The organism is Plantimonas leprariae, from assembly GCF_008802405.1.
In the GTDB taxonomy this organism is placed as follows: Bacteria; Pseudomonadota; Alphaproteobacteria; order Rhizobiales; family Rhizobiaceae; genus Plantimonas; species Plantimonas leprariae.
In genome coordinates this window covers 1-112,092 of the sequence record NZ_VZDO01000017.1, presented here as the reverse complement: position 1 = coordinate 112,092, position 112,092 = coordinate 1, and the positions used below count along the sequence as shown (strand labels likewise).

Sequence of the window (112,092 nt, the reverse complement as noted above, 5' to 3'; positions counted from 1 at the left end):
AGCGCGGTGTCGAACACGAACGCGTCGCTGCCCGTTCCGCCGAGCAGGCGGTCCGTCCCGGCGCCGCCGCGCAGCGTATCGTTGCCGGCCTGACCCTGCAGCGTATCGTTGCCGCCGTCGCCGTTCAGGATGTCGCTGCCGGTATTGCCGAACATCTGGTCGTTGTCGTCGCCGCCGGTCAGCGTGTCGTCGCCGTCGTTGCCGTAGAGCTGGTCGCGGCCCGCTCCGCCCTGCAGCGTGTCGTTGCCGAAGCCGCCGCCGAGCCGGTCGTTGCCCGCACCGCCGATCAAGCCGTCGTTGCCGTCACCGCCGCGCAGGATGTCGTTGCCATCGCCACCGTCGAGCGTGTCGTCGTCTCCCTGACCTTCCAGCGTGTCGTTGCCGACCCCACCAAGGAACGTGTCGTTGCCGCTGCCGCCGAACAGTTGGTCGTTGCCGCTGCCACCGACGAGAAAGTCCGCACCGTTCCCCGCCCTGACCGTGTCGTTCCCGGCGCCGGCGTTGTAGTAATACGGGTCGTTGACGCGGAACGGCGGGAAGAAGCTCAGGTCGTCCGCGCCATCCGTGCCGAGGACCACCCCGACGAACTGGTCGCCGCGCTGAGTTCCGGAGATGTCGCGAACGTCGAACGTCAGGCCCTGCTGACCCTGCACGAAGGTGATGCCCTCGTCGTCGTAGCGGCTGATCGGACCGGTGAGGTTGCCTTCCGCATCCTCGAGCTGGAAACGCACCGCGAGGCCGCCGTCCTGGCTCGGCAACGTGTTGGCGTCGAATGCCGTGCCGTTGCCGACTTCGGCGCTGGTGAAGGTCAGCCGGATCTGGCCCGTGAAGCCGACATCGCCGAAGACGCGCACGGTGTCGTCACCGGTGCCGAGGTCGACGGTATCGCTGCCGTCGCGCTGGGCGTTCACGGAGGCCTCGTCCGCTCCGGCGCCGCCGGTGAGGCGATCGTTGCCGTCGCCGCCGCTGAGGAAGTCGTTGCCCCCGCCGGCGGAGAGTACGTCGTCGCCGCCTTCGCCGTAAAGCTGGTCGTCACCGCTCCCGGTGATGACAACGTCGTTGCCGAGACCGGCGGAGATGGAGGCACGTACGTTGCCGGTCGACGCCACGTCGTTGCCGTTGGTCAGGTTGAGATTGATGAACTCGAAGCCGCGGATCGACGTACCATCGTCGGCGCTGATCGTGTCGCCGTCCGTGGTGATCACGACGGGAGCCGGAACGTTGGGTCCGGCGAAGCCGAAATTGAGCGTCAGGAAGTCGTTGCCTGTACCGCCGTCCAGTTGATCCAGCCGCCCGCCAGTGACGGTATCGTCGCCGGTCCCGGCGTCCACGATGTCCCGCTCCGGCGCGACGACGCCGGCAAAGATGTTGGAAGGCTGATCGATGGAATTGATCGTGTCGTTGCCGTCACCGCCGACGATCGTATCGGACCCGGTGCCGCCGTCGAGGTAATCGTTGCCGCCTAGTCCGAAAATGCGATCGTTGCCCTCGAAGCCGAAGATCGTGTCGTCCTGCGGCGTACCGTTCAAGGTTTCGCTGGTTGGGGTGCCGGGAATGTTCGCCATCTGCTTCCTCCTCCTGTGAGAGCGGATCGCGAGGCGCTGCGTGCCGCGACGGTCGGCTCCGATGAAGCAGGCGGACGGCAAGGCGGTTTGCCCTCCTCCTAAACCGCTCTGCTCGAGCGGCAATCTGCCAGCATTTGCCGTCGGGGAAAGCGAGAAAGACTTAGCTAAACCATGAACTTAACGTGTAGAAAAGTTTAGGCGCGGATCATGCATCCAACAGGGTTGGAAGTTCGTATCTGCTCAAATCCGACCGCGCTTACGCGTGCCTTCCTTCCGCATGAATGCGTCTGAAGAACGGCGGGCGAACATCTTGGGAAGTGTGACGGTAGACAGTTCCTGCAGCCGTTTTTCTTCGTAGCCGCTGCGGGATGCCATCGCATCGACTATCTCCACCCGTCGCAGGCACGGCAGAAATTCTTTGCCAGCGTCCGCCGAAGACTTCCCGGATCGACCTACGGCGTCTCGCCGCCGAGTGCGGCGACGGCTTTCGCGAAAAAGTCCTCGTCGCCGAAATTGCCGGATTTCAGCGCCAGCCAGAGCGGCCGGTCGGCGGCCCGCACCGCCGGGACGCCGGGGGCGATCTCCGGCCCGATGTCGAGCGCCGGGATGGCGAGCCCTTCCATCACCGCGCCGGACGTCTCGCCGCCGGCGCTGACGAGCCGGCGGACGCCGCCCTCGACCAGCCGCCGTGCGAGTTCCGAGAAGAAGCCTTCGATCGTCGCGGCGATGCGCTCGCGCCCGAACCGCTCCTGCGCCGCGCGCACCGTCTCCGGATCGGCGGAGGTGAAGACGAGCGGCGCATCGCCGATCCGCCCCAGCACCCAGACTGCCGCGGCCTCGGCGCTCGAAACGCCGGACGCGAGATCGGCCGGCAGCACTTCCAGCGCCGGCGCACCGCTGGCGCGGTGGCGCTCCACCTGGCGCCGCGTCATCACGGAGCAGGAGCCGGACAGGATCGCGGCCGGACCCTCTGTGCCGCTCCAGCCCTTCGCCGCCGCACCGGCCGCGATGCCGAAGTTCGCCGGCAGGCCGAGCGCGATGCCGGAGCCGCCGCACAAGAGCGGCAGATCCTGCGCCGCGCGGCCGATCGAGACGAGGTCCTCGTCGCGGATGGCGTCGACGACGATCACCGGCCGGCCCGCGGCGACCTCGCGCTCCGCGCCGGCGCGAATGGCGTCCGGACCGGCGAGGACGTCGCGCATCGCGACATGGCCCACAGCGTGGCGCGTCTGCGGCCGGAGCCAGCGGCGGATGTCCGGGTCGCGCATCGGGGTCAGCGGATGGTTCTCCATGCCGCTTTCGCTGAGCAGGCGGTCGGCGACGAAGAGGTGTCCCTGGTAGATGCTGCGCCCCGTCGCCGGAAACGCCGGGCAGACCAGCGCCCGGTCCGCGCCGAGCCGCTCCATCAAGGCGTCGAGCACCGGCCCGATATTGCCCTCCGGCGTCGAATCGAAGGTGGAGCACACCTTGAACAGGAACTGCCGGCAGCCTTGCCGCTCCAGCCACTCGAAGGCGGCGAGCGAGGCGGCGACCGCTTCCGCCACCGGCGCGGTGCGCGACTTCAGGGCGACGACGCCGGCCTCGACATCGTCGGCAGCGCGCTCGCTCGGCACGCCGCCGTACTGGACGACGCGCATACCGCCCTTCGCGAGCGTATTGGCGAGATCGGACGAGCCGGTGAAGTCGTCCCCTATGCAGCCGAGCAGCATTCGTCCCATCCCCACCGTAAGCGAGACACCAATCGCATGGGGCGAAAGGCGATGCCAGCTTCCACGCCGGCAGGCGACATGCGGCGCCGCGGTCACTCCCGTAATCTTGACTATTTTTATCATAAAAAGTTATCGAGGCCGGCGACACGGATGGGAGCGCTCGAATGACGATGGTTCGGAAGCTGGCGATCGTGGTCGCCGCCCTATGCTGTACGGCGCTGCGGCCGGCCGCCGCCGCCGAGATCACCGATATCGCCGGACGAAACGTCGAGGTGCGGGCGCCGGTCGGCAAGGTGATCCTCGGCGAAGGACGCCTGCTCTACGGCGTCGCCGCGCTCGACACGGCCGATCCGTTCAAGCGCGTGGTCGGCTGGCGGGACGACCTGATCAAGAACGATCCCGATACCTATGCGACCTACCGCGCGAAGTTCCCGAAGGGCGACACGCTGCCGACCTTCGGCGGCGCGAAGGAGGGGACCTTCGACGTCGAACAGGCGATCTCGCTCCACCCCGACGTCGTGATCATGAACCTCGAGGCGAAAGCGGCGACGGAGGACGCGGACCTCGACGGCAAGCTCGCGGCCGCCGGCATTCCGCTCGTCTACATCGATTTCCGCGAAGCGCCGATGAAGAACACCGAGCGCAGCATGGAGATCTTGGGGCAGCTCTTCGGCGAGGAGGAGCGGGCGCGCGAGTTCAACCGCTTCCGGGCCGCCGAGACCAAGCGCGTGACCGACGTCCTCGCGAAGGCGGCGCCGGCCAAGCCCGACGTCTTCATCGAGCGCGCCGGCGGCTTCTCGGACGACTGCTGCCTGTCCTTCGGCAACGAGAACTTCGGGGCGATGGTGGAGATCGCCGGCGGTCGCAACATCGCCGGCACGCTGATCCCCGGCACGTTCGGCACGGTGAACCCGGAGCAGGTGATCGCCGCCGACCCCGATCAGGTCATCGTCACGGGCGCGAACTGGCAGGCATCGGTGCCGGGCGGCGCGTGGGTCGGCGTCGGACCGGGGGCCGACACGGCGGAAGCCGAGCGCAAGCTCGCGGCCCTGATGCGCCGGCCCGCCTATCAGGGCGTCAAGGCCGCCGGCGGGAACGACGTCCATGCGGTCTGGCACCAGTTCTACAACAGCCCCTACCAGTTCGTGGCGATCCAGCAGATCGCGAAGTGGCTGCACCCGGATCTCTTCGCCGACCTCGATCCGGAGGCGACCTTCCGGCAACTGCACGAGCGCTTCCTGCCCGTCACCTACCGGCCGGGCTACTTCGTCTCGCTCGCCCCCAAGACCTGACCGTGGGTGTGGAAGGGGCGCTCGCGGGCACCGGCGGCGGCCGCAGCGCCGCCGCGACGGACGGCGCCGGGCGCTATCGCGCGCTGGGCAGGCGGCGTGTCGCGGTGATCGGCGGCCTCGCCGCGCTGCTCGTCTTCTCGGTGATGCTCGACGTCGCGGTCGGGCCGGCCGGCTTCGGTCTCGGCGAGGTGGCGGGCGCCATCTTCGCGCCTTCGCAGGCCTCCGACCAGTTGCACGTCGTGGTCTGGCAGATCCGCCTGCCGGTGGCGGTGATGGCGGTCATGGTGGGTGCCGCACTTTCGGTCGCCGGCGCGCAGATGCAGACCATCCTCGCCAACCCGCTCGCCAGCCCCTTCACCCTCGGGATTTCGGCGGCGGCCGGCTTCGGCGCGGCGCTCGCCCTCGTCTTCGGCGTCGCGCTCGTGCCCGCCGCCATCGACTTCGTCGTGCCGATGAACGCCTTCGTCGCCGCGATGGCGACGGCGCTGTTCATCCACGGCTTCAGCCGCATGCGCGGCGTCACCTCCGAGACGATCGTGCTCCTCGGCATCGCGCTGGTCTTCACCTTCAACGCGGCACTGGCGCTCCTCCAGTATCTCGCGACCGAACAGGCGCTCGGCGCGGTGGTGTTCTGGACGATGGGCAGCCTCACCAAGGCGACCTGGGCGAAGGTCGGCGTCACGGCGCTGATCCTCTTCGCCTGCCTGCCCGTCTTCGCGCGGCAGGCCTGGGCGCTGACGGCGCTCAGGCTCGGCGACGAGAAGGCGGCGAGCCTCGGCGTCGACGTCGGGGCGCTGCGCCTCCGGACCATGCTGCTCGTCAGCCTTCTCGCCGCGATCCCCGTCGCCTTCGTCGGCACGATCGGCTTCATCGGCCTCGTCGGCCCGCACATCGCCCGGATGCTCGTCGGCGAGGACCAGCGCGTCTTCCTGCCGGCCTCCGCGCTCGCCGGGGCGCTGATCCTTTCCGCGACCTCGGTGGTCTCGAAGTCGCTCGTGCCGGGGATCGTGCTCCCGATCGGCATCATCACCTCGCTGGTCGGCGTGCCGTTCTTCTTCTCGCTGATCTTCGCCAACAGGAAGCGGGCATGGTGAGCCTCGCGCTGGAGGGCGTCGGCGTCCGCTACGGCCACACCGAAGTCGTCGGCGGCGTCACCGTGCCGACGCTGCGCGGCGGCGGGCTGACCGCGGTGATCGGGCCGAACGCGGCTGGAAAATCGAGCCTGTTCAAGCGCATCGCCGGTCTCGCGAGCGGGCCGGGCACCGTCCATGTGGAAGGCGACGGGGCAGGGTCGATCCGCTACATGCCGCAGGATACGGGCGCGAACGCGGTGCTGACGCTCTACGAGTCGGTGGTGCTGGCCGCCAAGCTCGGCTCGTCGTTGCGGGTGTCCGACGCGGAACTGGCGCATATCGACGAGATCCTCGACGCGCTGCGCATCGCTGACATCGCGTTCCGCAACCTCGGCGAACTTTCCGGCGGCCAGCGGCAGCTCGCCGGCATCGCGCAAGCGCTCGTCCGCCGTCCCCGCATTCTCCTGATGGACGAGCCGACGGCGGCGCTCGACCTCCACCGCCAGATGGAGGTGCTGTCGCTGATGCGCGGCCTCGCCCGGCGCGACGACATGGTGGTGCTGATCGCCATCCACGACCTCAACCACGCGCTGCGCTTCTGCGCCGACACGATCGTCGTCGCGAACGGGCGGATGGCCGCCTGCGGGCCCTCGGCCGAGATCGTCACGGCCGAGCTGCTGCGCGACGTCTACCGGGTGAGCGGGCGCATCGAGCGCTGCTCGCACGGGCTGCCGCACGTCATCGTCGACGGGCCGCTCGAAGCCGGCGCGGTTCAGGCGACGCTGTAGCCGCCGTCGATCGTGAGGATCGCGCCGGTGACGAAACCGGCCAGCGGCGAGGCGAGGAACAGGACGCCGCCGGCGAGATCGGCCGGGCGGCCCCAGCGGCCGAGCGGCGTGCGCGCGAGGATCGCGGCGCTCCGGCCCTCGTCCTCGCGCAGCGCCGTCGTCAGAGGCGTCTCGATCCAGCCCGGCGCGACCGCGTTCACCCGGATGCCGTCCGACGCGTAGGCGATGGCGAGCGATTTCGTGAGCTGCGCGATCCCGCCCTTGCTGGCCGCATAGCCGGGCACCAGTCCGCCGCCGAAGAAGGACAGCATCGAGGCGAGGTTGACGATCGAGCCGCCTCCGCGCGCGAGAAGCGGCCGGGCGGTGGCGCAGACCCGCATCGTGCCGGAGAGGTTGACGTCGAGCGTCGCGTCGAACGCGGCCGGATCGAGTTCCGCGCCGCCGCGCCGGATGACGCCGGCGCAGTTCACCACCGCTTGAAGTTCGCCGCAGCCCTCGACCACGGCGCGGACGGCCGCCGCGTCGCGCACGTCGAGCCGCTCGAGCCTCGCCGCGCCGAGCGGCGGATCGACCCGCGCGGCCTCGATCTCGGCCTCCGTCAGGCCGGTCGCGACGACCTCCGCCCCGGCTTCCAGAAAGGCTTTGGCGACGCCTGCCCCGATGCCGGACGTGCCGCCGGTGACGAGCACCCGGCGACCGACGAACCATTCTCGCGCCCAGGCGGAGGAGGGCGGTTCAGCGGACGAACTGGTCGACATAGCTCTCGCCGAGGCCGACCGCCGCATAGTGCCGGCGGCACATGTCGATCTTGGTGAAGACGTCCTCGAAGCCGCTATGGCGGTTCTCGGCGTCGAGATAAACCATGCTGCCGGTGATGTTGAAGAAGGTGATCATCTCCTCGCAGTCGTCCGGCACGACCAGCGTGTGGATCTCGCCCGGCGGCTCGAAGACGTAGGAGCCGGTCTCCGCCACCCAATCGTGCTCGCGGTAGAACCAGCGGCCGCGGATGACGTAGCCGTGGACGGGATTGGTGTGGAGATGCCGCGACAGGACGCCGGAGCGGCGGACCCGCAGGAGGTTGCACCATTGTCCCTGCATGGTGTTCAGCATCAGCGGGCGGAACCAGACGCCGTCCGCCTGCGGCACCCAGACCCGCTCGTCGTCCGGCATGGCCGCGACGGCGATCTCCGGCGGCGCCAGCGGATGCGCCGAACCCTTCAGCTTGTCGTACATCGGATCGTCCTCAGAGGCCGTTTGACAACTCGCCGGCGGAGGGCCGGCGAGGGATTTTTCGATGATCGCGAGGCGCCAAACGCAGTCGATGCCGGCGGCATCGGCGAGGCTTGGCAACGAAGTGGCAGCGGAAAAGCACCGTCGGGCCGACCCGGGCGAGTTGTCAAACGGGCTCTCAGATCATCGCCGCGTCGAGCAGGGCGCGGTAGTCGGCGGCGGAAGCGGGGCGGGGGTTGGTGGCGTGGCTGTGGTCGGCGAGCGCCCGCTCCACCACCCACGGCAGGACATCCTCCGACAGGCCGAGCGTCCGGAGGCCGGCGGGAATCCCAATGCGCTGGTTGAGCGCGTCGAGGGCGTCGCCAAGGTCCGGCACATCGAGCCGCCGCTCGATCCGGCCGATCGCCTCCGCTGCGGCGGCGCGGTTGAAGCGCACCACCAGCGGCATCAGGATCGCGTTCAGCGTCCCATGGTGGAGGTTGGGGCTCCGCAGGCCGCCGAGCGCGTGGCTGAGGGCGTGGACGGCGCCGAGCCCCTTCTGGAAGGCGAGCGCCCCCTCGATCGAGCCCATCATCATCGCGGCCCTGGCCTCGCGGTCGCTCCCTTCGGCGAAGGCGCGCTCGATGTGCCGCCAGATCCGCTCTGCCCCGTCGAGCGCGATCGCGTCGGCGGGCGGGTTGAAGCGCGGTGACAGATAGGTCTCGATGCAGTGCGACAGGGCGTCGAGCCCGGTCGCGGCGGTAAGCGCCGGCGGCAGGCCGAGCGTCAGCTCCGGGTCGCAGACCGCGACGCGCGGGATGAGGTGCGGACTGATGAAGCCGAGCTTGCGGCCGTCCTTCAGCGTGAGCAGCGCGGCGCGCCCGACCTCCGCGCCGGTGCCGGCCGTTGTCGGCACGGCGACCACCGGCGCGACCGCCGCCGTCACCCGCGCCATCCCGCCGAGGATCGCGGCATACTGCTCCAGCGGTCCTTCGTGCGTCGCGAGCAGCGCCACGCCCTTCGCGAGATCGATCGGCGAGCCGCCGCCGAGCGCGACGACGCCGTCGCAGCCGTGCTCGCGGTAGAGGGCCAGCGCCGCTTCCACCGCCTCCTCGGTCGGGTTCGAGGGCACGTCGAGAAAGGCCGGCGCGCCGGGAAACTGCCGCGACACGCGCTCGAACAGGCCGGCGGCGGCGACGCCCCGGTCGCCGACCAGGAGCGGTCGCCGGCCGCCGAGCTCGGCGAAGCGTTCCGCGACGGTGGAAACCAGGCCTTCGCCGAACTCGATGCGCGTGAGGTAGAGGATCGTCGCCATGCGGGACTTTCCGAAATCAACCGGCCCGCATGCGGGCGATCGCCTGTGCCTGCATGCCGTCCGCCGCCATCTGCATGAGTTCGATGCGGTGGCCGTCCGGGTCCTCGATCCAGGTCTGCCAGTTGCCGTCGACGGCCTTGATCGCGGGCCGCGTCCGCTCGATGCCGAGCGCTTCGAGCTCGCGCACGCTTGCCTCCAGGTCGGGCACCGCGAAGCACATGTGGTTGTAGCCGATCAGCTTCGGGTCCGGCGCGCGTTCGCCCTCGCTGTCGGGGAAGATTTCGAGGAACTGGTCGTCGGTGATGCGGAGATAGACGAGCCAGACGCCGGGCGACCCATCGGGTTTCGGAAGCCGCATCATCTCGCGGAAGCCGAGCTTCCCCGCATAGAATTCGAGGCTGCGGTCGAGATCCTTCACCCGGATGGCGACGTGAGCGATCGACTGGACGGTGAGCATTGCGTCGGTTCTTTCGGATCGGCGGCGGGACTGGCTGTCGATGCAACCGCGAACTAGAGCGGGTTGTCGCGCCGCCAGGCCTGATACTCCTCCTGCGCGTCGGCGTGGAGCGGATAGTAGCGCTGGAGCGGCGCGCCCTCTTTCAGCTTCTCTCGCGAGAACTCCTCCCATTCGTGGTGCTCGGAGGCCTTGGCGATCACCTGGTCCGCCAGCGCCACGGGCACGCAGACCGCGCCGTCGTCGTCGGCGACGATGATGTCGCCGGGGATGACGGTCACGCCGCCGCAGGCGATCGGCACATTGACCGCGAAGGGCATCAGGCCGGTCTGCGTGTGGAAGTTCGGGGTGAAGCCGCGCACCCAGAGCGCGAGATCGAGCTTCTTCAGGTTGGGATAGTCGCGCAGGCACCCGTCGATCACCATGCCGGCGCCGCCGCGGCCCTTGAAGTAGGTCGACATCATGTCGCCGAAGACGCCCGCCGACATGTCGCCGCGCGCGTCGACCACCACCACGTCGCCCGCCTGCACGTGGTAGAGCACATGGCGGTGAAGCTGCTTCTCCGGCTCGGCGTACTCGCCCTCGCCGTAGAGGTCCTCGCGCTTCGGCATGAACTGCAGCGTCAGCGCCGGCCCGGCGATCGAGCGCCCCGGGCTCCAGCTCACCGGCCCCGCGATGTGCGGGTTGCGGATGCCCATATGGCCGAGCGTCCCGGCGACGGTGGCCGCGCCGAGCTTTTCGAGGGCCGCGACCGTTTCCTTCGGCGGGCGGGTGATGTCCGGCGTATGGGTCATGCGGGGAACCTGCTGCTGCTACCAGTTGGTGAGGGAGCCGTCGCGGCGGCGAAGGTGCGGCGCTTCCCAGAAGCGGAAAGCTTGTTCCCTGACCGCGTCTTCGTTCACCTCGACCCCTAGGCCGGGCGTGTCGGGCACCGGATAGGTCGCGCCTTCCAGCCGAGGCTGGACGGGGAAGAATTCGGAATTGTCGAAGCCGAGCTTCTCGTACTGCGTGGTCCGCGTTTCCAGCCACGCCATGTTGGGGATCGCGGCGCAGAAGTGCACCGTCGCCGCCGTGCAGACGGGGCCGAGCGGGTTGTGCGGCATCATGTCGACGTAATGCGCCTCGCTCCAGCCCGCGACCTTCATCGCCTCCGTCAGGCCGCCGACATTGCAGACGTCGATCCGGTTGAACTGGTGCAGGTCGCCCTCGATGTACGGCAGGAACTGCCATTTCGACGCGAACTCCTCGCCGATGGCGAAGGGCACGTCGGTCATCCGCCGGAGCGCGGCGTATGCGGCCGGCGTCTCGTCGCGGATCGGCTCCTCCAGGAAGTCCAGCGTGCCGGAAGGCATGCGCTGGCAGAAGCTCGCCGCTTCCGCCACCGACAGGCGATGGTGGTAGTCGATCCCGAGCACCACTTCCGGCCCGAGCGCTTCCCGTGCCTTAACCATCCAGGGCGCAGTACGGGCGATCGATTCCCGCGGCTCGAAGATGCCGTCGGCCCTCGCGTGATCGTGCGGAAAGAAGCGGATCGTGGTCCAGCCCCCCGCCGCGAGGGCGCGGGCCTGTTCGATCATGTCCTCGCCCGGCTGCGCCGAGGTCGACGCGAAGGTGGGGATGCGCTCGCGCTGCTTGCCGCCGAGGAGTTCGTGGACGGGGACGCCGAGCGCCTTGCCCTTGATGTCGTGCAGCGCGATGTCGATCGCCGAGATCGCGGCGGTGAGCACCCGGCCGCCCTCGAAATACTGCGAGCGGTACATCTCCTGCCAGAGCGCGCCGATGGCGAAGGCATCCCGGCCGACGAGGAACTGCGCGTAGTGCTCGATCGCGCCCGCCACCGCCTTCTCACGCCCCGACAGGCCCGACTCGCCCCAGCCGTGGATGCCGCTGTCCGTCTCGACCTTGACGACGAGCTGGTTCCGCGTGCCGATCCAGACCGGATACGGCTTGATCGCGGTGATCCGCGGCGCGTCACCCGGCACGGAGCGCGCTTTCCGTCTCGCCGTCGAAGGGGTGCAGCCGCTCCTGGTCGAATTCGAGCCAGACCGGCTCGTCCGGCGCGACGGGCACGCCGGGAGGAAGGCTGATGTTGACGATCGCGCCGGACACGAAGGCTTGGACGAAGGTCACGTCCCCGGTCGGCTCGACCGTGTAGACGCGCGACGGCACCGCGCTTGGCACCGCGCTCTTGTGCAGCCGGATCGCCGAATGGCGCGCGCCGAGGACGATCCGGTCCGACTTCGCGGCCTCGACCTTGCGCGCGTTCAGCGGCGACAGCGGCAGGTCCCAGCCTTCCGAAGGGCTGCGGAGCACGGCCGAGCCGTCCGCGGCGGTGCCGGCCTCCAGCGGCACGAGGCTCATCGCCGGCGAGCCGACGAAGCTCGCGACGAACATGTTCACGGGGTCAGCGAAGACTTCCGCCGGCGCGGCGTATTGCTGAAGGAAGCCGCCGTTCATCACCGCCATCTTGTCGGCCATGGTGACGGCTTCGAGCTGGTCGTGCGTGACGTAGATCACGGTCGCGCCGAGGTCCTGGTGGAAGCGCTTGATCTCGGAGCGCATCTGGACGCGCAGCTTCGCGTCGAGGTTCGACAAGGGCTCGTCCATCAGGAAGACGCGCGGATCGCGCACCAGCGCACGGCCGAGCGCGACGCGCTGCTGCTGGCCGCCGGACAATTCGCGCGGCCGGCGCTCGAGCAAGTGCGTGATGTCGAGCACGCGCGCCGCTTCCCGCACCTTCGCATCGATCTGGGCTTTCGGGCTTTTGCGCATCTGCAGGGGGAAGGCGAGATTCTTGTAGACGGTCTTGTTCGGGTAGAGCGCGTAGTTCTGGAACACCATCGCGATGTCCCGGTCCTTCGGGTCGAGGTCGTTCACCACCCGGTCGCCGATGCGGATGTCGCCGCTGGTGATCGGGATCAGCCCCGCGACGAGGTTCAGCGTCGTGGTCTTGCCGCACCCAGAGGGGCCGACCAGCGCCACGAACTCGCCGTCCTCCACCGTCAGCGACACGTGGTTCACGGCGTTGAACGCGCCGTAGCGCTTCACGAGGTCGCTGATGACGACTTGGGCCATGCGGATTCCTAGTGCTTGACGGCGCCTTCGGTCAGCGCCCGGACGAAGTACTTCTGCAGCACGAGGAACAGCACCACGACCGGTACGCTCATCAGGAAGGTCGCGGCCATGACGCCCGGCCAGTCGGTGGCGAATTCCGAGAAGAAGCGCTGCACGCCGACGGGCAGCGTCATCTGCTCCTGCCGCGACAGGAAGGTCAGTGCGTAGACGTATTCGTTCCAGGCGCCGATGAAGGAGAAGATGGCGGTGGCGATGATGCCGGGCGTCGAGAGCGGCATCACGATCAGGAGGAAGGCCTGAAACCGCGTCGCGCCGTCGATCCGCGCCGCCTGTTCGAGCTGCACCGGAATGTTGTCGAAGAAGCCCTTCAGCAGCCAGATCGACAGCGGCAGGCCGAAGGTGAGGTAGGTGATGATCAGCGACCAGTGCGAGTTCACCAGCCCCATCCAGCGCATCAGGATGAAGAGAGGGGTGAGGAAGATCACCGCCGGGAACATGTTGCGGAGCAGCACGCCGAAGAACAGGAAGGTGCGGCCCGGGAAGCGGAAGCGCGAGAAGGCGTAGGCCGCCGGCACCGCCACCGCGACGCCGAGCACGGTTGTGGCGAACGAGACCTTGAAGCTGTTCCAGAAGTAGTTGAGGAACTCGGCGCCGACCGAGTTCGAAGGGTCGAGGAGCTTCCGGTAGTTCTCCAGCGTCGGCTCGCTCGGCCACCATTGCGGCGGGTACTGGAGCGCGGCGAACTGCGTCTTCACCGAGGTCAGCACCATCCAGAACATCGGCAGGACGGTGAAGAGCAGCAGGAACAGGAGGAAAAGGCGGCCGGCCCAGCGCCACCAGTCGACCGGCTTGCGCGTCCGCGGCCGCTCCACGGGGGCGGGTACTGCTGTCATCCCGCCGCCCTCGCTTCGTCGCCCTTCGTCAGCGCCCGGACGTAGAAGTAGCCGAGCGTCATCATCACCACGAACAGGATCACCGAATAGGCCGAGGCGACGCCGTAGCGCTGGCGGCCGAAGGCGAGGTTGTAGATTTGCGTGATCCAGATGTCGGACGCGCCGGCAGGTCCCCCGCCGGTCATCACGTAGGGGATGATGAACGAATTAAAGTTCGCGACCATCAGGAGCAGCAGCGTAACCATCGAGACGTTCTTCAGGTGCGGGAAGGTGACGTGCCAGAAGCGCTGCCACTCGTTCGCGCCGTCGACGCGCGCGGCGCGGAGCAGCGAGTCCGGCACGGTCTGCAGCCCGGCCATCAGCATGACCATCGCGAAGGAGAACTCCTTCCAGACGTTCACGACGATCAGCGATGGCAGCACCGTGTCGACGTTGTCGAGGAAGTTGATCGGCCGGTCGGTGAGGCCGAGCTGCACCGCCAACGCGCCGATCGCGCCGAAGTCGGAATGGTAGAGCCACTTCCAGACGTAGGAGGCGGCGACCGCACTCACCACGTAGGGGACGAGCAGGATGGCGCGCAGCAGCCCGCGCCCGGCGAATTCCCGATGCAGCGACAGCGCCGCTCCGAGGCCCAGCATGAAGGCGAAGAAGGTGGAGGCCACCGTCCAGATCAGGGTGTTCAGCGTCACCTCGCGGAACGACTTGCTGGCGAGGATCGCGGCGTAGTTGTCGAGCCCGACGAAGACCTTGTCCTTCATCTGGAGGTTCGCCGGCGTCTTGAAGAAGCTGAGCTCGACCGTGTACCAGACCGGATAGGCGATGACGAAGAGCATCACCACGAGCGCCGGCGCAATGTAGAGGTAGTCGGCGCGATGGTCGGCGATACGCCGGAGGAGATTCGGGCGCCTCGGGGCGACCGCTTCCGCCGACGAGGCGGCGCCCAGCTTGCCGGCGACGGTGCTCAACGGAACGGCCCGCCGCCTAGAGGCCGCCGCCGATCAGGTCCTTGGCCTTGGCGGCCGCGTCCTCCGTCGCCTCGTCCACGGTCATCTTCCCCGTCAGGGCGTTCTGCAGCATGTCGGGCACGATGATGTTCATGATCTCGGTGGATTCCGGCACGACGGGGAAGGGGATGCCGCTCGGCAGCATCGACGTCGTGACGTCGAGGAACTTGATCGTGTCCAGCCGCTCCTTCATCCATTGCGTGCGGAAACCGCGGAGGTTCCCCGGGTTCGAGCCGGTCCAGGCGAGCTTGGTCGACCATTCGGGGCTGGTCCAGAAGCAGACGAAGGCTTTCGCCGCCTGCTCGTCCAGCCCGCCGTCGACATAGTCGTTCTTCAGGATGTGGATGTTCGAGCCGCCGAACACCACGGCGCGGCGCGCCGGGCCTTCCGGCATCAGGCCGTAGCGCATGTTGGCGACGACGTTGTCGGCCGTCTCCTTGTCCTTGCCGGTCGCCTTGCCGGCCATGTCCAGCATCTTGGCGTACTCGCCCGGATGGGCGATCATCATGCCGAGCTGGCCGGCGATGAACGGGCCCTGGTTCTCGGCCTGCGTGTTGGTCAGCGCCGAGGTCGGGGCCGACTTGTCGCGGACATACATGTCAACCGCCGCCTGCAGCGCGGCCTTCGAGCCGTCGCTGTCGAGCATCTCGGTCTCGTAGGTCGGCTTCTCGGTGGATTCGTCCAGCGCGCCGCCGCCATAGGCCCAGAGCTGCGGCATGAAGCGGAACGGCGTGTTGCCGGCGTTCTGCTTGGCGACGAGGCCGTAGCCGGCGACCCCGAGCTTGTCCTTGATCTGCTTCGAATAGCGGACGAGGTCGTCCCAGGTCTTCGGCGGCTGTTCGGGGTCGAGGCCCGCCCGCTTGAAGATGTCGGCGTTCCAGATGAGCGCCATGGTCTCGTTGTTGGTCGGAATGCCGTAGGTCTTCTCCTCCCAGGTCACCGACTTCATCGCGCCCGGCCAGAAGTCGGCGGTGGCATAGCCGACGTCCTCGGGCTTCAGTTCCTGGAAGTAGCCCTTCGCCTCGAACTCGACGCCGCCGAGGATCTGCAGGCGCACCACCATCGGGCCGGCATTGCCGAGCGTCGCGGTGCGCAGCTTGTCGAGGAGGACGTTGTAGTCGATGTTCTGCGCGTCGGTCTGGATGTTCGGATAGGTCTTCTTCCAGGCCGCCCAGAACTCGTCGTTGATCCGCCGCTCGATCTCCGGCTGCGAGTCGTTCGGCCCCGTCCACCAGTAGGTGAGGCGGCCCTTGTAATCCAACGGCACGATCTTCGAGCACTCGCCTGCGGTATCGAACTTCTCGGTCCCGGCGATCGAGCGGATGTAGTCCGGCGACCATTTCGAGACGTCGATGCTCTGGGCGAAGGCCGCGGTGGAGGCGACCAGCACCGCGACCGATGCCGCCGTCGCGCCGAGGAGCCGGGCGAGCCGCCGCGAGAGATGTTCGGACCTGTGGCGACGAATGGCCATGCGTTCCTCCCGGTGCCGGCGGGACGTCGCAGCGGCCCGTCGGAGCCGGCGTCCCTCTTGCGGTTCCTCGTCGCGCGTCCGGGCTTCGTCCGGTTGATGCGCGACCGCGGCCGGTTCGCCCGGCTCTCGCGATGATCCTCCGCCATCCGGAGACCATCTGTCAACTCGGAATGGATCGTACATTATTTTTGCCACTTCGAGTGCGATATCGGTTGGCGTCGGTGGTGAAAGGCTCTATGCCGACATCATGAGCGCGGCTCCCCCCTTGCCGGAGACGCCCGGCGATGCGGGCACGTCGGCCTACGAACTGATCCGCGAGGCGATCATCTCCGGCCGGCTCGGCCCCAACGAGCGGCTGAAGGTCGGCGAACTCGCCGCCCGGCTCGGCACCTCCACCAATCCGGTGCGCGAGGCGCTGCAGCTACTGCGCGGCGAGGGCTTCGTGATCATGGAGCCGAACCGCGGCGCGCGCGTCCGGCCGATCGACGAGGACTTCGTCCGCGACATCATCGAGATCGAGGTGCTGATCGAGGCGGCGCTGACCCGCTGGTACGTCGGGATCGCGAGCCATGCCGACATCGCGGCGCTGGAGGCCAAGCAGGCCGAGATCGAGGCGCTCGATTTCCGCGACCCCGCCCAGCACGGCCGGCTCGATACCCAGTTCCACCAGTTGATCTACGACCGGCACTACAACCGCCATGCCGCCGAACTCTGGTGGAAGCACCGCGAAATCCTGCGCGCCATCTCGCGGCGCTTTCCGACTTCGCTCGCCCGGCGCACCGCCGTCCTGCGCGAGCATCGCGAACTGATCGAGCGCATCCGCGCCGAGGACGCCGAGGGCGCGGCGGCCGTCGTCGCCCGTCACGTCGAGGGATCCGGCCGCAACATCATCGAGCAGATGGGGGCGGCGCGGCGGACGGCGGCAAGGGAGCAGCCGGCGGTCGTCGGACTCGCACCGCGCCAGCCGGCTTGAGGCAGGGCAGGGAGGACAAGCATGAGCATCGCCATCGAAGCGCTGGAGCCGACGGCGCGGATCGAGGAAGCCGTCTCCACCCATTCGCGGCCGAGCGAGCTGCGGATCACCGACATGCGGGTCGCGACCGTCGTCGGCCACGGCTACTACCCGATCCTCCGGATCGACACGAACCAAGGCATCTACGGCCTCGGCGAGGTGCGCGACGGCGCGCACCACGACAGCGCCATGCGGCTGAAGCACCTGATCGTCGGGCAGAACCCCTGCAACGTCGACTACCTGTTCCGCGCGATCAAAAGCTATGGCGGCGACAGCCGCGAGGGCGGCGGCGTCTCGGGCATCGAGATCGCGCTGATGGACCTCGTCGGCAAGGCCTACGGGGTGCCGTGCTACCAGCTTCTTGGCGGCAAGTACCGCGACCGCGTCCGCCTCTACGGCGACACGCCCGCGCCGCGCGAGATGACGCCGGACGGCTATGTCGAGGCGGTCATGAAGCGAAAGGCGCTCGGGCTCGACTTCATCAAGTTCGACCTGCCGCCGCGCCTGTTCGAGGGCACGCCCGGCGCGCTGGTCGGACGGGCGACGCAGCATCAGTACCCGCAATACCGGCAATGGTACGTGCCGGGCAGCGGCGCGGGCGCGCGGATCAGCGAGCGGGGCGTCGAGCTCGCGGCCGACATCTGCATGGCGGTGCGCGCCGCGGTCGGCGACGAGGTGTCGCTCTGCACCGACCATTTCGGCGAGGGCTTCGTCACCGCCGACGAGGCGATCCGCATCGGAAGGGCGATCGAGCCGGCGAACCTCGCCTGGATCGAGGACCCGCTGCCCTGGACCGACATCGCCGGCCACAAGAAAGTCGCCGACGCGCTCCTGACCCCCGTCGCTGCCGGCGAGGACCTCTATCTCTTCGACGGCTTCCGCGAGGCGATCGAGACGCGCGCCTTCGACATCATCCACCCGGACATGCTGACCTCGGGCGGCCTGATGGAAACGAAGCGCATCGCCGAAAACGCCGAGCGTTTCGGCATCCCGACGGCGCTCCACGCCTGCTGCTCGCCGGTCGGCTTCATGGCGAACGTCCATCTCGGCGCCGCGATCGCGAACCTCGTCGCGGTGGAGCACCACGGCCTCGACCTGCCGTTCTTCACCGGCCTAGTGACCGGCATGGGCGCCGACTACATGGAAGGCGGCTACGTCGTGGTGCCGGACGCCCCGGGTCTCGGCATCGACCTCAACGAGGAGGTGATCCGGGCGCAGCTTCGGGACGGCAGCGACTACTTCGCCGGCACCGACGAATGGAACCGGGTACGCGTCGGCTTCGACCGCGTGCCGCACGACTGAGCGAGGCGGACCCATGAAGATCACCGACCTTCGCTGCGCCCTCATCGGCAAGCATCCGATCGTGCGCATCGTCACCGACGAGGGGCTCTACGGCCTCGGCGAGGTGGAATACACCAAGACCTACCTGAAGCCCTTCGTCCTCCACTTCCGCGACGCGCTGATCGGCGAGGACCCGACCGACGTCGAGCGCTGCATGCTGAAGATCCGCCAGCGCGGTTCCTTCAAGCCCTACGGCGCGGCGGTGAGCGCCATCGAGCATGCGCTCTGGGACATCGCCGGCAAGGCGGCGGGCGTGCCGGTCTACAAGCTCCTCGGCGGCAAGGTGCGGGATCGGGTCCGCGTCTACAACGGCTCGCTTCGCAAGAAGCGCACCGGCGACCGGCCGGAGGACTACGCGGCCGACGTGAAATGGATGATGGAGCTGCCCGAAAACTTCTTCATGGTGAAGCAGGGCATCTCGTTCCATTCCAACATGAAGACAAGCGTCGAGGGTTTCCACTACGGCGTCGGTTTCAAGAGCGACTTCCACGGCGCGATGACGCAGGGGCCGATCTCCGAGCGCGGCCTCAACCACATGATCGAGTGCGTCGCGGCGATGAAGGAGGTGCTCGGCGACAAGGTCAGCCTCGCGCTCGATTGCGGTCCCGGCTGGATGCTCCCGGACGCGATCCGCTTCGCCCGCGCCGTCGAGAAGTACGACCTCGCCTGGCTGGAGGACATGCTGACCGGCGACTACGTGCCGTGGGTCAACCCGCAGGCCTATCGCGAACTCACGACCTCCACCTCGACGCCGATCCACACCGGCGAGCAGATCTACCTCCGGCACAACTTCAAGGAACTGATCGAGACGCAGGCCGTCCGCGTCATCGGCCCGGACCCGGCCGACATCGGCGGTATCGCCGAGCTGAAATGGGTCGCGGAACACGCCTACATGCACCAGATCACCATGGCGCCGCACGGCACCGCGAACGGGCTCCTCGGCCTTGGCGCCCTCATCAACGTCTGCGCGACGCTGCCGGCCAACTTCATCGCCTTCGAATATCCGAGCGCCTCCGACACCTGGTGGGGCGATCTCGTGACAGGCCTGCCGGACCCGATCGTCACCGACAGCACGGTGCCCGTGCTCGAAGCACCGGGCCTCGGCGTCGACATCGATCGGCAAGCTGCGAAGCGCTACCTTGCCGAGGAGGACGCGGGCTTCTTCGACTGATGCGTGCTTCAGCCCGCGTCGTCGTGCCGCCAGCCGAGCAGGCGCTCGGCCTTGGAGCAGTCGAAGAAGCTGCGGTGGCCGCTGAGGTCCCCGCGGATCGGCACGTCCGGATGCCAGCGCCTCGCCAGTTCGAGGCTCGGGATGTCGTTCGTCGTGTCCGGCGCGGCGATGTAGAAGACCTCGTGCCCGCGGAAATCCGCGTCGAGGGCGAGGAGGCAGGCGCGCGCCGCCGGCCCGTACAGCGCATAGCCCCAGAGGTGCCGGCCGGCCTGCTCCTCCGGCAGATTGTAGACGGCGCCCGCCTCCGCCCGGTCGGAGACGACCCAGTGGAAGCGGATGCTGGCGATGCTCAAGGTTTCGTAGCGCCGCGCGAGGCTGTCCGCCTGCCGTTCGCAGATCTGCTTCGACAGGCCGTAGGCCTCCTCGTTGTGATCGGGATGCGCCTCGTCGAGCGGGAAATAGTCGAAATGCGCCTTGCGGCTGAACGACAGCCCGATCGCGTTGACGCTGGACGCCTGGCAGATGCGGTCGATGCCGCATTCCACCGCCGCCCGCATGGCATTGTAGCTGCCGACGACGTTGTTGTTGTGGACCTTGTGGTCCGGCTGTTTGAACGGCACCGGAATCGCCGCCAGATGGATCAGCGCGTCGCAGCCTTTCAGCGCCGCCAGCACCGCATCGTAGTCCGTCATGTCGAGGGTGACGGCTCGCGTCCCGTCCGCCGGCGCGGCGGACGGCGGCGTCCGGTCGATCGCGACGACCGAATGCCCGTCGGCCAACGCGAAGGCCGCGACGGCCCCGGCGATCCTGCCGTTCGCTCCGGTAATGGCGATCCGCATCGCTGTTCCCTCCCGCCGCCGGCGCTCATCCCGCGCACAGCCGACTTGCGGCCTCGCTCGCCGAAGGCAAGACCGGCCCGCGCGATGGTCGCCGGGGCGCACGTGACCGAATCCAGGGAGACGCAGCCATGAAGACGATTTCGTTCGGATCGACGGGCGAGACGGTGTCGCGGATGTGCCTCGGCACGATGATGTTCGGCCGGCGCTGCGACGAGCGAGAGGCCGACGCGATCCTTGGGCTCGCCCTCGATCGCGGCGTCACCTTCCTCGATACGGCGGCGATGTACGAGAACGGCGAGACGGAGGCGATCCTCGGCCGCATCCTTGCCGGGCGGCGCGACCGCTTCTTCATCACCACCAAGGTCCATCGGAGCGTCGACGGCGCGACGATCCGCGCCTCGATCGACGAGAGCCTCGCGCGGCTGCGGACCGACCATGTCGATCTCTACATGATCCACTGGCCGGCGACCGGGATGCGCCCGGCCGAGATGATGGAAGCGCTGAACGACGTGGTCGCGGCCGGCAAGGCGCGGTTCGTCGGCTTCTGCAACTGTCCCGCCTGGCTGTTCGCGCATTGCAACCGCATAGCGGCCGAGAACGGCTGGGCGCCGCTCGTCTGCAACCAGCTTCCCTACAACCTCCTGGAGCGCGGCATCGAGGTGGAGATCCTGCCGCAGGCCGTCGCGGAAGGCGTCGCGATCACCACCTATCGCGCGCTGCTCGCCGGCCTCCTCGCCGGCAAGTACCGGCCCGGCGAGCCGCTGCCCTCCGACGCGCGCGGCCAGACCGACGCCCGCATCGGCGACTGGCTCTCCCGCTACGGCGAAGGTGTCGCGAAGCTCCACGCGATGGCTGCGGAGATGGGCGTCCAGCCCGGCCATCTCGCCACCGCCTGGGTCTATGGCCGCGAGGGCGTCAGCACACCGATCGTCGGCGTCAGCTCGCTGGAGCAGTTGCGCTCGGCGATCGACGGCTTCGAACTCGAACTCGCTGCCGAGCAGCGGGACCGCCTGTCGTCATTCTTCGGTGCAGAAGTGAAGGAGGAAGCCGGCGGCCGGTTTCCCGAACTCCGCCGCAGCTTCGAGCTCGTCAGCCCGCGGCCGGCGGAATGACGCCCTTGCGGAAGATGAAGCAGCCGTAGAAACGCCGCTCGCCGGTCTGGATCACACAATAGGACTGCTTGGCCGCCTCGTAGAACGCCATGCGCTCGATCGAGCCGAGCGGCCAGGACTTGCCCTCCGCCCGGTCGATCTCGCCTTGCACCTCGCGCTGCACGTCGGCGAGTTCGTCCGGGCTGCCGACGATCTCCATCCGCATCGCCGCGTCGTCGACGAAGGTGTCGAGCGGCAGGACGGAGAGGATCGCCGCGACGGCGCGGGGCGCCGGCACGTTGTCGATGCGCAGCAATTTGCCGAGCACGGTCTCGCGGGCGACGGAATCGGCCGGGAAGTTCGTGTCGCAGACGACGACGCGGTCGCCGTGACCCATGGCGCGCAGAGCCTGCAGCACTTCGGCGTTTAGGAGCGGATCGATGTTCTTCAGCATGAGCGCTTCCGTGCCTCAGTCGCCGTAGGGAATCCAGATGTTCTTCACCTGCACCGTATGGTTCAGGAAAATCCGCCCCTCCGCCGCCTTGGCGTCGTGCCAGTCCAGCGCGAGGCCGTCGTCGACGAGCGTCCGCTTGAGGTTGCCGGCCGACAGGCGCTCGGCGGCAGCCGCGGCCTCCTTCGAACCGAACACCCAGAGCGCGTCGAGGTCGTCGTGGCTGGCGAGGTCCTTGGCGAGCTGTTCGCGGCCGCCGGTGACGATGTTGACGACGCCGGCCGGCAGGTCGGAGGTCTCGAACACCTGATAGAGGTCGGTGACGCTGAGCGGATGCCGTTCGCTCGGCACCGCGACGACGCGGTTGCCGGTGGCGATCAGCGGCGCGACGAGACTGACGAAGGCGAGGAGCGGCGCCTCGTCCGGGCAGACGACGCCGACCGTGCCGATCGGCTCGTGCATGGCGAGCGCGACGCCCCTGAGAGGCGGCGAATGCACCGCGCCGTCGAACTTGTCGGCCCACGCGCCGTAGGTGAAGAGGCGCCGCACCGCCACGTCGACCTCCTGCTCGCCGTCGGTGCCGGTGGCGCTGGCGATGCGGGCGGCGAACTCGGCGGCGCGCGCCGAGAGGTTCTCGGCGAGATAGTAGAGGATCTGCGCGCGATTGTGGGTGGAAGCGCGCGCCCAGCTCTCGGCGGCCCGCGCCGCGGCGACGGCGTTGCGCAGGTCCTTGCGGTTGCCCTCGCCGACCTCGCCGATCACCGCGCCGGTTGCCGAGCGGATGACGCGCGAGCCGTTGCCGTCCGGGCGGGCCTGCTTGCCGCCGACGAAGAGCTTCGCCGTCCGGTCGATGGCGCGCAGCTCGAAGCCTTGGGCGCCGCCGTCCGCCGGCTCGGCCGGCGGCGTCGCCTCGCGCGGCCGCCGGTTCGCCCAGGCATCGGGCTTCAGGTATTCCAGCGCGCCCTCGCGCCCGCCCTCGCGGCCGAAGCCACTTTCCCGATAGCCGCCGAAGCCGACCGCGGCGTCGAAGAGGTTGGTGGCGTTGATCCAGACGACGCCGGCTTGAAGTTTCGGCGCGATGTCGAGCGCGAGGCCGACCGTCTCGCTCCAGATGCTGGCGGCGAGGCCGTAGCGCGAATTGTTGGCGAGCATCACCGCCTCGTCCGGCGTGCGGAAGGTCATCGCCACCGCCACCGGCCCGAAGATCTCCTCGCGCGCCACGATCGAGCTCGGATGCACCTCGGTCAGGAGCGTCGGCGGGTAGAACGAGCCGTCGCCCTCCGGCAGCGCCACCGGCGCGCGATGCGCCACCGCGCCCTCCTTGATCCCGGCCGCGACCAGTTCCTCGATCCGCCGCAACTGCACCGGGTCGACGATCGCGCCCATGTCCACCGCCTTGTCGAGCGGCGAGCCGACGCGCAAGGTCTCCATCCGCCGCTTCAGGCGCATCAGGAACTCCGGCGCGATGCCTTCCTGGACGAGCAGCCGCGAGCCGGCGCAGCAGACCTGGCCCTGGTTGAACCAGATCGCGTCGACGACGCCTTCCACCGCCGCGTCGAGGTCGGCGTCCTCGAAGACGATGAACGGCGACTTGCCGCCGAGCTCCAGCGTCAGCTTCTTGCCCGAGCCCGCCGTCGTCTCGCGGATGATCCGACCGATCTCGGTCGAGCCGGTGAAGGCGATCTTGTCGATGCCGGGATGCTCGACGATCGCGGCACCGGTTTCGCCCGGGCCCGTCACGACGTTGAGGACGCCGTCCGGCAGTCCGGCTTCGGACGCCAGCTCCGCGAAGAGCAGGGCGGTGAGCGAGGTGTATTCCGCCGGTTTGAGCACCACCGTGTTGCCGAGCGCCAGCGCCGGGGCGATCTTCCAGGCCAGCATCAGCAGCGGGAAGTTCCACGGGATGATCTGCCCGACGACGCCGAGCGGCGAGTAGCCGGCGAACTCGCTCTCCTGCAACTGCGCCCAGCCGGCGTGGTGGAGGAAGTGCCAGGCGACCAGCGGCACGTCGAGGTCGCGCGTTTCGCGGATCGGCTTGCCGTTGTCGATCGCCTCCAGGACGGCGAGCAGCCGGCCGTGCCGCTGCACCATCCGCGCCAGGGCGTAGAGATGCCGCGCGCGGCCGTGGCCACCGAGCTTCTGCCAATGCGCCTGCGCTTGCCGGGCGGCTTCCACCGCCGCGTCGACGTCCGCCGTGGTGCCGCTCGCCAGCGTCGCCAACGGCTTGCCGGTGGCGGGCTCGCGCGTTTCGAACGTGCCGCCCTCCGCGCTGGGGCGGAACGCGCCGCCGATGAAATGGCCGAACCGCGCCTCGTGGCGCCGCAGCCAGTCGCGCGCCGGGCCGTCCGCCTCCGGCGCCGGGCCGTAGTCCATCGTGTCGAAGTAATGCGCCACGCTCATCGCCTTTAACCCACCGCATGCCGGTTGAAGGCCGAGTAGCGGCCGGTGACGTGATGTTCGAGCTGCCGCTCGATGTCGGCGAGGAGGCTCGACGCCCCGACGCGGAAGAGGTCCGGCTCCAGCCAGCGGCGGCCGAGCTCCTCCTTCATCAGGAATTGGTAGGTGAGGACGTCCTTCGCCGCCGAGATGCCGCCGGCCGGCTTGTAGCCGACGAGGAAGCCCGTCCGGTCGTGATAGGCGCGGATTTCGCGTAGCATCGCGAGCGTGACGAGCGGCGTCGCGTTGACGCCTTCCTTGCCGGTCGAGGTCTTGATGAAGTCCGCGCCCGCCATCATGCAGACGAGCGAGGCCTTGGCGACGTTGCGCAGCGTCTTCAGATCGCCCGTCGCGAGGATCGCCTTCACATGTGCGTGCCCGCAAGCTTTGCGGAAGTCGCGCATCTCGTCGTAGAGCGCCTGCCAGTTGCCGGTGAGCACGTGCTCGCGGGTGATCACGATGTCGATCTCGGCCGCCCCGTCGGCGACCGAGGCCTCGATCTCGCGAAGCTTCACGTCGTGCGGCACCAGCCCAGCCGGGAAGCCGGTCGAGACCGCCGCGACCGGAATGCCGCTGCCCTTCAGCGCATCCACCGCCGCGGCGACGAAGCGATGGTAGACGCAGATCGCGCCGGTGGTGATCCGCCGCTCGCCCATGCCCATCGCGTCGAGAAGGTCGGGCCGGATCGGGTTCTTCGCCTTGGCGCAGAGCCGGCGGACGCGCCCTTCCGTGTCGTCGCCGGAGAGCGTCGTCAGGTCGATGCAGGTGACGGCCTTCAGGAGCCAGCCGGCCTGCGCGTCCTTCTTGACGCTCCGCCGCCCCGGCAGCGTCGCGACGCGCCGCTCGGCGGCCGAGAGGTTCACGCGCGTGCCGGACAGCCAGGCCTCGTCGAGCGGCATGCCCGCGTTGCGCGGCATCTCGGCGGGCGCGGCGGACTTCGCCTGCCGCGCGCCTTGCGTGATCGCGTGGACCGCCATGGCCGCTCCTCCCGCCTGCCGTCCGGCGTCCCGTCGCCGGATGTTAGAAATCTACCAGTTGTGAAATCGGTATCGAAATAAACCGACTGGCGTCAAGCCGTTTCGCGTTCCGCCATGCATTCCGCCGGCGAGCAGACGCCCGTCTCCGTCACAACCGCGTCGAAGGCGTCGAGTTGCGCGAAAAGGGCGGGGCGGACCCGTCCGAGCTTGCTTTCGTCGGCGACGAGATAGCGCCGCGCCGCGCCCGCCATCGCCCGCTTCTTGTAGGCGACCTCGTGGAAATGCGAGCACGAAACGCCCCGCTCGGCATGGATGCCGCCCGCCGACACGAAGGCGGCGTCGAGCCCGATCCGTCCCAGCGTTTCCAGGCTGTCCTCGCCCGCGAAGGAATCCGAGCCCGGCTGGTAGACGCCGCCGAGCAGCACGAGGCGCACGTTAGGCCGGGCGCGCAGCGGATCGGCGACGTTCAGCGAATAGCAGACGGCGGTGAGCGGCATGTCCGGCGGGATCGCTTTCGCGAGATGGACCAGCGTCGTGCCGCAGTCGATGAAGATCGTCTCGTCCGGTCGGACGAGCGGCAGCGCGTGCAGGCACGCGGCGCGCTTCGCCTTCGCGTGGCTGTCCGCCTCGCGCGACAGGACGTAGGAGCCGGCACCGCTCCCCGCGCCGAGGTCGGCGGCGTTGACGATGTGGCCGCCGAGATAGGCGAAGCGGTCGGCATGCGTGGCGACATCGCGCCTGACGGTCATCTCGGAGACGTCGAGCAGCCGCGCCGCCTCGCGCAGGCGCAGGACGCCGCGCATCGCCACCGCCTCGCCGAGCCGCTCGATCCGCTTCGATCTCGTGGTGCCCATGCGCTTCGGCTTTGGCCCTCGGATGAACTTCCTCGCATCGTATGTTGCATTTCTCACAACCGATGCAAGCCGAAACGTCCTAGCCGCCGAGCGACGCCCCGCTGTCTTTGTCGAAGAGGTGGACGTGGCCGGGGTCCACCCTCACGCGGACGCTGCCGTCCGCCGCCTCGATCCTGCCGGGCGCGGCGATCGTCAGTTCCGGCTTGGTATTGGTGACGATGAAGGACATGCCGCCGGTCCGCTCGATCATGGAAACGGGGAGGGCGAAGGCGCCTGCCTCGCCGAGCGAGGCGATCATGAGATGCTCCGGCCGCAGGCCCACCGTGACCCGCTCCCCCGCCGGGCGGCGCGCCGCGACGGCGAGCGTGGGATTGCCGTCGAGCGCGAGGGCGACGCTTTCCCCGTCCGCCCCGACCGTCCCGTCGAGGAAGTTCATCGCCGGCGAGCCGATGAAGCCGGCGACGAAGCGGTTCACCGGCCGGTCGTAGAGATCGAGCGGCGCGCCTTCCTGCTCCACCACGCCGTCGCGCAGCACCACGACGTGGTCGGCCATGGTCATCGCCTCGACCTGGTCATGCGTCACATAGATGAAGGTCGCGCTGAGCCGGTCGTGCAGCTTGCGGATTTCGGAGCGCATGTGGACGCGAAGCGCCGCGTCGAGGTTCGACAACGGCTCGTCGAACAGGAAGGCCTTCGGCTGGCGGATGATCGCCCGGCCCATCGCGACGCGCTGGCGCTGGCCGCCGGAAAGCTCGCGCGGGAAACGGTCGAGCAGGTTCTCCAGCCCGATGATCCGCGCCGTCTCCACCGCCGCCCGCTCGCACTCGGCCTTCGAGGCGCGCTTCAGCCGCAGCGAATAGGTGAGGTTCCGCCGGACCGTCATGTGCGGGTAGAGCGCGTAGCTCTGGAACACCATCGCGAGGTCGCGCTTTCGCGGCGGCACGCCGGTGACGTCCTCGCCGGCGATCCGCATCCGTCCGCCGCTGATCTTCTCGAGGCCCGCGATGGAGCGGAGCAGCGTGGACTTGCCGCAGCCGGACGGGCCGACCAGCGCGACGAACCGGCCCTTCGGGATGGAGAGGCTGACGTTCTTCAGGGCGTGGTAGGCGCCGTAGTGCTTGTCGACGCCGGTCAGTTCGATCTGAGCGGGTTCGCTCATTTCAGGGCTCCCGCGGTGAGGCCGCTGACGATGCGGCGCTGGAGGATGACGAAGACGATCAGGATCGGCGTCACGTAGATGGCCGAATAGGTCATGACGCCCGACCAGTCGCTGGTGTTCGGGCCCATGAAGGACTGGAGGCCGACCGTCGCCGGCTGAAGAGCGCGGTCGGCGATGAGGGAGCGGGAGTAGACGTACTCGCCGAAGGACTGGAGGAAGACCAGCACCGAGACGATCAGGATGCCGTTCCGCGCCAGCGGCACGTTGATGAACAGGAACGCGCCGACGCGCGAATTGCCGTCCATCAGCGCCGCTTCCTCCAGCTCGCGCGGCACCTGCAGGAAGGCGGCGCGGCAGAGGACGATGTAGAGCGGCAGCACCTTGGCCGACTGCGCGAGGATCACCGCGAGCCGCGGATATTCGCTGAGCCCGACCTGGTTGAAGACCACGAAGATCGGCGTCACCATCAGCGAGGGTGGCAGCACCTGCATCATCAGGACGACGAACAGGACGAGGTCCATCCAGCGGTTGCGGATGCGCGCCAGCGCATAGGCGCAGCCCGTGCCGACGAGGGTGGCGATCACGGTGACGCTGGCGGCGATCAGGAGCGAGTTGCGGACGAAGGACGCCATCTGGAGCCGGTTCCAGACGTCGGCGACGGCGAAGTGCGGCTCCTCCGGCCAGAAGGTCGGCGGGTAGCGCACGATCTCGGTGCCGCTCTTCAGCGCCGTCACGTACATCCAGTAGAGCGGGAACAGGTAGACCGCGACGAGGCCGAGCGCCACGGCGAGGAGCAGATACCGTCTGGCCGAAGTCCCAGTCATGCGGCGTGCTCGTGGCGCGTCGAGCGCACGTAGATCGCGGCGACGAACACCACGAAGACGATCATCAGCACCGAGACGACGCTGCCGGCGCTGATCTGGTAGTCCTGGAAGGAAAGCTGCCAGGACCAGTACTGGAGGACGTTCGAGGCGTTCGACGGGCCGCCGCGCGTCAGCGCCGCGAAGAGGTCGAACTGCTGCAGCGTGAAGATGATGCCGAGCGCGATCACCGCGCCGAGCGGCGCGCGCATCAGCGGCAGGGTGATCGTCAGGAAGCGCTGCAGCCGGGTCGCGCCGTCGAGCTCGGCCGCCTCGTAGACGTCGTCCGGGATGCCGGCGAGGCCGACCGAGAGCATCAGCATGTTGAAGGGGACGCCCAGCCAGATGTTGGCGATCACCACCGCGTAGAGCGAGACGGAGGGGTCGGACAGCCAGAAGACGCGGGCGTCGCTGAGGCCGAGCCCCTGCAGCGCGTAGTTCAGGACGCCGAAGTCGCCGGACAGGATGAAGCTCCACACCGCGCCGACGACGAGCGAGGGCATGATCCAGCCGGCGAGGAACAGGCCGCGCAGATACGACGCGCCCGGAAAGTCGAGCCGGAAGAACAGCGCCAGCGAGAAGCCGAGCGCGAGCTGGAAGACGATCGAGAGGACGACGAAGACGACGGTGTTGCGGAAGATCACCGCGGCTTCCGGCCGGGACAGGACGTCCCGGTAGTTGTCGAGCCCGACGAACGGCCGGTCGAACGAGGCGAGCGAGAAGAGGTCGACCTCCTGCAGCGACATCACGACGTTGTATATGAGCGGAAAGGCCGAGAAGAGCAGGAGATAGCCGAGCGCCAGCGCGACGAGCGCCCCGTCGAAGCCGCGCCCGTCGCGGATCGGTCCGAATATCCTGCCCAACGGCGCCTCCCTCGCGGCCGCGATGTTGATCCGCCGGACGCGGCCGAGCCGCGTCCGGCCTCGATGGTCGTCAGTTGAGGATGCCGTCGATCTGCCCTTGCGCCGTCTGCAGCGCGTCCTCGGCGGTGGCCTGACCGGTCAGCGTCGACTGGATGGCGGTCTGGATCGCCTTGGAGATCTTCGGCCAGTCCGGGTTCGGGCCGCGGTTGCGGGCGTACTTCATGCTCTCCGCGAAGACCGCGTAGATCGGCCCGTATTTCGGGTCGTCGACCTTGACGTTGGCGGCCGGCAGGTAGCCGAACTCGTTCCAGACGCGGTTCATGTTGCCGTAGAGGAATTCCACGAACTTGAACGCCTCCTCCGGCTGGTCGGTGTTGGCGAGGATGACGTTGTCGCCTTCGCCGAGCGCGGAAGCCCGGGTCGCGCCGGCTTCCGGCACGGGCAGGAGCGCGGCGCGGTAGTCGAACTTCGCCTCCTTGCTCATCCGCGGCAACTCCCACGGGCCGGAGATCGCCATCGCGGCGTTGCCGGCGTTGAAGGTCGCGGTGGAATCGTACTGCGAGCGGATCAGCGTGTCGGGCGAGGCGAGCTTCTCGTCGAGGATCCGCTTCCAGAGGTTGAGCGCCTTCGCCGCGCCCGGCGTGTTCAGCTTGTTGAAGTCGCCGCCGGTCATCTGCACCCACGGCAGGAACTGGAACGTGCCTTCCTCGGTGCCCACCGCCGAGAAGGCGAGGCCGTAGCGGTTCTTCGCCGGGTCGGTCAGCTTCTTCGCCGTCTCGTAGAGCTCGTCCCAGGTCTGCGGCGGCTTGTCCGGGTCGAGGCCGGCTTGTTTGAACAGGTCGGCGTTGTAGTAGAGCGCCAGCGTGTTCGCGCCGCGCGGGATGCCGTAGATGCCGTCCTTGTAGGTGACGGAGGCGAGCGGCCCCGGATAGATGTCCGCCGCCTTCACGATGCTCGACTTCTCGATCATGGGTTTGAGGTCGAGCAGGAGCTTGCGGGAGGCGAAGAGCGACACTTCCGGGTTGTCGATATAGGTGATGTCGGGCGCGTTCCCGGTGGCGATCGCGCGGGCGAGGTCGTTGACCATGTCGCGGAACTGCACGGTCCGGACGTTGATCTTCACCTCCGGGTGCGCCTTCATGTACTCGTCGGCGAGGACGTAGTGATATTCGCCGGGATCGTCGATCGTCCAGAGATCGAGCGTCACCTGCTGCTGCGCGGTGGCGGTACCGCCGAAAGCCGCGACGCCGAGGAGGGCGAGCCCCCCGACGGCGGACAGATATTTCCTCATCGCTTCCCTCCCGTTGTTGTCCGCGGCGCCTCTCTCCTCAGGCCGCCGACGCCTCGCCGACGAAGTCGCCGCCGCGGCAGCGCTTCAGGTGGTTGAGCGCATGCACCTGGCCGGTCATCTCCAGCGCGTCGCGGTAGACCGGGTCGTGCCAGCCCTCGATGTCGATCGAACCCTCGTAGCCGACCATGCGCAGCTCGCTGACGATGTCGGTCCAGTTCGAGTCGCCGAAACCGGGCGTCCGCATGAACACGAACTTTTCCTTGCCGAAGACGCCGTGCTCGCGGATCACCTCCCAGCGCACCGTCGCGTCCTTGCCGTGGACGTGGAAGAACTTCTTCCCCCACTTCCTGATCTGCGGCATGGGGTCGATCAGGTAGACGAGCTGGTGGCAGGGCTCCCATTCGAGGCCAATATTGTCGTCCGGCGTCTCGTTGAAGATCAGCTCCCAGGCGTCCGGGTTGTGGGCGATGTTCCAGTCGCCGCTCGCCCAGTTGCCGTCCATCGCGCAGTTCTCGAAGGCGATCCTGACGCCCTTGTCGGCGGCGCGCTTCGCCAGCTCGCTCCAAACCTCGCGGTAGCGCGGCAGGCTGTCGGTGAGCGGCTTGCCGCGGACGCGGCCGGTGAAGCCGGCGATGACGCTCGCTCCGAAATGGTGAGCGTTGTCGATGCAGTCCTTCCATCCCTGCAGCGTGTCGCGGTCGAGCGGCTGGTCTTCCAGCGGGTTGCCGAACATGCCGAGCGCCTGCATGGCGATGTCGCGGTCGCCGACCGCCTCGCGGCAGCGCCGGCCGAGCTCGGCGAGGTCCTGGCCGTTGGTGGTCTGCCAGAAGAACGGCTCGAAGCTCTCGAAGCCGAGATCGGCGATGGCGGCGATGTTCTTCGCCGCCTCGCCGCCGGACGCGCGGATCATCGTGCCGATGCGGATGCTCTTCGCGGGATCGTTGGCCAAAGTGCTGTCCCTTTCAGATTTCGATCGCGACGCGGCGGCCGGTCCCGGCGCTTTCGATCGCGCCGAAGACCATCGCGAGGCTCGCGATGTTGTCGGTGGCGACGGTCTCCGGCGCGGTGCCTCCGTCGATCGCGCGAAGGAAGTCGCGGATGACGCTGGCATGGCCTTGCGTCTCCGTCGCGTCCTCGACCTCCGGCACGACGAGGCTCGCCGTCTCGCGGAAGAAGCCGTCCGAGCCGGATGTCACCCGCGCCTCGAAGCCGTCGTGGCCGTCCCAGAGGAGGGTGCCCTTCGCGCCGACGATCCGCCAGGCGCTTTCCCAGCTCGTCGGCGCGCCGTCCGCGCACCACGAGCCGCGATACGTGCCGACGACCCCCTCGCCGAACTCGAAGATCGCGTTCGCCGCCGCGCCATCGGCGTACCAGGAGCCGGTCGGGTTGGTCTCGACGCAGTACACGGCCTGCGGCATCCGCCCGACCACGAAGCGCATCGCGTCGAAGGTGTGGATCGCCATGTCGAGGAGGAGGACATGGTCCATCTCCTCGCGGAAGCCGCCGAAATGCGGCGCGAGGAAGAAGTCGCAGTGGACCGCGGTGATCGCGCCGAGCGGCGCGCCGTCGAGGAAGCGGCGGATGCGCCGCATGCCGGACACGAAGCGACGGTTCTGGATGACGGCGTGCGTGCGGCCGTGGCGCTTCGCCAGCTCGATCATCCGCCGCGCCTCGTCCATCGAAGCCGCCATCGGCTTTTCGGAAAGGACGTGCGCGCCGGCTTCCAGCGCCGCCGCGACCACGCCCGAGCGGGCCGGGGGGACCACCACGTCGAAGACCACGTCGGGCTTCACGTCGGCCAGCATCGCGCCGAGGTCGCTGCCGATTCGCGCGTCGGATAGCGCGAATTCGTCGGCGAGGGCTTTCGCCTTCGCTCCGTCGATGTCTACGAGACCGACGACCTGGACCTGCCCGGCGAGATCGGGGCGCTCCCCGATCGCCCTGAGCCAGCCCTTCGCCATGGCGCCGCAGCCGGTGAGAACCGCGCGATGAATGGATGGAACCTCCTCTTTTCGGCGCTTCTCCCAAAGCCCCGGATCGACGTCTCGGGCCGGTCGCCATCGCGTCCCGACCAAATTCACAATCGATTGCGATTTTGCTTGGCGCTCGCGCGATGTCAAGGAGTATTGCGATTGGCCGGCAAAGCGAGCCGCGGAAGGCATCGGACGAAAATGAAGGGAATCGGCGATCTGGCGAACCATCTCGGCCTGACGGTCGGCACGGTTTCGCGCGCCCTCAACGACCGGCCGGAGGTGAGCCTCAAGACGCGGAAACGCGTCCAGGCGGCGGCGGCCGAGCTTGGCTACGTGCCGAACCAGTCGGGCCGGGCCTTGCGGAAGGGCGCGACGAACACGGTCGGCTTCATGCTGGAATCCGGCACCGCCTTCGCGGTTGGCGGCGACAACTTCTTTCACGGGGTGATCGCCGGACTGCAGCAGACGCTGGAGCCGAGGCGGCTCGACCTGATCCTCCTGCCGTGCGCGGCGACGGAGGACCCGCACGAGTTCCTGCGTCGGATGGTGTCGCGGCGCATCGTCGACGGGCTCGTCATCTCCGCCACGCAGCGGCAGGACCCGCGCATCGCGCTGCTCGTTCAGTCGCGCATCCCCTTCGTCGCGCTGGGGCGAAGCGGCGACGTGCCGGAGCACGCCTGGATCGACCTCGACTTCGCCGGCGTCGCGAAGGATGCGGTGAGCCGCCTCGTCGGCAAGGGGCATCGCCGCATCGCGGCGGCGGTGCCGGCGAGCGAGATCAACCTGCGCTACGTCTTCACGGAAGGCTATCGCGCCGCGCTCGCCCGCAACGCCATCGACTTCGACCCGAACCTCGTCCTGCCGGTCGAACTCAGCGAGGCCGGCGGCGCTGCGCTGGCGGACCGGCTGCTGGCGCTTCCCTCACGCCCGAGCGCCGTCCTCCTCGTCAACGAACTCCTCGCGATCGGCCTCTACCACCGCCTCGCGCAGCTCGGCATCCAGCCGGGGCGCGACATCGCCGTGATCGGCTTTCGCGAGAACCCGCAGGCGCGGTTCCTTTCGCCGCATCTCGGCAGCTACCGCCTGTCGCTCGCCGATCTCGGCATCGCGCTTGGGCAAACGCTGCTGTCGCGGATCGATGCTGCGCGCGAGGCCCGCCGGCCCGAGCCGGTCGGGCGCCTCTGGCCGATGGATTATGCCCCGGGCGAAAGCGAAGGATGAGGCGGCCTTAGGTTCCGGCAGCGTCCTGCGCGGCGAGGAAGCGGGAAACGCGCCGGAGGCAGGCCTCCTTCTCCTCGACATGCGGCATGTGGCTGGAGGCCGGGAAGACCTCGCTCTCGACGCCGGCGATGCGGTCGATGAACGGCTGCACGCATTCGGCGGTCGCCTCGTCGTGATGGCCGCGGAACACCAGCGTCGGCGCGGTGATCCGGTCGAGTCGGTCGACGACGCTCCAGTGGCGCAAGGATCCGACGACGTGGAACTCGTTCGGCCCGTTCATCGTGTGGTAGACGGTCGGATCGCTCTCGACCGCGAGGAAGGTACGGGCGACTTCGTCCGGCCAGGGCGTGACGCGGCAGACGTGCCGGTCGTAGAAGAAGCGCGTCGCCGTCAGGTATTCCGGGTGCTCGACGGTGCCGGCCGCCTCGTGCCGGTCGAGCGCGTCCCGCACCTCGTCCGGCAGGGCGGCGCGGAGCTTGCCCGCACCCGCCACCCAGAGTTCCATCGAGGCCGGCGAGTTGGCGATGACGAGCGCCTTCAGTCCCGCCGGCCGGCGCACGGCGTGCTCCGCGCCGAGCATGCCGCCCCAGGATTGGCCGAGGAGGGCATAGCGGTCGCGGATGCCGACATGGTCGAGGAGGTTGTCGAGTTCGGCGAGGAAGAAGTCGACCGTCCAGAAGTCGGCCCCCTTGTCCGGCAGATGCGTGGACTTGCCGTTGCCGATCTGGTCGTAGTGGATGACGGCCCGCCCGTCGGCGGCGAGGTCTTTGAAGCTGTCGACATAGTCGTGGGTGCAGCCGGGGCCACCATGCGCGACGACGAGCGGCAGTTTCGGCGAGCCGAGGTCGCCGGTGATGCGATACCAGGTCTCGTAGTCGCCCATGCGGGCGCGGCCTTCGGTCGATGCCACGGTCATGCTTCCGCCTCCTGTCGACCCGGAGCCTAATCGGCGAGGCGGCGCGCATGGAGCCTGTCAAAATTGAGGGGTATGCCCAAGGAATATGCGGCTGGTTACCGCGCTCAATTGACGGGCACGATGAACCGGCGCAAAGTCTGCCGACGATGACGATGCTTCTCGACCTGACGACGCGGTTGTTCGACGGCATGGCCGTCGGTCCGGCGCTCGACGTCGCGCTGGAGGTCGTCGGCCGGGCCGGCTTCAACGCCGTGATCTACGACTACACGCCGGTGCCGCGCGCCCATGACGGGGCGCTCATCACGCCGAACGTCCTCGAAGCGCGGCGCGTGCCGGACGACATGCTGAGCCTCTGGCAGTCGGGCTTCTACCAGCTCGACCCGGTGCAGGACGCGTCGCTGAGAACCGTCGCGCCCTTCGTCTGGTCGGGGATCGGCAAGCAGAGCCGCGTCATGCAGGAGGTGATCTGCGACCGCCACCGCCCGGTGCTCGGCTACATGCACGACATGCGCTTCTCGTTCGGCGTCACCGTGCCGATCCACCACCCGCACGGCGATCTCGCGACCTTCACGGCGATCCGCGTCGACGCCGAGCCCGGGTTCGAGACCGACGCAGCGCTCGTCGCCCCGCAGATCGGCATCGTCGGGCAGCTCTTCCACCAGGCCGTGTCGGCCGGCTTCGACATCGAAACGCGCCGCACCCGGTACGTGCGCCTCAGCCCGCGCGAGCGCGAATGCCTCGGCCTCTGCGCCGAAGGGCTGACCGCCAAGGAGATCGCGCGCCGGCTCGACCGTTCCGTGCCGACCGTGACGCTGCATCTCAACGCGGCGGGTCGGAAGCTCGGCGCCCGCAACCGCCTGCAGGCCGTGGCGCGGGCGGCGCACTACCGGTTGATCCAGCTCGATGCGTGAGGCCGGCGCTTGCGGCACCGGCACCCTATGAGTTTTGATAGCTATCACGGGGCTGCCGCGGATTTAAGCTCGGTCCGGTCGGCGCGGGAATCCGCGCCGTTTCTCGCGAACGCAAGACAGGGGGCACCCATGCCGCGGACGGTTTCTCGTGCACTCGCCGCAGCCACGCTCGCGGGCTCCCTCGCGCTTCTCGCGGCGGGCCCTGCGGCTGCGCAGGAGAAGGGCGGCTCGCTCCGCCTCCTCGCCAGAGCTGCCGCCGGCACGATCGATCCGCAGATCAACTACACGCTGCAGTACTGGCAGGTGATGTACGTCGCCTATGACGGCCTCGTCACCTTCAGGAAGGCCGCCGACGATGCCGGCTTCGAAATCGTCCCCGACCTCGCCGAGGCCATGCCGACGATCACGAACGACGGCAAGACCTACACGTTCAAGCTGCGGCAGGGGATCAAGTTCTCGAACGGGCAGGACCTGACGACCGACGACGTCGTCGCCTCGTTCCAGCGCATCTTCAAGATTTCCGGCCCGACCGCCGGCACCTTCTACAACGGCATCGTCGGGGCCGACAAATGCCTCGCGACGCCGGCCGACTGCACGCTGGAAGGCGGCGTCGTCGCCGACAAAACGGCCGGCACGGTGACGATCAACCTCACGAGCCCGGACGGCGAGCTCCTGCAGAAGCTCGCGGTGCCGCACGCCTATATCGTGCCGGCCGCGACGCCCACCGCCGACCAGGGCACGACGCCGATCCCCGGCACCGGCACCTACATGATCCAGAGCTACGATCCGAACGCCTCGCTGAAGCTCGTGCGCAATCCGAGCTTCAAGGAGTGGAGCGCCGATGCGCAGCCGGAAGGTCTCGTCGACGACATCTCCTACGATTTCGGCCTTACCGAGGAGGCGGCCGTCACCGCCGTCCAGAACGGCGACGCCGACTGGATGTTCGATCCGCCGCCGCCGGACCGCCTCGCCGAGATCGGCGGCCAGTACGCCAACCAGACCTTCGTCCATCCGCTGACGGCGATGTGGTACGCGCCGATGAACACCAACCTCGCGCCCTTCGACAACCCGAAGGCGCGGCAGGCGGTGAGCTACGCGATCGACCGCGCCGCGATGGTGAAGCTGTTCGGCGGCGCGAACCTCGGCCAGCCGGCCTGCCAGATCCTGCCGCCCGGCTTTCCGGCCCATGTCGACTACTGCCCCTACACGAAGGACCCCGGCGCCTCGTGGTCGGCGCCGGACATGGAGAAGGCCAAGCAACTGGTGCAGGAATCCGGCACGGCGGGCCAGGCGGTGACGATCGTTCCCGAGGACACCGTGGTCGCCCGCTCGCTCGGCGTCTACCTGCAGGACGTGTTGAACGAGCTCGGCTACAAGGCGAGCGTCCAGCCGATCTCGCAGAACCTCCAGTTCACCTACATCCAGAACACCAACAACAAGGTACAGATCTCGATCTCGCAGTGGTTCCAGGACTATCCGTCGCCCTCGAACTTCCTGAACGTCCTGTTTTCCTGCGCCTCGTTCCATCCGGGCTCGGACGCATCCGTCAACATCGCCGGCTTCTGCGACAAGGCGGTGGACGCGAAGATGGGCGAAGCCTTCGCCGCGGCGGTGAAGGATCCGCAGTCGGCGCTGCCGATCTGGACCGAGGTCGACAAGATGGTGACCGACGCCGCCCCCGCCGCGGTGCTGTTCACGCCGAAGCGTGTCGACTTCGTGTCCTCGCGGGTGCAGAACTTCACCTTCAGCCCGCAGATCCAGATGATCCTGTCCAAGGTGGCGGTGCAGTAGGCCGGAAGGTTCGCATCCCTTGAACGAAGGAAGCATCGAGGCCGCCGTCCCGGCGGTCCGCAGCGAGCGGCGGCGCTCCGGCGTCTCGCTCGGTCCCTGGGCGACGGCATGGCGGCGTCTGCGCCGCAACCGGGCGGCGATGGCGACGCTCCTGATCCTCGTCCTCGTCGCGCTCCTCTGCGCGCTGGCGCCGCTCTACGCTTCGGCGGTATCCGGCACCAATCCCTTCGCCACCAACCTCAGCGGCACGATCGTGCTGGACGGCAAGGCGGTGCCGGTGATGGCGCCGTCCACCACCGGCCTCGGCCTCGGCACGACGCCGATCGGGCCGACCTGGCGCTTCGGCCCCTACCTCCTCGGCGCCGACAACCAGGGGCGCGACGTCGCCGCGCGCATGCTCTACGGCGGCCGGAACTCGCTCGCCATCGCGGCCGCCGCGACCGCACTCACCCTCGTGTTTTCGGTGATCGTCGGGCTTGCCTGCGGCTTCTTCGGCGGCTGGGTCGACGCGATCCTCAACCGCATCCTCGACGTGCTCTGGGCCTTTCCGATCTACCTCCTCGCCATCTCGCTCTCGATCGTCCTGATCAGCCACGGCTTCTCGATCGGGCCGATCGAGGTGCGAGCCGGAAGCCTCTGGCTGCCGATCGCGATCATCGGCGTCGTCTACGTGCCCTATGTCGCTCGGCCGATCCGCGGGCAGACCATCTCGCTGATGCGCTCGGAATTCGTGCTCGCCGCCGTCTCGCTCGGCGTGCCGCCCTGGCGCATTTTCTGGCACGACCTTCTGCCGAACGTCATGCCGCGCGTCATCGTCTTCGTGCCGATCCTCTTGGCGCTCGACATGATCACCGAATCCTCGCTGTCCTTTCTGTCGATCGGCGTGCAGCCGCCGGACGCCTCCTGGGGCACGATCATCCAGGACGGGCAGGGGTTGCTTTATTCCCGGCCGATCGTGGCGCTGGCCCCCGGCATCGCCATCGCCGTGACGGTGCTCGCCCTCAACATCCTCGGCGACGGGGTGCGCGACGCGCTCGACCCGCGCGCCAAGGTGCGGATCGCATGATCTTCGCCGTCCTCTCGCGCCTCGGCCGGCTCGTCTCGGTGATGTTCGGCATCAGCGTCGTCGTGTTCCTGATCTTCTTCGCGACGCCGGGCGCCGACCCCGCCGCGCGGATCGCCGGGCGCAACGCCTCGCCGCAGACGCTGGAACAGGTGCGCCAGAGCTTCGGCCTCGATCGCCCGATCCCGGTCCAGTACGCGATCATGATGAAACGGCTGTTCGTCAGCCAGGACCTCACCTCCTTCGTCAACCGCGGGCAGAAGGTGGTGCCGGCGGTGGTGCGCGCGATTCCGGTGACGCTGTCGCTGGTGCTCGGCGCGGCGGTGCTCTGGATCTTCGGCGGGCTGGTGGTCGGCGTCATCGCCAGCGCCTCGCGCGGCGGCTGGACCGACCGGGCCCTGATGGCGGCGAGCCTCGTCGGCGTGTCGATGCCGGTGTTCTGGGTGGGCGAGGTCGCGAACCTCCTCAGCCAGAAGGCGCTGCACGGCACCTTCCTGTTCTCCTGGGTGCCGCCGCTCGGCTACAAGCCTCTCACCACCGACCCGGTCGGCTGGTTCAAGGCGCTGGTGATCCCGTGGTGGACGCTGGCGATCCTCTATATCGGCCTCTACGGCCGCATCCTCCGGGCCGATCTCATCGAGACGATGCAGGAGGACTTCATCCGCACCGCGCAGGCGAAGGGCCTCAGCGAGACGCGCATCCTCTGGCGGCACGGCGTCCGCTCCTCGCTCGTCGCCTTCGTGACGATGTTCGGGCTCGATTTCGGCGCGCTGATCGGCGGCGGCGCGCTGTTGACCGAGGTCGTGTTCGGGCTCCGCGGCGTCGGCAAGCTCACCTACGACGCGCTGCAGAATCTCGACCTGCCGGTGATCCTCGCGACCGTGCTCTACGCCTCGTTCTTCGTCGTCGCCGCCAACGCGCTGGTCGATATGCTCTATGCCTGGCTCGATCCGAGGGTGCGCGATGCCCGCTGAGCCGCTTCTCGCCGTCCGCGACCTTTCCGTCTCGTTCCGCACCGAGCGCGGCCTCGTGGAGGCGGTGCGGGGCGTGTCGTTCGACTTGGAAAGCGGCCGCGTCCTCGGCCTCGTCGGCGAAAGCGGCTCCGGCAAGACCCAGACCCTTCTCGCGACGCTCGGGCTGATCTCCGATCCGAACGCCGTCGTCGCCGGCTCCATCCGCTTCGAGGGCGAGGAACTGGTCGGCATGCCGGCGAGACGCATGCGCGCGATCCGGGGGGCGCGGGCGGCGATGATCTTCCAGGACCCGATGACGGCCCTGACGCCGGTCATGACGGTCGGGGCGCAGATCGCCGAGCAGCTTCGTGCCCATACGCGACTGTCGGCGAAAGCCGCTCGGGCGCGGGCGGTGGAGCTTCTCGCCGAGGTCGGCATCCCCGATGCCGAGCGCGTCGCGGATCGCTATCCGCACCAGCTTTCCGGCGGCATGCGGCAGCGCGTGGTGATCGCGATGGCGGTGAGCTGCGATCCGGCGCTCGTCGTCGCCGACGAGCCGACGACGGCGCTCGACGTGACCGTGCAGGCGCAGATCCTCGCGCTGCTCGACCGGCTGCGCGAGCGCCACGGAACGGCGGTGGTGTTCGTGACGCACGATCTCGGCGTCGTGTCGGAGATCGCCGACGAGGTGGCGGTGATGTATGCGGGCCGCATCGTCGAAGCCGGGCCGGTCGACGCGCTCTTCGCCGCGCCGCGCCATCCCTATACGCACGGCCTGTTCAACTCGATCCCGCCGCTGCGGGGCGCGCGGCCACGGCGCCTCTCCGGCATTCCGGGCCTGCCGCCCTCGCTCGTCGCGCCGCCGGCCGGCTGTGCCTTCCGCCCGCGCTGCGCCCATGCTTTCGCGCGCTGCCTGGAGCGCCCGGCCCTTGCCTCCGAAGGCGTGCAGGCCGTCGCCTGCTTTCTCGACGACGGCACGAAGTCCGGCTTTCGCCGGGCGGAGGCCGCCTGATGTCGGCCGTCACGGAAACCCGCCTCCCGCTGGTGCGCGCCGGCGGTCTGACGAAACGCTACGCGGTCGGACGCTCGATCTTCCGCGCGCGCCGGCAGGTGCTGACGGCGGTGGACGGGGTGACGCTCGACGTCCTGCCCGGCGAGACGCTCGGCCTCGTCGGCGAGTCGGGCTGCGGCAAGTCCACGCTCGGGCGCTGCCTCGTCCGGCTGACCGAGCTTTCCGGCGGCAAGCTCGAATTCGACGGGCAGGAGATCGGCGAGCTTCGCGAGCGCGAGCTTCGCCCGATGCGCGCCAGGATGCAGATGGTGTTCCAGGACCCCTATGCGTCGCTGAACCCGCGCCGGCGCGTCGGCGACCTCCTTGCCGAGCCGCTGCGGGTGCACGGGCTGGCGAGCGAGAGCGAGCTGGCGGACCGGGTGCGCGAACTGCTCGCAGCGGTGGAACTGCCGCCGGAGAGCGCCGGCCGCTTTCCGCACGAGTTCTCCGGCGGGCAGCGCCAGCGCATCGGCATCGCGCGCGCCGTGGCGCTCCGCCCGAAGCTGATCGTCGCCGACGAGCCGGTCTCGGCGCTCGACGTCTCGGTGCAGGCGCAGATCGTCAACCTGTTCTGCGACCTGCGCGACCGGTTCGGGCTGACCTACGTCTTCATCGCGCACGATCTCGCGGTGGTGCGCCAGATCTCGACCCGCATCGCGGTGATGTATCTCGGCAGCATCGTCGAGATCGGCGCGGCCGACGAGATCTTCGAAGCGCCGCGCCATCCCTATACGGCGACGCTGCTCGCCGCGATCCCGGAGCCCTACGCCAAGCGGCGACGCAGGGACGCTGTGTTCGGTGAAGCGACAGCACCCTCGCGCGAACTGCCGAGTCCGTTGGCGCCGCCGCCCGGCTGCCGCTTCGAGCCGCGCTGCCCGCGGGCGCAGGATCGCTGCCGCAGCGAGCGCCCGTATCTCGCGGCCGGCGAAGCCGGCGGCGGCACGCTCGCCGCCTGCCATTTCCCGCTCGATTGATGGCGGTGCGCATGCTGCCCGACGACCTGGAGCTTCGCGCGGCGATCGACTTCCGCCGCCGCCTGCACCGGTTCCCGGAACTGTCCGGCGAGGAGCGGGAGACGGCCGAAGCGGTGGCCGGACAACTCGCCGCGTATCGCCCCGACCGGCTCCTCCGCGGACTCGGCGGCCACGGCGTCGCGGCCGTCTTCGATGCGCCGCAGCCGGGGCTGACCGTGCTCTTTCGCTGCGAGCTCGACGCCTTGCCGATCCGCGAGATCGGCGAGGTGCCGCATCGCTCGCGTGTCGAGGGAAAGGGGCATCTCTGCGGTCATGACGGCCATGCGGCGATCCTGACCGTGGTCGCGGCCTTGCTCGCGCGGCAGAGGCCGCAGCGGGGGCGCGTCGTGCTCCTGTTCCAGCCGGCCGAGGAGACCGGCGCGGGTGCGGCGGCCGTGATCGCCGATCCGGCCTTCGCGGCGATCTCGCCGGACTACGCCTTTTCCCTCCACAACTGGCCGGGACTGCCGCTTGGGCAGGTCGCGTTGCGGGAGGGGCCGGTGAACTGCGCCTCGCGCGGCATGCGGATCGCGCTCGCCGGCAGGACCGCCCACGCCTCGATGCCGGCGGACGGCCTGTCGCCGATGTCGGCGATGGCGCGGCTGATGCCGGCGCTGACGGCGCTCGGAACCGGCGGCGCGCTCGGCGAGGCCTTCCGGCTGGTGACGGTGACGCATGCCCGGCTCGGCGAGCCCGCCTTCGGCGTCGCGCCGGGAGCCGGCGAGATCTGGGCGACGCTCCGGACGCTGCGCGACGCGGCGATGGACGGCCTCGTCGCGGCGGCCGAGGAACTGGTCGCCGCCGAAGCCCGCGCGGCCGGGCTCGGCCACGCCGTCGCCTACGAGGACGTCTTCCGGCACTGCGAGAACCATCCGGAGGCGGTCGCTGTCCTTCGTGCCGCGCTCGATGCCGAGGGCGTCCGACATCAACCGGGGGAGCCGATGTATCCGTCGGAGGATTTCGGCCGCTTCGCCGCCGTGTCGCGCTCGGCGATGTTCTTTCTCGGGGCCGGCACCGACCATCCGCGCCTCCACAACCCGGACTACGACTTCCCGGACGAGCTGATCCCGGTCGGGGCGCGCGTCTTCCTGCGCACCGTCCGCGACCTTCTCGGATAAGCCGCGCCGTCGATGCCCGAGGCACGAATGGACGATCAACCGGGGGCGGGCGACATGCCTTCGAGCCGGTCCCGATGCTTGCCGATCTCGCGGGCGAGGAAGTCGAGCAGGATCCTGATCCGGGGCGTGCGCCTGAGGTCGGGATGGGTCAGGAGCCAGAGGTCGGCGGCGAAGGCCGGGTCCGGCTCGGCCAGCCGCGCGAGGGCCGGCTTCGCGTCGCCGATGAAGCAGGGCAGGTGGCCGATACCGATGCCGGCCTCCACCGCCTCGGCGAGGCCGAGCACCGAGTTGACGCGGTAGCCGGGCCCCTCCAACCCCGCGGCGGCGAGCGCGTGGCGGACCACCTGCATCGGGCCCATCGCCTCGCCGAGCGCCACCCAGCTCGCCGGCGCGTTCGCCTCGCCGCGCCGGCCGTAGAGCGCCCAGGCGATGCGCGCGACCTTGCGGCCGACCAGCGTTTCGGGCGGCCGGTCGGTGGCACGCACCGCGACGTCGGCATCGCGGCGCGACAGGTTCAGGGCGGGATTGCCGATCACCACGTCGAGCCGGATGCGCGGGCACACTTCGCGGAAGCCGGCGAAGAGCGGCGACAGCAGGTGCACCAGCAGCGAATCGTTGGTGGCGATGCGCACCTCGCCTTCCGGCTGCGGATCGCGGCCGGCGAGCCGCAGCGACGCCGCGTCGACCTCCTTCCCGATCCGCTCCGCGAGCGCCGCGAGTTCCTCGCCGGCCGTGGTCGGCACGAGCTTGGTTCTGTCCCGTTCGAACAGCGGGAAGCCGAGCGTGGCCTCGACCTGCCGGAGCCGACGGAACACGGTGGAATGGTTCAGCCGGAGCCGGTCGGCGGCGGCCGGCAGCGATCCCGCTTCCGCGACGGCGCGGATCAGGCGGAAATCGTCCCAGCCGAGCGCTTCGATGCCGTTCGTCATTGTGATCCGTCGCTGCGCCGATGCAGAACGAGAATTGCACGTCTGCAATGCAGTTGCATCTGACGGTCAGACGATATTGCACTTATCTTCGTGGTCGAACCGCAAGCGTTCCCGAAGCCGAGGAGCATCGCCATGACGAGCAGAGGCATCCATCACGTCACCGCCATCGCGGGGGCCGGCGCGCGCAACGTCCGCTTCTACACCGAGACGCTCGGCCTCAGGCTGGTGAAGCGCACCGTCAACTTCGACGATCCGAGCACCTGGCACCTTTACTATGGCGACGCGGCGGGCGCGCCGGGCTCGATCCTGACTTTCTTCCCCTACGAGCATGCGAACCCGGGACGCCTCGGCGTCGGCGAGACGCAGGAAACCGTGTTCCGCGTGCCGGAGGGCTCGATCGGCTGGTGGACGCAGCGCTTCATCGAGAAGGGGATCGCCTTCGAGCCGATCGCGAAGCGGTTCGGCGAAACGGTGCTCGCGTTCAAGGACCCGGACGGCACGCGCCTCGCGCTCGTCGCGGTGCCGGGCGCGGAGAGTGAGCCCGGCTGGTCGGACGGCGCGATCCCTACCGAGCACGCGATCCGCGGCTTCCATTCGGTGAGTCTGCTCTTGGAAGAGGCCGCGCCGACGACGGGCATCCTCACCGATGTCTTCGGCTTCCGCGAGATCGGCGCGGAGGGAACCACCACCCGTTTCGCGGTGGAGGGCGGGGCGGTCGGCGGGATCGTCGACATCCGGGCGGTCGGCGGTTTCCTGAAGCCGCGGCCGGGGGCGGGCAGCGTGCACCACATCGCCTTCCGCGCGGCCGACGACGCCGAACAGGAAACGATGGTCAAGCGGCTCGCCGAGAACCACGGCATCCGGACGACGGAGCAGCGCGACCGCAACTACTTCCGCTCGGTCTATTTCCGCGAGCCCGGCCACGTCCTCTTCGAGATCGCGACCGACGCCCCGGGCTTCGCGGTGGACGAGCCGGCCGACGCGCTCGGCCGTGAGCTGAAGCTGCCGGCCGGGCTCGAAGCGCACCGCGCCGAGATCGAGGCGGTGCTGCCGGCGATCGACGCCGCGGAGCCCGAAGCCGCCTGAAAGCAAGAAGGCGAGCGGCCACCCGGCCGCTTCCCTTTCTACCGTTCCGACGAGGAATCGCCGCGATGAACGCCGTCGCCACCCTGTCGCATGTGCATCGCTTCGTGCCGGCCGGCGATCCGACCGTGCCGCCGCTCCTGCTGCTCCACGGTACCGGCGGCGACGAGAACGATCTCCTGCCGCTCGGCGCGGCGCTGCTGCCCGGCGCGGCGCTCGTGTCGCCGCGGGGCCGGGTGCTGGAGAACGGCATGCCGCGCTTCTTCCGGCGGCTCGCAGAGGGCGTGTTCGACGAGGCGGACGTGCGGCTCCGGGCGGGCGAACTCGCCGGCTTCGTCGAAGAAGCGCGCGTTGCCTACGGCATCGGGACGCCGGTCGTGGTCGGCTTCTCGAACGGCGCGAACATCGCCGCCGCCGTCCTCACGCTCCATCCCGAAGCCCTCGCCGGAGCGGTGCTGATCCGGCCGATGGTACCGCTCGGCCAGATGCCGGCGGCCGATCTCGCGGGCAAGCCCGTGCTGATCCTTTCCGGCGCGATGGACCCGATCGCCCGGCCGGACGAGGCGCGCCGTCTCGCCGCCTCCCTGGCGGAGCGCGGCGCGGCGGTGGAGCATCGCGTCCTGCCCGCCGGCCACGGCCTCTCCCAGGCCGACGTCGCTATCGCGAAGGAATGGCTGGTGCGGCGAGCCGCAGGAGATGCGTCCTGAGACGCGCCGCGCCCGTTTCCGGCGCGCCGACGTTCTCGATCCTGACGTAGCTGACGATGCCCGGCGGCGGCTCGAACTCGACCTGCCGGGCGAGGCGCCTCTCGATCTCGGCGGCGCTCTCGCGCCCTCGCGCGGCGATGCGGCCGACGAGCACCTCGCGCGGCGCGGTGACCTCGACCACGGCGAGGCGGGCGAACCGGCTGGCGGCGTCGCCGAGCGAGCGGCGCGACAGGTTGGCCACCACGACGACGCCCTCGGCCAGCCCGGCCTCGACGCTGCGCGGCAGCCCGTAGGCGAGGCCGTGCGCCCGCCAGGCGAGGCAAAAGGCTCCTTCCGCCTCGGCTCGCGCGAAGCCGGCCGCGTCGAGGCTGTCGTGATCCTCGCTCCCGCCGTCCGGCGGGCGGGTGATCACCCGCCGCGCGAGTTGGACGGGCGCTTCCGCGCCGATATCAGCGAGGGCGAGGCGGATCAGCGTGTCCTTGCCCGCGCCGCTCGGCCCCACCACCGCGACGAGGAGTCCGGGCGACACGGCGTCAGGCGACACGGCGTCCCTCGCGCCAGACGCCCCGCACCACTGGCGGCTCCGCGGCCTCGCGCGGCGGCCGGACCTGCACGAGATCGGCGCGAAGGCCGGGTGCCACCGCGCCGCGATCGCCGAGCCCCGCGGCGCGAGCCGGCGTCTGCGAGACCATGCGCGCGGCGGCGGGAAGGCCGATGCGCCCAGCCAGGACGAAGGCGGCCTGCATCAGGCTGAAGGGCACGTAGTCGGACGAGAGGATGTCGAGGACGCCGTGGCCGACGAGATCCGTCGCCGAGACGTTGCCCGAATGCGAGCCGCCGCGCACGACGTTCGGCGCGCCCATCAGGACGGCGAGCCCGGCCCCGTGCGCGGCCTTCGCCGCGTCGAGGCTCGTCGGGAATTCCGACACCGCGACGCCCTCGCCGACCGCCTCTTCGACATGCGCGAGGGTCGCGTCGTCGTGGGATGCGAGCGTGATGCCGGCCGCGCGGCAGTGGTCGACGATGGCGCGGCGGTGCTCGGCGGAATAGCGGGCCGACTGTTCGAGGCGGCGGGCGATGAAGGCTTCGAAGGCCGCGTCGGAAAGGCCGCGCTTGCCCTTGTAGTAGAGCGTGTACTGCTCCATCGACTGGAACTGCCGCTGGCCGGGGGCATGGTCCATCAGCGAGACCAGTGAGACGTTCGGATCGCGGCGGAAGTGTTCCAGCGCGTCGAGGACGTCCGGCGCGGAGACCTCGCAGCGCAGGTGCAATCGATGCTCCGCGCGTAGGCGCCCGTCGCGGTTCGCCGTCTCGATGGCGTCGGCGAGCGCGCGCATCTCGGCCGGATCGAAGCCGCCGTCCTCGTCGGAGCCCATGCGCAGGCAGTCGAAGACGGTGGTGATGCCGGAGGTGGCGATCTGTCCGTCATGCGCCTGCACCGCGCCGAGCATGTTCCAGTGGACGCCCGGGCGCGGCGAGTAATGGCCTTCGAGATGGTCGGTGTGGAGTTCCACGAGGCCGGGCATGAGGTGGTCGCCCTCGCAGTCGATGCCGGCGGTGCGCGCCGGGCCGGACGCGACGTCGGCGATGCGGCCGTCCCGCACGAGGACGCTGCCGTGGACGATCTCTTCGGGAAGGACGATCGCGGCATTGGTGAAGACCGCTTCGGGTGACGTGCTCATGGGACTTTCGTTCGGGATGGTGAAGGGCGCGTCAGGTGACGCGCCGGCGGAGCGTGGAGGAAACGAGATCCATGATGGTCACCGTCGCCACCACGACGAGAAGGATCGCGGAAGCCTGCGGATAATAGAAGCCGCGGATCGTCTCGAACAGCACCTGCCCGATGCCGCCGGCCCCGATGACGCCGAGGATGGTCGCGGCACGCACGTTCGATTCCAGCCGGTAGAGCGAGACGGAGATCCAGAGCGGCAGCACCTGCGGCACGACGCCGAACAGGATCTGCTGGACGCGCGAAGCGCCTGTCGTGCGGATCGCCTCGACGGGACGCGGATCGATGGCCTCCACCGCCTCGGAGAACAGCTTGGCGAGGATGCCCGTCGTGTGGACGAACAGCGCCATCACGCCGGCGAAGGGGCCGAGCCCGACGGCGACCACGAAGAGCACGGCGAAGACCACCTCGTGGATGGCGCGGAACAGGTCCATCAGCCGCCGGGCCGGCTGCAGGACCCACCACGGCGCCATGTTGTGCGCCGAAAGGATGCCGAAGGGAATCGCGAGAAGCACGGCGAGGAAGGTGCCCCAAAGGGCGATCTGCACGGTAACGACGGTCTCGGAGAGGTAGTAGCGCCAGTCCGTGAAGTCGGGCTGGAGGAAGCCCGACGCGTAGGATGCCATGTTGCCGGCATCGGTGAAGAGATAGGTCCAGCGGCCCATCTCGGCCGGCTCCCAGCTCCAGGCGAGCGCGCCCGCGACCACGGCGAGGACGGCCCAGTTGCCGAAGCGCGCGCCGAGCGTCGCGGCCGGCGGCGGTGAAGAGGTGGCGGCGGTCGCGTCGGTCATGGCTCTCGGCCTCTGCGAGGGCGGGCCGGAGCGGCGGCGGCGCCGCTCCGAGGTTGGCGCGGCTCAGTTCTGCGGCAGGCTGGCGAGCCTGGTCTCGTAGTCGGCCTTGCGGGCTTCGAGTTCCTTCACCTTCGCCGCCTTCTCGTCGGCCGAGAGCTTCGCATCGCCCTTCGCCTGCGCGATCGACTTCGTCGTCTCCATCACGCGGATCGGCAGGAGCTGGTCGTCGGTCGAGGCGCGGAACGGCGACCATTCGAGCCCGGCCAGCACCTTGAGCTCTTCGGCCTTGTCGCCCTTGGTCTTGTCGGTGCCGTAGGACAGCACGAAGTCGCGGATCTTGCCCTTCGTGTCCTCGGGCAGGTCCTGCGACCAGACGAGCGGATCGGACGGGATCAGCGGCGACTTCCAGAGTACCTTGATCTTCGCGAAGGCGGCGGGTTGGTTCTTCTCGATCAGCGCCATGTTCTCGGTGTTGTTCGCCGCGGCGTCGAGCTGGCCGTTCGCGACGCCCATCGCGTTGGTCTCGTGGTTGGCGTTGGTGACGTTCTTGAAGCAGGTCTTCGGCTCGACGTCGTTGGCGGCGAAGACGAAGGTCATCGGCACGAGGTAGCCGGAGGTCGAGTTCGGATCGCCGAGGCCGAAGTTCAGCGACTTGTCGCATTTCAGGAGGTCCGGCAGGCCGGTGAGCTTGGAGTCCTTCGGCGCGAGGATCAGCGAATAATAGCCGGGCTCGCCGTCGTGCGGCACGGACTGGGCGAAGATCTCGCCCTTGGCGCGGTCGACCGCCTCCATCGCCGACTTGTTGCCGAACCAGCCCATCTGCACCTTGCCGAAGCGCATGCCTTCGATGACGCCGGCATAGTCGGTGGCGAAGAAGGGCTTCACCTCGAGCCCGGTCTCCTTCGTCATGTCGGCGAGGAAGGGCTCCCACTTGGTGCGCAGGTTCTGCTGCGACTCGGTGGAGATGATGCCGAAGTTGACGGTCTCCGCCAGCGCCGTGCCGGCGAAACCCGAGGCGAGCAGGAGCGCCGCCAAGCTTTTCAGGATCGCGTTCATTGCTTGTCTCCGATGGGGTTCGGGCTCAGGCGGTCTGGAGGGCGCCGAGCCGGTTGCGCGGGCCCGGCACGGGCCGGGTTGCCGGATGGGGCGCTGCCGGGGCTTCCGGCAGGACCAGTTCTTCCGAGGCCGCGCCGTAGAGCTCGGACAGGAAGCCGTTCGTGAGAGCGGTGGAGGGGCCGTCGAAGACGATCCGGCCGTCGCGCATCGCGATCGTCCGCGGGAAGTAGCGGCGCGCGTATTCCACCTGGTGCAGCGAGACGAGGACGGTGATGCCGTCGGCGCGGTTGATGTCGGACAGGACGTCCATCACGCGCCGGGCGGAGGCGGGATCGAGCGAGGCGATCGGCTCGTCGGCGATGAGGATGCGCGAGCGCTGGACGAGGGTGCGGGCGATCGCGGCGCGTTGCTGCTGGCCGCCCGACAGCGTCGAGGCGCGCTGGGCGGTGACTTGCGGAATGCCGACGCGGGCGAGCGCCGCGCGCGCCTCCGCCTTCTCGGCGGCGTTGAAGAGGGCGAGCGTGCCGCGCCAGAGCGGGATGCGCCCGAGCTTGCCGATCAGGACGTTGGTCATCACCGACAGGCGGGCCACGAGGTTGAACTGCTGGAAGATCACCGACACGTCGCCGCGCCGCGACGCCGCGCCCTTGGCGAGACGGCCGGCGGCCTGCGTGGCGACCCCGAAGATTTCGACGCGGCTCGCGGCACCCTCGCCGGTCTCGAGGCCGGCGATGTGGCGGATCAGCGTCGACTTGCCCGAACCGGAAGCGCCGATCAGCGCAACCATCTCGCCGGGCTCGATCGCGAGGCCGACATCCGACAGGGCCTGCGTCGAGCCGAAGCGCTTGGAAAGGTGAGATACGGAAATCGCCGTCATGGTCCCAGCCTCCTGAGGTTCGGCGGACCATGTCATGACGGGATGCTGTCCCCGTGACGGCTGGATGAAGGTTGCGTGACGCTTTCGTGCCGGTCGAGGAAGGCGCTCGCGTCCAGCCGGCGGAAGTCGTCCAGTGCGGCGTGGAGGCGGTCGTGCGGCCAGTCCCACCAGGCGAGCGCGTCCATCCGCTTGGCCGTATCGGCGGGGAAGCGCTCGCGGATGGGCCGCGCCGGCACGCCGCCGACGATCGTGTAGGGCGCGACGTCGCGCGAGACGACCGCGCCCGCGCCGATCACCGCGCCGTTGCCGACCGCGACGCCCGGCAGCACGGTCGCGCCGTGGCCGATCCAGACGTCGTGGCCGATCGTGACGGCGTGCTCGCGCCGCCATTCGAAGAATTCCGCCTCGTCCTCGGCGCCCTCGAAATAGTCGCCGGCGCGGTAGGTGAAGTGGTGCAGCGTCGCCCGCCAGGTCGGATGGTTGGTGGCGTTGATCCTGACGCTCGCGGCGATGTTGACGAACTTGCCGATGCGGGCCGCCCAGATCCGGCAGTCCTGCATGACGTAGGAATAGTCGTCGAGGAAAGTCTCGCTGACGACGGAGCGGGCCTCGACCTCGGTGAAGCGGCCGAGCGTCGAGGCTTCGACCTCGGCGGTCGAATGGACGCGCGGTGCGTGTTCGGAGAGTTTCGGCATCACGCGGCCTTTCGGGCGGAGAAGACCGAGACGTCGAGGATGCGGGTCGCGACGGCTTGGCGCACCGGCTCGTCGTGGAAGATGCCGAGGACGGCGACGCCTTGGCGGAGCTTCTCGCGGATCATCCCGACGACGACGTCGCGGTTGGCGGCGTCGAGCGAGGCGGTCGGCTCGTCGAGAAGGAGGATCGGGTGCTCGGTGAGGAAGCCGCGCGCGATGTTGACGCGCTGCTTCTCGCCGCCGGAGAAGGTCGCGGGCGGCAGGTCGAACAAGGCTTCCGGGAGGTTCAGCCGCGCTAGCATCGCCGCCGCCCGGTCGCGCGCGGTCTCGCGGGGAGTGCCGAGGCGGACCAGGGGGTCGGCGACGACTTCCAGCGCCGAGGCGCGCGGCACGGCGCGCAGGAACTGGCTGACATAGCCGATAGAGCGCTCGCGCAAGGCGAGGACCGTGCGCGGGTCGCCGGCGCCGAGGTCGCGCATCGCGCCGCCTTCGTCGCGCACCAGGATCTCGCCGGCGTCGACGGCATAGTTGCCGTAGACCATGCGCAGGATCGAGGACTTGCCGACGCCGGACGGCCCGCCGAGCACGACGCATTCGCCGGGATGGAGCGCGAAGGAGACGTTCGCGACCACGGGCAGGCGAATGCCGCCGCGAAGGTGCATGGTGAAGGACTTCGCGACGCCGCGGACGTCGAGGAGCGGGGCAGGGGCGGCCATGCTCAGGCCTCCGGGATCGAAGCGACGAGGAGCTGGGTATAGGGATGGTGCGGGTCGTCGAGGACGCGGTCGGTCAGCCCCGCCTCCACGACCTCTCCCGCCTTCATCACGATCATCCGCTGCGACAGGAGCCGGGCGACCGCGAGGTCGTGGGTGACGACGATCGCAGCGAGACCGAGATCGGCGACGAGCGAGCGCAGGAGGTCGAGGACGCGCGCCTGCACCGAGACGTCGAGGCCGCCAGTCGGCTCGTCCATGAAGACGAGGCGGGGATGGGTGACGAGGTTGCGGGCGATCTGCAGGCGCTGGCGCATGCCGCCGGAGAACTCGGTCGGCCGGTCGTCGATGCGGGCGGCATCGATCTCGACGCGGCCGAGCCAGTCGGCGCCGGCCTCGCGCAACCGGCCGTAGTGCCGGTTCCCGACCGCCATCAGCCGCTCGCCGACATTCGCGCCGGCCGAAACCCGCATGCGCAGGCCGTCCGCCGGGTTCTGATGGACGAAACCCCAGTCGGTCCGCGCGAGAAAGCGCCGCTCGGCCTCGGTGAGGCGGCCGAGATCGCGCGTTTCGCCGTCCCGCATCCGGTAGGAAACGGTGCCGGCCGTCGGCTCCAGCCGGGCGGAGACGCAGGAGAGCAGGGTCGTCTTGCCGGAACCGGACTCGCCGACGACGGCCAGCACCTCACCCGGCCAGAGGTCGAACGAGACATCCGTGCAGCCGATCCGCGCGCCGTAGCGCTTTTCCAGGCCGCGGACGGAAAGGAGCGGGGTCGCGTCGCTCGTCATTCGGCGGCCTCCCCGAGCGCCGCGCCAGCATGGCCCTGCGACCGGCGCGTTTCGCAATGGTCGGTGTCGGAGCAGACGAACATCCGGCCGCCCCGGTCGTCGGTCACCACCTCGTCGAGATAGACGCCCGAGGAGCCGCAAAGCGCGCAAGGGGTGCGGAAGCGCTGCACGGTGAAGGGATGGTCCTCGAAGTCGAGGCTCCTGACCTCGGTGAACGGCGGCAGCGCGTAGATGCGCTTCTCGCGGCCCGCGCCAAAGAGCTGCAGCGCCGGCGAGCGGTGCATTTTCGGGTTGTCGAACTTCGGGATCGGCGAGGGGTCCATGACGTAGCGGCCCTCGACCTTCACCGGATAGGCGTAGGTCGTGGCGATATGGCCGTGGCGGGCGATGTCCTCGTAGAGCTTCACGTGCATCAGCCCGTATTCCTCCAGCGCGTGAAGTGTGCGCGTCTCGGTCTCGCGCGGCTCGAGGAAGCGCAACGGTTCCGGGATCGGCACCTGGTAGACGAGGGTCTGGCCGGCTCGGAGCGGCGTCTCCGGGATGCGGTGGCGGGTCTGGACGATCGTCGCGTCACCCGTCCTCGTCGTGGTGGCGACGCCGGCGACGCGCTCGAAGAAGGCGCGGATCGAGACGGCGTTGGTGGTGTCGTCGGCCCCCTGGTCGATGACCTTCAACACGTCGTCCGGCCCGATGATCGCGGCCGTCACCTGCACGCCGCCGGTGCCCCAGCCATAAGGCATTGGCATCTCGCGGCTCGCGAACGGCACCTGGTAGCCGGGGATCGCAATGCCCTTCAGGATCGCGCGGCGGATCATCCGCTTCGTCGCCTCGTCGAGATAGGCGAAGTTGATCTCGGGCAGTACGGCGCTCATTCCGCAGCCTCCTTCCCATCCGTCCCGCGCTCGGCGTTCAGCGTGCGCAGGAGGTCGAGCTCGGCCTGGAAGTCGACGTAGTGCGGCAGCTTCAGGTGCTCGACGAAGCCGGTGGCCGCGACGTTGTCGCAATGCTCCAGCACGAACTCCTCGTCCTGCGCCGGCGAGCGGCGTTCCTCGCCGTATTCGTCGGCCCGGAGCGCCCGGTCGACGAGGCTCATCGCCATGGCTTTCCGCTCCGACTGCCCGAAGACGAGGCCGTAGCCGCGCGAGAAGCGCGCCGGCTCGCCGTCGCCGCCGGTGAACTGCGACACCATCTGGCATTCGGTGACGCGCACGCGCCCGATCGTGACGGCGAACCCCAGTTCGGGAAGCTCCACCTCGACATCGACGAGGCCGATGCGGATCTCCCCGACGAAGGGATGGGTGCGGCCGTAGCCGCGCTGCGTCGAATAGCCGAGTGCGAGGAGAAACCCTTCGTCGCCGCGCGCCAGCGCCTGCAGGCGGAGGTCGCGGCCGGCCGGAAAATCCAGCGGGTCGCGGGTGATGTCGCCGGGCTCGCCCTCGGCCGAGCCGTCCGCCTCGATCAGGCCCTCGCGACCGAGAAGATCGGTGACGCGGGGCGCGGGTTCGCCGGGCTCGGCCGAACGGCGTTCGGGGGCGGCCACGGCCTCGTCGCCGGCCATCGCCGGGTTGAGCAGGCGGTGGGTGTAGTCGAAGGTGGGGCCGAGCAACTGACCGCCGGGCAGATCCTTGTAGGTCGCCGAGACCCGGCGCTCCAGCCGCATCGCGCCGGTGTCGAGCGGCAGGCAAGCGCGAAAGCGCGGCAGCGTCGTGCGGAAGGCGCGGATCAGAAAGATCGCCTCGATCAGGTCGCCGCGCGCCTGCCGGACGGCGATGGCGGCGAGTTCCGGATCGTAGAGCGAGCCTTCCGCCATCACCCGGTCGACGCCGAGCGCGAGCTGCTCGGCGATCTGCCGGATCGTCATCGCCGGCACCGAGCGGTCGCCGCGCCGGCGGTCGGCGAGGAGCCGGTGCGCGTTGCGGATGGCAGCCTCGCCGCCCTTCACGGCCACGTACATCGCGTCAGGCCTCCTTGACCGAAGTGGTGCGGGGGAGCGCCAGCAGTCTCGCGCCTGCGACGAGGACGAGGTCGTGGCCGCGCGGGAACAGAGTCGCATTCGCCGCCCGGCTTGCGAGGAAGCCGTCCGGCAGGCCGCGCGGTGCGACCACCTCGGACGATTCAATGCCGGGGCCGGAAAGGCGGAGCGGCGCGCCGCCCTCCAGCGCTTCGACGGGAAGCAGCAGCGTCGCCGACCGGTCGGGATAGCTATCGGTGCCGATCGGGAACCGCCCCCAGCCGGCGGGATCGGAGGCGGGAGCGAGGACGACGAAGACGGCGTCCGCCGGCGCGGCGGCGATGGCGGCGCCGGTCTGGAAGGCGATCCAAGCCGCCGCGTCGCCGGTGCCGGGCGCGTCCAGGAACACGGCAACGTCGGCGTCGGCCAGCGTCGCGACCAGCGCGGCGGCCGCCGGCGGCAGGGCGGGCGGTGCTTCCACGAAGTTGCCGAGATCGGCGATCGTGCCTGGCCGCGCGAAGGCGTCCATGATGCGGCGGAACGCGGTCTGCGCATCGAAGACCGGGTTGCGGAAGCCGCCGGCGACGGCCGAAGCCGAGAGGGATGCGCTCATCGCCGTCAGTCCTCGCCGCGCACCAGGGTGAAGAAGTCGACCCGCGTCGCCGCCGTTTCCTCGGCCCGGGCTCCGGCCGCCTCGGCATCGGCGGCGAGCGCCGGGGCGACGATCTCGGCCTCGACCCGGTCGCGCCAGTCGTCACGCTGCCAGAGGGCGTCGAGATGCGCGGCGAGCCGCGCGTGTCCGGCGTCGCGCCCGAGGATCATCGCGTGGCCGACCTCGCCGCTGGCGAGCCGCACCGTCGCGCGGCAGACGCTGGCTTCGCCGAGATTGAACGGCGCGCCGCCACCGCCGGCCCGGCCGCGCAGCATCACGAGGCCGACCTCCGGGCCGCGCACGGCAACGGCATCCGGCGCGTCGCCGAAGGCGGCGGCGAAGCGCGACCGGAGAAGCTCGGCCGGCGCCAGCGCCATCGCGCCGATCACGCGGCGACGCGCCTCGAAGGTTTCCGTCATCTGTTGGGAGGGCCTGTTCGTCACGTCGGCTCCGCTCGACTTGTCTATTTGTATAGACATCAAACTTTGCTATGCCTCTTTTAGGATCATGATAGTGACGGCCTTGTGACGACCGGTGCGCCGGTCGTGCGGAGCGCGAATGAACGAGATCGACGAAGGGGTGACGCGCTGGCGGCGCGTCGCCGACAGGATCAGGGCCGCCATCGCCGAAGGCTCGATGCGCGAACGGCTGGCGCCGGAGACGGAACTGGCGGAGCGGTTCGCCGTCAACCGGCACACCGTGCGGCGCGCCATCCGGTTCCTCGCCGACGAGGGGCTGCTGCGCGCCGAGCGCGGCCGGGGCACGTTTGTGAACGCGCAGCCTCCTCGGCTCGCCTATCCGGTGGGGCCGCGCACCCGGTTTTCCGAGAACGTCACGGCCGAGGGGCGGACGCCCGGCGGGCGGCTGATCCGCGCCGAGCGCGCCAGCGCCGACGCCGGCCTCGCCGCGATGCTCGAATGTCCGGTCGGCGCGGCGCTGCACCGCATGGAGACGCTGCACGTCGCGAACGGCGTGCCGCTATCGGTCACCACGACCTTCTTTCCGGCGAAGCGCTTCCCCGGCATCGTCCAGGCCTATGCAGAAACCGGCTCGATCACCGAGGCGCTGCGGCTGGAAGGGCTGCCGGACTATCGGCGCGGCGAGACGCGGGTCAGCGCCGAGCGCATCCACCCGGCCGACGCCGAGCATCTCGCCTCGCCGCCGGACGCCATCGTGCTCGTCTCGACGGCGATCGACGTGGACCCCGATCGCCGCCCGATCCAGGCCAAGCGCGCCCGCTTCCACGCCGACCGCATGGAACTCGTGTTCCGATTCTAGGGCGGATCGGCGTTCAGCGACTAACCGATCCGTCGAACCTCCTCGAAGCCGTTCGGTCCGATCCGGGTGAGATGGAACGTGGCGAGTTGGGCCAGGATGGCGAAGTGTTCTAGCGCCTTCACGCGGCGGATGTTCTCGACGCGTCGTTTCGGGCCGGACGGGCCGGCGATGGCGAGAGCGGGAAAGAAGCCGTAGCATTCGTCCGGCTCCAGTGGCCCGTGCTGCTCGACGCAGCGCGCGAACATCGGTTCGTCGTCGGCGTCGGAATAGTCGACGTCGTCCATCTCGAACGGGAGGAGGGCGGTCGTCATCCGGTCGTCGTTGTGAGGGATACGGGGCGTCTCCGCCATTCCCTTGAAAAGCGTCGGTGCCAGAGCTTGGCAGAAGACCTGTCCCGCGGGCAGGTCGACGGTGAGCACGCCAAAGCGTTTCGACCAGAGGTGGACCGTGCCGAATGCCGTGTAGGCGACGGCGCTGCAATCATCGTGGTCGAGGTCGGCGTCCGCCTCGAAGACGAGCGCGAGCACCGGCCGGAGCGGCTCGGCATCTGAGAGCCGGAAGAGGCCGTCGAAGCATTCGCCGAAGCCGTAGGTTTCGAGAAACCAGACCAGACTCGGCGGCAGTTCGGCACCCAGACGGGCGACCTGCTCTTCGGTCGGCATCCGCACGCGCGCGAACGGGCCGATCTTCGCGGCTGCGTACTGCAGGTCCGCCTTGATGTCCGTCATCGTTAGACCCTGCCACGTGCCTAATCCAGCAGCCGTCGCTCCCGCAGGATGTCCAGGTATCGCCGATCGTCAGCAAAAATCTCTTCGCCTTCGAGCATGTAGGCGTACAGGAGATTCTCGGCCGCGGCGTCGGCTCTCCCCAGGTCGGCATAGCACGTGCCAAGGCGAAGGCGGACGAAGGGATTCGTCGCTCCGTCCGCCGAGCGATAGGCGTTCGCGAAGTGATCCAGCGCCGTTTCGACATCGCCCTTGGCACGAAAGGCCTCCCCGATAGAAGCCTCAAGCCAAAGCGTCGCCTCCCATTTGGCGCGCGGTTGCGGAAGAAGGCTCAGACCGCACCGCCAGGCAGCGATGGCGCGGTCGTATTCGCCTGCTTCCAACGCCAAGTTCCCGCTTTCGGAAAACTGAGTGACCCGCGCATGGAGTTCATCGGCAGGCTCCTCCTCATCCACGACGGCGCGCCCTCTCCTTCAGCAGGAATTCGAGGTGGCTTGCATATTCGCCGCCGAACCACTCGCGCCCCAACCGGTTGTAGACGTCTTCGAACACGGCATAGGCTTCGCCCTTCAGCCCGAGTTCGAAGAGTGCGGCACCATCCATCATGTTGACCGCGCCGTCCTGGTGGTGCTCATCGCCATAGGCACGGTAGGTCCGGTCGATCCAACGCTTGGCATTCTGCGCGTCGCCGGCCGCCACGTTCTGATCCATCTGGCTGCGCGCGATGATCTCGGGGTAGAAGTCCCATCCCTCCTTCGGATCGGGTAGAAGGTCCCAGGCCCGCGACCCCAATGCCATCGCTTCCCGGAGCTCGCCGGAGCGCTGCTTTTCGCCCGATGCGCGCAGCAGGCGGTTGAGTTCGTCGGCCTTTTCCGGCGGAAGACTGGGACGTCTGTTCATCGAAACCTGTGCGTTTAAGATCGGCGTCCCGGACCCCTCCACGACAATCCGACGGGTCAGCGCTACGACAGCGATCCTTGAAGTTCATCAAGGAAGAATTCGGCGAAATCGCCGGCGATGAGCTTGGTCGGGTTATGTGAATTGCTCCATTCAAGTATGGGGCTACCGTTATTTCCGGTGTTGCTCGTATCGATGCAGAAGTAACTGCCATAACCACTAGCAGCGACAGGCAGCAGGTGAGTGGGAAGCCCGCTTACCTTGCGCTCGTCCAGCGTTAGCCAGACAACGCTTGGGGCAGACGTTCCTGGGATCTTGCCAGGGATGATTCCGAAGAATTCCCGTCCGTTGAAGTCGCCGACGCCATAAGCGGAGAGAAAAGTTCGGTAACTTGGTGGGAAGCGAATATTCAAGCTCCGCTCCGCTGCCTCGATTTCGCCCTCGGAAGCCCCGCGTTCAAAATCCGCAAGCTCAGCATTCTCCTGAATCAGCCGGAAGGCATTTTGCATGGCGATGTCTTCTGCCGTCATTTGAAGTCGCTCGCTCTCGTCTTCCAATAGGATCGTGCCCAGTTGCCAAAAGCCTGCCGGTCTATCGGCGGTGGTGCACTGTTGTAGCCGACTTTCGCTTGTCCATTAGGATACATGTGCAGAATGCCATGGTTGTCCTTGTGGAACGTCTGACCGACTTCGGCGATCGCACCAGGCTCATCTTGCGTCAGGTGGTGTAGGTTGACCGGTTTGCCGTCAGGACCGAGCGGAGCCAAGCCTTTCTGCATCCGCTCCAGATTTGTTCTGCCTCGGTCGTCGACTTTTTTCGGGTCGATTAGATCGTCCCGTTGGTACACACGCCGCCCGTTGGCCGAGTTTCGTTTCCACCGGCTGACAGGTGTGCTGCGAGCACCTGCATTTCCACTTACGACCGCCTCATCGGCAGTTTCCTCGGCTGCGCGTGCTTTCGATGCGGTTCCAGCCTCCTTCGCGATACCGCTTTCGACCGCGGTCGCCCTGCCGGCCTGCCGGAGCGCGCCGGCGCCGCCCGCGACTCCGCCGAGCACGACTTGGCCGCCGCTGACGATCGACTGGGCGGTCTGCGTCTGCGCCGGCGTCGCACCGAGCGCCGAGGCGGCAGCTCCCGTCGCTTGCACGGCGACGGTCTGCTGCGGCGTTCCGTACCACATCTGCCGCAGGCCTGTGGAGACGTTGTCGGAGGCGTTGACGAGACCCGCCACGCCGAGAGCTTGCCCGGCGATGCCGACCGGCGCGCCGACGACGGTCGCATCGGCGGCCGTGCCGCCGACAACCAGCGCCGCCGATCCGATGCCTTCCGCCACGCCGCCGACAGCTTGTACCGCGCCCATCGTGCGAGGGTGCTCGTCGACCCATTTGCCGACCGCATTGCCGGCTCTGTTCAGCTTGTCGCCCGTCCAGTCCCAGGCCTTCTGGTACCAGGCCTTGTCCTGCTTGTCCTTGCCGTCCGGCGGTTCGTGCGTTTCGGTCGATTTGACGTGGACGTACTCGCCTGGGCAGTTGCCGTTGTTCAGCGTGCAGCGATCCGTATGGCGCTGCACGGGGACGCCGTTCGCCCGCACGATGGTGGAGGAGGTGACCGGCTCCACAACGTTGCCGACGGTGTTCGACTTGACCCCGAGGCCGGTGCCCGGCTCGTCGCCGTAGGTGGTGGTGAAGCGCGAATCCCGCCGCTTGATGGTGAGGCCGTTGGAGCGAACGTCCGGCGAATAGTTCTGGTCGTCGTCGCCCTTGCCCCAGACCTGGTAGGGCACGGGCTGCGACGGCGAGCGGCAGACATCCGGCGACAGGCAGACGGCGACCGCGTCCTTCGTGTCCGGCACCAGTTCCGGCGGCGGAGGGGACGCTGCGGTCGGCGGCGGACGTCGAATGTACGGCTTGCCGATCTCGTCGGCTCTGGCCCAGGCTGCGCGGGCAGCGTCCGGATCCGTATCGAACAGGTCGTCGCCCTGCTTCAGTGCGGAATCATAGGCACCCCGTACGTCGGGCGACATCTTCCCGACATCGATGACCGTGCCTCGGGTGATGCTGAGGTTGACGGCGCCGCTACCGGAATTGCTCATGCGGCCGCTTCCCGGACGAAATCGACGGTCGAGAGCTTCGGCATCCCGCGGCGTTCGGACCACGGGAAGGCGATGCGCCAGGTCAGGAACACGCGGCCGACGCTGGGCCTGAGGTCGAAATGCACGCCATCGAGCGCGAGGGGACCGTGCGTCGCGTCGTCGACCTCGACCTTCAGGCGGATGCCCGGCAACCGGCCCACGAGGTCGGGATAGCGCTTCACGAGGTTGCGCAGATGGAAGGGCTCGTCGCCCCGAAGCCACGGATCGGCGATCAGGTCGGGATGGGCGCACTGCCAGAAGCGGAAGTCGAAATCGCGCGGCAGCAGGGGGTGGCGCTCGGCCAGCCACGCGTCGTCATAGGTGCCGGCATGGCGCGTTCGCCATTCCCAGAAGGGCGAGACCGGGCCGAACCCCTCCGGCACGTCCTCGCCGTGCGGGCTGGCGACCGGCCGGTCCGGCGCCTCGATCTGCGGCGCTTCGACGTTCGGCGTCTCGCGGAAGCGCTCGTCGTCGACGATGCCGCAGCCGACGCCGTTGAAGCGGTGCACGCCGTCCGGCGCCTGCTCGTTCGCCGCCGGAAGCCTGCCGCCGGCCGCGAGGCGCCAGTCGAGCGGCACGGCCGCGGCGGGTTCCGGCTCGCTCAACGTCCACCCGTCGAGCTCGTCCGGTTCGTCGCGGCGGAACATCGCCCAACTCCGGCGCCGCAGCCTGGCGCGCCAGAAGCGCGGCCCGGTCACCTTCAGGTCCTTCGCGACGGGGCCGACCGTCAGCCCGCAGGTCCATGACGGCAGCGGCTCGCCGCCCGGCGCGAAACTCGCGCCGATGAGCGTCACGTCCGTGCCCGGCTTGAACGGCACGAGGTCGGTCTGCGCCATCTGCGGCGTCCGGTGCGGATCGCCCTCGTAGGTGTCGGACATCACGAGCGGATACTGTTCGTCCGCGAGCACCAGCGGACCGCCGTCGCTCAGCCGGAACGTGCCGCGCACGGACACGACGCCGAGCAGGTCGCCGACCATGTTGAACTGCCGGAAGGCGATGGCCGGAAACGGCGTCCGGTTGTCGACGGACATCCCGCCTCAGCCCTTGGCGGTCGAGTCGGCCGAAGTAGAGGACACCTCCTGCGGACCGCCCGGCTTGTTGAGATCGACCACGACGCCGTTCATCTGCGCTGGGCCGGAAGCGGTGAAGTTGAAGTTCGACCCGAGGATGATGACGGTGCCGTCCTTGCGCATGATCAGCTTGGACGCGCCGCACTCGATCACGAACTCCTCGCCGACGATCACCTTCTTGAACTGGCCGACGTTCTCCAGCGAGGTCTTGCCGACATTGGTGATCTTGCTGACGCCGATCTGCTCTGTCCGGGCGATGCCGACGGTGTCGGACTGGAAGGAGCCGACGACGTTGGTGAGCGTGCCGGGGAGGGAGAACAGAGATGCGGCGGCGTCGCCCATGCCCTGGCCGGCCTGGCTGAGTGCCGTGCCGGCATCGGACCTGGGCGAGGGGCCGGACACGACGCCTTGGCGCGACTGGAGGCCGCCGCCGCCGAAGAAGCCCATGGCGGAGCCGGCGATCGACATCGCCATCTGGCCGATCGCCGCCATGTTGCCGCCGCCGATCTGCCCGGCCTGCTGCAGGAGGCCCGCCGTCTGACCCGCGAGGCCGGAGACCTGTGCCATCAGCGCCATCGCCTGCGGGCCCGTGCCGCCGACGGTGAGATTCATCGAGCCGCCGACCTCGTGTTTCTGGTTGCCGCCGACCTCCACCGAGCGGTTCGCGCCGACCGACTGAACCGCGTGGGAATCGACGCGGCTGGTCTGGGTGTTCAGCACCCGCGTCGTCATGTCCTTCTGGGCGTGCTGGAAGAAGTTCTCGCGGCCGTTGTCGTCCTCCATCGAGAACTCGTTGAAGCCGCTGCCCTTGTGCGTGTCAGAGCGGAAGGTCATCCGCGTCTTGTTTGCGGGAAGGTCATAGGGAACGCTCTTGTCCGGGTTCGGCACCAGCGCGGTGACGATGGGCTTGTCGGGGTCGCCGTCCTGGAAGGAGACGATGGCCTCCATGCCGATGCGCGGTATCACCTGCGCCCCCCAGGTGCCGCCCGCCCAGGGCTGACCGACGCGCACCCATTTCGTGTCGGTGCCGTCCTTGCGGGCCCGTCGGTCCCAGGGGAACCAGAGCTTGATCCGGCCGTACTGGTCGGTGTGGATCTCCTCGCCCCCCGGCCCGGCGACGAGCGCGATCTGCGAGCCTTCGATGCGCGGGCGGCGGGTTTTGCGATGCGGCGTGAACGGCGTGCGGGCCGGCAGCGCCTCGACCCGGTTGCGGTAGACCGGCTCGCCCTCCGACGTCTCGTAACTCGTGTCCTCCGCCTCGTGCTCGACAAGAAGCGCCACGGCGGTCTCGAACCCGTTCTCGGGATGGGCGACATCGTAGGGCTTCAGCTTCGCGCCCGGCGCCAGCGTCCGGACCGTGGACTGGCCGCGGATACGCTCGTGGTCGGCTTCGGTCGCCTGCATCCGCAGCTTCGAGGCCGCCTCGTTGGTGGAGGCGTCCAGCGCCCGGGCCGGGTACTCGTAGAGCTCGTAGGCGCCGTTGCGCGGCAGATTGACCAGCGAGGGCGCTTCGCCGCCGGGGACGGTCGCGGGCGTCTCGAAGTTCCAGTCGCGCCCCGCCCGCTTGCCGGGCACGAAGGAAAAGCGCCGCCGCCATTCGGAAAGATGATCGCGGTCGGTCGAGCCTTCCGAATAGCGCACCTGGCCCTCGCCGCCGTCGTGGCCCTTGTCCCAGGCCGTGCTGGAATCGGCGATCGCGACGGTCTGCGCGCCGGCCGCGTGGCGCACCCAGTAGAACAGGCCGTCCTCCTCCAGGCGGCGCAGCAGGTAGTCGAGATCCGTCTCGTTCCACTGGATCGAGTATTCCTGCGGCCGCACCGGCGCGCTGACGCCGCCCGTGTCGGGCCGACGAAGGCCGTGCTCGCTCAAGAGCGTCTCGGCCACCTCCAGGCTCGTGCGGTTCTGCCAGATGCGGCAGTCGGAACGCTGCGACAGCAGCCACAGCTCGGGCCGCAGCGTCAGCATGTACTGGCGCAGGCCCTCCTTCAGCCGCGGCTCCTCCACGAGGTCGGTGACCAGCGCATTCCAACTGCGCCGCCCCTCGGCGCTCTCGCGGCCGCCCTGGCCGAGGTCGAGCGACACGTCGACGAGCTTGCCGACGAGGTCCTGCGGCGTGACGTCGGCACGTTTCGCCCTGACCACCGCTCGGAACTCGAAGAGGCCGTTCACCTGTTCGCGGCCGGCGAAGCGCTCCAGCAGCAGCACGTCCGCGCCGAGCGGCGTCTCGATCCGCAGCAGACGCTCCGCCTGAACCAGATCGATAGCTGAGAATGCGTCGTCCATCGGCACGTTCGGTCCAGCCCCGTCGGCGTTGCCACGGCCGCGCGGCCGCGAAGGTCCGTGACGTTCCCGGCTCGCCGCCAAAGCAACGAATGGAAACGACGATCGATATCCGCGGCAGGATCGGTAGCAGAGGAACAATCGCCATGGCAACCGCTAAGTGAAAACTTCGGATCAGCTTGCGGATCGACGTGTAATCGACGTAAATATAGAGCCAGTGAGCTTATGTTCGAAGATCAATAGCTCACTGATGTGTTCAGGAAGTGCTGTTCACTCGAAATCAGGGCAAATTGCTTTGCAGGATGCCGCAACGGCCAGAGAGGGCGCGTTGCCTTGCTTGCCGCGAGCGCACATCGCCGTTGCCGCGCGACGGCTTGCCGGCCGCGAGCGTGGTGTCGTCCCGGAAGATGCCGGCCGCTGGGCGGCGGTCAGTAGCGGCTCGGGACGTGGAGCTCGGCCGGTACCGGGTGGCGCACGTAGTCCGGGCGGTGCTCGCGCGGGGGCAGGGAGACCGGCGCCTGCTCCACGTCGCCGTAGGGCACTTGCGACAGGAGGTGATGGATGCAGTTGAGGCGAGCGCGCTTCTTGTCGTCCGCCGCCACCACCCACCAGCGGGCTTCCGGGATATGGGTGCGCTGGAGCATCGCTTCCTTGGCGCGGGTGTAGTCCTCCCAGCGCCGGCGCGACTCGACGTCCATCGGCGAGAGCTTCCAGCGCTTCAGCGGGTCCTCGATGCGCATGGAGAAGCGGAACTGCTGCTCGGCATCGGTGATCGAGAACCAGTACTTGATGAGGATGGTGCCGGAGCGGACCAGCATCCGCTCGAAGTCCGGCACGGAGCGGAAGAACTCCTCGACCTCGGCCTCCGTGCAGAAGCCCATGACGCGCTCGACGCCGGCCCGGTTGTACCAGGAGCGGTCGAACAGCACCATCTCGCCGGCCGCCGGCAGGTGCGCGATATAGCGCTGGAAGTACCATTGCGAGCGCTCGCGCGCCGAGGGCGCCGGCAGCGCGACGACGCGGCAGACGCGCGGGTTGAGGCGCTGTGTGATGCGCTTGATCGCGCCGCCCTTGCCGGCCGAATCGCGCCCCTCGAACAGGACGACGACCTTCAGGCCCTTGGCCTGGATCCAGTCCTGCAGGCGCACCAGCTCGCGCTGGAGACGGAACAGCTCGCGGAAATAGAAGCGGCGGTCGAGCATGCCTTCGCCCCCGCCGCCATGCGGCATGGCGTCGAGCGTCTCCTCGTCCATGGAGAGTTCGAGTTCCTCGTCGAACGAGTCCGCGATCTCCTCGCGCAGCCGGTCGAGATCCGCCACGCGGGTGCCGGCTCCGTCGAAAGTCCTGTCCATGAAAGAGTCCTCCGGCATCCGATCCGGCGAGCCATGCGCCATTCCGGTTGCCGGAATGTGACAAACGCGGCTCGAAAAGGCGGCGCGAGCCTTCGTCAGGCCTTCGGCTGCTTGTTCTTGCGCTTCTTCGGGGGCTTCGGCTCGGACGGCACCTCGGTGAGGTCGACCCGCTCGCGCAGCGCGAAATCGTGGAGGCGGTCGGCACGCTCGGCGTCGTCGCCGCTGTGGGCGATCACCGACAGGAAGGCGGCCCGCACCACGTCCTTCTTGGACGCGTCCGGATGCGCTGCCCGGACCGAGCGCATCAGTTCCTTCGGTTTCATCTCGGGCGTCGCCAGACGGCTCAGCGTTTCTGCGATGCCTTCCAGATTCGTGGACGCCATACCAGACCTCGTCGTTGTCACCGAAGCGTCACGAACCGGCTTCGCGTGTCACAGTCAAGCCGTCGGCCCGGCGCGCCGCCGTTGTCATCGTGTCGTTACAGGCGACTGCTTGGAAGCGGCCCACCCGAATCTCATCGAAGGAGCCGACCCTTGGCCGCCAGGACGATCCTCCCGCTCGCGCTCGCGCTTCTCGCGTCGTCCGCGCTCGCCGCCGCCGCGGAGCCGGTGTTCAACCGGGTCGCCTCGTTCCCGGTCGCGGCAAATCTGCCGAAGGACAAGGGCCCGTCCGCCACGACCTCGGCGGAGATCATCGCGGCGAGCGAGGACGGCCGGACCCTGGTCTATTCCGACAGCCCGCTCGGCGGCATCGGCTTCGTCGACATCGCGGAGCCGAAGGCGCCGAAGGCCGGCGGCTTTCTCGACATGGGCGGCGAGCCGACTTCGGTCGCGGTGCTCGGGCCGCGGGCGCTCGTCGCGGTGAATACCGGAAAAGCCAAGGCGAATCCGTCCGGCAAGCTCGCGACCGTCGACATCGCAACGAAGCGCGTCGAGGAAACGTGCGACCTCGGCGGCCAACCGGACTCGGTGGCGATCTCGCCCGACCGGTCGCTCGCGGCGGTCGCGATCGAGAACGAGCGCGACGAGGAGGTGAACGACGGTGCGATCCCGCAGATGCCGGCGGGCTATCTGGTCGTCCTGCCGTTGAAGGACGGCGCGCCGGATTGCTCCGGCCTGAAGAAGGTCGATCTCACCGGACTGTCCGATGTGGCCGGAGACGACCCGGAGCCGGAATTCGTGTCGATCAACGCGCGGAACGAGATTGCCGTCACGCTGCAGGAGAACAACGCCGTCGCGATCGTCGACGGGGCGACGGGCAAGGTGACCGGCCACTTCTCCGCCGGCTCCGTCGCGCTGGATGGCGTCGACGCTGAGGACGACGGGAAGCTGTCCTTCACGGACGGGGTCGAGGCGCGGCCGCGCGAGCCGGATACGGTGAAGTGGCTCGGGACCGACCGTCTCGTCGTCGCGAACGAGGGCGACTGGAAGGGCGGCACGCGCGGCTTCACCATCTTCGGGCGCGACGGCACGGTCGCCTGGGAATCCGGCCCCGCCTTCGAGATGGAGGCGGCGAAGGCCGGGCACTATCCCGACAAGCGCTCGGATGCGAAGGGCATCGAGCCGGAAGGGCTGGAGGTCGCGACGTTCGGCGACGAGACGCTGATCTTCGTGCTCGCCGAGCGCGGCTCGGTGGTGGGCGTTTATCGCGACACGGGGGCCGCGCCGGAGTTCCTGCAACTCCTGCCGTCCGGCGTGTCGCCGGAGGGCGGCGTCGCGATCCCTTCGCGCAACCTCTTCGCCACCGCCAACGAGGCCGACCTCGGCGAGGACGGCGCGGCGCGCTCGCACGTGATGATCTACGAGCGGGCGGAGGGCGCGCCGGCCTATCCGCAGATCGTCTCCGGGACGAAGGACGGGCACCCGATCGGCTGGGGTGCGCTGTCCGGCCTCGCGGTCGATCCGTCGGACGAGAACCGGCTGCATGCCGTCAGCGACTCGTTCTATGGTAAGGCCCCGACCATCTTCACCATCGACGCATCGGCAAAGCCCGCCCGCATCACCGACGCGATCACGGTGACGGACGAGGGCAAGCCCGCCGCCAAGCTCGATCTTGAGGGCATCGCGAACGACGGCGAGGGCGGCTTCTGGCTGGCGAGCGAGGGCGACCCGAAGAAGGAAGTTCCGCACCGCATCCTCCATGTCGACGCGAAGGGCGCGATCACCGAGACGGTCGACTTCCCGAAGGCGCTGCTCGAATCGCAGACGCGCTTCGGCGCCGAAGGCATCGCGATGGCGCCGGACGGCAAACTCTGGATCGCCGTGCAGCTTCCCTGGAAGGACGACGCGAAGAACCGCACCAAGCTCCTCGCCTACGACCCGAAGACCAAGGACTGGGGCGCGGTCGGCTATCCGCTGGAGACGGCGGCGGGCGAGGGCGGCTGGGTCGGCCTGTCGGAGATCGCCATCCACGGCGACCACGCCTACCTCATCGAGCGCGACAACCGCATCGGGCAGGCGGCGAAGCTGAAGCAGATCACGCGGGTGGCGTTGTCGGAGCTGAAGCCGGCGCCGCTCGGCAGCGAACTGCCGGTGGTGCGGAAGGAAGTCGTGCGGGACCTCTTGCCGGATCTCCGGTCGACCGGCGGCTACGTCGTCGACAAGATCGAAGGTCTCGCCATCGCCCCGAGCGGCAAGGCCTATGTCGCGACCGACAACGACGGCACGGACGACTCGTCGGGAGAGACGATGTTCTTCGCGCTGGACGGCCTCGCGCCAAAGGGCTGAGGCTGGAGCCCGCCGCGCCGCCGCGGTAAAGCCGGTCGGCGGGAGAGCCTGATGTCGTCGATCCGGATCGAGAACCTGACCAAGCGCTTCGGCGCGAGCACCGTCCTCGACGACGTGTCGCTGGAGATCGGGCAGGGCGAGTTTCTGGCCCTGCTCGGCCCGTCCGGCTGCGGCAAGACCACGCTCCTGCGGCTCGTCGCCGGCTTCGAGACGCCGAGTGCCGGGCGCATCCTGTTCGACGGCGTTCCCGTCGCGGGCGAAGGGTGGGACGTGCCGCCGGAAGCGCGCAACGTCGCCATCGTCTTCCAGTCCTACGCGCTCTGGCCGCACATGACGGTGGCCGAGAATGTCGGCTACCCGCTGCGGGTGCGGGGCGTGAAGGGCGCGGCGCGGACGGAACGGGTGGCGGAGGCGCTCGCGGCGGTGGAGCTTCCCGGCTTCGAGGCGCGCCGCCCGGCCGAGCTTTCCGGCGGCCAGCGCCAACGCGTCGCGCTGGCGAGGTGCCTCGCGATGGACCCGGCCGTGGTGCTGCTCGACGAGCCGCTCGCCAATCTCGACGTGCACCTGCGCGCCTCGATGGAGGATATCTTCAAGCGCTTCCACGCCCGCACCGGCGCGACCATGGTCTACATCACGCACGACCAGGCGGAAGCGATGGCGCTCGCCGACCGCATCGCCGTGATGGATCGCGGCCGCATCGTCCAACTCGACCCGCCGGCGAAGCTCCATGCCGAGCCGCAAAGCGAGCGGGTCGCCCGCTTCATCGGCGAGGGCCGCGTGGCGGACTGCCGCGTGGTCGCCTGCGAGAACGGCGCGGCGCGGATCGTCCTCTTCGGACACGAGGCGAGCGTGCGGGCCGGCGCGGAAACGTCGCGCATCGGGAAAGGGCGTCTGTGCCTCAGGCCGGGCGATCTCGCGGTCGGCGAGCACGGCTTCGAGGCGCGCGTCGTCTCCTCTCGCTTCGCCGGCTCGCATGCGGTCGTGACGGTCGAGCCGCTCGCCGATCCGGAAGTGAGGCTCGCCGTCATCCATCCGGTGCCGCTGGCGGCGGGCGCGAGCGTCAGGGTCCGGGTCGCCGACGGTTGGCTGCTGCCGGCCGAAGCTGCCGTGCCCGCCGAGGCCGCAGCCTGAGGCCGCTCAGGCTCGCCAGGGAATGACGCCGGGCGGCAACCGCTTGCCGAAGAGGCTCGCCAGCAGCATGAGCGCCACCGTCACCGCGACGCTGACCACCGAGACCGCCGCCGCCAGGACGCTGAGACCGGCATCTTCCAGGTTGAACACCACGACGCCGAGCGTTTCGTTGCCGGCCGACCAGAGCAGCGCCGAAACCGTCAGTTCGTTGAACGCCGTCATGAAGACGAGCAGCCCGCCGGCGGCCGCGGCCGGCGCCAGGATCGGCAGCACCACGGTGAGGAGCCGGAAGGGCAGGCGGGCGCCGGTCATCCGCGCCGCCTCCTCCAACGCGCGGTCGACCTGCTCCAGCGCGCCCGTCACCGGCCGGATGCAGAGGATCAGAAAGCGCGCCAGATAGGCGAGGAAGATGATCCAGATCGTGTTGTAGAGCGAGACGCCGGCGAAGGGCAGCGGCCGGATGAACAGGAGGATCATCGCGATGCCGAGCACGATGCCGGGCAGGGCGTAGGGCAGCTCCGCCGCGGCGTTGAGAACGCGCGCGAGGCGTCCTCTCCGCCAGACGACGAGGTAGGCGAAGGGCACGGCGACGAGCATCAGGACGAGAGCCGCGCCGCCCGCGAGCGCGAAGGAGTTGCGGAAGGCTCGCACCGTCGCGTCCTGCCGGAAAAGCACCTCGGCGAAGTTGTGCAGCGTCGCCGTGCCGGGCCCGAGCTTGACGCCGTAGGCCGGCACCAGCGCGGTCGCGACGAGCGCGGCCAGCGGCGCGACGAGGATCAGCGCGAGCGTCCCCCAAGCGAGCATCTCGGTCGGCAGACGCCAGAGCCCCAGCGCGAATCCGCCGGCCCGCCGTGCCGTGCCGGCGAGGCGGAAGTCGCGGCGGCGCAGCACGGCGGCCTGCACCGCGAAGCCGAAGGCGGCGAGGACGCCGATCAGCACCGACAGGACGGCGGTCTCGGCGATGATCGCGGGGCCGAACGAGGCGAGGCGCTGGTAGATCAGCGTCGGCAGCACCGTGTAGCCGGCGGGAATGCCGAGGAAGGCGGGGATGCCGAAATTGCCGATCGCCGATACGAAGGCGAGCGCCGCGCCAGCGGCCAGCGCCGGCGTCATCAGAGGAAGGACGATCGTGCGGAGCGCGAAGCGCGGCGAGGCGCCGCTCGCCCGCGCCGCCTCGATCTCTTCCGCCGGCAGGCTCCGCAGCGCCGCGCGGAGCGCGAGGAAGACCAGCGGCGCGTGCTGGATGCCGAGCACGAGGACGATGCCGCCCTCCGAGAAGAAGCGGTTCGGCGTGCCGAGGCGCGGCGCGATCCCGAGGGTGCGCAGCAGCGGACTAGCCGGGCCGCCGAGCTGGGCGAAGGCGAGCGCCGAGATCTGCGGCGGGATCATCAGCGGCATCAGAAACAGGAAGGTGAGCGCCGCCTTGCCGCGCGCATCCGTCAGCCCGACGAGGAGGGCGAAACCGGTGCCGAGAGCGATCGAGATCGCCGTGCCGAGAACGGCGGTCTTCACCGAATGCCAGGTGGCGATCCAGGTCGCGCGCGAGGCCAGCACCTCGGCGGCCAACGTGAGGTCGGGCCGCCCGCCCGGCGCTACCGCCTCGGCGAGGAGCCGCGCCACCGGCACGAGGCTGAGAACCGCGACGAAGCCGGCGGCGGCGGCGAGGATCGCCGCGCCGCCGGGGTCGCCGGTTCGAGGAAAAGACCGGGCGATCGCGATCAGCCGCCGAAGAGCTCGCTGAAGCGCTTCTTGTTCTCGGCCTCGTCGGCGAGGGCTTTCGCCGGATCGAAGGGCAGGAGCTTGATCGAGGCGACCGGCGGGAAGCCGGACGGCGGCTCGACGCCCTCGCGCGCCGGCAGGTAGCCCTGGCGCGCGGCAAGCTTCTGGCCGTCCTCGCTGAGGAGGAAGCCGACGAATTCCTTGGCGGCGTCGACGTTCTTCGCGGTCTTCAGGATCGCCACGGGCTCGGTCACGGCGGACACGCCTTCCGTTGGGAAAGTGAACTTTACCGGTGAGCCCTTGGTGCTTTCCCGGATCGGCAGGTAGTCGACGATGACGCCGTAGGCCTTTTCGCCGCCGGCGACCGCCTTCATCACCGCGCCGTTGCCGCCCGACGCCGTGGTGCCGTTCTTCGCCAGCGCTTCGAGATAGGGCCAGCCGAAGTCCGGATTCTGCGCCAGCGCCGCGACGTGGACGAGCGCCGCCCCGGAGGTGAGCGGGCTCGGCATCGTCACCTGACCCTGGAATTCCGGCTTGGCGAGGTCCTTCCAGGAGGCCGGCGCGCCTTCGGCCGCGGTGTTCGCCATGAAGCCGGTGGTGATCAGCTTGGTGGAGAAGTAGGTCTTCTCCTTGTCGTAGAGGGTCGGCGCGAAGCCGGTGGTGTCGGCCTCGGTGTAGGGCTGGAGGCGGCCGTCGCGCTTGAGCCCCTCCATCGTCACCGAGTCGGCGATCAGCAGCACGTCCGGCTGCGGGTTGCCGCCGGCGAACTCGGCCTGCAGCTTCGCCATGATCTTCGTGGTGCCGTCCCGCACCCACTGGACGTCGACGTCCGGATGGGCGGCCTTGAAGGCGTCGACGGTCGCCTGCGCGTCCTCGTTCGGCTGGCTGGTGTAGAGCACGAGCTTCGAGCCTTGCGCGACGGCCGCGGAACCGGAGAGCGCAGCCGCGAGGAGGGCGCCGAGAAGGGCAAGCCGGCGAAGCATGCGAACTCCTGTCGAGGACCGGCGACCGGGCTGGAATCCGGCACTGCCAAGGGATCGAGGCTGCCTATTACGGCACTCATGACGATTTGACGACAGCCGTTTCGCGGGACCGAAGGTTTCAGGAAGCGGCATCGATCCCGCGCAAGCACGCCGCTTCCGCCAGCACTTCGGCGACGAGCGTCTCGCGCGGCCTCGCTCCGTCGAGCCGCAGCACCGGTGCGCTCTGGGCGGCAAGCCATACGTCGTGCCGGCCGATGTTGCGGCCGGAAAAGGCCGGGTCGTCGTAATGCGACGCCCATTCGGCGAAGGCGGTATGGATGGCGTGCATGTCGCCGCCGGGCAGAATGCGGGGGCCGAAGAGCCTCCGCTCGCGCTCGCGCAACCGCTCCATGCGGATGGGCGTCGACGTGCGGACGAAGACGACGAGGTCCACCGACGCGATCAGCGGATCGCCCCAACCGTCGAACGAGCCGGACAAAACCCAGCCATCCTCCCCTAGCGCCGTTCGGATGAGGGACACTCGTTCGACCGCGGGCCGCTTCGTGGTGAAGGGCGGATCGGTCGGCATCCAGTAGAAATCGTCGCAGTCGGCATGAACCGTGCCGAGCGCGGCCGCGAGCCCGCGCCAGAGCGTCGTCACGCCGGCACAGGATGCGCCGGTGATATAGATCCGGGCCATCCACCGTTCCTAGCGCGGAACACTCACTCGGGGCAAAGGCGAGGCGGATCCCCGATCTAAGCCCCAGCTACGCCGGTCGCTAGCTCCGGACGCCTTCCGCGTTCGCTCCGCAGGGCGAGGCGTCGTAGTCGGCGAGGAGCGCCGCGACGTCGGCATAGATGGCGACCGCGCCGGCCTCCTGCAGCGAGGCTTCGGGGAACTTGCCGGAAAGGAGGGCGACGGTGCGCAGCCCGCATTTGGCGGCCGCTTCGATGTCGTAGGGCGTGTCGCCGACCACCACGACCTCGTCCGGCGGGGGCGAGCCGAGCTTCTTCAGCGCCGTTCCGAAGATGTCGGGCGCGGGTTTCGAGGTTTCCACGTCGTCGATCGAGGTCGTCGCCGCGACGAACGCTCGGGCGTCGAGAAGGTCGAGATAGTGGTCAAGTTCCGCCTTCGAGGCGGACGAGGCGAGCACCACCTTCTGGCCGGCGGCATGCGCCCGCTCCATGAGTTCGCGCGCGGCGGGAAAGGGGCGGACGCGGTCGATGAACTTCGCCTTGAAGATTTCGCCGTGCGCCTCGCCGATCGCTTCCCGCTCGTCCTCGCCGATATCCGGCAGGAGCGTCGGGACGAGCGTATCGCTGCCCTTGCCGATCTGGTCGTGAAGCGTCTCAGCGTCGAACTCGTGGCCGGCGCGGCGGAACGCTTCGTCCCACGCCTCGACGTGGAAATCGTTGCTGTCGACCAGCGTCCCGTCGATATCGAAAAGAATGGCCGATGGCGGCATCCGCGATCAATCCTGCTCAGCCGGCGGAAGCACCGGGACTGCCGGAGAAGATATGGCGTGACCCGCCTCGGCCTACTCCCGGCTTCGATAGCCGCCTTGTTCGGAAGAGGCGGACGGCACGCCTTGCGCGCTTTCGTCCCGCGAACCAACCCCGTGCGCCGCGCCTTACTCCGGACAGGCGAAGGATAAGGGCGAGACGTCGGATGGAAGCGGTTCGGAAGCACCTGCGCGAGCAGGTCGTCGTCGTCACCGGGGCGAGTTCCGGCATCGGGCTCGCGACGGCGCGGGCCGCGGCCCGCCGCGGCGCGGCGGTGGTGCTGGCCGCCCGCAGCGCCGACACGCTGGAGCGGATCGCGCGAGGAATCGAGGCGGAGGGGGGACGGTGCGCCGTGGTGGTCGCGGATGTCGGGACGCAAGCGGACGTCGAGCGGATCGCCCAAGTCGCAGTCGAGCGCTTCGGCGGCTTCGACACCTGGGTCAACAATGCCGGGACCGCCGTCTACGACACGCTCACCGACATGCCGATCGCCGAGCACCGCCAGACGTTCGAGACGAACTACTGGGGCACGGTCTACGGCTCGCTCGCCGCCGTCGCCCACTTCCGCCGCCGTCCGGGTGGCGGGACGCTGATCAATGTCGGCTCGGTCAACGGCGACGTGGCGGTGCCCTATCTCAGCGCCTACGGCGCGACGAAGCACGCGGTGAAAGGTTTCACGGATGCGCTGCGGATGGAGCTCCTCCACGAGCGCGCGCCGGTGCAGGTGACGCTGATCAAGCCTTCCGGGATCGCGACGCCGTTTCCGCAGCACGCCCGTTCGCGGATCGGTGCCGAGCCCCGCGTCGTGCCGCCGCTCTACGCACCCGAACTCGTCGCCGATGCGATCCTCCACGCCGCGACGCACCACGTGCGGGACCTGACGGTCGGTGCCGCCGGCCGCATCGTCGCCGCGGCGGCGTCGCTCGCGCCGAACCTGATGGACCGGGTGCTCGCCTTCGCCGTGCCGCCGGTGACGCGCTCGTCGCATCCGCTCACGACGACGGACAATCTCGATGGCGGCAACAGCAGCGGCGAGGTGCATTACCCCTACTTCCGCGGCCTGCCGTTCAGCCTCCACACCGCGACGATGAAGCGCCCGCTCGCGAGCGCTCTGATCGCGCTCGGCATCGCCGCGGCCGTCGCGCGCCGGATCGAGCGCCGCCGCAGGCGTCGCTGATAAAGGATCGTCGTCCCCCGTCGAGGGCCGCCTTCGCATCGGGCGGGCCGTCGACAATCCGCCGCCGCCATGCGATGCCTTCGCCATGCGCATCTGGCGGGAGATCGCGGGGGACAGGTGGTCGGGCGGCGTGCTCCGCCTCTTGCTGGCTGTCGCCTTCGTCTTCCAGGCCGGGCTCGCGGGGCGCGCCGCGGCGGCGATGGTCGCACCCGACCCCCTGACGGTCATCTGCTCGACGCTGCCGGACGGCGCGCACCGTCCGGCCGAGCCCGGCCATCGCCACGACTGCCCATGCGCCGAACTCTGCGCGGCCGGCCTGCACATGCCGGCGCTTGCCGCGCTTCCCGAGACGAACGGCATCCCGATCCGGTTCGCCGCCCGCATCGAGATCGCGGTCGACCATTCGGCACCGAGCCCGTTCCGGCCCGTCGCCGTCCAGCATCCCGTGCGGGGTCCGCCCGTAGTCTCGATCCGAAGCTGATCCGCAACGGGCTCCGGCCCAGGTTTCCTTCGGCCGTTGCCGGCGGGCGCACTCGATCCCCAGAGGACGGTGCCGACCCCCGCCGCCGGCTTTCGAGGCTTTCTCCCATGACCGACATCACCGCGCCGTCGCGGCCGGGCGCTGCCGCGCTCGCGTTCGACACCTACCGCGCCATCTGGCGCTGGCATTTCTACGCCGGCCTCGTCGCCGTGCCCTTCATGATCCTCCTGGCCGTGACGGGCTCGCTCTACCTCTTCAAGGACGAGATCGACGCCACCGTCTTCGCCTATCGCAACACCGTGGCGGCCGAGGGAGCCGCGCCGCTGTCGCCCAGCGAACTGGCGAAGCGGGCCGTGGCCGCCGTGCCGGGGGCCACGCTCAGCGCCTACCGGGTGCCGGCCGGGCCGACAGCCTCCGCCCGGGTCGCGCTCGCGACGGACGGCGAGACCACCTACGTCTTCCTCGATCCCCATACCGGCCGGGTGCTCGACACGGTCGCGAAACGCCAGGAGTTCAACGAGGTCGTCCGCAAGATCCACAGCCTCGAATATTTCGGGGTCTACGCGAACCGCCTGATCGAGGCGATCGCCGGCTTCGCCATCATCCTCGTCGCATCCGGCTTCTATCTCTGGTGGCCGCGCCGGCAGACGGGCGGTATCGTCACCGTGCGGGGCACGCCGGCGCAGCGTGTGTTCTGGCGCGACCTCCACGCGGTGACGGGCGCCTTCGCCGGCATCCTGATCGCCTTTCTGGCGATCACCGGCCTGCCGTGGTCCGGCTTCTGGGGCGGCAAGCTGACGGAGATCGCCACCGCCACCGGCACGGGCTATCCGGCGGCGCTCTGGGACGCGGTGCCGACTTCCGGCGAGCACGCCGAACACGCGATGGACAAGGTCGGCTGGACGATGGAAGCCTCGCCCATGCCGATGTCGGACGCGATGCGGATGGAGCCGATCGGCCTCGACGCGGCCGTCGAGATCGCCGGGGATCGCGGCCTCGCGCCGGGTTTCGAGGTGACCGTGCCGGGCGACGCGACCGGCGTCTATACCGCCGCCGTGTTCCCGCACGAGCTGGCGAAGGCCCGGACGATCCATATCGACCAGTATTCCGGCGAGCCGCTCGTCGACGTGAGCTATGCCGATTACGGTTCGCTGGCGAAGCTGACCGAACTCGGCATCAACATCCATATGGGGCAGGAGTTCGGGCTCGCGAACCAGCTCCTGATGCTGGGGACGTGCGTCGCGATCGTCCTCGCTTCGGTCGCGGCGCTCGCGATGTGGCTGAAGCGGCGTCCGGCGGGACGGCTCGGCGTGCCGCCCTATCCGACGAGCCGGCGCGTCTACGGCATGCTCTGGGGCATGGCGGTCGTGTTCGGTGTCCTGTTCCCGCTGTCCGGCCTCCTGATCGTCGCGATGGTCGCATTCGACCTCTTCGTCGTCCGCAACGTGCCGGCGCTGCGTCGCGCCTTCGCCTGAAGAGGATGCCGCGGCTGCGCTAGCGGATGCGCCGACCTTCGTGGTCGAAGAAGCGCATGTCCCTGTGGGCGCAGCCGACGCGGAAGCTTGTCCCGGGAACCGGGGCGGGCTCGCGCTCGCCCTGCACGACGAGCGGCAGGCCGGGCGCGACCTGCCCGTAGTGCCAGGATGCGCCGCCGAGGAACTCGGTGAAGTCGACGGTGAAGGGCAGCCCCGGCTCGCCGTCGGCGACGGCGTGCAGGTGCTCGGGCCGGATGCCGAGCCGGATGTCGCCGGCGTCCGGCATCGCGGGCGCCGGCAGCCGGGCGCCCGCGACCTCGACGCCGTCCGCCACGGCGCGCGCCGGCAGCACGTTCATCCGCGGCGAGCCGATGAAGCCGGCGACGAAGAGGTTGCAGGGGTTCTCGTAGAGTTCGGCGGGCGAGCCGACCTGCTCGATCCGCCCGCCGTTCAGCACCACGATCTTGTCGGCGAGCGTCATCGCCTCGGTCTGGTCGTGGGTGACGTAGATCATCGTGTTGCCGAGCCGGCGGTGCAGCCGCGCGATCTCGATCCGCATCTCGACCCGGAGTTCCGCGTCGAGGTTCGACAGGGGCTCGTCGAACAGGAACACCTTCGGCTCGCGCACGATGGCGCGGCCGATCGCGACGCGCTGGCGTTGGCCGCCGGAAAGCTGGCTGGGCCGGCGGTCGAGCAGCGGCGTCAGGTGCAGCACCTCGGCGGCGGCGCGTACCTTCTCCGCCACCTCCGTTGCCGGCCGGTGCGCCATCCGCAGGCCGAACCCCATGTTCTGATCGACGCTCATATGCGGGTAGAGCGCGTAGGACTGGAACACCATCGCGATGCCGCGCTGCGAGGGATCGGCATCGGTGACGTCGCGGTCGCCGATCCGGATCTCGCCCTCGGTCGTCTCCTCCAGCCCTGCGATGAGGCGGAGCAGGGTCGACTTGCCGCATCCGGACGGGCCGACGAAGACCACGAACTCGCCGTCGGCGACGGACAGGTCGATGCCTTCCAAGACGCCGACCGCCCCGAACGATTTCGCGACGCCGCGAAGCTCCAGTCCGGCGGTCCCGAGCGATGGCGGCGCGGTGCCGATCCGCGCGGGCGCGTTCATCGCGAGGCCTCTTCCCGGATCCAGACCAGCATCTCGCCGTTCGCGCGGTTGTCCCAGGCATAGTACGGAACCGCCCGGATCGTCGCGTCCTCGCGCTCCGGCTCGGCGGCCGAATACAGCGCGCCGGACGCCGCCGTCTCGCGCCGGCCTTCGGTCACGAGGGCGGCCGCGCCGCCGAGTTCCGCCACCGCCTCGCAGCGGAAGGCGCTTCCCGGCGCGAGGAGAAGCGAGTTGAGCGCCGCGCCGTTGTCGGTTTCCTCCAGGCAGTAGACGAGCGGCCCGCGCTGCAGCGCGACGCGGCCCTGGTTGGCGCCGATGCGGGGATCGGCGCGAAGCCGCAGCACCGGCATCTCGAAGTCGAGGGTCACCTTGTCGCCCGGTTCCCAGCGGCGCTCGATCGCGAGATAGCCGTTCCGGGTGAGAGAGGGGGCGTCGAGCGGCTCGCCGTTCAGCGTCGCGGCGAGCGTGCCGGCCCATTCGGGAACGCGGAGATGCAACGTGAAGTGTGCTGACTCCGCCGGATCGAGCGTGAGGGCGACCTTGCCGTCGGCGGGATAGTCCGTCGCCTGCGTGACCCGCACCTTCATGCCGGCGACGTTCAGCTCGGCCTCGCCCTCGCAATAGAGGTGGACGGCGAGGGCATCCTCCGCCTCGCCGTACATGTAGGTGCCGACCGAGGCCACCAGCCGGGCGATGTTCGGCGGGCAGCAGGGGCAGCGGTGCCAGGTCCAGCGGTGATGCTCGCCGCGGCTCTCCAGCGGATTGTCGTAGAAGAAGCGCGTGCCGTCGAGCGACAGGCCGACCAGCGCGCCATTGTAGAGCGCCCGCTCCATCGCGTCGGCGTATTTCCGGTCGGGACCAAGGCCGAGCATGCGGTTCGCCCAGAAGACGAGCGCGACCGCCGCGCAGGTCTCCGCATAGGCCGTCTCGTTCGGCAGGTCGTAGTCGAAGGTCAGGCCCTCGTTATGGGCGGACGGGCCGAAGCCGCCGGTGACGTAGAGGTTCTTCTCGGTCAGGTGCGCCCAGAGCGCCTCCAGCGCGGGCTTCAGCGTCTCGTCGCCGAACTCGGTCGAGACGTCGGCCATGCCGGAATAGAGATAGGCGGCGCGCACCGCGTGGCCGACGACGCGATCCTGCTCGCGCACCGGCTCGTGCGCCTGCATGTAGTCGTAGGCCTTGAAGTGATAATCCTGCGGGTCCGCGCCGCGCTCCCGCGCCTCCTCGTCGTAGTAGTGCGGTGAGCGGCCCCGCTCGTCGACGAAGTAGCGGGCGAGATCGAGGAAGCGCTGCTCGCCGGTCGCCCGGCCGAGCTTGACGAGCGCGAGCTCGATCTCGGGATGGCCGCAATAGCCGGGACGCTTCTCGTCGCCGTCGCCGAAGCGCGCGGCGATGTGGTCGACGTAAGCCGCCATGATGTCCATCAGCTTGCGCTTGCCGGTGGCGTGGTAGTAGGCGACCGCGCCCTCGATCAGGTGGCCGGCGTCGTAGAGTTCGTGACAGTCGCGAAGGTTCGTCCAGCGCTTGCCCGGCTGGATGCGCTGGTACCAGGAGTTCAGGTAGCCGTCCTCGCCCTGGAGGCGAGCATAGGCGTCGATCACCTCGTCGACCCGCGCCTCCAGCGCCGGATCGGGCTTGCGAAACAGGGCATAGGCGGCGGTCTCGATGCTCTTGCCGAAGTCGGAGTCCCAGAACATCTGCGTCGAGACGGTGGCGTTGCCGCTCTGGAACGGGATGCGCAGGCCCGGATTCGGCCGGTCGGGATCGATCTGGTCCAGCATGCCCGCCTCGATGCAGCGGTCGAGGAGTGTGTGCGCCGTGACCGCCGCGACGGTATCGACGCGCGGCCCGAAGAAGCCGCCGACGCGGACCTGATGGATCGCGGGCGGACGGAACTTCGCCGTTGGGCCGGCGGCGCGGGGCAGGGCGTGCTGGTTCATGGAAGAGGCCTTTCCGATGTCGGGAATGTTCACTTCACCGCGCCGGCCGTCAGGCCGCGGATGTAGAAGCGCTGGAGGGCGAGGAAGAGAAGGAGGCAGGGGACCATCATCACGGTGACGCCGGCCTGCACGGCGCCCCAGTCGATCGCGCCGAAGCGGCCCGAGCGCACCGCCGTCATCAGGACGGGCAGGGTGAACTTCGACTGGTCGGTGAGGAGCACGAGCGCCGCCAGGAACTCGTTCCAGGCGTTGAGGAAGGCGAAGAGCCCGACCGAGACGATGCCGGGCAGCACCAGCGGTCCGAGCACGAAGACGAGCAGGCGGAAGCCCTTCACGCCCTCGATCCGCGCCGCCTCCTCGATCTCCTTCGGCACCGCGTCGAAGGCGTTGCGCATCATGAAGACGGAGAAGGGAAGCTGCAGCGTCACGTAGATCAGGACGAGACCGGTCAACGTGTTCTGGAGGCCGAGCTTGGCGAGGATCAGGAAGATCGGCGTCAGGATCGACTGGAACGGGATCATGATCGTCGAAAGGATCAGGACGAAGGCGAGCCCCTTCATCGGGAAGCGGAAGCGCGAGAAGCCGTAGCCGGCCAGCACCGAGACGAGGATCGTCACCGCCGCCGTGCCGAGCGACACGAAGAGCGAGTTGCCCGCGTGGTGGAGGATGCCGGCGCCGAAGGCGTCGAGCCGGGCGTAGCTCGCCGTGTCGAGGCCCGTCGTCGGCCAGGGCGGCAGCGGCGGCGTGCCCGCTTCCGCAGGGGGGCGGAGCGAGGCGAGCACGACGAACGCGATCGGCGCGAGGAACAGGAGCGCGACGAGGACGCCCGCGACGTGGAACAGGACGGCGTGCAGCCGCGCGCCCTTGCGGCGCGGGCGGCGCGCCGGGCTCGATCGCGTCTGTTCGAGGGCGAGGGTCATCGGGCGTCCTCCCGGTCGCGCAGGAGGCGGAGCTGGATCACGCTGAGGACGAGGAGGATCGCCAGCAGCACCATCGACAGCGCCGCGCCGTAGCCGAGCCGGAACGAAACGAAGGACTGGTTGAAGATCCAGTAGACCGCGGTGATCGTCCGGTTCTGCGGGCCGCCGGCGAGGATGATGTAGAACTGGTCGAAGGCGAGCATCGAGCCGGAGACGCAGAGGATCAGCGCGAGGGCGAAGGGCCGCCGGACGAGCGGCATGGTGATGAAGCGGAAGCGCTGCAGCGCCGAGGCACCGTCGATCCGCGCCGCTTCCGTATAGTCCGGCGGGATCGCCTGCAGGCCGCTCATCAGGATCACCATGTAGAAGCCGGCCATCTTCCAGATCACCATCGCGGTCACCGACCAGAAGGCCGGGCCGAGCGTCGCGAGGATGTTGACGCGCCCCGCCGTCAGGCCGAGCCGTTCGGCAAGCGGCGAAAAGAGGCCGCTGTCGACGTTCGACAGCCAGGCCCAGAGGAGGCTCGCCGAAGCGAAACCGATCACGACGGGCAGGAAGAAGGCGGTGCGATAGGCCCCGACGAAGCGGCGCGGCTTCTCGACCAGAAGCGCCAGGAGGAGGCCGACGCCGAGCAGCCCGACGGTCGCGGCCGCGGTGTAGCGCGCCGTGAACAGGAGCGCGTTCCAGAAGTTGCGGTCGTTCCACAGCGCCTTATAGTTCGCGACGCCGATCCAGCGCGGCAGGCCGATCAGCGGCCAGTTGTGCAACGACATCCAGGCCGTCATCCCGAGCGGCACGAGGAAGAAGGCGAGAACCAGGGCGAGCGCCGGCGCGACGTAGAGGAGGCCCGCCCAGTTGCGGCGGCGGCGCGCTCTTCGCCGCGGTCGCGGCAGCGAAGCGGACAGGGACGGCTGCGTGACGATGGCCGACATGGCGGGACGGCTCCCGTTCGAGGCTGGGCACGAAAGGGCGGGGCCGCCGGGGCCGCCCCGCCGGGGGGCGTCAGGGCGCCGTGTCGATGATCGACTGCATCGCGTCCTGGCCTTGGGCGATCGCGGCATCGATCGCCGCCGCGTCGCCGAAGAAGGCCTGGTTCAGCATGGTGATCCAGGGCCCGTTGGCCGAGTTGATCAGGTCGTTGAAGACCGGCGTATAGGGCGTGCGGCCCTTGGCCATGGCGTCGGCGGCGACGAGGTAGCGCGCGTCGAGGCCTTTCAGGGCTTCCTTCGCCAGATCGCCGCGCACCGGCAGCGAGCCGTTCCGGGCCAGCAGGGTCTGGCCGTCCAGCGAATAGGCGTATTCGAGGAAGGCCTTGATCCCCGCCATCTTGGTGGTGCCCTTCGAAACGACGAAGTTGTCGCCGCCGGCGAAGGATGACCAGCCGCCTTCCTTGCCAGGCAAGTACGTGACGCCGTATTCGAGGTCGGGATGCTGCTCGTTCAGCGCGCCGATGGCGAAGGAGCCCGATGGGGTGATGCCGATCTTGCCGGTGGCGAAGGCGGCGAAGAAGTTCGCGCCCGTGTCGGTCTGCGAGCCGGCGGGAACGAGCCCGTCCTTCACCATGCCCTGGTAGAAGGCGATGGCGTCGCGCATCTGCGGCGTGTCGATGGTCGCCTTCTTGCCTTCGTCGGCGAACATGTCGCCGCCCGACGCCCAGACCAGCGGCGTGAAGGTGAAGATGTTGCAGCCGCCGCAGTTGCCGGAGAAGTAGAAGCCCTTGTTGTCGTTTCCGAGGGCGTTGACCTTCTCGGCGTCGGTGCGGATCTCCGCCCAGGTCGTCGGACCCTTCTCGGGATCGAGGCCGGCCTCCTTGAACAGCTTCTTGTTCCAGATCAGCACGGAGGCGTCCGCCGAGAAGGGCAGGCCGTAGATGCGGTCCTGCCAGGTCCCGGTCGCGACATGCGCCTTGGAGAGCTGGTCGAAGTAGGGCAGGGATTTCGCGAGGTCGGTGATGTCCTCGAGCTGTCCGGCGCTGGCGAAGGCGGGCGTATAGATGAGGTCGAGCGAGAGCGCGTCCGGCGCCGTCCCGCCGGCTGCGGCCACCGCGTATTTCTGCACGAGCTCGTTCACGGGCACGATCTGCAACTCGGCCTTGTGCTCGCTCTGGCTATTGTTGAAGGCGTCGACGATCTTCGGCATGAAGGTCGAGCCGTCCGAGCGCACCCAGAGGGAAAACGTCTCGGCCGAGGCCGAGGTGGTCAGGGCGATGGCGAGGCCAAGACCGCCGAGCCCGAGGCGCCAGTTCTTCATGCTCCTATCCTCCCTTTCGAAGTGTCCCGTTCCGGGAACGCCGTTGCCTCTTCGTATCGGTCCGCCCCTGTCTCCCGGCCGGGACGGCCCGTTCATCCTATGGTGCCCCGCCTCCGCAGGATCGGCGCACGACCAGACGGCACGGCAGGCGGCGCAGGCCGGGCTCCACCGGCTTGCCGTCGATCATGTCGAGCAGCGTCAGGCCGGCTTCCCGGCCGAGATCCTTCAGCTCCATGTCCACCGTGGTGAGCGGCGGGCGGGCGGCCTGCGCGAAGAGTTCCCAGTTGTCGAAGCCGACGACGGCCACATCCTCCGGCACGCCGAGGCCCGACTGCGCCAGCGCGTCGATCAGGCCGCGCGCGATCTGGTCGTTGCCGCAGAAGACCGCGTCCGGCCGCTCCGCCGCCGCGCCGAAGAGGCGCTGGCCGGTCTCGTAGCCGAACCGTTCCGACCATTCGCCGCAGAGCGCTTCGCCGAAAGGCGGCAGGCCTGCCTCGCCGAGGGCGCGACGCCAGCCGGCCTCGCGCAGCGGCACGGCGGCGAAGCTGCGCGGCCCCGTGACATGGGCGATGCGCCGGCGGCCGAGCCGCGCCAGATGCGAAACGGCGAGAAAGGCGCCCCCTTCGTCGTCCGGCACGAAGCCGACCCCGTCCGGCGGGCAGGCGGCGACGACGTGGACCACCGGCATCCGCGCCGAGGCGAGATTTAGCGGCAGGGTCCGGTCGATGCGCTTGCCGGCGATCACCAGACCGTCGACCCGCTTGTCCTCCATCGCTTCCAGATTGAGCCGCGCGCGTTCCGGATCGTCGTCGATCGCGCACAGGAAGACCGACACGCCGCGATCCGACATCGCCGCCGACAGCCCGGCGGCGACCGGCAGGGTGAAGCGGCCGTAGGTGTCGCTGGTGAGGAGGCCGAGCGTGAAGGAGCGCTGGTGGACGAGGGCCCGCGCCATCGCGTTCGGCCGAAAGCCGAGAAGGCGCGCCGCGGTCCGTACGCGCTCGCGCGTCTCGCTCGTCATGCGACCGCGCTCGTTGAGGGCTTTCGAGGCCGTCGCCACCGACACGCCGGCTTCCAATGCTACGTCGCGGATCGTCACCCGGCCGACGACCTCGTTCCGCAGATCGGAAGTTGCATCGTCTCGCATCCGCGCTTACCACCTGCTCCCTGAACGATCGAACTACGCCGACCCAAATTGAGAAAAGCGTTTCTCAGATCGAGAAAACGGTTTCTCAAATCGGCCAGAGGTTGTCAATCGCTGTGACGGACATCCTGCGCGTCGCAGCAAGGGTAACGAATCGGCAGGGGCGCGTAGGGCGGCGGAAAGGCGGCGGCCGGGACACGGTTCGAGGGCCGAGGCGGCCCTCGAACATCGCGGAACGTTCTCCGCGGGAGAGTTTCCGCCTTCAGGCGGCGCGGCGGGCCGGGGAAGCGTCCTGACGGTTCCAGTCGGCATACCAGGCGTCGAAGAGGCGGAGCTGCGCCTCGACATAGCCGCGCTGGCTGTCGGAGAGCGCGTCGCTCTCGTTGAAGTGCAGCGCGTACTCCGCGTGCCCCTTCAGGACCATCATGTGCTTGAAGAAGAGCACCAGATCCGGACCTTCGTCGAAGGAGGAAAGCACCGCGAAGGCCGCTTCCAATTCGACCGCGCGACGGCGGGCCTCGGCGTCGCCGGAGGCGGCCGCCTCGGCCAGTTCGCATAGGTGCAGCACCTCCTTCGGCAGAACGTTGCCGATGCCGGTGATCGCCCCCGTCGCGCCGCAGTTCACGTAGCCGTGCACCACCGCCGTGTCGACGCCGATCATCAGCGACACCTCGTCGTCGCGGCTGGTGATGTTTTCGGCGGCGTAGCGCAGGTCGTCCGGCCCGCCGAACTCCTTGAACCCGATGAGGTTCGGGTGCTCGGCTCGGAGCGCGAAGAACAGGTCGGCGCGGGTGGCGAAGCCGTAATACGGGCTGTTGTAGATCACCGACGGCAGATCCGGCGCGGCCGAGAGGATCGCCTTGAAGTGCGCCCGCTGCGCCGCGACCACGGTGCCGCGCGACAGGACGCGCGGGATCACCATCAGGCCCTTCGCGCCGACCTTGGCGGCGTGCGCCGCGTGGGCGACGGCGGAGGCCGTATTGACCGCGCCCGTGCCGACGACGACCGGCACCCCGGCCTCCACCAGCCGCGCGACGCCCTCCATCCGCTGCGCGTCGGTCAGGAGCGGCCAGTCGCCCATCGAGCCGCAGTAGATCACGGCGGACATGCCGGCATCGATCAGTTCGCGTCCCTTGCGCACCAGCGCGTCGAAGTCCGGCGTGCGGTCGGCCCGGCATGGCGTCATCAACGCGGGCATCACGCCGGAAAAGATCGTGGATGTCATGGGAAGCTCCGAAGGTTGGCAGACTGGGAAAGGGGCGTCTGCCTCCGACGGAGGCATTTGCCCGAAGGGATCGAGTATCGGCTCCAGCCGGAGCACGGCGGTTCGAAGGGTTCAGTCCGACCGTAGCGGAACTGTAGCCTTCAATGGGCTGGCGAGCGTGGATCGATCACCGTTCACCGTTCACCGCTCGTCGCACCATAACCTACACTGCGCACGCGCCGAGGCTGTTATCGGTTATCGATTACCCATACACGCTGCACCGTGCGGGTGCAATCGGCTGATGGCGGCGACGATTTCATTTCATGATCCCACCAGCGAAAGGCACCGAGCGCCGTAAGTCGCGTGCGCGACCGGCTACGGATACGCGTATTTCGGAACTACGGGGGCATTTCCCGAGACGAGCGCGCCCGCGCTTTCGTCAGCCCGCCCAGTCGCCGACGAGGTGCTGGAGATGGTCGCGCATCAGACGTGCCGTCTTCGCCTCGTCACCCGTCAGGATCGCCGCCAGGATCGGCGCATGCTCTTCGGCCGAGGCGACGAGCTGCCCGCTTTCCGACAGGCGCTTGAGCCCGTAATGCCGGCTCTGATCGCGCAGGTTGTCGATGATCTTCGAGAGGTGCTGGTTCTCGAGCAGGTCGAGCAGCCCCATGTGGAACTGCCGGTCGGCATCGAGATAGGCGACGATATCGCCGGACCCGGCCGCCGAGACGATCGAAGCGGCGAGGGCGGAAAAGCGCTTGCCGTGCGGTTCCACGACACTCCGTCGCGCCGCCAGTTGCGCCATGGCGGGAATCTCCAGCAGTAGCCGGATGTCGTAGATGTTGCGGCGCTCGTGGTCGCTGAGGGGAACCACGCGAAAGCCGCGATTGCGGACGGCCTCCATCAGACCTTCGTTGACGAGCGTCAGCATGGCCTCCCGCACCGGGCTGTTCGAGACGCCGAGTTCCTGCGCGAGGCCGGCGGCCGAATAGATTTCGCCGGGCACGAGATCGCCCGAGATGAGACGAAGCTTCAGCAGCGAAAGAGCTTGATCGCGGAGATTGGTCGGCAGCAATCGGCTCATGAAGACTCGACGCGTCGCCGCATTGTTGCAGCCGTGACATGTGACCGGCGACCGTTCATAGGGCAGGCCCTCTTCGGGGGTCAAGCGAGGGGAGAGGGAACGCTCCGACCGCGCGTCGTGCCACAACGGACGACATCGGTTTCAATCCGGTCGGCGTCTTGCCGGCGCTAAAAACCGTCGAAGCCGTGACGCGGATCGTACTGGCCTTTTTTCCGAAGGCGACAGCAACCGCTGCGGACGTCGCGGGCGCCTCGACCCGGCGGAAACGCGCGGTATCCTCCATTCTCCGCGTCGAGAACTGCGTGCGGATGAGGCGCCGAACTGGCCGGTGAGCCCCTCCAGCGTGCCTGCCGCGCGGTCGACGACGGTGACGTGCGCCCCATGCTGACCGCGATCGCCGCCGCGTGCGTGCCCGACACGCCGCCGCGGCGAAGGCACTCCTCCCAGTCATCGGACTCGCAGGGCGGCCGTCTTCGCTTCGTGACGAACGTAACGCTTCCGGCCGCCGGTGTAGCCGAGGCGTAGTCGCCCGTGCCGTATCGACCGCAACCGTTCGCAACAGCCGAAGGAACGTCGCGTGTCCTCTCTCATCAATCGCAAATTCGTCGGCCGGACCCTGGTCGGTCTGGTCGTAGGGCTTCTCCTCGCGGACGGCCTCGTGCAGGCCGCATCACCCGGCTTCATGGTCGCCGCGATGGACCATATCGGGCTGCCGGAGACGTTTCGCGAGGTGCTTCCCATCCTCACGCTCACCTGTGCCGCGACGCTCGCTCTTCCCTCCACCGCGTTGATCGGTGCCGTCCTGACCACCGGCTTCCTCGGCGGCGCGGTCAGCCTCCATGCCAGGATCGGCGAGTTCGGGTCGCCGCCGCAGATCGTTTGCCTCGCTCTCGGCGTCGCGATGTGGACGGGGCTTCTCCTGTGGCGGCCCGACCTGCGGCAGCTTCTGTTCCGTCGCGACGCCCGTCCTGCGACGGGCGGGCAGCCGCGCACCGCGTGAACGCGGTCCTTTCCCGGGGCGCAGCCGGCGGCGTCGGCCGGGCCGCGGGAACTCGAATTCAGACCGATTTCAGGAAACCGAGCAGGTGATCGAAGAACACCGCCTGGTCGTCGTACATCGGCAGATGGCTGCCGTTCGGGCAGATGGCCGAGCGGGCGTTCGGCATCAGTTCCGCCATGCGGACGAGGTCGGCGGGATCCATCTCGTCGTGTTCGGCGCCGATCGTGAGGGTCGGCGTCCGGATCCGCGCCAGCCGGTCCCAGCTGTCCCAGCCGCGGAGGTTCCCCGTCACCACGAACTCGCTCTTGCCCTGCATCTGGCCGTAGATCGCCGGGTTGACGATCCGGAACGCCCGCGTCAGCGGTTCCGGCCACGGCTGCGTCCGACACAGGACCTGCGGATAGAGTTCCCCCTCGACGATGCGATGGTAGTCGGGGGAATCGTAATCCTCCGCCTTCTCCAGTTCCGCGAGACGGGCCCTCGAGGCGGGCGGCAGCAGATCCTTCAGCGTCTCGAGCCGCTGCAGGAACGAGGCGATGCTCGCCGTCATGTTGGAGATGACCAGTCCCGACAGGCGGTCCGGGTGGCGGAGCGCGTATTCGATCCCGAGAATGCCGCCCCAACTGTGCCCGTAGAGGACGAAGCGGTCGAGCCCGAGCCCCTGGCGCACCTCTTCCACTTCGTCGAGATAGCGCGGCAGCGTCCAGAGCGCCGCGTCGTCCGGGCGGTCCGAGTTCCCGCAGCCGAGCTGATCGTAATGGTAGAGTTCGATGCCCGCCGGCGGCAGGAAGGATTCCATCACTTCCAGATAGTCGTGGCTGAAGCCCGGTCCGCCGTGCAGCAGCAGCACCTTCGTCTTGCCTTCGCCGACCCGCTTGGTCCAGACCTTGTGGCGCCCGCCGGCCACGGGCAGCATGCGGATGCCGGCCGTCCGGATGCCCGGCGGGTTGAGTTGCTCGACCGCGCCCGGCTCGGCCGCCGCGGTTCCCCCGGCGTCGGCCGTAGGTTCATGTCTGTTCATGGATCGTCTCCCGTTGGTTCGGTGATGCGGTCGAGGCTCCCGTCAGTCGACGAGGCGTCCGATGCCGGACCGGAACATGTCGTTCGGGTCGACGCGCCGTTTCACGTCGGCGAGACGCTGCGCGGACAAGCCGTAGAAGCGGCGCACGCGTTCGCTTTCGGCGGGCGCAAGCAGGTTCACGTAGCCGCCGGGGATCGCGATGATCGCCAGTTCGGCCGACAGCTCGTCCGCCCACCTCCGATGCCGGCTGCCGCCGCCGGGATCGGAATCCCAGGCGGCGATGATCTCGACGACGAAGTGGTCCTCGCGCAGCGCGAACGCCGTCGCGTCCGGCGGGACCTGCGCGGCGGCGCCGTGGAAGTCGTGCAGGACGATCGCCGAGTGCGGCGACGTCATGCGCCGCGCCGCGTCGACCAGCATCTCGACCGCCGTCTCGTCGAGGCGGCCGAGGGTCCGGGTCGGAAGGTGGTAGCGCCGGCCCTTCGGCCAGGCCTTCTCGCTTTCCTCGCTCAGCGTGTCCCGGTAGCGGCACCAGCCCCGCTCGAGCACCAGCGCTCCGTCGAGAGCGGTCAGGCTTTCGATCAGCGCTTCGCCCGTGGCGGGATCGCCGCTCCACATCGGCGCGACGAACAGCATCGCCTCGCCGGTCGGCGCGGTGACGAATCCCATGAACAGACTGAGATCGAACGGGTGGCTGTCCAGCGTCGCCTGCGCCCGGAGCAGCGTGTCCTCGGCGCGGTCCAGCGGGTAAAGCACGGTCGCGCCGAGGACGCGCGGCAGGGCATGGAGCGCCATCGTCATCGAGGTGACGATGCCGAAGCCGCTGCCGCCGCCGCGCAGCGCCCAGAACAGCTCGGCGTCCTCGCGCTCGCTTGCCAGGACGACCGAGCCATCGGCAAGCACGACACGAGCGCTCCGCATGCAGTCGGCCGCGAGACCGAGACGGTTGACGAGGCGCCCGTAACCGCCGCCGAGCGCCAGACCCGTCATGCCGACCGACAGAACCGTGCCAGTCGCGGTGACGAGGCCGTCCGGAAGGGCCGCGAGCACGTCGCCGGTCAGCGCGCCGCCGCCGAACGTCACCTCGCTCGCCGCGGGATCGACACGCACGTCGCGGATGCGTCGGAGGTCGAGCACGAGGTTGTCCTCGACGAAGGCCCGTCCCGATACGTCGTGGCCGCCGGCGAGCGCGGCGACGCAAAGGCCGAGGTCGGCCGCGGTACCGAGCGCCGCGACGACGGCCGCCTCGTCGGCGCACTCGGCGAATGCGAGTGGTCGCGACGTCACCGCGCCGTTGAAGAGGGCGCGATCCGCGAGTTCCGTCCGCACGACCATCGCGTCGCTCGCGGCATCGGCGGCGGCGTTCGGCGGGTCGAGCGGAGCCGGCGCGGCATCGGGCGCTGATGTCATCGGAAACTCCGGAATGGTTCGGGACTCTGCCGGCCGTATCGGCCACCGCCGGCGCCGGGGAGTTCGCGGCAGCGCGGCGCTTGCGACGCCGCGGGTCGGCGGCAAGGGGATAGGAATGCCGGGTTACGGGTCGACTACGGGCCGGCGGAGAACGGTTACGGCTGTCGCAAAGGCGTTCGCCACCGTTTCGCTACCGCTGTAGCCGAATAGATCGGGTCGGCGACGACGGTAACCCGACTTCGAATGACAAGGCATCCGGGGCAGGAAACATTCGGCGATCGGGAAGGCGATGCTTTGCGGCTTCGCGGGATGCTTCCCGAGCGAACGGAGTTTCCTCATGAAATCGCATATGCTTTCAGGGGCGGCGCTTCTCGCCGGCCTCCTGTTGTCCGGCACGGCCCTCGCCGACGTCAGGATCGGCGTCGCCGGCCCGCTGACCGGTCCGAACGCCGCCACCGGCGCGCAATTCCAGAAGGGTGCGGAGCAGGCCGTCAAGGACATCAACGCCGCCGGCGGCGTCAACGGCGAGAAGCTGACGATCGAGCTCGGCGACGACGTGTCGGACCCGAAGCAGGGCGTCTCGGTCGCCAACAAGTTCGTCGGCGACGGCGTCCAGTTCGTGGTCGGCCACTACAATTCGGGCGTCTCGATCCCCGCATCCGACGTCTATGCCGAGAACAACGTGTTTCAGATCACCCCCGGATCGACCAACCCGGCCTTCACCGAGCGCGATCTCTGGAACGTCTTCCGCGCCTGCGGCCGCGACGACCAGCAGGGCAAGCTCGCCGGCGACTTCATCGCGAGGAACATGCGAGGGAAGGCGGTCGCCATCATCCACGACAAGACGCCGTACGGACAGGGCCTCGCCGACGAGACCAAGAAGGCGATGAACGCCGCCGGCATCACCGAAGTCATGTACGAAGGCGTCAATGTCGGCGACAAGGACTTCTCCGCCCTCGTCACGAAGCTGAAGGGCGCGAAGGCGAACGTCGTCTATTTCGGCGGGCTCTATACCGAGGCCGGCCTGCTGATCCGGCAGAGCGCGGATGCCGGCTACAAGCCGGTCCTCATGGGCGGCGACGGCATCACCTCGGACGAGTTCGCCTCGATCGGAGGGCCAGCAGTGGAAGGCACGCTGATGACCTTCGGTCCCGACCCGCGCAAGAACCCGGCCGCGGCCGACACGGTGAAGCGGTTCCGCGACGCCGGCTTCGAGCCGGAGGCCTACACGCTCTACTCCTATGCGTCCGTGCAGGTGATCGCGGAAGGCATCAGGCGCGCCGGCTCGAACGACCCGCAGGCCGTCGCTAAGAAGCTGCGCGAGGGCCAGGCGGTCTCGACCGTCATCGGTCAGCTCCGGTTCGACGCGAAGGGCGACCGCGAGGACGCCGATTACACGATGTATGTCTGGAAACCGAACGCCGACGGCAAGATCAGCTACGCCGAACTCGGCCGATAAGGCATTCCGGCGCTTCACGACATCCTCGGCCGCGACGGTCCGGGGCGGCATTCGCCGGGGCGAGGGATTGCGCTCCGGCGAATGCCGTTCGATGATCGGCGCGTCAGTCGTCTTCGGAACCGCCGGAATCCGGGCCGCGATCGGCCGCCCCGGCGGTCGATCGGACCGCGAACGGGCCCGGCGTCGCGCGAGATTCGCAGCTGCCGGCCGGGCATTCGAAGCCGACGGTGCCGCAGGCATGTCGTTCGTTCCAGAGCATCGCAGCCACCCGTACGATCATGACCATCCCCGAGCCATACGCCGCCCCGTCGTTCATCCGGATCCTCCTGGTCGACGACGATCCCGGCATCCAGAACATCGTCGTCGACTACTTCAGGGGCCACGACATCGAGGTCAGCGTCGCCGCGAACGGGCAGCGGATGATGGAGTTCCTGTCCGAGACGAGCTTCAGTCTGATCGTCCTGGACCTCAGGCTCGGGCAGGAAGACGGGCTCGACCTCCTGCGCGAACTGCGGGCGCAGAGCGACCTGCCGGTGATCATCACCACGGGCCATCGGCGCGACGAGATCGACCGCGTGGTCGGCCTCGAGCTGGGTGCCGACGACTATGTGACGAAGCCCTTCTCGCTGCGCGAGCTTCTGGCCCGCATCCGTGTCGTGCTGCGCCGCGCGGACGCCGCGCGAACCGAAAGCGCACGCAATCCGGCGACCGGCCGGAACCGTTTCGGCGGCTGGGTGCTCGATCGGCGCCGGCGGTCGCTGACGGACCCGAACGGCGAGCCCGTCGCGCTGACCAAGGGCGAGTACGGCCTCCTTGTCGCCTTCGTGGACGCGCCGCAACGGCCGCTCAGCCGCGAGTTCCTCCTCCAGGCGACGCGCATGCACGAAGACATCTTCGACCGCAGCATCGACGTGCAGATCCTCAGGCTGCGGCGCAAGCTCGAAACCGATTCGAGCGCGCCGCGGATCATCCGGACCGAGCGCGGCGTCGGATACGTCTTCGCCCTGCCGGTGGAAACCATGATTTGACCGAGGACGCGCTGCCGATCGGCCGGCCGGACGCACCTCGCAAGGCGCGGCGCCCGGGGACCCGGTCATCCCTCCCGAAGCCGGCGGCCGCCTTCGCCGCCGGATGCCTCGCCGTCTTCTGCGTCCTGCTCGCCGCCGCGGCGCCGCTCACCCGCGTTCGCGAGGCCCCGGCCGCCCTCGGTCGCGACGAGCCCATCACGCCCGTTCCGGCGGTGCCCGGTGGTGACGATCCGCGCGTCGCGCTCGGCGAGGCGCTGTTCCGCAGTCCGATCCTGTCGCACGGGCAGGACCGTAGCTGCGCCTCCTGTCACGATCTTTCCACGAACGGGGCGTCCGCCGCGGTTCGGGACCGGCGGCCGGACGGCGGCCTTCTGGAGCGCAACACCAATACCGTGTTCAACGCCGCGCTCAGCGCCCGCCTGAACTGGCTCGGAAACATCGAGCGGCTGGATGCGCATGCCGAAAGCGTGCTCCTGCGGCCCGACCTGATGGTTTCGAACTGGCCGGAAATCCTGACCCGGCTGAACGGCGACGCCTTGCTGCGCCGGTCCTTCGCGCGCGCCTTCGGCCGCGAGGCCGACCGCGACGGCGTGATCGAGGCGATCGCCGCATACGAGCGCACGCTGCTGACCCCCAACAGCCGCTTCGATCTCTGGCTGCAAGGGGAAAGCGGCGCCTTGTCCGGCGGGGAGCTCGACGGTTATCGCCTGTTCAAGGCGATCGGCTGCGTGTCATGCCATCAGGGCGTCAATATCGGCGCCAACCTCTTCGCACGGAACGGCGTCTTCGCCCGTCTGCAGGCCGACGAGACGCGGTTGATGCGCGTGCCGAGCCTTCGAAACGTCGCGGCGACGCCGCCCTACTTCCACGACGGCAGCGCCGCGACGCTGGAGGAGGCCGTGCAGCGCATGGCGAAGGTCCAGTTGGGACGCGAACTGACGACACCGCAGATCGGCGCCATCACCGCCTTTCTCCGCACATTGACCGGCCGTTTCCGCGGCGTGCCCGTCAGAGCGCCGGCGCCGCCGTGATCGTCCGCCTCGCCGCCGCCGCCCTGCTTCTCGTCGCGCTGCTGACATGGCTGCTGCTGCGCGGCACCAACCCGTCCGACCGGCTTTACTTCGAAGCCCTGAACCGGCTCGACGCCATCGCGCTGAGCGAGTCGCTGCTGCAGCGCGACGTCCTGAACGCCAGGGCGGGCTTCCTGCGCAACTACGATCCGCTCGTCCGGCATGTCGCCGACATGCGGAACGCCATCGACGGGCTCGAAAGCGCGGAGGCCGACCTCGACCGCGGCGAACTGGAAGCGATGAAGCAGCGGGTCGCCGCGCAAGCCGCCCTCGTGGAGCGGTTCAAGACGAACAACGCGCTCCTGCAGAACTCGATGGCCTATTTCGATTTCCTGAGCGAGCGCATCTCCTCGCCCGACGCCGACCCGCGCCTCGCGGTCGCAGTCGGCGGGCTCGCGAACGCCGTCAACGGCTTGGCGCGGGGTGCGGATGCCTCCGCCACAGCCTCGATCCTGAAGCGCCTCGACGCGGTCGAGCGACGCGGCGCTCCGGCCGGCTTCGCCTCGGAACTCGCGAGCTTCGCGATGCACGGACGCAATCTCGTCGCGGTCGTTCCCGAGGTGGACGACCTGATGCGGCGGCTCCCGACCGAGTCGACCGCGTCGAACCGCGGGGCGATCGAATCTGCCATCCAGACCTTCCGGGCGAGCCGGTCGCAGAAGGCGGCGTGGTACCGCCTGGCCCTCTATCTCGTCGCGCTCGCGCTGCTCGGCCTGCTCATCCATCTGGGATTGCGGCTTCGCGCCAACGCGATCGCGATGCGCCGGCGCGCCGCCTTCGAGCGCGTGATCGGCGACGGTTCCAACCGTTTCCTCGGCTCCCAGCCGGAGGATACGGAAACGAGGCTGGTCGAGGCGCTGCGGACCTTCGGGGAAGCGGTCGGCGCGGACCGCGCCTATGTCCTGCGAAAGTGCGAGGCGGCGGGGGTTTCCCTCTGGCACCGGCCCGACGCGCCGCCGCCGGCTGGCTGGCCGGACAGGATGGCGGCCCATCTCGCCGACATCGACAGGCTGGCGGACGACGCGCTGCATGCCGAGCGCGACGATCCGCGGCTGCCGGAACGGCTGCGGGACGGGCTTCGCGCCGCGAACGCGTCCCACTGGAGCTTCGCGAAGCTGCGGCGCGAGGAGGAGTCCATCGGCGTCCTGTGCTTCGAGCGCGCCGTGCGGTGGCCGGGCTGGTTCGCGGACACCACGAGCCTCCTCCGGATGACCGGCGACGTGGTCGGCAACGCCCTGTCGCGCGAGCGCAACTTCCGGGAACGCGCTGCCCTGATCGTGGAATTGCAGCGCGCCCAGCGCCTGGAGACGATCGGCACCTTCACCAGCGGCGTCGCGCACAACTTCAACAACATCCTCAACGTCATGCAGGGCCACGCGGAGATCGCCCTGGATGCGCTCGGCGAGGAAACGAAGCCCGCCGAACATCTCCGGCAGTCGCTGCAGGCGGGCGAACACGCCCGGGAGATCGTCGGACAGATCCTCGACTTCGGCCGGGGCGCGCGGGCCGAACGGCAGACGAGCGCCATCGACGACGTCGTGGCCGAGACCGTCGAGCAGTTGCGCTCCGCGATGACGGAGCCGATCAACCTGTCGGCCGCCGGCGGTGCGGAAGGCGCTCTCGTGCGCGGCGCGCCGGCGCAGTTGCAGCAGGTTCTCGTCAACCTGATCCGCAACGCGGCGCAGGCGTCCGCGCCGGGCGAGCCGGTCGCCGTCGAACTGAAGCGTGTGGGCGTCGACGCGCCGCGGGCGCTGTCGCACGGCGCGCTCGACCGGGGAACGTTCGTCCGTCTCCGCGTGACCGACCGCGGCGCCGGGATGGACGGCGTCACCCGGGCGCGGCTCTTCGATCCGTTCTATACGACGAAGTCCGCCGGCACGGGCCTCGGGCTGGCGACGGCGCAGGAGATCGTCCGCGAGAGCGGCGGGGCGTTCGACGTCGACAGTGCGCCGGGCCAGGGCAGCAGGTTCGACGTCTGGCTTCCGGTGCTGTCCCGATCGGATCGCCGCCGGCGCGTGGCGACGCCGACCGGCGGCGTGCTCCTGGTTCTGGGAAGCCGAAAGGAGGACGTCCTACAGGACGAGGACATCCTCGCGGCCCTGCGCTACGAGCCGGTCGGCTTCACCGATCCGGACGCGGCGCTGGCGGCGCTGCGCGAGGAGCCGGAACGGTTCGATCTCCTCATGGTGAACTGGCGCCTCCACGGCATGACGGGACTGGATTTCGCGGCGCTCGCCGGGGCGGTCACGCGCCGCCCCGTCGTTCTCGCTCCCCTGGCGATCGACGAGGTCGACGCGGCGAGCGTTTCCCGCACGGGCGTCGCGGGGGTCATCCGGCGGCCGTGGCAGTCCAACATGCTGGCGAGGAGCCTGGAGGAGGTCCTCGCCCGGCGAAGCGCCGTCGGTGCGACGTCGCCCTGAGGCCGGGGGTGCAAGCCCCGAGCGCATTGTTACGAACGAAACCATTCAGGCCCGCCGGGAAACAAGGGCGTAGCCGCCGCGCCGGTATCCAGTCCCCGTCAAGCGAACAGGGGAACCCGAATGACGCACGACATCTACGAGGACGCCGCGAGGGCGCTGGTCGGTTTCGACGGCAAGCCCGGGGCGGATCGGCCGCGCATTGCGACGGCGGACCGTCTGATGCGGATCGCGGAACAGGTGGAGGGCGGGATCGCGAGCGGCGCGGCCGCGCTCCGAGACGCGCTCGTCCGCGGGCTCGCCATGGCCGCCTGCACCTATGCCGCGATCCCGTTCGAGCTGCTCGGCGAGACGCCGGACCGGCGCTAGCCGTCCGGCAGCGCAGCCCCGCATCCCTGTCCGGCCGCCGCGCGCCGCCGGACGCGCGGACCTTCAATTCCCGGAACAAGCGAACCATCGGACCATGGACACTCTGGTTTCTCCTACCGCGCCCGAAGCCGAGCGGCATCGGGCGGCATCGCCGCTCGCCGCCGCCGAGGCGCTCCGGCCGCTGATCCAGGCGCACCGCGCCGAGCTCGCGGCGGGACCCGACATCCCGAACCCGATCGCCGGGGCGATGATCGAAGCCGGCCTCGCGCAGCTCTGGCTGCCGCACTCGCTGGGAGGGCTGGAGACGCATCCGCTGGATTTCGTGGAAACCATCGAATTCCTCGCCAGGATCGACGGCTCGGTCGCCTGGTGCGCCTCGATCTCGTCCGGCATGTCGCGCTTCGCGAAGCTGTTCGACACGGAAGCGATGCGGCTTCTCGTGCCGACCGGCAAGATGTTCGCGGGCAGCGGCAGCGGCAAACCTTCGGGAGCCGCCGTCCGGGAGGGCGACGGCTGGCGGATCGGCGGACGCTGGTCCTGGGCGAGTTTCTGCCGCCACAGCAGCGTGTCCGCCCTGATGTGCGTCGAAGTGGCGGACGGCGTTCCGCGCGTCGGCGCGGACGGGCGGCCCGTCCTGCGCGGCGTTTTCCTGCCGTCCGACAAGGTCGAGATCGCCGACGACTGGAATGCCGGCGGCCTGAAGGCCAGCGGCAGCCACGACGTGCTGTGCACCGGGATCCGGGTGCCGGACGAATACACGGTCGACGGGGCGGACCTCATGCAGCCGCGCGGCGGCGATCCGCTCTACGGGCTGCCGATGACCTCGGCCGCGGCGATCGCAGCGATCGGCATCCCGCTCGGGCTCGCGGCCGCTTCGATCGAAGCGCTGGTCGGGCTGGCGCAGGCGAAGACGCCGTTCGCGGCGGAAGCGACGCTTCGGATGCGGGAGGACGTCCAGAGCGACGTCGCCCGGGCGATGACCCATCTGGAGGCGGCTCGGGCGCTCGCCTTCGACGCGGTCGGCGAGTTGTGGCGTGAGGCGACGAGCGGTCGCCCCGTATCGATCGAGCGCCAGGCGGCGCTCCGGCGGGCCTGCTGGAACGCGGGCGACGTCGGGCGGCGCGTGGCGCGCCGCATGTACGAACTGGCCGGCGCGACGGCGGTGCTGGAGAGCGCGCCCTTCGCCGCGCGGCTGCGCGACGTCGAGGCCGCCTGCCAGCACATCGGCTTCCAGGAGCGCATGCTCCTGCCGCCCGGCCGCATCCTGCTCGGGCTCGAGCCGAACGCGGCGTTCATCTGACGCGAAGTCCCATCCCGCATCGTCCGGAGATCTCGATGAGCACCGCCAATCCCGCCTTGCACCACCTGAACATCAAGACCCGGCGGCTGAACGAGATGGTCGACTGGTACGCGACCGTCGTCGGCGCGAGCGTCCAGTTCCGGAACGACTACGCCGCCTGGATGACGAACGACGGCGCCAACCACCGGATCGCCTTTCTGTCGCCGCCTGGACTCGTGGACGATCCCGACAAGCGGCGGCATGCCGGGCTGCACCATTCGGCCTTCGAGTTCGAGAGCTTCGACCACCTCGTCGCCTCCTACGAGCGGCTGCGCGACCTCGGGATCGCGCCGGCGGTCTGTCTGGACCACGGCATGACGGTCTCGATGTACTATTGCGACCCCGACGAGAACTTCGTCGAATTGCAGAGCGACATCTTCGGCGACTGGCGCGCGTCGAGCGAATGGATGCGCACGACGCTCGCCTTTCAGGACAACCCGATCGGCACCTTCTTCGACCCGGAGCCGGTGTGCCGCGCGCACCGCGAGGGACAGGACTACGGGGCGATCCGACAGCGGATCCTGTCCGGCGAGTTCGCGCCCGAACGGGAGCCTGATCTCGGCCTTTCGAACTGACATCGGTTCGACCGGCGCGGCGGGACCCGTCACCGCCCGGCGAGAACTACGATCGAAACCTCAAAGTCCGATTCCGGAATTTCGCCGTAGCCGACAGAGCGCAGGGTCCGGTCGCCGTATCGAACGGAAAAGGAATGGACATGTTTCGCGATCTGTACCTGAAATACGAGCGTCACCGGAAGCGGCAGCGCGATATGGCGCGGCTCAACGAACTGAACGACGATCTGCTGCTCGACATCGGACTCACCCGTTCGCAGATCGAGAACGCCGTCCATACGGGACGCATCTTTCCCTGAGACATCAATGCGGAAGCAAGCCCTTCGCAGGGCTGCCCCTTGAGGATAGCAGCCATCAACAGGCCGGCGCGGATGCGCCGGTTTGTTCTCGTTGCCCTATCGGCAAAGCGCGGAGCGAAGCGCGACGCGGCGTCCCGGTCTCATCCCATGATCTGCCGCAGCAGTCCGGTCGCGGCGACGGCGATCGCGACGGTCGCCAGCATCGGCAGGCGGCTCGCCGCGACCACCGTGATCGCCAGCGCCGCGAGATCGGCCGGGCGCGAGGTGACGAAGGCGGGCGAGATGACCGCGAGCAGCACGCAGCCCGGCGCGGCCTCCATCGCGCGGCGGGCGCGCCCGTCGATCCGCCGGTTCCGCAGGAGCAGGTAGCCGCCGATCCGCGTCGAATAGGTCGTCGCGGCCATGACGAGGATCGTGGCGAAGCTGGCGAACGAGATCATTCGGCATCCCCCGAGTAGAAAGCCGTCGCGAGGCCCGCAAGCGAGGCCGCGACGACGTACCAGGCACCCGGAACCGCAAGATGGGTCAACGCTCCGACCACCAGACTGATGGCCCAGGGCCGCGCCGCGCGCGGTCCCTTCCACATCCCGGCGACGATCGACAGGAACACGGCCGGAAACGCCATGTCGAAGCCGATGGCCTCGACATCGCCGAGCAGCGGGCCGACCGCCGCGCCCGTCGCGGTCGCGGCGAGCCAGCCGACATAGATCAGGCTGCCGCACGCCGCGTAGAACCCGGAGCTGAACGGAACCGCTTCGCCGCTCTCGGCCCGTCTGGCGGCATCGGCGTAGCCGACCGCCCAGGTCTCGTCCGACATGAAGAACAGGGCTGTGAGCGCCCGCCAGCGGGGAAGATGCTTCAGGTAGGGCGTCAGCGCGGCGCCCATGATGAGGTGGCGGCTGTTGATCAGGAAGGTGACGGCGGCGATCAGGAAGAGCGGCGGCGGCGAGGCCCAGAGGCCGACGGCGGCGAACTCCGAGCCGCCGGCATAGTTCAGCCCGGTCATCAGCGCGACTTCGAGAAGGCTGAGGCCCTTCTGCGAGGCCTGCGCGCCGAATACGAGCCCGTAGGCGACCACCGCCGCCATGGCAGGCGAGATCGCGCGGGCGCCGCGGCGGTATTCCGACAGGAAGCTCGGGACGGCCGGGCTCGAAGCGATCCGGGCGCTGGATTGGGACGAAGACATGCGCCGGACGCTACCGCGAACGCCACGCAATCGGGTTGCGAGTTCGCGGCGCCCGCCCGCGTGGTAGGCAGCGGATGTCGTTCCTCGGCGATCGGTTGGAATTTTCTGTCATGACCATTCGGCTGGACGAGATCGATCGCCGGATCCTCAGGGCCCTGCAGCGCGACGGGCGGATCGCGAACAACGATCTCGCCCGCGCGGTCGGCCTGTCGCCGTCGCCCTGTCTTCGGCGCGTGCGGGCTCTCGAGGACGCCGGCGTGATCGACCGCTACGTCGCGATCCTCAACTCCGCCAGGCTCGGCAAGGGACAGACGTTCTTCACGCGGATCTGGTTGAGCGCGCAGGACGAGGGCACGATCGCCGAGTTCACGGCGGAGATCATGCGGCTGCCGGAAGTGCTCGAATGCTACATCATGCTCGGCGACTGCGACGCGATGATCCGGGTGCAGGCGGCCGATATCGCGGAATACCGCCGCTTCCAGTCCGAGAAGCTGAGCCGCATCGCGGCGATCCGGAACGTCAAGTCGGACGTGCCGAGCCAGATCATCAAGCAGACCACCGAACTGCCGGTGTGAGCGCGGATATCGACCCCGCCACGCGCCTGGATTGCCACCCGCACCGGTCGGGCGCGGCGGGGCCTGTCACACGACCATCGCAGAAACCGGGCAAGGCTTGACCCCAGAGGGGCGGGCCGGGGGCGGTGCGCCATGCCATCGGGGGCTGGAGTGCGCAAGGGAACCACGATCGTCGCGGCCGTTTCCGGTTTCGCGCTGCTAGCAAGGCTCGATGCGGCGAGTGCCGAAACGCTGCGGCTTCTCACCTGGGGCGGCTACGCTCCCGACGCGGTGATCCGGAAGTTCGAGGCCGAGAACCCCGGCATCGACGTCGAGGTGACGCTGATGAACAACGAGGAGATGATCGCCAAGCTGCGCGCCACGGGCGGCGCCGGCTTCGACCTCGCCCAGCCGAGCCACGACCGCATCTACGCCGCTGAGGTCGAGAGCGGCATCTACAAGCCGATGGACTGGGGCAGGATCGACCAGTCGGACATCGCGCCGAACCTCATCGAGGCGGTGAGGACGAACGCCACCGTGGACGGCAAGGTCTACGCCTTCCCGCATCAGTGGGGCACGTCGGGCCTGATGGCCGACACCGCGAAGGCGCCCGGCCCGCACGGCTGGGAGGACCTTTGCGACCCGAAATATGCCGGGCGCACCTCCATGCGCCTGCGCCGCACCATCCTGCTCGGCACCGCCTTCGCGATGGGCAAAGATCCCTTCGCCGCCTATGCCGATCTCGACGGCTATCGGACGCTGATGCGCCAAGTCGGCGACAAGCTGGTCGCCTGCAAAGCGAACGTGAAGACGTACTGGAACGGCGGCGACGATCTCGCCGCGCTGATGCTCTCCGGCGAGGTCGTCCTGTCCGAGACCTGGGATTCGACGGCCTTCAAGCTCTTCGGCCAAAACCCGAACATCCGCTACGTGCCGCCGAAGACCGGCGCGCTCGCCTGGGTCGACACCTTCGCCATCCCCGCCAAGGGCGAGGCAGACGAGGCGGCCTACAAGTGGATCAACTTCGTACTGCGGCCGGACATCGTGCCGCTGATGTCGGAATCGACCGGTGCCGTCGCGGCGCTCCGGAACGGCATCGAACTGATGCCGGCCGACAAGCGGAAAGCGCTGGAAGCGTCCTTCAGCGAGCAGGACCTGGCGAACATGAAGTTCTTCGCCAACATCCCGCCGGGCATTGAGGACATCGAAGGCGAGGTGCTCGACCGGATCCAGGCGGCGAACTGACCGCACCATGCAGGCCGGCCACGATCTCGAATGCGAGGCGCTGACGAAACGCTTCGCGGGCGTCGCAGCCGTCCGCGACGTGTCCTTCGCCATTCCGCGCGGCTCGTTCTTCTCGATCCTCGGGCCGTCGGGCTGCGGCAAGACCACGCTCATGCGGATGATCGCCGGCTTCGAGCAGCCGACGGCGGGCGACATCCGCATCCGCGGCGCCTCGGTGCTGCACGTGCCGCCGAACCGGCGCAACGCCAAGATGGTGTTCCAGAACCTCGCGCTGTTCCCGATGATGAACGTCGCCTATGGCCTCAGGTGCCGGAGGGTGTCGAGGCGCGAGATCGAGGCTAGGGTCGCCGCGGTCCTCGACCGCGTCGGCCTGGCCGGCTTCGCGGAGCGCCCCGTGTCGCAGCTTTCCGGCGGCCAGCGGCAGCGCGTCGCCATCGCGCGCTGCATGGTGCTGGAGCCGGACGTCCTGCTCCTCGACGAACCGCTCGGCGCGCTGGACCTGAAACTGCGCGAGCGCATGAAGGTCGAGCTGAAGCTCATGCAGCAGCGCTTCGCGACGACCTTCGTCTACATCACGCACGACCAGTCCGAAGCGCTCACCATGTCGGACCGGGTGGCGGTGATGAACGAGGGCCGCTTCGAGCAGGTCGGCACGCCGCGCGAACTCTACCACGCACCGGCGACCGCCTTCGTCGGCGAATCCAACCGCTGGACCGGGCGCGTCGTGGCGGTGGGCCGCGACGGCGTCGAGGTGGAAACGGCGGCGGGCGTCAGGCTGCACGGCCGGCCGGCCGAGGCGAGAGGCAGCGTCGCGGAGGGCGCGAGGGTTTCCGTCTTCGTGCGGCCCGCCGCGATCGCGCTGGCGCCGCCCGCCTCGGAACGCCTGTCGCGCCTCGCGAACCGGGTGCCCGGCATCGTCGAGAGCGTCCTTTTCGACGGGGCGGCGAGCCGCGTCATCGCCCGCATGCCGAGCGGGGCGCTGATCGAATCGGCGCTGCCGGCGGCCGGCGAGGCGGAGGTGCGGGCCGGCGAGGCGGTCGAGCTCGGCTGGCCGAGCGCCGAAACGCGGCTCTTCGCGGACGCCGCATGAACCGCCGGCATGTCGATGCCGGGCGGCTGACGGCGATCCTGCTCCTGACGCCGTTCCTCCTCTGGCTCGTCTGCCTGATCCTCCTGCCGCATCTCGGCGTTGCCGTCCTGTCGCTGCGCGAGAAGGTCGGACCCCGCCAGTACGCCTTCGGCTTCGGCAACTACGCGCGCTTCTTCGCCCAGCCGATCTATTGGCAGATGCTCCTGCGGACGACGGGCATCTCGCTGCTCGTCACGGCGCTGACCCTCGTCGCCGCCTTTCCGGTCGCGTGGACGATCGCCAAGGTCGCGGCGGGGCGGTCGAAGGCGGCACTGTTCCTGTTCTGCCTTCTGCCGCTCTGGGTGAGCGATCTCGTGCGCGCCTTCGGCTGGGTGATGCTCCTGCGCGAGACCGGCATCGTGTCGCGCGCGCTGCAATGGAGCGGCCTCGCGAGCGGCCCGGTGGAACTCCTTTACAACGACGCCGCCGTGGTGGTCTGCCTCGTCTACACCGTGATCCTGTTCATGATCGTGCCGCTGGTCTCGACGCTGGAGGGCATGGACGACAACCTGATCGAGGCCGCCAGCAATCTCGGCGGCTCGCGCTTCGACGTGTTCCGGCGCGTCGTGATCCCCTATGCGATGCCGGGCATCGTGTCGGGCTCGATCCTCGTCTTCACGCTGACGGCGGGCAGCTATCTCACGCCGATCCTCATCGGCGGCAAGAACGCCTCGTGGTTCACCGAGCAGATCTATGCGCAGTTCATCACCCGCTTCAACTGGGAGATGGGCTCGACCTTCGGCATCCTGCTTCTCGTCTTTACGTCCGCCCTGGTCTGGCTGGCGCTGCGCCTGTCCGGCCAGTCGCTCGCCACGACGGTCGGCGGTCGGGCCTGACGCGGTGGTGCCGCTCCCCTCGCGCCGGCTGGAATGGACGGTCCGGCTCTATGTCGGCTGCTTCCTCGTGTTCCTTGCCGCGCCGCTCGCGGCGGCCTGCCTGTTCGCCTTCAACGATTCGACCTTTCCGTCGCTGCCCTGGCGCGGCTTCACGCTCGACTGGTTCTTCGGGCGAGCCGAGCCGAAGCTCGGGCTGCTCCACGACCGGCGTCTCGTGCGCAGCATCGGCGTCTCGGCCGCGACGGGGGCTGCGGTCGCCGTTCTGGCGACGGCGATCGGGCTCGGCAACGCCTTCCTGTTCGAGCGCTGCCGCTTTCCGCTGAAGCGCCTACTCTACGTCATAATGATCGTGCCGCTGGTGATCCCCGGCATCGTGCTCGGCCTGTCAATCCTCGTCCTCGCGAACGCCACGGCGACGGCCTTGCAGGCGGCGACCGGCGTCGACCCGGCGTTCCTTCGGCCGGGCGCGCCGCTGGTGGTGCTCGGACAGCTCTCGTTCCTCGTGACGGTGTCGACCCTGATCCTCGGCGCGCGGCTGGCGAAGTTCGACCGCGCGCAGGAGGAGGCGGCGCTGAACCTCGGCGCTGGATGGGCCCGCGTCATGGGCACCATCACCCTGCCGTTCCTCAAGCCCGCGATCCTGTCCTCGCTGATCGTCTGCTTCCTGGTGTCGTTCGAGAACTTCACGACGACGCTGATGCTCGTCGGCTCCGACCCGCCGCTGACCGTCGCGATGTACGACCGCATGTCGAAGGCGGGCTCGACGCCCGTCCTCAACGCGGTCTCGCTGCTCCTCGTGGCGGGATGCGCCGTCCTGGCGCTCGCCAGCATCCTGGTGCAGCGCGAGGCGAAGCCGCGCCGGGAGGCTTCCGCTGCCCCGGTGGCGCGCGATGCCGCCGTGCCGGTCCCGGCACCATGTCACGCAACCGTTGGATCGCTGTCGTAGACAACGCGGGATATCCCGAGGTCCGGTTCCCAGTCGATGCTGTTTCCCGAACTGAGCTACGCCCGACCGAACGATCACCTGGTGAAGCGGGCGGTGATCCGGACGATGGAACATGCGGCCGGCCGCACCAAGCTCGCCCGGCTCTACGAGATCTGGCGGCGGGAGGTCGCCCGGAGCGGGCGGATGAAGTTCCACGCGATGCTCGCCCTCATGCGCATCCGGCTGGACATCGGCGGCGCCTGGCCCGCCGAGGTGCCGAAGACCGAGCCGCTGATCGTCGTCGCCAACCATCCGTTCGGCATCGGCGACGGCGCGGCGCTCCTGGCGCTGGCCGAGAAGCTCGGCCGGCCCTTCCGCATCCTGATCTCGAACGAGCTGATGCGGATCGAGGAGATGGAGGAATACGGGCTGCCTGTCTCGTTCGAGGAAACCAAGGAGGCGCAGGCGCTGAACCTCCGGACCCGCCGCGAGGCGATGCGCTTCCTCGCCGAGGGCGTGACGATCATCGTCTTTCCGGCCGGCGGCGTCGCCACCGCCGCGAAGGTCTTCGGCGCGGCCCGCGACCTGCCCTGGAAGCAGTTCACCGCCCGGCTGGTGCGCATGGGCAAAGCGACCGTGCTGCCGGTCCATGTCCACGGGCAGAACGGCCCGCTGTTCCATCTCGTCAGCAAGTGGTCGCAGACGCTGCGCTACGGCCTGCTGATCGGGGCGTTCCGCCGGCTGCACGGGCGCACGATCCGTCTGACGGTCGGGGAGCCGATCCGGTTCGCAGCGCGTTTCAGCGACATGGACGGGAAGCAGCTCACCAGTTCGTTGCGCGAAGCGGTCTTCGAACTGGCCGAAATGCCGCGGCGGCGGCGGGAGCATCCGCTTCGCGCCGTGCTCGCGCTTCGCGGCGGCGCACCGTTGCGGGCCGATGCCGGCCGATCGGGCGGAAGCGCGTGATCACCCCGTCCCAACTCGCCGCCGATCGCCTCGCCGCCGAGATCTCGGCAGAGATCCAGCGCACCTTCGGCAGCCGTCAGGCGCCGCTCGCCGAAACGGTCGGCGCCGTGGCGCGGCTGGCCATCGAATGCATCGCCAACTCGGACGCGCTCTATCACGACTGGGAGCACACGCTGCTGGTGACGCAGGTCGGGCTGGAGATCCTGCGTGGCCGCACCCTGTTCGAACCGGTCGAGCCGGCCGACTGGGCGCACCTGCTCGTCGCCTGCCTCGTCCACGACATCGGCTATGTCCGCGGCGTTCTCGCCGGGGACGACGCCCGCCTCGGCTACGTCGTCGACGGCGCAGGGAACCGGACCGTGCTGGCGCGTGGCGCATCGGACGCGGCGCTGACGCCGCACCACGTCGAGCGCTCGAAGCTGTTCGTCGCGGCGCGCCTCGGCTCGTCGGATCTCCTCGACGCGAGCCGCCTCGTCCGCGCGATCGAATACACCCGCTTCCTGCCGAAGGCGGATGCCGACGCCGCCGCCCCGGCCGACGAGGCGACCCTCGTCCGGGCGGCCGACCTCATCGGCCAGATGGGCGATCCCCTCTACTTGAAGAAGACGAAGGCCCTGTTCCACGAATTCGAGGAAGCCGGGTTGAACGCCAGGCTCGGCTACGTCTCGCCCGCCGACCTGGTGGAGCACTATCCCGAGTTCTTCTGGAACAGCGTGTCGTCCCATCTTGTCACGGCGACGCGCTACCTCGAAGTCACGGTCGGCGGCCGGCAGTGGATCGCCGGGCTGCAGGCGAACGTGTTCCGGGCCGAGCAGTCGAGGTCCGGCTCGCCCGCCGCCGGCCTCGGCAATCAGCCGTCGTCGGCGTCGACCTCGCCCACCAGCGCGGCGTAGCGCTCGGCGCTTAGGCCGTATTGGTCGGCCCGGTCGCCCGGCCGGACCGGCGCGTCCGACGTCTGGTGGAGGAGCGCCGCCGCGAGTGCGGCCGGATCGGTGCCGTCGAACAGGAGGCCGTGGCGGCCCTCGCCGAGAACGCTCGCCGCGTCGCCCGCCAGCCGCGAGGCGACCGCGGGCGTGCCGACGGCGAGCGCTTCCAGCAGGGCCATCGACGAGCCCTCCCAGCGGGACGGCAAGGCGAAGACGTGCGCCCGCGCGATCCACGCGAAGACGTTCGCCGTTTCCCCGGCGAGCAGGAAGTCCGTCCCGAGGCCCGCCTCCGCGGCGAGGCCGGCGAGGTGCTCGCGCTTCCGCCGCTCGCCGCCGCCGAGGATCGCGAGGCGCATCCGGCGCTCGCGGCGGGCGATGCCGACCGCCTCGATCAGGAGGTCGAAGTTCTTCTGCGGCCGCAGCCGCCCGACACCGAGGACCACCGGCACCGCGTCCTCCAGCCACGGATGTGGGGAGGGAGCCGATGCCAGCCGCAGCGCCGCCGCGCGGTCGAGGCCGTTCGGGATCGCCGCCGCCTTCCCGTCGCGCAGGCTTCGCGCGAAGAACGGCGTCCGGGAAAGCGCGTCGCCGACGAGGGCGATCCGGTCCGCATCGGCGACGAGCATCGCCATCCACCGCAGCCGCACCTTGTCGCGCAGGCCGCCGTCGCGCTCCGTCTGGCTGCTGATGCGGTAGATGCGCCGGAAGCGCGGGAGGCCGCGCGTCGCCCAGTAGACGCTCGGATGCCCGTGATTGCCGACCGACAGGAGGACGCCGCCCGGCCGGTCGGAGAGCCAGCGGCGGAGATGCCGGGCGGCGGCGAGACGCGACGGGCTTTCCGCCCCGTCCGACAGCGTCGCAAGCACGAAGCCGCCGGAGCCGGCCTCGCGGCGGAACAGACCCTGCGCCGATCCCGCGAGGAGCGTCGTCGGGCGGTCCTGCGCGATGCGTTCCGCGTAGGCGAGGGCATTGCGCACGACGCCGCTGGACCGGAGGTCGTGAACGTAGAGGATGCAGGGCTGCATGATCGGGTCCGCGGCGCCGAGTCATCATACTGACGCGGCAAGATGACAGGGGGATGGTGGCATCGGCGGGATGCCGGGATTTCCGCGACCGGCGCATGGGCTACGACCGACTGTACTTCCTGAAGAAGGCCTATGCGCTCTATCCCGGCGTGGTGCGGCCGGTGTCCGGCGGCTTCCTCGCCGCGCATTACCGCCGCCGGCGCGAGGAACGCGGCGCCTTGCGGGCGGCGCTGGATGCCGCCGTCGGCCTCGGCTTTCTCGCCTGGGTGCCGTGGCGGGCGCGTCAGGTCCAGCGCAAGTTCGGGCTGGACGAGGCGTGGCGCCGCCGCGCCGCGGCCATCGCGCGCCAGCGCTTCGCCGACCCGAACGACATCGCGCTCTTCCGGATCGAGACGGCGGAGGCGCTGGACGGCTACATCCGGCGCTTCGAGGATGCCGCGTTCAACAAGCGGATCAATCCGCGCGGCTGGACGAAAGACTGCGCCCTCGCCGACAAGCGGCGCTTCGCCGAACGGTGCGCGGCCTCCGGCCTGCCGCATCCCGAGACCGTCGCGACGGTGGAGAACGGCGTCGTCGCGGTGACGCTGGACCCGGCGGGCCGCGAACTCGTCGCTAAGCCTGCGGATGGCGAAGGCGGGGAGGGGGTGCGGATGCTCGGGCGTTTCGCCGACGCCGCCGAACTCGCCGCCCGCCGGCCGGACCTCGTCGGCGCGGCGCGGGGCGCGTTCGTCGTTCAGCCGCGCGTCGTGCCGCATCCGGCGCTGGATGGACTCGCCCTCAGTGCTCTCCCGACCGTCCGCATCGTCACGATCGTGGACGAGAAGGGCGCGCCGGAAGTGGTAAGCGCCACCTTTCGCTGTCCGTCCGCGCCGGAGGCCGTCGTCGACAACATGAAGGCCGGCGGGCTGCTCGCGCCCGTAGATATCGAAACCGGAACGCTCGGCCTTGCCTGCAAGGGCTACGGCGGCGGCGACTACGCGGCGCACCCGGTCACGGGCGCCACGATCACGGGTTGCGTGCTGCCCGGCTGGCCCGAGGCGAAGGACCTCGCCGTGCGGGCCCATGCGACCGGATTCGCGGACTATGCGCTGATCGGCTGGGACGTGGCGCTGACGCCCGACGGGCCGATCCTCGTCGAAGGCAACGGCAAGCCGGGGGTGCTGATGCCGCAGCGCGCCGCGCGGCGCGGCCTCGGCGAGGGACGCTACGGAGCGCTGCTCGCCCACCATCTTTCGCGCGTGCTGTAGCATGCGCGTCATGCTCGCCCGCTAGGACGATGCCTCGCGGCAGGTCACGGCAGGGCGCCATCGCCTTCTTCGACCGGCCGGAGGAGGCTCGATGGATCGTCATCCGGCGCCGCGCGCGCTTACCCCCGCGGCGAAACGCTCGCTGCGGATCATGTTCGTCGCCAAGCACGCCCTGGCGGATGGCAGCCCGCATGCCGAGGACGGCACCCACGCCACCTATCACCGCGAGATGCGGCTCGTCCTCGAAGGCATGGGTTTCGATCTCGCGATCGCCGACAGCTACCGGGCGCTGTTCGAGCGCCCCGACGTCGATTTCGTGTTCCCGCTCCTGAACCGCGGCGGTTTCCTGAACTCCGAGATGATGCTGCCCCTGCTGTGCAATCGGCATGGGCTTCCCTATCTCGGCGCGAGCCCGATCCTGCGCGGGCTGTCCGACGACAAGCATCTGACGAAGCGCCTCGCCGTCGCGCATGGCCTGCCGACCGCGCCCTGGGCGGTGTTCCGCCGCGGCGCGCCCGTCGAGGAAGCGAACTGCCCGGTCGGCCGGCGTTTCGTGGTGAAGCCGAACGCCTCGTCGGCGAGCTGGGGCATCACGGCGGCGGGCGACTGGAACGGCGTCAGGACCGCGGTGCGGAAGCTGCACGCCGAGGGGCACGACGCCATCGTCGAGCCGTTCATCGACGGCCACGACATCGAAGTGTCGGTCGTCACGCTGAACGGCCGGCCCCTCGTCCTGCCGACGCAGATCGTGATGCAGGACGACCCGACGATGCTGCGCACCTACGGGGAAAAGCGCAACCTCGAGGCGGGTCAGGCCTATGCGATCCGCCCGCTGCTCGACCCGCTCGTCGCGGCGCTGGTGGAAAGCCGCACGCGGCTGCTGCTCGAGGAGTTCCGGCCGTTCGACTACGGGCGTTTCGAGTTCCGGCTCGACGTCGAAACCGGCGAGGCGCAGTTCCTGGAGGTGAACCTCAACTGCAATCTCTGGTCGCAGAAGACGATCGCGCTGGCTGCGGCTCAGATCGGCTGGTCGCATGCGCAACTGGTCGAAACCATTCTCACCGAAAGCCTCGAACGCCATGGCCTCCTGAACGATGTCGTCGAACTCGCGGCCTGAGGCCGGTTTCGCCGCGATCGTCCTCGCCGCGCAACGCCGGGGCCATGTCGATCCGCTGGCGGCGGAAGCCGGCATCTCCCACAAATGCATGGTGCCGATCGCCGGCGTGCCACTGATCGTGCACGTCGCGTCGGCCCTCCTGGCGACGGCGGAAATCGAGCGCCTCCGCATCGTGGTCGAACCCGAGATGGAGGCTTCCATCCGCGCCGTGTTGCCGTCCGCCGAGGCGCGGATCGAATTCGTCCCGGCGGCCGACAACCTCGCCGACAGCGTCTATGCCGGGGCCGATGGGATCGAGGGTCGGATGGTGATCACCACGGCGGACAACGTCCTCCTGTCGCCGAAGGCCGTTCGCGCCATGCTGGCGACGCTGTCCGGCGGCGCCGATGCGGCCGTCGCCTTCGCCCGGCGGCAGGCCGTGCTCGCGGCGCATCCGGAAGGCCAGCGCCGGTTCTACCGCTTCGCCGACGACAGCTACTCCAACTGCAACCTCTACGCCTTCGCCGGCGCACGCGCGCTCGCCGCCGCCGAGAGCTTCCGGGGCGGCGGGCAGTTCGCGAAGAAGCCGTTGCGGATGGTGCTGGCCTTCGGCGTCGTCAACGTCGCGGTGCTGCTGCTTTTCCGGCCGTCCCTGACGGCCACCTTCGCGCGACTGTCGCGCCGTTTCGGCCTGCGGATCGATGCGGTGGTTCTGGATGACGGGGCCAACGCCATCGACGTCGACAACCGCCGCACCTACGACGTCGCCGCCACCCTCCTCGCCGGACGCGATCCGGTCTCGGCGACAGGCGTTCCGGCGCCCTCCATCTGACGAACGAGCGCGGAAACACCTACGCCGCCATCCCTGCGGCGCGGTCCGATCGCGTGGGGGGCGAGGCTGGAGCCGACGGACCCGGAAGCGTTCGGCCGGATCGCCGAATGGCAGCCCGGCCCCGTTGCCCTCCGGTCTTTCGGCACCGCCTGCCGGCTTCGGCTCGAGGAATTCCGCTGCCGGGAGGACGTAAACCGACGCCGTTCGGCAGGCAGAGCCGAGCATGGATGAGAGCGGTTCGACGCCGCGCGAACCGCCTTCCTTGCCGGTCGCAGCGCCTTCAGAAATCCTTCGCGAGGCGGAGGGCGTCGTAGATGGCGGCGTGGGTGTTGCGGGCCGAGACCGCGTCGCCGATGCGGAAGAGTTGGAACGCGCCGTCTGGGTTTCCGGCGACCGATTGCGGCTGGCCGGCGAGCAACTCGTCGTAGGAAACCTCGCCGCCGTTGCGGGAAAGCGGCTTCAGCTCGAAGTAGAGATCGTCCAGCGGGATCGTGCCGTGGTTGACCACGACCTGATCGACGAGCCGTTCCTTCGCGATGCCGCCATAGTCGCTGCCGACCTTCGCAAGCAGCCGGTTGCCGCTCCGCTCGACGCTTGTCAGCCGGTAGGTGACGGTGAAGGTGGTGTCGAGCTTCTGCAGCGAGCGCATGTAGGGCACGAGGTTCATGGCCATGACTTCCGGCGCGAAGGACCGGTCGGGCGTCATCACCTCGACCTTCGAGCCGGCGCTGGCCAGGATCTCGGCAGCCTGCAGGCCGGCATGGTCGCCGGCATCGTCGAAGACCAGCACCTCGCCGCCCGGCTTCACGTCGCCTGAGATGATGTCCCAGGCCGATACGACGAGCTCGTTGCCGCTCGTCAGGACCTCGGTATGCGGCAGGCCGCCGGTCGCGACCACCACCACGTCCGCGTTCTCCGCCGTGACGGTGTCGGCCTCCGCCCATGTATTGAAGCCGAACCGGACGCCGAGCTTCTCGCACTGGTTCATGCGCCAGTCGATGATGCTGATCATCTCCCGCCGCCGCTCGCTCTGGGCGGTCAGGCGGATCTGGCCGCCCGGCTTGTCGGCCGCCTCGAACACCACGACCTCGTGCCCGCGCTCGGCCGCGACGCGCGCGGCCTCCAAGCCGGCCGGCCCCGAGCCGATGACAACGATCTTCTTGCGCCTGTCCGCCTTCTGGATCGTCTGCGGCATTTCCAGCTCGCGGCCCGTCGCCGGGTTGTGGATACAGTAGGCGGCACCGCCCTGGTAGATGCGGTCGAGGCAGTAGTTCGCGCCGACGCAGGGGCGGATGTCGTCCTCGCGCCGTTCGATGATCTTCCGGACGATGTGCGGGTCGGTCATGTGGGCACGGGTCATGCCAACCATGTCGACCTTGCCGCTGGCGATGGCGTGGCGGGCGGTCGCGACGTCCGGGATCTTGGCGGCGTGGAAGGTCGGGAAGTCGGTCGCGGCGCGGATCTCGCCGGCGAGGTCGAGATGCGGCGAGTTCGCCATGCCCTGGATCGGGATGAGGTCGGTGAGGCCGGGATCGGTGTCGATATGGCCGACCACGACGTTCAGGAAGTCGACGAGCCCGCTGTCCTTCAGCCGCCGCGAGATGTCGATACCGTCCGCCTTCGCGTTGCCGCCCGGCAGCCGCTCGTCGCCGGAATAGCGGACGCCGACGATGAAGTCCGGCCCGACACGCGCGCGGATCGCGCGAAGTACCTCGAAGCCGAAGCGCAGGCGGTTCTCGATCGAGCCGCCGTAGGGTGCGTCCAGCCCGTTCGTCAGCGGCGACCAGAACTGGTCGATAAGATGACCGTAGGCTTCGAGCTCGATGCCGTCCATGCCGCCGGCCTGCATGCGCTCGGCGGCGTCAGCATAGTCCTCGACGATCCGCCGGATGTCCCAGTCCTCAAGCTTCTTCGGGAAGGCACGATGCGCGGCCTCGCGCTGGTGCGAGGGCGCGACGACGGGCAGCCAGTCGCCGTTGTCCCAGCGCGTGCGACGTCCGAGATGGGTGAGCTGGATCATAACCGCAGCGCCTTCCGCGTGCACGGCGTCCGTCAGTTCCCGGATCCACGGCACCACTTCGTCCTTGTAGGCGAGGACGTTGTTGAAGGCCGGCGGACTATCTTTCGCGACCGCGGCGGAGCCCGCCGTCATGGTCAGCGCGATGCCGCCCTTCGCCCGCTCCACCGTATAGGCACGGTAACGCTCCTTCGGCATCCCGTCTTCCGGATAGGCCGGCTCGTGCGAGGTCACGATGATCCGGTTCCTCAACCGCAGATGCTTGAGCTGGAAGGGTTGAAGCAGCGGATCGCTCGACATCGGTTCGCCTTTCGTCGGACGGATGACCAGCAACTAAGCTCGAATGTACATATGTGTCAACTATATCGACCGTACCGTCGATTTTTTGAACGCAATTGTACATTCAGCTTGCAAGCGCGTTTCGCCCCGGCTTAGGCTTCAGGGATGGACCAATCGCTGAACGACAGGGGATGGCGCGGCTCCCCCGAGGGCTGGCTCGGCGCAGCCTATCACGCTTTGCTCGAATCCGGCGTCGATGCGGTCAAGATCCTGCCGCTCGCCAAGCGGCTGAACCTCTCGCGGACCAGCTTCTACTGGTTCTTCCAGGATCGCGAGGAACTGCTCGCGGCGCTCCTCGCGCAATGGCGGGAGAAGAACACCGGCAACCTCGTCAAGCGATCGGAAGCCTACGCCGCGTCGATCGTGGAGGCGATGCTGAACGTCTTCGACTGCTGGCTGGACGCGAGCTTCTTCGATTCGCGTTTCGAGTTCGCGATCCGAAGCTGGGCGCTGCAATCGCCGGACATCTTGTCCGAGGTACAGGAAGCAGATCGATGCCGCCTCGACGCGCTTGCGAGGATGTTCGAGCGGTTCGGCTACGACCCAGTGTCGGCCGATGTCCGGGCGCGGACGATCTACCTCGTTCAGATCGGCTATATCGCGATGCAGACGAGCGAGGACTTGGCGGTCCGGATGCAGCGCATCCCTCAATATGTCGAAATCTTCACGAACCAGGTGCCGGAGCAGCACGAACTCGATCGCTTCTTCTCGCGGCACCATCACGCCAACTGAAAGCCCCCGAACCAGGCAAGGCGGCGCTCGCCCGTCCATCCAAAATTCCTGGCGTCTTCCGGCCCGCAAACCGATCGAAGACGACGAGTTCGCGCTCTGCAAAGCGCGTCCAGCCGACAGCGGCAGTCTCGCCACTGCCTCAAGCCGCTTTTCGGCTGCTTTCACTCGGCAGTGGCTGGTCCGGTTTCGGCCCTGAACGGGAACGGACATGAACGACCCGTGGGAGTGCACTCCGCCGATCCGCATCCGGGAACGTCGAAACGGCCGGCGGTCGTTATTCCGTCGATCCTATTCCGTCGGCGGTCGTTACGCCTCA

The 112,092-nt window shown here is 69.1% G+C and carries 108 protein-coding genes; 43 read left to right on the top strand and 65 right to left on the bottom strand.

Annotation, left to right across the window (positions count from 1 at the left end):
* Both F6X38_RS18725 and otnK read right to left on the bottom strand, forming a co-directional pair.
* Positions 1-1,565 (bottom strand): calcium-binding protein (locus F6X38_RS18725; protein ID WP_150972353.1); only part of this gene is annotated, 1,565 nt, incomplete at its 3' end.
* A 452-nt stretch (positions 1,566-2,017) separates the two neighbouring features.
* Positions 2,018-3,274: a 3-oxo-tetronate kinase gene (gene otnK / locus F6X38_RS18720; protein WP_150972351.1), complete on the bottom strand. Its 1,257-nt coding sequence runs from the start codon at positions 3,272-3,274 to the stop codon at positions 2,018-2,020.
* Between the two features lie 164 nt (positions 3,275-3,438).
* Here otnK and F6X38_RS18715 point away from each other — a divergent pair, with 164 nt between their 5' ends.
* The 3 genes from F6X38_RS18715 to F6X38_RS18705 are packed head-to-tail and all read left to right on the top strand — an operon-like array spanning position 3,439 to position 6,427.
* Complete coding sequence (locus F6X38_RS18715) at positions 3,439-4,566, top strand: ABC transporter substrate-binding protein (RefSeq protein ID WP_246191433.1); 1,128 nt, start codon at positions 3,439-3,441, stop codon at positions 4,564-4,566.
* Between the two features lie 2 nt (positions 4,567-4,568).
* Positions 4,569-5,660, top strand: coding sequence for a FecCD family ABC transporter permease (locus tag F6X38_RS18710; protein WP_425482888.1), 1,092 nt, complete (start codon positions 4,569-4,571; stop codon positions 5,658-5,660).
* Positions 5,654-6,427: an ABC transporter ATP-binding protein gene (locus F6X38_RS18705; protein WP_150972349.1), complete on the top strand. Its 774-nt coding sequence runs from the start codon at positions 5,654-5,656 to the stop codon at positions 6,425-6,427. The genes F6X38_RS18710 and F6X38_RS18705 overlap by 7 nt, the downstream gene beginning before the upstream one ends.
* On the opposite strand, the gene F6X38_RS18700 is transcribed toward F6X38_RS18705, so the two are convergent.
* The 10 genes from F6X38_RS18700 to F6X38_RS18655 form a co-directional block, all read right to left on the bottom strand.
* Positions 6,412-7,185 carry an SDR family NAD(P)-dependent oxidoreductase gene (locus tag F6X38_RS18700; RefSeq protein ID WP_150972347.1) on the bottom strand — a complete coding sequence of 258 codons (774 nt, stop codon included), beginning with the start codon at positions 7,183-7,185 and terminating at the stop codon, positions 6,412-6,414. The genes F6X38_RS18705 and F6X38_RS18700 overlap by 16 nt on opposite strands.
* Complete coding sequence (locus F6X38_RS18695; protein WP_150972345.1) at positions 7,163-7,660, bottom strand: 2,4'-dihydroxyacetophenone dioxygenase family protein; 498 nt, start codon at positions 7,658-7,660, stop codon at positions 7,163-7,165. The genes F6X38_RS18700 and F6X38_RS18695 overlap by 23 nt, the downstream gene beginning before the upstream one ends.
* A 175-nt stretch (positions 7,661-7,835) precedes the next feature.
* Positions 7,836-8,951 carry an iron-containing alcohol dehydrogenase gene (locus F6X38_RS18690; RefSeq protein WP_150972343.1) on the bottom strand — a complete coding sequence of 372 codons (1,116 nt, stop codon included), beginning with the start codon at positions 8,949-8,951 and terminating at the stop codon, positions 7,836-7,838.
* 16 nt (positions 8,952-8,967) lie between these two features.
* Positions 8,968-9,408, bottom strand: a complete 441-nt coding sequence (locus F6X38_RS18685) for a VOC family protein (protein ID WP_150972341.1) — start codon at positions 9,406-9,408, stop codon at positions 8,968-8,970.
* 53 nt (positions 9,409-9,461) lie between these two features.
* Positions 9,462-10,199: a ribonuclease activity regulator RraA gene (locus F6X38_RS18680; RefSeq protein WP_150972339.1), complete on the bottom strand. Its 738-nt coding sequence runs from the start codon at positions 10,197-10,199 to the stop codon at positions 9,462-9,464.
* An 18-nt stretch (positions 10,200-10,217) separates the two neighbouring features.
* On the bottom strand, positions 10,218-11,387 hold the full coding sequence (locus F6X38_RS18675) for a mandelate racemase/muconate lactonizing enzyme family protein (RefSeq protein WP_150972337.1): 1,170 nt from the start codon (positions 11,385-11,387) through the stop codon (positions 10,218-10,220).
* Positions 11,377-12,480, bottom strand: a complete 1,104-nt coding sequence (locus tag F6X38_RS18670) for an ABC transporter ATP-binding protein (RefSeq protein ID WP_150972335.1) — start codon at positions 12,478-12,480, stop codon at positions 11,377-11,379. The genes F6X38_RS18675 and F6X38_RS18670 overlap by 11 nt, the downstream gene beginning before the upstream one ends.
* An 8-nt stretch (positions 12,481-12,488) precedes the next feature.
* Positions 12,489-13,373, bottom strand: coding sequence for a carbohydrate ABC transporter permease (locus F6X38_RS18665; RefSeq protein WP_150972333.1), 885 nt, complete (start codon positions 13,371-13,373; stop codon positions 12,489-12,491).
* Positions 13,370-14,338 carry a carbohydrate ABC transporter permease gene (locus F6X38_RS18660; protein ID WP_425482887.1) on the bottom strand — a complete coding sequence of 323 codons (969 nt, stop codon included), beginning with the start codon at positions 14,336-14,338 and terminating at the stop codon, positions 13,370-13,372. Before F6X38_RS18660 ends, F6X38_RS18665 begins: the two co-directional genes overlap by 4 nt.
* Positions 14,339-14,354: 16 nt before the next feature.
* Entirely contained in the window at positions 14,355-15,848 is a 1,494-nt protein-coding gene (locus F6X38_RS18655) for an extracellular solute-binding protein (protein WP_150972331.1), read from the bottom strand.
* A gap of 247 nt (positions 15,849-16,095) precedes the next feature.
* Here F6X38_RS18655 and F6X38_RS18650 point away from each other — a divergent pair, with 247 nt between their 5' ends.
* The 3 genes from F6X38_RS18650 to F6X38_RS18640 are packed head-to-tail and all read left to right on the top strand — an operon-like array spanning position 16,096 to position 19,372.
* The gene (locus tag F6X38_RS18650; RefSeq protein ID WP_150972329.1) at positions 16,096-16,821 is read left to right on the top strand and encodes a GntR family transcriptional regulator; all 726 of its coding nucleotides are present in this window, start codon (positions 16,096-16,098) and stop codon (positions 16,819-16,821) included.
* A 21-nt stretch (positions 16,822-16,842) separates the two neighbouring features.
* Positions 16,843-18,162 carry a mandelate racemase/muconate lactonizing enzyme family protein gene (locus tag F6X38_RS18645; RefSeq protein WP_150972327.1) on the top strand — a complete coding sequence of 440 codons (1,320 nt, stop codon included), beginning with the start codon at positions 16,843-16,845 and terminating at the stop codon, positions 18,160-18,162.
* A gap of 13 nt (positions 18,163-18,175) precedes the next feature.
* On the top strand, positions 18,176-19,372 hold the full coding sequence (locus tag F6X38_RS18640) for a mandelate racemase/muconate lactonizing enzyme family protein (RefSeq protein ID WP_150972325.1): 1,197 nt from the start codon (positions 18,176-18,178) through the stop codon (positions 19,370-19,372).
* 8 nt (positions 19,373-19,380) lie between these two features.
* On the opposite strand, the gene F6X38_RS18635 is transcribed toward F6X38_RS18640, so the two are convergent.
* Entirely contained in the window at positions 19,381-20,211 is an 831-nt protein-coding gene (locus F6X38_RS18635) for an NAD-dependent epimerase/dehydratase family protein (protein ID WP_202618024.1), read from the bottom strand.
* Positions 20,212-20,339: 128 nt separating this feature from the next.
* On the opposite strand from F6X38_RS18635, the gene F6X38_RS18630 reads away from it, so the two are divergent.
* Positions 20,340-21,323 (top strand): aldo/keto reductase, encoded by a 984-nt coding sequence (locus F6X38_RS18630; RefSeq protein WP_150972323.1) that lies wholly within the window; start codon positions 20,340-20,342, stop codon positions 21,321-21,323.
* Here F6X38_RS18630 and F6X38_RS18625 read toward each other — a convergent pair.
* The 10 genes from F6X38_RS18625 to F6X38_RS18580 all read right to left on the bottom strand — a co-directional run bounded on the left by F6X38_RS18625 (position 21,301) and on the right by F6X38_RS18580 (position 32,187).
* Complete coding sequence (locus tag F6X38_RS18625) at positions 21,301-21,756, bottom strand: RbsD/FucU family protein (RefSeq protein WP_150972321.1); 456 nt, start codon at positions 21,754-21,756, stop codon at positions 21,301-21,303. The two genes, F6X38_RS18630 and F6X38_RS18625, sit on opposite strands and share 23 nt — an antisense overlap.
* Before the next feature lie 15 nt (positions 21,757-21,771).
* Positions 21,772-24,153, bottom strand: a complete 2,382-nt coding sequence (locus tag F6X38_RS18620; RefSeq protein WP_150972319.1) for an aldehyde dehydrogenase family protein — start codon at positions 24,151-24,153, stop codon at positions 21,772-21,774.
* Between the two features lie 5 nt (positions 24,154-24,158).
* The gene (deoC, locus tag F6X38_RS18615) at positions 24,159-25,106 is read right to left on the bottom strand and encodes a deoxyribose-phosphate aldolase (RefSeq protein ID WP_246191434.1); all 948 of its coding nucleotides are present in this window, start codon (positions 25,104-25,106) and stop codon (positions 24,159-24,161) included.
* A gap of 152 nt (positions 25,107-25,258) precedes the next feature.
* A complete protein-coding gene (locus F6X38_RS18610; RefSeq protein WP_150972314.1) occupies positions 25,259-26,020 on the bottom strand; it encodes a DeoR/GlpR family DNA-binding transcription regulator in 762 nt (253 codons plus the stop codon).
* 79 nt (positions 26,021-26,099) lie between these two features.
* The gene (locus tag F6X38_RS18605) at positions 26,100-27,179 is read right to left on the bottom strand and encodes an ABC transporter ATP-binding protein (protein WP_150972312.1); all 1,080 of its coding nucleotides are present in this window, start codon (positions 27,177-27,179) and stop codon (positions 26,100-26,102) included.
* Positions 27,176-28,003 carry a carbohydrate ABC transporter permease gene (locus F6X38_RS18600; RefSeq protein ID WP_150972310.1) on the bottom strand — a complete coding sequence of 276 codons (828 nt, stop codon included), beginning with the start codon at positions 28,001-28,003 and terminating at the stop codon, positions 27,176-27,178. Before F6X38_RS18600 ends, F6X38_RS18605 begins: the two co-directional genes overlap by 4 nt.
* On the bottom strand, positions 28,000-28,902 hold the full coding sequence (locus F6X38_RS18595) for a carbohydrate ABC transporter permease (protein WP_150972308.1): 903 nt from the start codon (positions 28,900-28,902) through the stop codon (positions 28,000-28,002). The genes F6X38_RS18600 and F6X38_RS18595 overlap by 4 nt, the downstream gene beginning before the upstream one ends.
* A gap of 70 nt (positions 28,903-28,972) precedes the next feature.
* Entirely contained in the window at positions 28,973-30,193 is a 1,221-nt protein-coding gene (locus F6X38_RS18590; protein WP_150972306.1) for an ABC transporter substrate-binding protein, read from the bottom strand.
* A gap of 37 nt (positions 30,194-30,230) precedes the next feature.
* Positions 30,231-31,103: a sugar phosphate isomerase/epimerase family protein gene (locus F6X38_RS18585; RefSeq protein WP_150972369.1), complete on the bottom strand. Its 873-nt coding sequence runs from the start codon at positions 31,101-31,103 to the stop codon at positions 30,231-30,233.
* Between the two features lie 52 nt (positions 31,104-31,155).
* Positions 31,156-32,187, bottom strand: a complete 1,032-nt coding sequence (locus tag F6X38_RS18580) for a Gfo/Idh/MocA family protein (protein WP_281353085.1) — start codon at positions 32,185-32,187, stop codon at positions 31,156-31,158.
* 177 nt (positions 32,188-32,364) lie between these two features.
* Here F6X38_RS18580 and F6X38_RS18575 point away from each other — a divergent pair, with 177 nt between their 5' ends.
* Positions 32,365-33,387: a substrate-binding domain-containing protein gene (locus F6X38_RS18575; RefSeq protein ID WP_150972302.1), complete on the top strand. Its 1,023-nt coding sequence runs from the start codon at positions 32,365-32,367 to the stop codon at positions 33,385-33,387.
* Between the two features lie 7 nt (positions 33,388-33,394).
* Here F6X38_RS18575 and F6X38_RS18570 read toward each other — a convergent pair whose 3' ends face one another.
* Positions 33,395-34,303 carry a proline iminopeptidase-family hydrolase gene (locus F6X38_RS18570; protein ID WP_150972300.1) on the bottom strand — a complete coding sequence of 303 codons (909 nt, stop codon included), beginning with the start codon at positions 34,301-34,303 and terminating at the stop codon, positions 33,395-33,397.
* A gap of 146 nt (positions 34,304-34,449) precedes the next feature.
* Here F6X38_RS18570 and F6X38_RS18565 point away from each other — a divergent pair, with 146 nt between their 5' ends.
* From F6X38_RS18565 to F6X38_RS18535, 7 genes are all read left to right on the top strand, one after another.
* Positions 34,450-35,214 carry a helix-turn-helix transcriptional regulator gene (locus tag F6X38_RS18565; RefSeq protein ID WP_150972298.1) on the top strand — a complete coding sequence of 255 codons (765 nt, stop codon included), beginning with the start codon at positions 34,450-34,452 and terminating at the stop codon, positions 35,212-35,214.
* Between the two features lie 129 nt (positions 35,215-35,343).
* Entirely contained in the window at positions 35,344-37,005 is a 1,662-nt protein-coding gene (locus F6X38_RS18560; protein WP_150972296.1) for an ABC transporter substrate-binding protein, read from the top strand.
* Between the two features lie 19 nt (positions 37,006-37,024).
* Positions 37,025-38,071: an ABC transporter permease gene (locus F6X38_RS18555; RefSeq protein ID WP_246191431.1), complete on the top strand. Its 1,047-nt coding sequence runs from the start codon at positions 37,025-37,027 to the stop codon at positions 38,069-38,071.
* Positions 38,068-39,042, top strand: a complete 975-nt coding sequence (locus F6X38_RS18550) for an ABC transporter permease (protein WP_150972294.1) — start codon at positions 38,068-38,070, stop codon at positions 39,040-39,042. Before F6X38_RS18555 ends, F6X38_RS18550 begins: the two co-directional genes overlap by 4 nt.
* Positions 39,032-40,033: an ABC transporter ATP-binding protein gene (locus F6X38_RS18545; protein ID WP_150972292.1), complete on the top strand. Its 1,002-nt coding sequence runs from the start codon at positions 39,032-39,034 to the stop codon at positions 40,031-40,033. Before F6X38_RS18550 ends, F6X38_RS18545 begins: the two co-directional genes overlap by 11 nt.
* Positions 40,033-41,046 carry an ABC transporter ATP-binding protein gene (locus tag F6X38_RS18540; RefSeq protein WP_150972290.1) on the top strand — a complete coding sequence of 338 codons (1,014 nt, stop codon included), beginning with the start codon at positions 40,033-40,035 and terminating at the stop codon, positions 41,044-41,046. Before F6X38_RS18545 ends, F6X38_RS18540 begins: the two co-directional genes overlap by 1 nt.
* An 11-nt stretch (positions 41,047-41,057) precedes the next feature.
* A complete protein-coding gene (locus F6X38_RS18535) occupies positions 41,058-42,203 on the top strand; it encodes an amidohydrolase (protein ID WP_150972288.1) in 1,146 nt (381 codons plus the stop codon).
* 35 nt (positions 42,204-42,238) lie between these two features.
* On the opposite strand, the gene F6X38_RS18530 is transcribed toward F6X38_RS18535, so the two are convergent.
* Positions 42,239-43,132, bottom strand: a complete 894-nt coding sequence (locus F6X38_RS18530; RefSeq protein WP_150972286.1) for a LysR family transcriptional regulator — start codon at positions 43,130-43,132, stop codon at positions 42,239-42,241.
* Between the two features lie 132 nt (positions 43,133-43,264).
* Here F6X38_RS18530 and F6X38_RS18525 point away from each other — a divergent pair, with 132 nt between their 5' ends.
* Together F6X38_RS18525 and F6X38_RS18520 are read left to right on the top strand one after the other, a co-directional pair.
* The gene (locus F6X38_RS18525; RefSeq protein ID WP_150972284.1) at positions 43,265-44,218 is read left to right on the top strand and encodes a ring-cleaving dioxygenase; all 954 of its coding nucleotides are present in this window, start codon (positions 43,265-43,267) and stop codon (positions 44,216-44,218) included.
* Between the two features lie 65 nt (positions 44,219-44,283).
* Positions 44,284-44,922 carry an alpha/beta hydrolase gene (locus F6X38_RS18520; RefSeq protein ID WP_150972282.1) on the top strand — a complete coding sequence of 213 codons (639 nt, stop codon included), beginning with the start codon at positions 44,284-44,286 and terminating at the stop codon, positions 44,920-44,922.
* Here the strand turns inward: F6X38_RS18520 and phnN are convergent.
* The 12 genes from phnN to phnG form a co-directional block, all read right to left on the bottom strand.
* A complete protein-coding gene (gene phnN, locus F6X38_RS18515; protein WP_150972279.1) occupies positions 44,873-45,466 on the bottom strand; it encodes a phosphonate metabolism protein/1,5-bisphosphokinase (PRPP-forming) PhnN in 594 nt (197 codons plus the stop codon). The two genes, F6X38_RS18520 and phnN, sit on opposite strands and share 50 nt — an antisense overlap.
* On the bottom strand, positions 45,456-46,604 hold the full coding sequence (locus F6X38_RS18510) for an alpha-D-ribose 1-methylphosphonate 5-triphosphate diphosphatase (RefSeq protein WP_150972277.1): 1,149 nt from the start codon (positions 46,602-46,604) through the stop codon (positions 45,456-45,458). Before F6X38_RS18510 ends, phnN begins: the two co-directional genes overlap by 11 nt.
* Positions 46,605-46,635: 31 nt before the next feature.
* On the bottom strand, positions 46,636-47,442 hold the full coding sequence (gene phnE, locus F6X38_RS18505; RefSeq protein ID WP_150972275.1) for a phosphonate ABC transporter, permease protein PhnE: 807 nt from the start codon (positions 47,440-47,442) through the stop codon (positions 46,636-46,638).
* A gap of 63 nt (positions 47,443-47,505) precedes the next feature.
* Positions 47,506-48,498, bottom strand: a complete 993-nt coding sequence (gene phnD, locus F6X38_RS18500) for a phosphonate ABC transporter substrate-binding protein (protein ID WP_150972273.1) — start codon at positions 48,496-48,498, stop codon at positions 47,506-47,508.
* A gap of 25 nt (positions 48,499-48,523) precedes the next feature.
* Entirely contained in the window at positions 48,524-49,375 is an 852-nt protein-coding gene (gene phnC / locus F6X38_RS18495; protein WP_150972271.1) for a phosphonate ABC transporter ATP-binding protein, read from the bottom strand.
* 32 nt (positions 49,376-49,407) lie between these two features.
* A complete protein-coding gene (locus F6X38_RS18490) occupies positions 49,408-50,070 on the bottom strand; it encodes a DapH/DapD/GlmU-related protein (RefSeq protein ID WP_150972269.1) in 663 nt (220 codons plus the stop codon).
* Positions 50,070-50,786, bottom strand: a complete 717-nt coding sequence (gene phnL, locus F6X38_RS18485; RefSeq protein ID WP_150972267.1) for a phosphonate C-P lyase system protein PhnL — start codon at positions 50,784-50,786, stop codon at positions 50,070-50,072. Before phnL ends, F6X38_RS18490 begins: the two co-directional genes overlap by 1 nt.
* 2 nt (positions 50,787-50,788) lie before the next feature.
* Positions 50,789-51,571: a phosphonate C-P lyase system protein PhnK gene (gene phnK, locus F6X38_RS18480; protein WP_150972265.1), complete on the bottom strand. Its 783-nt coding sequence runs from the start codon at positions 51,569-51,571 to the stop codon at positions 50,789-50,791.
* Positions 51,568-52,443, bottom strand: a complete 876-nt coding sequence (locus tag F6X38_RS18475; protein WP_150972263.1) for an alpha-D-ribose 1-methylphosphonate 5-phosphate C-P-lyase PhnJ — start codon at positions 52,441-52,443, stop codon at positions 51,568-51,570. Before F6X38_RS18475 ends, phnK begins: the two co-directional genes overlap by 4 nt.
* Positions 52,440-53,525 (bottom strand): carbon-phosphorus lyase complex subunit, encoded by a 1,086-nt coding sequence (locus F6X38_RS18470; protein ID WP_150972261.1) that lies wholly within the window; start codon positions 53,523-53,525, stop codon positions 52,440-52,442. The genes F6X38_RS18475 and F6X38_RS18470 overlap by 4 nt, the downstream gene beginning before the upstream one ends.
* A 4-nt stretch (positions 53,526-53,529) precedes the next feature.
* Positions 53,530-54,135: a phosphonate C-P lyase system protein PhnH gene (gene phnH, locus F6X38_RS18465; RefSeq protein ID WP_150972259.1), complete on the bottom strand. Its 606-nt coding sequence runs from the start codon at positions 54,133-54,135 to the stop codon at positions 53,530-53,532.
* A gap of 5 nt (positions 54,136-54,140) precedes the next feature.
* Positions 54,141-54,593, bottom strand: coding sequence for a phosphonate C-P lyase system protein PhnG (gene phnG / locus F6X38_RS18460; protein WP_150972366.1), 453 nt, complete (start codon positions 54,591-54,593; stop codon positions 54,141-54,143).
* Between the two features lie 139 nt (positions 54,594-54,732).
* On the opposite strand from phnG, the gene phnF reads away from it, so the two are divergent.
* On the top strand, positions 54,733-55,452 hold the full coding sequence (phnF, locus tag F6X38_RS18455) for a phosphonate metabolism transcriptional regulator PhnF (protein ID WP_246191430.1): 720 nt from the start codon (positions 54,733-54,735) through the stop codon (positions 55,450-55,452).
* Positions 55,453-55,472: 20 nt separating this feature from the next.
* On the opposite strand, the gene F6X38_RS18450 is transcribed toward phnF, so the two are convergent.
* The 9 genes from F6X38_RS18450 to F6X38_RS18410 form a co-directional block, all read right to left on the bottom strand.
* Positions 55,473-56,180 carry a T6SS immunity protein Tdi1 domain-containing protein gene (locus F6X38_RS18450; RefSeq protein ID WP_150972257.1) on the bottom strand — a complete coding sequence of 236 codons (708 nt, stop codon included), beginning with the start codon at positions 56,178-56,180 and terminating at the stop codon, positions 55,473-55,475.
* 20 nt (positions 56,181-56,200) lie between these two features.
* A complete protein-coding gene (locus tag F6X38_RS18445) occupies positions 56,201-56,632 on the bottom strand; it encodes a tetratricopeptide repeat protein (protein WP_150972255.1) in 432 nt (143 codons plus the stop codon).
* Positions 56,625-57,077 carry a hypothetical protein gene (locus F6X38_RS18440; RefSeq protein WP_150972253.1) on the bottom strand — a complete coding sequence of 151 codons (453 nt, stop codon included), beginning with the start codon at positions 57,075-57,077 and terminating at the stop codon, positions 56,625-56,627. The genes F6X38_RS18445 and F6X38_RS18440 overlap by 8 nt, the downstream gene beginning before the upstream one ends.
* 62 nt (positions 57,078-57,139) lie before the next feature.
* Positions 57,140-57,604 carry an SMI1/KNR4 family protein gene (locus tag F6X38_RS18435; RefSeq protein ID WP_150972252.1) on the bottom strand — a complete coding sequence of 155 codons (465 nt, stop codon included), beginning with the start codon at positions 57,602-57,604 and terminating at the stop codon, positions 57,140-57,142.
* Positions 57,601-59,166, bottom strand: a complete 1,566-nt coding sequence (locus F6X38_RS18430) for a PAAR-like domain-containing protein (protein ID WP_150972250.1) — start codon at positions 59,164-59,166, stop codon at positions 57,601-57,603. Before F6X38_RS18430 ends, F6X38_RS18435 begins: the two co-directional genes overlap by 4 nt.
* Positions 59,163-60,236: a DUF2169 family type VI secretion system accessory protein gene (locus F6X38_RS18425; RefSeq protein WP_150972248.1), complete on the bottom strand. Its 1,074-nt coding sequence runs from the start codon at positions 60,234-60,236 to the stop codon at positions 59,163-59,165. Before F6X38_RS18425 ends, F6X38_RS18430 begins: the two co-directional genes overlap by 4 nt.
* A 6-nt stretch (positions 60,237-60,242) precedes the next feature.
* Positions 60,243-62,558: a type VI secretion system Vgr family protein gene (locus F6X38_RS18420; RefSeq protein ID WP_150972246.1), complete on the bottom strand. Its 2,316-nt coding sequence runs from the start codon at positions 62,556-62,558 to the stop codon at positions 60,243-60,245.
* Between the two features lie 425 nt (positions 62,559-62,983).
* Positions 62,984-63,907: a polyphosphate kinase 2 gene (gene ppk2 / locus F6X38_RS18415; protein ID WP_150972244.1), complete on the bottom strand. Its 924-nt coding sequence runs from the start codon at positions 63,905-63,907 to the stop codon at positions 62,984-62,986.
* Between the two features lie 95 nt (positions 63,908-64,002).
* On the bottom strand, positions 64,003-64,290 hold the full coding sequence (locus tag F6X38_RS18410) for a hypothetical protein (protein ID WP_202618026.1): 288 nt from the start codon (positions 64,288-64,290) through the stop codon (positions 64,003-64,005).
* Positions 64,291-64,440: 150 nt separating this feature from the next.
* Here F6X38_RS18410 and F6X38_RS18405 point away from each other — a divergent pair, with 150 nt between their 5' ends.
* Complete coding sequence (locus F6X38_RS18405) at positions 64,441-66,633, top strand: esterase-like activity of phytase family protein (RefSeq protein WP_246191429.1); 2,193 nt, start codon at positions 64,441-64,443, stop codon at positions 66,631-66,633.
* Between the two features lie 51 nt (positions 66,634-66,684).
* Positions 66,685-67,764: an ABC transporter ATP-binding protein gene (locus tag F6X38_RS18400; protein ID WP_150972239.1), complete on the top strand. Its 1,080-nt coding sequence runs from the start codon at positions 66,685-66,687 to the stop codon at positions 67,762-67,764.
* 6 nt (positions 67,765-67,770) lie between these two features.
* Here the strand turns inward: F6X38_RS18400 and F6X38_RS18395 are convergent, their stop codons facing one another.
* From F6X38_RS18395 to F6X38_RS18380, 4 genes are all read right to left on the bottom strand, one after another.
* A complete protein-coding gene (locus F6X38_RS18395) occupies positions 67,771-69,384 on the bottom strand; it encodes an ABC transporter permease (protein WP_246191428.1) in 1,614 nt (537 codons plus the stop codon).
* Between the two features lie 98 nt (positions 69,385-69,482).
* Positions 69,483-70,466: an ABC transporter substrate-binding protein gene (locus F6X38_RS18390; protein WP_150972237.1), complete on the bottom strand. Its 984-nt coding sequence runs from the start codon at positions 70,464-70,466 to the stop codon at positions 69,483-69,485.
* A gap of 118 nt (positions 70,467-70,584) precedes the next feature.
* Complete coding sequence (locus F6X38_RS18385; protein WP_150972235.1) at positions 70,585-71,145, bottom strand: P-loop NTPase family protein; 561 nt, start codon at positions 71,143-71,145, stop codon at positions 70,585-70,587.
* A gap of 79 nt (positions 71,146-71,224) precedes the next feature.
* Positions 71,225-71,911 carry an HAD family hydrolase gene (locus tag F6X38_RS18380; RefSeq protein ID WP_150972233.1) on the bottom strand — a complete coding sequence of 229 codons (687 nt, stop codon included), beginning with the start codon at positions 71,909-71,911 and terminating at the stop codon, positions 71,225-71,227.
* 203 nt (positions 71,912-72,114) lie between these two features.
* Between F6X38_RS18380 and F6X38_RS18375 the strand changes: the two genes are divergently transcribed.
* From F6X38_RS18375 to F6X38_RS18365, 3 genes are all read left to right on the top strand, one after another.
* A complete protein-coding gene (locus tag F6X38_RS18375) occupies positions 72,115-73,125 on the top strand; it encodes an SDR family oxidoreductase (RefSeq protein ID WP_150972231.1) in 1,011 nt (336 codons plus the stop codon).
* Between the two features lie 85 nt (positions 73,126-73,210).
* The gene (locus F6X38_RS18370) at positions 73,211-73,606 is read left to right on the top strand and encodes a hypothetical protein (protein ID WP_150972229.1); all 396 of its coding nucleotides are present in this window, start codon (positions 73,211-73,213) and stop codon (positions 73,604-73,606) included.
* 107 nt (positions 73,607-73,713) lie between these two features.
* Positions 73,714-75,081 carry a PepSY-associated TM helix domain-containing protein gene (locus tag F6X38_RS18365; protein ID WP_150972227.1) on the top strand — a complete coding sequence of 456 codons (1,368 nt, stop codon included), beginning with the start codon at positions 73,714-73,716 and terminating at the stop codon, positions 75,079-75,081.
* 19 nt (positions 75,082-75,100) lie between these two features.
* On the opposite strand, the gene F6X38_RS18360 is transcribed toward F6X38_RS18365, so the two are convergent.
* The 8 genes from F6X38_RS18360 to F6X38_RS18320 form a co-directional block, all read right to left on the bottom strand.
* Positions 75,101-76,198 (bottom strand): ABC transporter ATP-binding protein, encoded by a 1,098-nt coding sequence (locus F6X38_RS18360; RefSeq protein WP_150972225.1) that lies wholly within the window; start codon positions 76,196-76,198, stop codon positions 75,101-75,103.
* A complete protein-coding gene (locus F6X38_RS18350) occupies positions 76,195-78,135 on the bottom strand; it encodes a glycoside hydrolase family 127 protein (RefSeq protein WP_161992827.1) in 1,941 nt (646 codons plus the stop codon). The genes F6X38_RS18360 and F6X38_RS18350 overlap by 4 nt, the downstream gene beginning before the upstream one ends.
* A 29-nt stretch (positions 78,136-78,164) precedes the next feature.
* A complete protein-coding gene (locus F6X38_RS18345) occupies positions 78,165-79,055 on the bottom strand; it encodes a carbohydrate ABC transporter permease (protein ID WP_150972221.1) in 891 nt (296 codons plus the stop codon).
* On the bottom strand, positions 79,052-79,987 hold the full coding sequence (locus F6X38_RS18340; RefSeq protein WP_150972219.1) for a carbohydrate ABC transporter permease: 936 nt from the start codon (positions 79,985-79,987) through the stop codon (positions 79,052-79,054). The genes F6X38_RS18345 and F6X38_RS18340 overlap by 4 nt, the downstream gene beginning before the upstream one ends.
* Positions 79,988-80,057: 70 nt before the next feature.
* Positions 80,058-81,305, bottom strand: a complete 1,248-nt coding sequence (locus F6X38_RS18335; RefSeq protein ID WP_150972217.1) for an ABC transporter substrate-binding protein — start codon at positions 81,303-81,305, stop codon at positions 80,058-80,060.
* A 97-nt stretch (positions 81,306-81,402) separates the two neighbouring features.
* Positions 81,403-82,452 carry a LacI family DNA-binding transcriptional regulator gene (locus F6X38_RS18330; RefSeq protein ID WP_150972216.1) on the bottom strand — a complete coding sequence of 350 codons (1,050 nt, stop codon included), beginning with the start codon at positions 82,450-82,452 and terminating at the stop codon, positions 81,403-81,405.
* 259 nt (positions 82,453-82,711) lie between these two features.
* On the bottom strand, positions 82,712-83,674 hold the full coding sequence (locus tag F6X38_RS18325) for a dihydrodipicolinate synthase family protein (protein ID WP_150972214.1): 963 nt from the start codon (positions 83,672-83,674) through the stop codon (positions 82,712-82,714).
* A gap of 418 nt (positions 83,675-84,092) precedes the next feature.
* Positions 84,093-84,737: a GntR family transcriptional regulator gene (locus F6X38_RS18320; protein WP_150972212.1), complete on the bottom strand. Its 645-nt coding sequence runs from the start codon at positions 84,735-84,737 to the stop codon at positions 84,093-84,095.
* A gap of 577 nt (positions 84,738-85,314) precedes the next feature.
* Between F6X38_RS18320 and F6X38_RS18315 the strand changes: the two genes are divergently transcribed.
* Positions 85,315-85,737, top strand: a complete 423-nt coding sequence (locus F6X38_RS18315; protein ID WP_161992826.1) for a DoxX family protein — start codon at positions 85,315-85,317, stop codon at positions 85,735-85,737.
* A gap of 58 nt (positions 85,738-85,795) precedes the next feature.
* Here the strand turns inward: F6X38_RS18315 and F6X38_RS18310 are convergent, their stop codons facing one another.
* Both F6X38_RS18310 and F6X38_RS18305 read right to left on the bottom strand, forming a co-directional pair.
* Positions 85,796-86,758: a proline iminopeptidase-family hydrolase gene (locus F6X38_RS18310; RefSeq protein WP_246191427.1), complete on the bottom strand. Its 963-nt coding sequence runs from the start codon at positions 86,756-86,758 to the stop codon at positions 85,796-85,798.
* A gap of 42 nt (positions 86,759-86,800) precedes the next feature.
* Positions 86,801-88,168 (bottom strand): FAD-binding oxidoreductase, encoded by a 1,368-nt coding sequence (locus tag F6X38_RS18305; protein ID WP_150972208.1) that lies wholly within the window; start codon positions 88,166-88,168, stop codon positions 86,801-86,803.
* A gap of 337 nt (positions 88,169-88,505) precedes the next feature.
* On the opposite strand from F6X38_RS18305, the gene F6X38_RS18300 reads away from it, so the two are divergent.
* Positions 88,506-89,627, top strand: coding sequence for a branched-chain amino acid ABC transporter substrate-binding protein (locus F6X38_RS18300; RefSeq protein WP_150972206.1), 1,122 nt, complete (start codon positions 88,506-88,508; stop codon positions 89,625-89,627).
* Positions 89,628-89,730: 103 nt separating this feature from the next.
* Here the strand turns inward: F6X38_RS18300 and F6X38_RS23790 are convergent, their stop codons facing one another.
* Positions 89,731-89,943 (bottom strand): hypothetical protein, encoded by a 213-nt coding sequence (locus F6X38_RS23790; RefSeq protein WP_210248897.1) that lies wholly within the window; start codon positions 89,941-89,943, stop codon positions 89,731-89,733.
* On the opposite strand from F6X38_RS23790, the gene F6X38_RS18295 reads away from it, so the two are divergent.
* The 7 genes from F6X38_RS18295 (at position 89,906) to F6X38_RS18265 (ending at position 96,721) form a co-directional block, all read left to right on the top strand.
* Complete coding sequence (locus F6X38_RS18295) at positions 89,906-90,655, top strand: response regulator (RefSeq protein WP_150972204.1); 750 nt, start codon at positions 89,906-89,908, stop codon at positions 90,653-90,655. The two genes, F6X38_RS23790 and F6X38_RS18295, sit on opposite strands and share 38 nt — an antisense overlap.
* On the top strand, positions 90,652-91,686 hold the full coding sequence (locus F6X38_RS18290; protein WP_246191426.1) for a cytochrome-c peroxidase: 1,035 nt from the start codon (positions 90,652-90,654) through the stop codon (positions 91,684-91,686). The genes F6X38_RS18295 and F6X38_RS18290 overlap by 4 nt, the downstream gene beginning before the upstream one ends.
* A complete protein-coding gene (locus tag F6X38_RS18285; protein WP_161992825.1) occupies positions 91,683-94,145 on the top strand; it encodes a two-component system VirA-like sensor kinase in 2,463 nt (820 codons plus the stop codon). Before F6X38_RS18290 ends, F6X38_RS18285 begins: the two co-directional genes overlap by 4 nt.
* Before the next feature lie 120 nt (positions 94,146-94,265).
* On the top strand, positions 94,266-94,511 hold the full coding sequence (locus F6X38_RS18280) for a hypothetical protein (protein WP_150972200.1): 246 nt from the start codon (positions 94,266-94,268) through the stop codon (positions 94,509-94,511).
* A gap of 94 nt (positions 94,512-94,605) precedes the next feature.
* Positions 94,606-95,811, top strand: a complete 1,206-nt coding sequence (locus tag F6X38_RS18275) for an acyl-CoA dehydrogenase family protein (RefSeq protein WP_150972198.1) — start codon at positions 94,606-94,608, stop codon at positions 95,809-95,811.
* 35 nt (positions 95,812-95,846) lie between these two features.
* Entirely contained in the window at positions 95,847-96,425 is a 579-nt protein-coding gene (locus F6X38_RS18270; protein WP_150972196.1) for a VOC family protein, read from the top strand.
* Positions 96,426-96,565: 140 nt separating this feature from the next.
* Positions 96,566-96,721, top strand: coding sequence for a YjiS-like domain-containing protein (locus F6X38_RS18265; RefSeq protein WP_161992824.1), 156 nt, complete (start codon positions 96,566-96,568; stop codon positions 96,719-96,721).
* 140 nt (positions 96,722-96,861) lie between these two features.
* Here F6X38_RS18265 and F6X38_RS18260 read toward each other — a convergent pair whose 3' ends face one another.
* Entirely contained in the window at positions 96,862-97,161 is a 300-nt protein-coding gene (locus F6X38_RS18260; protein ID WP_150972193.1) for an AzlD family protein, read from the bottom strand.
* Positions 97,158-97,907 carry an AzlC family ABC transporter permease gene (locus F6X38_RS18255; protein ID WP_150972191.1) on the bottom strand — a complete coding sequence of 250 codons (750 nt, stop codon included), beginning with the start codon at positions 97,905-97,907 and terminating at the stop codon, positions 97,158-97,160. Before F6X38_RS18255 ends, F6X38_RS18260 begins: the two co-directional genes overlap by 4 nt.
* Before the next feature lie 116 nt (positions 97,908-98,023).
* Between F6X38_RS18255 and F6X38_RS18250 the strand changes: the two genes are divergently transcribed.
* The 7 genes from F6X38_RS18250 to F6X38_RS18220 all read left to right on the top strand — a co-directional run bounded on the left by F6X38_RS18250 (position 98,024) and on the right by F6X38_RS18220 (position 104,455).
* On the top strand, positions 98,024-98,482 hold the full coding sequence (locus F6X38_RS18250) for an Lrp/AsnC family transcriptional regulator (protein ID WP_161992828.1): 459 nt from the start codon (positions 98,024-98,026) through the stop codon (positions 98,480-98,482).
* A 150-nt stretch (positions 98,483-98,632) separates the two neighbouring features.
* Positions 98,633-99,706 carry an extracellular solute-binding protein gene (locus tag F6X38_RS18245; RefSeq protein ID WP_246191425.1) on the top strand — a complete coding sequence of 358 codons (1,074 nt, stop codon included), beginning with the start codon at positions 98,633-98,635 and terminating at the stop codon, positions 99,704-99,706.
* A 7-nt stretch (positions 99,707-99,713) separates the two neighbouring features.
* Positions 99,714-100,796: an ABC transporter ATP-binding protein gene (locus tag F6X38_RS18240; RefSeq protein ID WP_150972185.1), complete on the top strand. Its 1,083-nt coding sequence runs from the start codon at positions 99,714-99,716 to the stop codon at positions 100,794-100,796.
* Positions 100,793-101,671: an ABC transporter permease gene (locus F6X38_RS18235; RefSeq protein ID WP_150972184.1), complete on the top strand. Its 879-nt coding sequence runs from the start codon at positions 100,793-100,795 to the stop codon at positions 101,669-101,671. Before F6X38_RS18240 ends, F6X38_RS18235 begins: the two co-directional genes overlap by 4 nt.
* Before the next feature lie 4 nt (positions 101,672-101,675).
* Positions 101,676-102,617, top strand: coding sequence for an ABC transporter permease (locus tag F6X38_RS18230; RefSeq protein WP_150972182.1), 942 nt, complete (start codon positions 101,676-101,678; stop codon positions 102,615-102,617).
* 36 nt (positions 102,618-102,653) lie between these two features.
* Positions 102,654-103,562, top strand: a complete 909-nt coding sequence (locus tag F6X38_RS18225) for a lysophospholipid acyltransferase family protein (protein ID WP_150972180.1) — start codon at positions 102,654-102,656, stop codon at positions 103,560-103,562.
* A complete protein-coding gene (locus F6X38_RS18220) occupies positions 103,559-104,455 on the top strand; it encodes an HD domain-containing protein (RefSeq protein WP_150972178.1) in 897 nt (298 codons plus the stop codon). Before F6X38_RS18225 ends, F6X38_RS18220 begins: the two co-directional genes overlap by 4 nt.
* Here F6X38_RS18220 and F6X38_RS18215 read toward each other — a convergent pair.
* Positions 104,413-105,513, bottom strand: coding sequence for a glycosyltransferase (locus F6X38_RS18215; protein WP_150972176.1), 1,101 nt, complete (start codon positions 105,511-105,513; stop codon positions 104,413-104,415). The two genes, F6X38_RS18220 and F6X38_RS18215, sit on opposite strands and share 43 nt — an antisense overlap.
* 53 nt (positions 105,514-105,566) lie before the next feature.
* Between F6X38_RS18215 and F6X38_RS18210 the strand changes: the two genes are divergently transcribed.
* From F6X38_RS18210 to F6X38_RS18200, 3 genes are all read left to right on the top strand, one after another.
* Positions 105,567-106,760: a sugar-transfer associated ATP-grasp domain-containing protein gene (locus F6X38_RS18210; protein WP_210248896.1), complete on the top strand. Its 1,194-nt coding sequence runs from the start codon at positions 105,567-105,569 to the stop codon at positions 106,758-106,760.
* A gap of 91 nt (positions 106,761-106,851) precedes the next feature.
* Positions 106,852-107,877: a D-alanine--D-alanine ligase family protein gene (locus tag F6X38_RS18205; protein WP_150972174.1), complete on the top strand. Its 1,026-nt coding sequence runs from the start codon at positions 106,852-106,854 to the stop codon at positions 107,875-107,877.
* A complete protein-coding gene (locus F6X38_RS18200; protein WP_150972172.1) occupies positions 107,855-108,688 on the top strand; it encodes an NTP transferase domain-containing protein in 834 nt (277 codons plus the stop codon). The genes F6X38_RS18205 and F6X38_RS18200 overlap by 23 nt, the downstream gene beginning before the upstream one ends.
* A gap of 280 nt (positions 108,689-108,968) precedes the next feature.
* On the opposite strand, the gene F6X38_RS18195 is transcribed toward F6X38_RS18200, so the two are convergent.
* Positions 108,969-111,005, bottom strand: a complete 2,037-nt coding sequence (locus F6X38_RS18195; RefSeq protein WP_150972170.1) for an NADH:flavin oxidoreductase — start codon at positions 111,003-111,005, stop codon at positions 108,969-108,971.
* Between the two features lie 144 nt (positions 111,006-111,149).
* Here F6X38_RS18195 and F6X38_RS18190 point away from each other — a divergent pair, with 144 nt between their 5' ends.
* A complete protein-coding gene (locus F6X38_RS18190) occupies positions 111,150-111,776 on the top strand; it encodes a TetR/AcrR family transcriptional regulator (RefSeq protein ID WP_150972168.1) in 627 nt (208 codons plus the stop codon).
* Positions 111,777-112,092 lie beyond the last annotated feature (316 nt).

Coding starts and splice junctions, on each gene's coding strand:
- F6X38_RS18265 (WP_161992824.1), top strand. CDS start 96,566: ATGTTTCGCGATCTGTACCTGAAATACGAGCGTCACCGGAAGCGGCAG.
- F6X38_RS18215 (WP_150972176.1), bottom strand. CDS start 105,513: ATGCAGCCCTGCATCCTCTACGTTCACGACCTCCGGTCCAGCGGCGTC.
- F6X38_RS18545 (WP_150972292.1), top strand. CDS start 39,032: ATGCCCGCTGAGCCGCTTCTCGCCGTCCGCGACCTTTCCGTCTCGTTC.
- F6X38_RS18625 (WP_150972321.1), bottom strand. CDS start 21,756: ATGCTGAAGAACATCGATCCGCTCCTAAACGCCGAAGTGCTGCAGGCT.
- F6X38_RS18620 (WP_150972319.1), bottom strand. CDS start 24,153: ATGAGCGTGGCGCATTACTTCGACACGATGGACTACGGCCCGGCGCCG.
- F6X38_RS18345 (WP_150972221.1), bottom strand. CDS start 79,055: ATGACCCTCGCCCTCGAACAGACGCGATCGAGCCCGGCGCGCCGCCCG.
- F6X38_RS18270 (WP_150972196.1), top strand. CDS start 95,847: ATGAGCACCGCCAATCCCGCCTTGCACCACCTGAACATCAAGACCCGG.
- F6X38_RS18435 (WP_150972252.1), bottom strand. CDS start 57,604: ATGACGGCAGAAGACATCGCCATGCAAAATGCCTTCCGGCTGATTCAG.
- F6X38_RS18200 (WP_150972172.1), top strand. CDS start 107,855: ATGTCGTCGAACTCGCGGCCTGAGGCCGGTTTCGCCGCGATCGTCCTC.
- F6X38_RS18475 (WP_150972263.1), bottom strand. CDS start 52,443: ATGAGCGCCGTACTGCCCGAGATCAACTTCGCCTATCTCGACGAGGCG.
- F6X38_RS18295 (WP_150972204.1), top strand. CDS start 89,906: ATGACCATCCCCGAGCCATACGCCGCCCCGTCGTTCATCCGGATCCTC.
- deoC (WP_246191434.1), bottom strand. CDS start 25,106: ATGCCGCGCAACGCGGGCATGCCGCTCGACGAGGCCTGGCTGTCCGGC.
- F6X38_RS18550 (WP_150972294.1), top strand. CDS start 38,068: ATGATCTTCGCCGTCCTCTCGCGCCTCGGCCGGCTCGTCTCGGTGATG.
- F6X38_RS18635 (WP_202618024.1), bottom strand. CDS start 20,211: ATGCGGATCGCCATTACCGGAGCGAACGGCAGGATCGCCGGGGCCGTC.
- F6X38_RS18605 (WP_150972312.1), bottom strand. CDS start 27,179: ATGAGCGAACCCGCTCAGATCGAACTGACCGGCGTCGACAAGCACTAC.
- F6X38_RS18190 (WP_150972168.1), top strand. CDS start 111,150: ATGGACCAATCGCTGAACGACAGGGGATGGCGCGGCTCCCCCGAGGGC.
- F6X38_RS18400 (WP_150972239.1), top strand. CDS start 66,685: ATGTCGTCGATCCGGATCGAGAACCTGACCAAGCGCTTCGGCGCGAGC.
- F6X38_RS18705 (WP_150972349.1), top strand. CDS start 5,654: ATGGTGAGCCTCGCGCTGGAGGGCGTCGGCGTCCGCTACGGCCACACC.
- F6X38_RS18700 (WP_150972347.1), bottom strand. CDS start 7,185: ATGTCGACCAGTTCGTCCGCTGAACCGCCCTCCTCCGCCTGGGCGCGA.
- F6X38_RS18410 (WP_202618026.1), bottom strand. CDS start 64,290: ATGGCGTCCACGAATCTGGAAGGCATCGCAGAAACGCTGAGCCGTCTG.
- F6X38_RS18340 (WP_150972219.1), bottom strand. CDS start 79,987: ATGTCGGCCATCGTCACGCAGCCGTCCCTGTCCGCTTCGCTGCCGCGA.
- F6X38_RS18305 (WP_150972208.1), bottom strand. CDS start 88,168: ATGACATCAGCGCCCGATGCCGCGCCGGCTCCGCTCGACCCGCCGAAC.
- F6X38_RS18510 (WP_150972277.1), bottom strand. CDS start 46,604: ATGAGCACGTCACCCGAAGCGGTCTTCACCAATGCCGCGATCGTCCTT.
- F6X38_RS18225 (WP_150972180.1), top strand. CDS start 102,654: ATGCTGTTTCCCGAACTGAGCTACGCCCGACCGAACGATCACCTGGTG.
- phnE (WP_150972275.1), bottom strand. CDS start 47,442: ATGACCGACGCGACCGCCGCCACCTCTTCACCGCCGCCGGCCGCGACG.
- F6X38_RS18715 (WP_246191433.1), top strand. CDS start 3,439: ATGACGATGGTTCGGAAGCTGGCGATCGTGGTCGCCGCCCTATGCTGT.
- F6X38_RS18275 (WP_150972198.1), top strand. CDS start 94,606: ATGGACACTCTGGTTTCTCCTACCGCGCCCGAAGCCGAGCGGCATCGG.
- F6X38_RS18680 (WP_150972339.1), bottom strand. CDS start 10,199: ATGACCCATACGCCGGACATCACCCGCCCGCCGAAGGAAACGGTCGCG.
- F6X38_RS18420 (WP_150972246.1), bottom strand. CDS start 62,558: ATGGACGACGCATTCTCAGCTATCGATCTGGTTCAGGCGGAGCGTCTG.
- phnF (WP_246191430.1), top strand. CDS start 54,733: ATGAACGAGATCGACGAAGGGGTGACGCGCTGGCGGCGCGTCGCCGAC.
- F6X38_RS18280 (WP_150972200.1), top strand. CDS start 94,266: ATGACGCACGACATCTACGAGGACGCCGCGAGGGCGCTGGTCGGTTTC.
- F6X38_RS18195 (WP_150972170.1), bottom strand. CDS start 111,005: ATGTCGAGCGATCCGCTGCTTCAACCCTTCCAGCTCAAGCATCTGCGG.
- F6X38_RS18690 (WP_150972343.1), bottom strand. CDS start 8,951: ATGGCGACGATCCTCTACCTCACGCGCATCGAGTTCGGCGAAGGCCTG.
- F6X38_RS18645 (WP_150972327.1), top strand. CDS start 16,843: ATGAGCATCGCCATCGAAGCGCTGGAGCCGACGGCGCGGATCGAGGAA.
- phnH (WP_150972259.1), bottom strand. CDS start 54,135: ATGAGCGCATCCCTCTCGGCTTCGGCCGTCGCCGGCGGCTTCCGCAAC.
- phnD (WP_150972273.1), bottom strand. CDS start 48,498: ATGAACGCGATCCTGAAAAGCTTGGCGGCGCTCCTGCTCGCCTCGGGT.
- F6X38_RS18260 (WP_150972193.1), bottom strand. CDS start 97,161: ATGATCTCGTTCGCCAGCTTCGCCACGATCCTCGTCATGGCCGCGACG.
- F6X38_RS18365 (WP_150972227.1), top strand. CDS start 73,714: ATGACCGACATCACCGCGCCGTCGCGGCCGGGCGCTGCCGCGCTCGCG.
- F6X38_RS18530 (WP_150972286.1), bottom strand. CDS start 43,132: ATGACGAACGGCATCGAAGCGCTCGGCTGGGACGATTTCCGCCTGATC.
- F6X38_RS18385 (WP_150972235.1), bottom strand. CDS start 71,145: ATGGCCCGGATCTATATCACCGGCGCATCCTGTGCCGGCGTGACGACG.
- F6X38_RS18490 (WP_150972269.1), bottom strand. CDS start 50,070: ATGCCGAAACTCTCCGAACACGCACCGCGCGTCCATTCGACCGCCGAG.
- F6X38_RS18210 (WP_210248896.1), top strand. CDS start 105,567: ATGGTGGCATCGGCGGGATGCCGGGATTTCCGCGACCGGCGCATGGGC.
- F6X38_RS18425 (WP_150972248.1), bottom strand. CDS start 60,236: ATGTCCGTCGACAACCGGACGCCGTTTCCGGCCATCGCCTTCCGGCAG.
- phnK (WP_150972265.1), bottom strand. CDS start 51,571: ATGACGAGCGACGCGACCCCGCTCCTTTCCGTCCGCGGCCTGGAAAAG.
- F6X38_RS18325 (WP_150972214.1), bottom strand. CDS start 83,674: ATGACATCCACGATCTTTTCCGGCGTGATGCCCGCGTTGATGACGCCA.
- F6X38_RS18585 (WP_150972369.1), bottom strand. CDS start 31,103: ATGATCCGCGCGTCCGGCGGCGAGGCGGCGAAGAACATCGCCGCCATC.
- F6X38_RS18335 (WP_150972217.1), bottom strand. CDS start 81,305: ATGAAGAACTGGCGCCTCGGGCTCGGCGGTCTTGGCCTCGCCATCGCC.
- phnL (WP_150972267.1), bottom strand. CDS start 50,786: ATGGCCGCCCCTGCCCCGCTCCTCGACGTCCGCGGCGTCGCGAAGTCC.
- F6X38_RS18570 (WP_150972300.1), bottom strand. CDS start 34,303: ATGACCGTGGCATCGACCGAAGGCCGCGCCCGCATGGGCGACTACGAG.
- F6X38_RS18665 (WP_150972333.1), bottom strand. CDS start 13,373: ATGACAGCAGTACCCGCCCCCGTGGAGCGGCCGCGGACGCGCAAGCCG.
- F6X38_RS18470 (WP_150972261.1), bottom strand. CDS start 53,525: ATGTACGTGGCCGTGAAGGGCGGCGAGGCTGCCATCCGCAACGCGCAC.
- F6X38_RS18350 (WP_161992827.1), bottom strand. CDS start 78,135: ATGAACCAGCACGCCCTGCCCCGCGCCGCCGGCCCAACGGCGAAGTTC.
- F6X38_RS18380 (WP_150972233.1), bottom strand. CDS start 71,911: ATGCCGCCATCGGCCATTCTTTTCGATATCGACGGGACGCTGGTCGAC.
- F6X38_RS18685 (WP_150972341.1), bottom strand. CDS start 9,408: ATGCTCACCGTCCAGTCGATCGCTCACGTCGCCATCCGGGTGAAGGAT.
- F6X38_RS18360 (WP_150972225.1), bottom strand. CDS start 76,198: ATGAACGCGCCCGCGCGGATCGGCACCGCGCCGCCATCGCTCGGGACC.
- F6X38_RS18330 (WP_150972216.1), bottom strand. CDS start 82,452: ATGCGAGACGATGCAACTTCCGATCTGCGGAACGAGGTCGTCGGCCGG.
- F6X38_RS18610 (WP_150972314.1), bottom strand. CDS start 26,020: ATGGGCACCACGAGATCGAAGCGGATCGAGCGGCTCGGCGAGGCGGTG.
- F6X38_RS18370 (WP_150972229.1), top strand. CDS start 73,211: ATGCGCATCTGGCGGGAGATCGCGGGGGACAGGTGGTCGGGCGGCGTG.
- F6X38_RS18255 (WP_150972191.1), bottom strand. CDS start 97,907: ATGTCTTCGTCCCAATCCAGCGCCCGGATCGCTTCGAGCCCGGCCGTC.
- F6X38_RS18235 (WP_150972184.1), top strand. CDS start 100,793: ATGAACCGCCGGCATGTCGATGCCGGGCGGCTGACGGCGATCCTGCTC.
- F6X38_RS18590 (WP_150972306.1), bottom strand. CDS start 30,193: ATGAGGAAATATCTGTCCGCCGTCGGGGGGCTCGCCCTCCTCGGCGTC.
- F6X38_RS18575 (WP_150972302.1), top strand. CDS start 32,365: ATGAAGGGAATCGGCGATCTGGCGAACCATCTCGGCCTGACGGTCGGC.
- F6X38_RS18375 (WP_150972231.1), top strand. CDS start 72,115: ATGGAAGCGGTTCGGAAGCACCTGCGCGAGCAGGTCGTCGTCGTCACC.
- ppk2 (WP_150972244.1), bottom strand. CDS start 63,907: ATGGACAGGACTTTCGACGGAGCCGGCACCCGCGTGGCGGATCTCGAC.
- F6X38_RS18535 (WP_150972288.1), top strand. CDS start 41,058: ATGCTGCCCGACGACCTGGAGCTTCGCGCGGCGATCGACTTCCGCCGC.
- phnG (WP_150972366.1), bottom strand. CDS start 54,593: ATGACGGAAACCTTCGAGGCGCGTCGCCGCGTGATCGGCGCGATGGCG.
- F6X38_RS18430 (WP_150972250.1), bottom strand. CDS start 59,166: ATGAGCAATTCCGGTAGCGGCGCCGTCAACCTCAGCATCACCCGAGGC.
- F6X38_RS18320 (WP_150972212.1), bottom strand. CDS start 84,737: ATGAGCCGATTGCTGCCGACCAATCTCCGCGATCAAGCTCTTTCGCTG.
- F6X38_RS18205 (WP_150972174.1), top strand. CDS start 106,852: ATGGATCGTCATCCGGCGCCGCGCGCGCTTACCCCCGCGGCGAAACGC.
- F6X38_RS18655 (WP_150972331.1), bottom strand. CDS start 15,848: ATGGCCATTCGTCGCCACAGGTCCGAACATCTCTCGCGGCGGCTCGCC.
- otnK (WP_150972351.1), bottom strand. CDS start 3,274: ATGCTGCTCGGCTGCATAGGGGACGACTTCACCGGCTCGTCCGATCTC.
- F6X38_RS18390 (WP_150972237.1), bottom strand. CDS start 70,466: ATGCTTCGCCGGCTTGCCCTTCTCGGCGCCCTCCTCGCGGCTGCGCTC.
- F6X38_RS18310 (WP_246191427.1), bottom strand. CDS start 86,758: ATGAACAGACATGAACCTACGGCCGACGCCGGGGGAACCGCGGCGGCC.
- F6X38_RS23790 (WP_210248897.1), bottom strand. CDS start 89,943: ATGAACGACGGGGCGGCGTATGGCTCGGGGATGGTCATGATCGTACGG.
- F6X38_RS18450 (WP_150972257.1), bottom strand. CDS start 56,180: ATGACGGACATCAAGGCGGACCTGCAGTACGCAGCCGCGAAGATCGGC.
- F6X38_RS18670 (WP_150972335.1), bottom strand. CDS start 12,480: ATGGCCCAAGTCGTCATCAGCGACCTCGTGAAGCGCTACGGCGCGTTC.
- F6X38_RS18440 (WP_150972253.1), bottom strand. CDS start 57,077: ATGAACAGACGTCCCAGTCTTCCGCCGGAAAAGGCCGACGAACTCAAC.
- F6X38_RS18300 (WP_150972206.1), top strand. CDS start 88,506: ATGAAATCGCATATGCTTTCAGGGGCGGCGCTTCTCGCCGGCCTCCTG.
- F6X38_RS18540 (WP_150972290.1), top strand. CDS start 40,033: ATGTCGGCCGTCACGGAAACCCGCCTCCCGCTGGTGCGCGCCGGCGGT.
- F6X38_RS18695 (WP_150972345.1), bottom strand. CDS start 7,660: ATGTACGACAAGCTGAAGGGTTCGGCGCATCCGCTGGCGCCGCCGGAG.
- F6X38_RS18630 (WP_150972323.1), top strand. CDS start 20,340: ATGAAGACGATTTCGTTCGGATCGACGGGCGAGACGGTGTCGCGGATG.
- F6X38_RS18240 (WP_150972185.1), top strand. CDS start 99,714: ATGCAGGCCGGCCACGATCTCGAATGCGAGGCGCTGACGAAACGCTTC.
- F6X38_RS18520 (WP_150972282.1), top strand. CDS start 44,284: ATGAACGCCGTCGCCACCCTGTCGCATGTGCATCGCTTCGTGCCGGCC.
- F6X38_RS18650 (WP_150972329.1), top strand. CDS start 16,096: ATGAGCGCGGCTCCCCCCTTGCCGGAGACGCCCGGCGATGCGGGCACG.
- F6X38_RS18600 (WP_150972310.1), bottom strand. CDS start 28,003: ATGACTGGGACTTCGGCCAGACGGTATCTGCTCCTCGCCGTGGCGCTC.
- F6X38_RS18640 (WP_150972325.1), top strand. CDS start 18,176: ATGAAGATCACCGACCTTCGCTGCGCCCTCATCGGCAAGCATCCGATC.
- F6X38_RS18525 (WP_150972284.1), top strand. CDS start 43,265: ATGACGAGCAGAGGCATCCATCACGTCACCGCCATCGCGGGGGCCGGC.
- F6X38_RS18560 (WP_150972296.1), top strand. CDS start 35,344: ATGCCGCGGACGGTTTCTCGTGCACTCGCCGCAGCCACGCTCGCGGGC.
- phnC (WP_150972271.1), bottom strand. CDS start 49,375: ATGACGGCGATTTCCGTATCTCACCTTTCCAAGCGCTTCGGCTCGACG.
- F6X38_RS18565 (WP_150972298.1), top strand. CDS start 34,450: ATGACGATGCTTCTCGACCTGACGACGCGGTTGTTCGACGGCATGGCC.